This window comes from Paenibacillus sp. BAC0078, assembly GCF_054483875.1.
The window spans coordinates 1-115,343 of record NZ_JBTLRW010000005.1 but is presented as its reverse complement, the minus strand read 5'-3'; the positions used below and the strand labels follow the sequence as shown (position 1 = coordinate 115,343).

The window sequence follows — 115,343 nt, the reverse complement described above, 5'->3', positions numbered from 1 at the left end:
CGGGGGTGGAGGACTGCCTGATTCGCGCAGGTGATCTTCTGAAGCTATTCGAAACGCCGGTGCAACTGGAATCAGGAGAGTATCACATTTCACTCAGCCTGGGAATGAGCATCTATCCCGGTGATGGGAATACCGCGGAACAGCTGATTCAGAATGCCGACACCGCTGTTCATAATGCGAAGGAGCAGGGGGTGGACATCCGCCGGTATGTGCCTGCCATGCAGATGAAAGCAAAGGAGCGGCTGAAGCTGGAGAATGATTTGCGCCGGGCGATAGAGCGCGATGAATTCTACCTCGTCTATCAGCCGCAGGTACAGCTTGAGACAGAGGAAATTGTCGGGATGGAAGCGCTGCTGCGCTGGAATCATCCCAAGCGCGGGCTGGTGTCGCCGGTTGATTTCATACCGATTGCCGAAGAGAGCGGGCTGATTGTTCCGATTGGGGAATGGGTGCTCAAAACGGCATGCCTGCAAAATAAAATATGGCAGGACGCCGGTTACCGGCCAATGTGTATTTCGATCAACCTGTCCATGCGCCAATTTCTGCAGCCGAATCTGGCGGGAAAGATTGGTACTATTCTGAAGGATATCGGGCTAGACCCGGGTTATGTTGACCTGGAAATTACAGAAAGCATGACTCTGGATAAGGAAACCGCCTTTGATCAGCTTAACCGCTTGAAGAAGCTTGGTGTATTCATCAGCATAGATGATTTCGGAACAGGCTACAGCTCCCTGCATTACCTGAAGAATATGCCGATTGACCGGCTGAAGATTGACCGTTCCTTCGTCTCAGAAGTTATGGAGGACAGCAATAACGCAGCGATTGTATCCACTATTACTTCTATGGCTCATCACCTGAAGCTCAAGGTAACGGCTGAAGGGGTTGAGAATAAGGAACAACTTCATTTTTTGCGCCAGCAGCATTGCCATGAGGCACAGGGTTACTTGTTCAGCAAGCCCGTTAAGGCTGCAGAATTCGAATTGTTTTTTCTGAAGCCTTCGCTGGGAATATTGTCTTAACAGATTTGATCAGTCAACAGGGTTGCAATTTGTTCTAAGTAATGCTATAATATTTTTTGTCTTCAATTTCGGTCCGCGGGTGTAGTTCAATGGTAGAACTTCAGCCTTCCAAGCTGATAGCGTGGGTTCGATTCCCATCACCCGCTCCATACTTCAAATTTCAAAATCCTTGTTATGCAAGGGTTTTTTATTTGCGTATTTTTTGACAAACGGCTGACTACCTTTAATTCATGGGGCAGTTTATGGGGCAACCTTAAAAAGCCAGGTCCTCCGCATGCAATGCGGGGACCTGGCTTTTGCTGTACAACGAGTATAGTTGTTAAACAGTCTTCAGGAACTCGACTATGGTCAGCAGGCCCTTATCGAAATTCTCCAGGTTGAAATGCTCATCCGGGGCATGCAGATTCTCGTCATCCAGGCCAAAGCCCATCAGGACAACTGGGGCTTTCAGGATGCGGGCGAAGCTCTCCATGATCGGAATGGAGCCGCCGTCTTTGGTGAAGAGGGCGCGAGTGCCGTATACTTTGCCGTAAGCGTCGGCAGCCGTCTGCAGGATTGGATTCGTAGGGTCAATGTTGAAGGCGCGCGCTTTCTCCATCTGCTTCACCTGCACCTTGGCTCCAGCCTGAATGTTGGCTTTGAGGTGAGCTTCTACGACGTCAAGGATATGCTGCGGGTCCTGGTCGCCGACAAGGCGGCAGGTGATTTTGGCGTGAGCTTCCTTAGGAATAACGGTCTTGCTGCCTTCACCCTGGAAACCGCCGTAGACACCATTCAGCTCAAGCGTTGGTCGGGCGCCTACACGTTCTACGAAGCTAAAGCCTTCTTCGCCATACAACTGCTCCAAGCCGAGTGCTGTTCTGATTTTATCCTCGTCTACGCCCTGCTTGGCAAATTCTTCACGCAGCAGCGGTGACAGCTCAGGAACGCCATCATAGAAGCCTTCTACAGCAACGCGGCCCTTGTCATCGTGAAGCGAGCTCAGCAAGGAGACGAGTGCATGCAGCGCGTTCGGCACACCGCCGCCGTAGGAGCCGGAATGCAGGTCTGTTAGAGCGGTATTCACGCTGACCTCAAGCGAGCAGAGGCCGCGCAGCCCGGTGCAGATCGCAGGACGTCCGCGCTCCAGCAGGGAAGTATCTGAGACAAGCACGGCATCTGCGGCGAGCTTGTCCTTGCTTGCTTCGAGGAACGGTGGCAAATGGATGCTGCCGACTTCCTCTTCACCTTCGATGCACAGCTTGATGTTGACTGGCAGCGTGCCTTCTTGTTTGAGGATGGCTTCAATCGCTTTGATGTGCATGAACACCTGGCCTTTGTCGTCGGTGGCTCCGCGCGCATATAGCTTGCCGTCCCGGATTTCCGGTTCGAAGGGAGGTGTTGTCCACAAATTCAGCGGATCTACCGGCTGCACATCATAGTGGCCGTAGACCAGAATGGTCGGCTTGCCGGGGGCGTGAAGATAATCGGCATAGATTACAGGATGGCCGGCGGTAGGGTGAAGCTCAATATTCTCCAGCCCGGCACGTTTCAAGGTGTCGAGCAGCCAGTGTGCGGCAGACAGGACATCTTCCTTGTGGGTGGACAGGGCAGAAATGCTGGGGATGGTGAGCCATTGCTTCAGTTCGGCGAGCTGAGCTTCACGCTCAGCCTGAAAATACTCTTTGTAAGACATAGCGGATATGTACCTCCTTGGTTTCGCTGCGCAAAACCGGCATGGGCATAATTCAATATACCCAGTCTTTTTTTTGGCAGTGTAATGCCTTCATTATACTGGAGAACCCGCGATGGATCAAAATGGAATGGGGAAATCTCTTGTATCCCTGATCTTAAGCCTGTCAGCTCCCTTCCAATTATTGATTACGAACAGCAGCCATGATAGACTTAATTACTTAAGCGGCTGGAAGGCACTATTGCCCATGCGGGTTGCATAAGAACTACTAAATGAAGTGTGCTGATTGTTCAGCAGAACAGATAGAACAGCCGCAAGCGGCGAGAATGATAGGGGCGGAATAATAGTGTTGGCAAATACAAATTCAAATACAAGCGTGGAGCATCCATCTTTTATATATACCTATGCCTGCTCAGAGGATGAATTATCCTTGTGCGGGATGGAGCTGCGCTGTCTTTTTGGCCGGGAGATTCCGCCTGCAATATTTGGGAGTGAGCGTGAAGTGGAGGTCAGCCGCAGCCCTTTTATTAAGGAGCGCATTGATGTCATGTACGCGGGGGACACGCTGGAAGAGATTTATAAGCAGACTGAGCAGGTGGAGGTAGAGGGACAGACCTTTAAGGTCATTTTTGTCAAGACGAATGATTTGTCACCGGCGGAAAAAATAGAGTATGATGAACGCAGGGTAATCGAACGGGAAATCGGCATGCGCATCGAGGGAGAAGCGGATGTCAATCACCCGCAGCTTGTGTACGGAATTGTAACGCTGGGAGGCCGCTGGTATTTCGGAGCTTACCACAAAAACAAAGCCACCTGGTTCCGGCAGATGAAAAAACCGCGCAGCTACTCTATTGCACTCAGCACCCGTGTAGCCCGGGCGGCAGTGAACATGGCAGTCCCAAACCCGGCAGGCATAAAAGCCATTGACCCCTGCTGCGGCATAGGTACGGTAATGGTAGAGGCGCTTTCGATGGGTATTGATATCGTCGGCCGAGACATCAATCCCTTTATTGCTGCCGGTGCGCGGACGAATATTGCCCATTTCGGGTTCACTAGCGAAGTCACGCTTGGGGATATCGCGGACATCACGGAGCATTACGATGTGGCTATTGTGGACATGCCTTACAATTTATACTCACGGATTACACCGGAGGAGCAGTTCGCGATTCTGGTCCATGCACGCCGGATTGCAGACAGGGCTGTTATTGTAGCGATTGAGGCAATGGATGAGATGATTTCCTCTGCGGGTTTTACCATTATTGACCGCTGTGTGGCGAAGAAGGGTGCTTTTTCCCGTCATTTAATGCTGTGTGAGTGAAGCGGTGCTGGGGCTTGCCGATAACTAATGAGGGCGGTGCAGATATGGAGCAGAAATGGTTAACCTGGGCCAAAGAAATTCAAGCGATCGCCCAGACAGGTCTTACGTATGCCAAGGATGTATACGATATCGAACGCTATCAGGCGCTGCGGGAGCTAAGTGTGGATATTCTAGCGAACTATACGTATGAGAGCAAGGAGAAGATCAGGCTAGCTTTTGCCGGAGATGAGGGTTACGCTACACCGAAAGTTGATGTGCGCGGCGTGATTTTCAGGGAAGACAAGATGCTGCTTGTTCGTGAAAAGCTGGACGGCAACTGGGCGCTTCCCGGAGGCTGGGCCGATATCGGGCTGTCTCCCAGTGAAGTGGTCGTTAAGGAGATTGCTGAGGAATCGGGCTTTCAGGCCGAGGCCATCCGTCTGCTTGCCGTGCTCGACAAGAAGTTTCATGCTCATCCGCCGGAGCCTTATCATGTGTACAAGCTGTTTATTCTCTGCCGGATTGTAAGCGGGGAAGCGGCGGGAGGCGTGGAGACGAGCGAGGTGGCTTTTTTTGCCGAGGATGAGCTGCCGATGCTGTCGGAGGAACGCAACACGCGGGAACAGCTGCTGACGATGTTTCAATTTTTAAAAAATCCTGAGAAGCCAGTCATATTGGACTAGATAACGGCATATTATGCAGCAATAAGCTGAAAAATAAGTTTTCTCAAGGGAAAATTTGTTTATTAACAATAATGTAAGCCTTTACAAATTAGCGCCGCTGAGCCTTTATATCTAAAAAATCTACCGAAAAAGCATCTTTTTGGGTCAGGCGGTCTACATTTTTTCCTCTACTGTGACGATAAGATATTTTAGGAGGGGATCGCATGGAACAAGAAGAATTGAGGCTTCCACTGAAGCAGGAGGTCATTACACGTCCTGCAGAAGGCAATATTGCCAACGGTTTGGTATGGGGCATCCTCATCAGCATTCCTTTATGGATCTCGGTTATCGGCTGGATTATGGGTATCTGGCATTAAAACTGCAGCAGAGCTACTACTTACTACTTAATTGCAACTATACAATGAAGGCTGCCTCTTCGTGATGAAGAAGCAGCCTTTTTATTGTGGTGTATTAACAGTCTGGGGATGGCGCAATCGTTGCTGTCCAATCCAGACGCTACTTGCGGTGTATCAGCCTAAAGTTCTCGCAGACCACCCTCATTCCAGGGTCAAACCCTTTAGCGTAAGACTTAAGCTCTCTAGTAAAATAGGCTTCATGTTCATAGCGCCACGATTCCAGGGTACGGTCATCCTCGCCTTCGGAATAGGCAAACTCCGCAGTCACCTCGGCAAAAGGAACAATTTCAACCTTCGTTGTTTCAATGATTCCACGCGGCTCGCCATTACTGTCCAGCAGGATAGAATGCCCGCCGATAAAAGGCAAAGGTACTCCACGCACCTCGTTCAACTCGTAATTCATAGCCGTCCCGGTTTTGGTTCCGTTCACCCTTTTCTTAATGGTCGTCTGTTTCGTTCAGCCAGCCGGCATACAGGTTATCCAGCTTCTCCTGCAGGGCATCCCGGCTGAGCTGCAATGCTGCAAGTCTCTCTGCATCGCTGGCGCTTACGGGATCGACCATGTCTGCATCAATGAGGGCAAGCTGAGCTTCAACTGCGGCAATCTCATCCTCCCATGGGATTTTGGGGCGAGAATTGTCGTTAGCCTTGAACGCATGGTCAGGCTGTGCCAGCTTTTTGCCGCTGTTGCTTGAAGCTTGCTGCACAGTGGCAGCGGCAATCTTCTCAGCCTGCTTTTCCTTGTAATATTCGTAATTCCCGGAGAAGGCGCTGAACCTTCCATCCGCAATTGACCAGAGCTTGCCGAAGCAGCGGTTGATGAAATAACGGTCATGTGATACTGCCAGCACGGTGCCCGGGAACTCCTCCAGTGCTTCTTCGAGCGCTTCGCGGGAATCTATATCCAGATGGTTGGTCGGCTCATCGAGAATGAGCAGGTTCGGACGGCGGTGCATCAGCACCGCGAACCGCAGCCGCGTCCATTCTCCGCCGGAGAGATTGGCGACGCTCTTGAAAACGTCGCTGCCGTAGAAAAGAAACCGCGCAAGCTGCCCCCGCGCCTCGCCCTCCTCCAGGCCTGCTTCCTCACGGAAGTAGCGCAGCACCGACTGGCCGCCCTCTTCGGGAACGGCTTCCTGTGCCAGATAGCCGACAGCCGCTCTTGAGCCCAGGGTGCAGCTGCCGCTGTCCGGGGTTTCCTGGCCCAGAATGATCCGCAGCAGCGTACTTTTGCCAGCGCCATTGCCGCCGATCAGCGCCGTGGTCTCGCCGTACCGCAGAACGTCACTCGCTTCCGAGAAAAGCGTGCGGTTTCCGTATGCTTTGCCGATTCGGTCAAGGATGACGACCTGGTTGCCGGAACGGTCCTCCTGCTGCAACTGCAAATCCATAGATTTGCGCTCCAGAATCGGGCGTTTGATCTTCACCATCCGGTCGAGCGCCTTCTGCATGGAGGCGGCGCGGCGATGGAAGGAAGGATTCGGCGGGTTGGAGCGGTTGCCCCACTCAATCAGCCGCTTGATGCTCTCCTGCATCTGCTTGATTTTCTTCTGCTGCTCCTGATAATCGGCAAATTGCTGCAGCAGCCTTGCTTCCTTCTCGACCTGATAGCCGCTGTAATTGGTGTGGAACGTAAAAGCTTCCCCGTCCTCGATCTCAATCACCTTCTTCACTACGGCATCGAGGAAGTAGCGGTCATGGGAAATCGCGAGTACGGTACCCTCGTAGCTCTGGAGAAACTGCTCCAGCCATTCGATGGCTTCCATATCCAGATGATTCGTAGGCTCATCCAGCAGCAGAACGCCGGGCTGGCGCAGCAGTAGCTCGGCCAGGCCGACTTTGGTTTTCTCGCCGCCGGAGAGGGAGAAGAAGAGGCGGTCATACTGGTTAACTCCAATGCCCAGCCCCGCAGCTACCCGCTGGATGGAGGCTTCAATCTCATAGCCGCCGGCTGCCTCGAATTTATCCTGCAGAATACCGTATTCCTTAAGCAGCCTGTTCCAGTCCTGCTCATTCGCTCCGGCGTCCGGTACGGACATTTCCTGCTCCAGCTCCCTCAGCCGCACCTGCCACTGCAGAGGTTCGGCAAAGCTGCGCTGCAGCACGTCATAGACAGTCTCATTGTCGCCCACCTCCTGAATCTGCGATAGCAGTCCGACAACGCTGCCTCTGCGGATGGAGATTTGACCCTGGTCGGGGCGTTCTTCCCCGTTCAGGAGGTGGAAAAGTGTGGTTTTGCCGCAGCCGTTGCGGCCGATCAGGCCGATTTTTTCCCCTTGGCGGATATCGAAGGTGATGTCGCTCAGGACGAGCTGGGCACCGTGGTATTTTTGAACATTTTGGCATGAGATAATCATAGGTATTCTCCTTTTAAGAATGCCTACCCGCCGCCTTCGTTCATTTCGGAATATACAAAAAGACCGTAGGGAAATTTCCCCACGGCCTAAGTATTCTACGGTTTAAATGGTCCGTTGAAGTGCAGGCAGGAAAGGCATTTCACAATGTTGTAGTGTTATTGAATTCGTGTAAATGGACAGACTTCTCCCGTTGTCGGCATTTACATGAACGATGCCAGCCATAATATTAATCAGCCGGCTGCTAACACTATTGGTCCGATTGTGATCCATTCCTCCTACACCTCCTTCATGACAAATTTACAATTAGTTTAACCAATTATGGCCAGATATGCAAGACCAAAAATCCACAGGCCGTGTTGTGCCAGCCCATTTTAACCAATTGACTAGCTTGCAGCTACAATGCGGAAGGCTGGCCATCTAAACTTTGTGCATGGCTCACAAAAAAACTTTGAACGGAATTGACAAGGGTTTTGGCAGTGCTGTTAAATGACACTAACTTGAACGACAGGAATGGGAGATGGGTAGCATGACGACAGGTCCTGTAATCGGTACAAAAACGATGGTGGTCAGCCCCCATTACTTGGCTTCCGCCGCCGGAGCGCGGATCTTGCAGAAGGGCGGCAACGCTTTTGATGCGGCGGTGGCGGTTAGCGCTGCGCTTGCGGTGGTGTATCCGCATATGACAGGGCTGGGCGGCGATGCTTTTTGGCTCACTTATTGCGCCGGTGAAGGGCGCGTCCGGGCTTACAACGGCAGCGGACGTTCGGGCTACGCCGTCCGCCGTGACTGCTACGCCGGCGAGGAGGAGATTCCGAGACGGGGGGTCCGCAGCGCCATTACGGTACCCGGAATGGCGGACAGCTGGTCGGCGGTCCAGCGCGAGTATGGACGCCTGACTCTTGCGGAGGTGCTGGAGCCGGCCATCGGCTACGGCACGGACGGGTTTCCGCTGTCGCCGGACCAGTACGGCAACAGCGTGCTTGCAGGAGCGGCGCTATCCCCTGAAGCGGCGGCGGTCTATCTTTCCGGCGGCGCGGCTCCCGCTGCCGGAGGCAGGTTTGTGCAGAAGCAGCTAGCCGCGTCGCTGCGGACCCTGGCCGCGGGCGGCCGGGATGCTTTTTATAAGGGGGAGATCGCCGAGGAGATAAGCCGATATATGCAGGCCGCCGGTGGGTATCTCACCCGGGAGGATTTTGCCGATCATGAGGGGAATTGGGATGAGCCGGTGTTCACCGATTATCATGGGTACAGGGTCTACCAGGCTCCGCCCAACTCCCAGGGCTTCACAGCGTTGATGACGCTGAATATTCTGGAACGCTACAATTTTGGAGATATCGCGCATGGCTCTTATGAATATTATCATCTGCTGGTAGAGGCGCTGAAGCTGAGCTTCCGCGACCGGGACAAGGTACTTACCGACCCTGCTTTCAGCCGGATACCGCTGGAGCGCCTGCTGGATAAACAGTATGCGGAGCAGCTATCAGCTTCGATATCACTTGCGCAGGCAGCGCCGCTGGGTAGTGATCCGGTAGGCCGTGATACGGCTTATGCAGCAGTGGTGGATGATGAGGGGAACGCGGTATCGTTCATCCAAAGCCTGTATTTTGAATTCGGCTCCGGTGTCGTGGCCGGGAATACGGGCATTCTGCTGCAGAACCGGGGCTCGTTCTTTTCGCTTGACCCAAGGCATGTGAATACGCTGGAGCCGCATAAGCGTACGTTCCATACGCTCATGCCAGCGATGGCCTGCCGTGACGGCAAGCCGGCTTACCTCTACGGCACGCAGGGCGGCGAAGGCCAGCCCCAGACCCAGAGCCTGCTGCTGACCCGGATGCTGCATTACGGGATGGACCCGCAGGCGGCGGTGAACGCGCCGCGTTTTGTCTGGGGCAGAACCTGGGGGGAACCGACCCAGGAGCTGAAGGTGGAGAACAGAGTAGCACCCGAGGTGCTGAAGGAGCTTGCCAAAGCTGGACATCTGGTGCGCCAGGTGGGCAGCTACGATGGAATCGTAGGGCATGCGCACGCCATTTCCATCAGCGAAAATGGCTACCGCAGCGGCGGGACAGACCCCCGCTGTGATGGAGCTGCTATCGGTTGGTAGCAGCGTGGCTGGAGGAGTGGGAAGAGTGGAAAGAATGAAAAGAGTAGGAGGAGTGGGAAGAGTAGGAGGAGTGGAAAGGTAGAAAGAATAGGAAGAGTCAAAAGAGTTGCAGGGTAGAAAGAATAGAATGAGTTAAAGGAGTGAAAAGAGTAGATAGGACAGAAAGAGTAGAAAGAGTAGGTGGAGTGGGAAAAGTTAAAGGAGTAGAAAGAGTTGAGAGGGAGGGAAGAAGAGGATAATTGCATTTTGTGCAATTAAAAGAGAACATAACGGAGCAAAATCAAAGTTACCTGCACTTCGTACACTTAAATAACACTTTATTAACCAAAACAAAGCAAATCGCCATATGTAATTGTACAAAATGCAATTATCTCCCTAAATAGGTGGTTTCTCCTCTTTTTAATTGTAGCAAATACAGTTATTGGTCCTGCGGACATGTGGAGAACAAGAAAACTAGAATAACTTAGAGGGCAATTGGACTGAAAACCTGAGGGTGTAAAGGCATGGAGGCGTAGAGGTATGGAGGCGTGGAGGCATGAGGGCGCGGAGGCGTAAAGGTGTGAAGGCGTGAGGGCGCGGAGACGTGAAGGTGTGAAGGCGCGGAGACGTGAAGGTGTGAAGGTATGAAGGCGTGAGGTATGAAGCCATGAAGGTATAAAGGCATAAGGCGTGAAGGCGTAAAGACGTAAAGGTGTGATGGCGTAGAGACCCGAAGACCTGAAGACCTGAACACCTGAACACCTGAAGAACAAGAACCACAGTTAGTAAAAACTCAGGATTAATATCAGCATGAGAAGTAGGATTAGCAGGTTCAGCAGCACAGTGGACGTAACAAAGCCTCCCCAGTTGTCCGGGAGGAAGGAGGGGGAAAGATGGTTCTTGCTAATTCATATGGCGCATTCATTAATCCGGAGCTGGAGGTCCCTGCCTTGCGGATAGGGGGAGCGCTGGATGGTCTCAGCTTTGCTGTTAAAGATGTGTTTGCGGTAGCCGGGCACCGCTCTTCGGCCGGCAATCCGGACTGGCTGCGCAGCCATCCGCCGTCACCGGAGCATGCGGCTGTAGTACGGAGGCTGCTGCAGGCCGGAGCTAGCTTGCGGGGGGCTACGCACACCGATGAGCTGATGTACAGCCTCGGCGGTGAGAACCACCATTATGGCACACCAGTCAATCCGCGTGCGGAGGGCCGCATACCCGGCGGCTCCTCCAGCGGCTCGGCGGTGGCGGTGGCCGGCGGCAGTGTGGAATTTGCCTTGGGCACGGATACAGGCGGCTCGGTCCGTGTGCCGTCATCGTACTGCGGCGTATACGGCTTCCGCCCGACGCATGGGGCGGTGGAGATGGACGGCGTGATCCCGCTTGCGCCGGGCTTCGACACCGTCGGCTGGATCGCGGACAGCCCGGAGCTGCTGCTGCGGGCTGGCGAGGTCCTGCTCGGTGCGGCAGCTCCGAGCAGCGGGAACTGCACGATGGGCAATCTGCACATCGTGCGGGAGTGCTGGACGCTGGCGGGCGCAGAGAGCGCCGCCAGCCTGGAGCAAGGCCTGCGCAAGCTGCAGGCCGGTGCAGGGCAATCCGGCGACACGCGGATTGCGCCGGAGGGGCTGAAGACATGGATGAATGTCTTCCGTGAACTGCAGGGCGCCGAGATCTGGGCGACCCACGGGGCCTGGATAGAGCGGGAGCAGCCGCTCTTCGGGCCCGATATCGCCGCCCGCTTCGCTTGGGCGGCAAGTCTGGCCGGGCAGGATCACCGCCGCGCGCAAGCTACGCGCGCGGAAATCGCCGCCCGGCTGCGGCAACTGCTTGGAGAGGACGGCTGCCTCGTCCTCCCGACGGTCCCCGGCCCCGCGCCGCTGCGGGGCGGGGATCTGGCGCAGCTCGAGCTGAACCGCAGCGGCGCGATGATGCTTAGCTGCATCGCCGGCCTGGCCGGCTTGCCGCAGCTTACGCTTCCGGTAACAGGGCCCGGCGGGTTGCCGCTCGGCCTGTCGGTGATCGGCGGTCATGGGCAGGACCTGCGCCTGCTAGCCTGGGTCCGGCAAATATGCGGGGCAAAGCATATGGAATAACAAAACTCCCGGCTCCGCGCTGTCCTGCGGAGAACGGGAGTTTTGTTTAGAATAATGATTTTTGTCTATCGTGGATAAGTTGTATGAAAAATTGGGGATAAGCTGCTATTAGTTCCAAACTCCAAAGGACAAATTTGATCTGCTTTGCGAAAGGGGAGAGAATTAAGTTTCCTTTTTCCACTTGGAGCTGTCCCATAAGGGCAAGGTGATTCAGGCACTCCAGCAATCTTCAGACTCAAAACGGCTGCACTGTTTTAAGAATGGAGCCGCCGTTTCTGCTTAGATGTAATTGCTTCACATCTTCACTCCTCTATCTGCCTGAACGTAAATACCGCACACCATCACCCATCCATTCTGCATACGGTCCCCGTACAACTCATATCTTGCCTGCCAGATCTCACCCTCAGAATTTATCCCTTCATGAATCCCTACTCCATTTACTAATGCTTAAGAGTGGCAATCGTTAAGATTATGCCGCATATGTTATTTTATCTTACATAATCAAGCGGATTTTTCACTTTTCTCTTTCCAACAAGGGTCTCTTTATCTATAATGTTACATAAAGTAACATTAAGACCGCGAAGTTAATCAGCACATCCGAGTAAGTATATTCAAGGTTAATCAATACATTCATTAGAAAAAAAGGAGGGGTAGCATGCATCTTACAGTCGAAGAAGCGTTGTCCGTGTATCCTTTATCCGAAGCCAAGCTGATTGCAGGGTCTAGGGGGAAACACCGGATTATCAAATCTATTAATGTGATGGACGCCCCTGATATTTCGGATTGGATCAAAGAAGGGGAGATGCTGCTGACGACGGCTTATTTGATCAAAGACAGCCTGGAGGATGCCTCCGCTCTGCTGCATACCCTGAACCGGCGCGGTTCTGCGGGGCTTGGCATCAAGCTGGGCCGTTTTTGGAACACCGTACCGGAAAAGCTGATTGCCGAGGCAGAGTCGCTGAATTTCCCGCTGATTGAGCTGCCGTTCCAGTTTACCTTCTCCGACCAGATGAACGGGCTGTTCCGTGCCGAGCTTTCGCGCAGCACCAGTATGCTGCAGAGCATCATGGAGAAGCAGCGCAAGCTGATGCGGTTCGCCTTGCGCTCAGGGCGCAGCCGTCCTCTGTTCGAAGCGGTGTCGGAGGTGATTGATCACAAGCTTGCGGTCATCAGCGCCCGGGGCGAGGTCGTCTTTAACAATTCGGACAATGCAGCGCCGAAGCTGCTGGAGGGCTGGCCTTGGCAGTGCCGGAAGCAACGCTTCCGCATCGGTGACAAGGCGGGATTCCGAATCCCGCTGCTGCAGGGAGAGAAGTGCTCGGGCTATCTTTTATACTGTTCAATCGATCCTTTGCTGCTGCCAGTGGAAGAGAGCTTGTTCGTCCAGGGGGCTGAGCTGATTTCCTATCATATTCATTCCGGTTATGAGGATTATTTCGAGCATGCCGGGCACAGGGAGTTCAGCGGACTTTTGCGGCGCTGCCTGAATGGCGGGATGTCCTGCAGTGAGCTGGCCCAGGCTGCTGCCAAGCTGGAGGTTACGCTGCTGCAAGCGCCCTTCGAACTGATGCTTACCGATACCCTGGCAGCCGGCGAAGCGCGGCAGGGGGAATTGCTCCGGCTGAAGGAGGAGTATCTTGAGCATCCGGTGCTGTCGGAGCTGAATGCGATACATGTGATGATGGACGAAGGCCTGGTGTCGCTGTTTCCTGCGGGTCTGCATAGCCCCGAGCAGTTCCGTGAGCTGATTAATGCCTGTTTTCAGAATCTGAAGTTCGATAAAGGATATTATCCGCGGGCGGCCATTAGCAGCACCAAAGTGAAGCCGGAAGGGCTGAAGGAGGCTTTTGGCGAGGTCAAAGAATGTATGGGCACATTCCAGCATTGGGGAACGCACGGAAATGTAGTGCATTACCGTCAGCTTGAACTGAACCTGCTGCTCGGCCAGATTCCGGCGGAAACGATGGAGAAATACTGCAATAGCAGCCTGCGCGGACTGCTCAGCCGGGAGCCGGAGTACATCAAGGAGATGCTGCATACGCTTGAGGTCTATCTGGAGAATGATGGCCATGTCAACGAGACGGCCAAAAAGCTGTTCATTCACCGCAACACCGCCACCTACCGGATCGAGAAGCTCAGTGAGCTGCTGGATGTTGATTTCAAAAAAATCAATGATCTCATGCGGTTGAAGCTGGTGTTCATTTTCCGTAAGATGCTGGAGCGAGAATAGGCAGATAGATTTATCGATGAATGCGGCTGATGGATGGCCCGGCAATATAGACAGCTCTTGGATCGTAAATATAACATGAAGTTCGCTGAACCCCATGTTCATGTTAGGGATTATCACATATTTTAAGCATAATTCAAGCTAATCTAGTGCCTAAAGCACAAAAAAATCAGATCTTCTTATCAATCGCCACAAACGTATGTTATATAAATTTACGTGAGCGCCGTGTCTCAGTATAGTAGAGATACATTAATGGCAGCAGCTATTATGAGAGATCTTTTGGAGGAGGAGAATTATGAAAAAGAGGGGTCAGACAGTTACTTTCAGCTTCGTATTCATGTTTCTGTTAGCGGTGGTTCTGGCGGGGTGCGGCGGCAACAGCAATTCCGGTACAAATGCCAAAGCGTCTGAAGCACCGGCAGCGTCAAATGCGGGTACAGCCACAGAGGCGGCGGCATCAACCGAGCCGGCAGCCAAGAAGCCGACTGTTGCTTTTGTCTACATCGGGCCTCCGGGTGACGGCGGGTATACGTATCAGCATGACCAAGGCCGTCAGTATATGGAGAAAGAACTGGGCATTAAAGCGGACACCGTAGAAAATGTTCCGGAAAGCGCCGATGCCGAACGCATTATCACTGAGCTTGCGCAATCCCACGACATTGTATTTACAACAAGCTTTGGGTATATGGATTACACCCTTAACGTAGCCAATAAATTTCCAAATGTAAAATTCATGCATGCTTCCGGCTACAAAACAGCTCCTAACATGGGAACTTACTTCGGTAAAAACTATCAAGGCAGCTACTTGGCGGGTATTGCCGCCGGTAAAATGACCAAGAACAATCAGCTTGGTTACGTGGGAGCCTTCCCGATCAGCGAGGTTATCTATAACCTCAATGCCTTCACACTGGGCGCACAAAGCGTTAACCCTGATGTTAAGGTCAGCGTAGTCTGGACCAATACCTGGTATGACCCTGCTACTGAACGCCAGGCGGCGATCAGCCTCCTGGATAAAGGCGCGGATGTGCTGCTCGCTTATCAGGACTCAACTGCGACCCTGCAGGCGGCTAAGGAACGCGGCGCTCTCGCTGGAGGTAACGACTCCGACATGAGCAAATACGCACCGGATAATTATTTGACCAACCCTGTATGGAACTGGGGACCTTATTATGTGAAGGCTGTGAAGTCGGTCATGGACGGAACCTGGACGAATGAACAGTATTCGGGTGATATGGCGGACGGCATGATTGATATCGCCCCATTCGGCAGCAAGGTTCCGGATGACGTGAAGAAGCTGGTGGAAGATGCCAAAGCCAAAATTATCAGCGGAGAGCTGAATGTGTTCACCGGCCCTATCTCGGATAATCAAGGCAAGGTTCAGGTTCAGGATGGCCAAAAGCTGACGCTTGAGGAGGTTCTGGCGATGAACTGGCTTGCCAAAGGTATAGAAGGAACAATCCCGAAATAAAAGCATCACCGAACTATATATTGGCACGGCCTTATGGGTGGGGCGGGTTCCGTAGCGGGACCTTCCCCACCCGTACTACAACTAGAAGGAAAGGAGCGTCCCCTATGCAGGACCATTCAGTTGAAATGCGCGGGATTGTGAAGAAATTCGGTTCTGTCACGGCCAGCGATCAAGTCGATTTTTCGGCAAATGCGGGTGAGATACACGCGCTGCTTGGTGAGAACGGAGCAGGTAAAAGCACGGTTATGAGCATGCTGTCAGGTGTGTACAGAGCAGACGCGGGCGAGATTCTGCTTCACGGCAAAACGGCTAAAATCCGTTCCCCCAAAGATGCTGCACTCCTTGGCGTCGGCATGGTATTTCAAAACTTCAGACTGGTGCAAAGTCTCACGGCAGCGGAAAATATCGTGCTTGGCGAAAAGTCGTCTTTCTGGCGGGGCAGCAAGTGGATCAAAAATAAGCATAAGGAAATCGGGGCGCTGGCGGAGCGGTTCGGGCTGAAGTTTCCGGTTGACCGTCCGGTCTGGCAATTGTCCGTCGGCGAGCAGCAGCGCGTTGAAATCGTCAAGACGCTGTACCGTGGCGCGGATATCATCATTCTGGATGAGCCGACCTCCGTGCTTACTCCGGGTGAGGTGGAGCAGCTTTTCGCCACACTGCAAGTAATGAAGCAAGCCGGCAAGACGGTCATCATGACCACGCATAAAATGAAGGAGGTTATGGCCTCCTCCGACCGTATTTCCGTTATGCGCAAAGGGAAAATGATTGCGACGCTGGTTACTGCCGGGACCGATGAACTGGAGCTGGCCCGGCTGATGGTTGGCCGTGAGGTTGCGATCACCCGCCAGGAGCGGGAGGCTACGGCAGGAGAACCGCTGCTCATTGTCAGGAATTTGGAGGTTTCAGCCGATCATGGCCGTAAGGCGCTGGATGGCTTGTCCCTGAACGTATGTGAAGGGGAAATTGTAGGGGTCGCCGGGGTTGCCGGTAATGGACAGAAGGAGCTGGCGGAAGTGCTGACAGGACTTAGAGCCTGGAAGAACGGTGAAATCATATTTGACGGCAGCGCGGTAAAAACAGCTTCGGTACGGGGCGCGATCGACTCAGGAATTTCCCACGTGCCGGAGAACCGGATGAAAAGCGGTCTGGCCGGGCGGCTGGGCTCTGTGGATAATCTGCTGTTCAAATCCTACCGCAGCAGCGAGCACTCCAAATTCGGCATTCTGAAGGCCGCGAAGAACCGTTCCTGGTCGCAGGAGCTTGTGCAGCGCTTCAACGTCAAGACGCCGGAGCTGGATACGCCAGTGCAGCAGCTATCAGGCGGGAATCAGCAGAAGCTGCTGTTCGCCCGCGAGGTCAGCCATCAGCCAAAGCTGATGGTTGCCGTCCATCCGACGCAGGGACTGGATGTCGGCGCTACTGCCGGAGTGCATGAGCTGCTGATGGAGCTGCGCGGCTCCGGCAGCGGGGTGCTGCTGATCTCGGAGGATCTGGATGAGCTGCTGCAATTATCGGACCGGATTCTGGTGATTTATAACGGGGCGATTATCGGGGAAAGTGATCATGAGCATGCGGACCGGGAGCAAATCGGCCTGATGATGGCCGGGATCAGGAATAAGGAGGTTAGCGCCGTATGAGCCAGAAAAATGCAGCAAATGCTGCGCTGCTTAATTCCGTTCCGGCTAAACCCGGAAAACGGCTGCCGATGCGTCTTGAGTATGACGCCAGCCGCACGCGTTCCCCCTGGTGGTCGCCAATTTTATCCATCCTACTGGCGCTGCTGCTCTGCGCTGTATTTATTGCCGCTAACGGCATGAGCCCGGTAACTGTATATGAGAAAATGTTCCGCGGCGCTTTTGGTACTTCTTACGGGTTCACCGAAACGATGGTGAAGGCCATCCCGCTGCTGCTCTGCGGGCTCGGTATCGCAGTCGCATACCGGATTTCGGTCTGGAACATCGGTGCGGAAGGCCAGCTTACTGTCGGGGCGATGGCTGCTACGGCGGTGACGATTTATTTTCCTAATCTGCCTTCGTTCTGGTCCATTACATTAATGCTTGTGCTCGGAACCGCCGCCGGCGCTCTCTGGGGACTAATGACCGCCATTCCACGGACGCATTTTGGTGTTAATGAGCTGATTACTTCACTGATGCTGAATTATGTAGCCCTGCTGGCATTGGATTATGTGGTGTTTGGACCGTGGAAAGACCCAAAGGGCTTTAACTTCCCGGGTTCGCCCATGTTTACCGCTGCTCAATCACTGCCGGTGCTGGGGACTACGAGACTGCATATTGGGCTGATCTTTGGCCTGGTTGCGGTCGCCATCTATTATCTGATGATCAAGTTTACCCGTTGGGGTTATGAACTGCGTCTGATTGGAGCCAATCCTACGGCTGCCCGTTATGCGGGGATTCATATCAAGAAGCATATTATTATTGTCATGCTGATCAGCGGAGGTCTGGCCGGTATTGCGGGAATGGCCGAGGTTTCCGGTGTTACCCACAAGCTGATGCAGGGAATTTCGCCGGGCTACGGCTATACCGCCATTATTGTCGCTTGGCTTGCCAAGCTGAATCCGCTCGGCCTTATTGTCACCTCCGTTCTGTTCGGGGGATTAATTGTCGGCGGGTACAGTGTGCAGACCATCGGACTGCCTTCGTCCATTTCGGAAATGCTGCAGGGTGCGATCCTGTTTTTCCTGATTGCCGGCGAGATGATCCACCGTTTCCGCATCCGCCGGAGCGCATAGCAGCATTCTCTTATAGAAGGGAGCAAACCCATGGATTTCACAACACAATTATTGATAGCCGCCATTTCCGCCGGAACGCCGCTTTTGCTGGCGACGCTTGGAGGTATATTGAATGAACGGGCAGGCATTATCCAGCTTGGCGCGGAGGGGCTGATGCTGATGGGGGCGGTCACGACCTGTATCGTCTACATCCGCAGCGGCAATCTGCTGCTGGCCCTGCTTGCAGCCATTGCCGTCACTGCCGTGCTCGGCATGGTTCACTCCTTCCTCTGCGTCACACTGCGGGCGAACCAGACGATGTCGGGCCTTGCAATGACTCTGTTCGGCAGCGGCCTCAGCGCTTATCTTGGTAAGTCAATCAGCGGCATTCCGCTGCCGGGCACTTCGCCGAAGCTTGATCTGGGCTGGGTGAAGTCGATTCCGGTGCTCGGTGATATTTTCGGCAGGATGGATTATTTGACCTGGTTCAGCCTGCTGCTGGTGCTTGTGCTGCATCTGCTGATTCACTATACCTCCTGGGGCCTGCATTTGCGGGCGGTTGGAGACAGTCCGGCTACGGCTGACGTTATGGGCATCCGGGTGCAGCTCATCCGCTACAGCTATGTAACCGCCGGTGCTGCACTGATCGGCCTTGCGGGCGCCGATATGGTGCTGGCCTATGCGCCGACCTGGAATGAAGGGCTCACGGCGGGGCGGGGCTGGATTGCCGTCGGTCTGGTGATTTTCGCCAGATGGAATCCGCTGCGCGCTTTGTTCTGCGCCTATTTCTTCGGAGCGCTGGACTCGCTCGGTTTCCGCATTCAATTGCTCGGCAGTGTAATCCCGTCTTATTTCCTGAAGATGATTCCGTATGTTGTAACGATCCTTGTGCTTATGTACCTCGGTTACCGTAACCGCAACAAGCCTTCCGGCACACCGGAGGCGCTGGGGACCCCTTATATCCGCGAGCAGCGGTTCTAAAGGGCTCAAAAGAATGACAGAAGGAGGGGAAGAGGATGACAGCACCGGCTTTATTTTTGACACTTGAAGAGATTAACAGCATGAGCAGGGATGAATTTGTGGCGAGCCTCGGAGGAATCTTTGAACACTCCCCTTGGGTGGCGGAGAAAGCTTACGGGCATATCCCCTTTCATTCTGCTCAGCAATTGCATAACGTGATGCTCGAAGCGGCGCGAAGTGCCGATCACAGCCAGGTTGAGGAGCTACTTAGAGCACACCCCGATTTGGCAACAAGGCTGCAGGTCAGTCCGCTGTCGGCAGTGGAGCAGCAGGGGGCTGGGCTTGACCGGCTGACGCCAGAGGAATTCACACACTTGACGGAGCTGAACGCAGCGTATACAGAGAAATTTGGTTTTCCTTTTATATTGGCTGTACGCGGCAAAAACAAGGATGATATTATTGCGGCCATTGAAGAACGTGTGAACCGTACGCTTAAGGAAGAATGGGAGCAGGCGCTTGCGGAGATTGGTACAATCACCGGATTCCGGCTTCATGATCTGATCATTGAAAAGAGTGCGGAAGCATGAGCGGGCGGCTGACTACCCATGTGCTGGACCTGTCCAGGGGAGTGCCGGCTGTAGGCATGAAGCTGCAGCTTTGGAGTCTTGTGGACGGAGAAGGCACGCTGCTGCGCGAAGCTTCAACGAACAGTGACGGCAGGCTGGACGCGCCGCTGCTGGAAGGGCCGGAGCTTGTGCCCGGCTGCTACGAGCTGCTGTTTATGGCCGGGGATTATTTTCGCGGGGGCAGCATGCCGGTATTCGAACACATTCCGATTCGTTTCAATATTACTAGTTCAGATGACCATTACCATGTTCCGCTGCTTGTAGCTCCAGGGGGATACAGTACGTACCGGGGCAGTTGACTAGAATAAGAGCACAAGTGACCGGAGGTGACCTGTTTTATGACGGAATCATACGAGCTTATCATCAAAAATGGGGATGTAGTGCTGCCCGGAGAAGTGCGCAAACTGGATGTTGGAGTGAAAAATGGCAAGATCGCCGCGCTGGCTGAAGAGCTTCCGGCTGCTGAGGGAACCACGGTCATTGATGCCAAAGGGCAATATGTACTGCCTGGCATGATTGATATGCATGTCCACTTCAATGAACCTGCGTTCGGCCACTGGGAAGGCTTCCGCAGCGGTTCGGCTGCGCTTGCGGCAGGCGGCTGCACCTGCTACGCGGATATGCCGCTGAACGGGAATCCGCCTACAGTGAACAAGGCTGCGCTTGGGCTTAAGGCGGAAGCTGCCTCCGGGAACTCGGCAGTGGATTATGTGCTGTGGGGCGGACTGGTTCCCGGTAATCTGGAGGATTTGGAGGAGCTGGCGGCGGCCGGAGTGACCGGCTTTAAGGCTTTTATCTCCAATCCCGGGGGTGAGGGGGAAGGGCGCTTCCGCGAAGTGGATGATGAGACGCTGTACCTGGGAATGCAAAAAATCGCCGCGCTCGGCGGTATTCTCGCCCTGCATGCGGAGAGTGAGGAGATTACAGCGGTATTATCGGCGGATGCCATTCGCAGCGGCAGGGTGGGTGCGCGGGATTTCGCCGCTTCCCGTCCGGCGCAGGCGGAGCTGGAGGCTGTAGCCCGGGCGCTGCTGTATAGTGAACGAACCGGCTGCCGGCTGCATTTCGTGCATATCAGCACCTCCGCCGCGATTGAACTGATCCATGCAGCCAAGCTGCGCGGCCTGAATGTGACGGCGGAAACGTGCCCGCATTATCTGCTGCTGAATGAAGACAGCATGGAGAAGCTCGGACCGGTGGCCAAATGCGCGCCGCCGCTGCGCAGCCCGGAGGAACAGGAGAAGCTGTGGAAGGTGCTGGCCGAAGGCAAAATTGATCTGATTGCCTCTGACCACTCCCCTTGTCCGCCGGAGCTTAAGCTCGCCCCGGGTCTGTCGTTCTTTGAAGCCTGGGGCGGGATTTCCGGGGCGCAGAGCAGCCTTGAGCTGATGTTCCATGAAGGTGTGCATGTGCGTGGCCTGCCGGTTACGCAAATCTCGGCTTTGCTGGCGGAGCTTCCCGCGCGGCGTTTCGGACTTGATCACCGCAAAGGCTCCATCGCGCCTGGGCTTGATGCCGATTTGGTGCTGCTAGATCCTGCTGCGGACTATACATTGTCTGCGGAGGATCTGCTCTACCGGCACAAAATTAGCCCGTATGTTGGGATGGCCTTATCCTGCAAGGTAACGGCTACGATCTGCCGGGGGAATATAGTGTACACTGCCGAACAAGGCGTAATTTCAGCGGATGGGGGCGAATGGCTGCAGATTCATGGCGGGCAGCCTGCCCTATGACCCCGCCGCTACTAAAGGCCCCGGCCCTGGAAATGCTGGCGCTGCTGGAGGAATTGGCAGCATTCAGCGCTCCGGGGCCGGGTGTTACCCGGCTGCTGTACACACCGGAGTGGAGCTCGGCGCAGCATTTTCTGCAGGAGAGAATGGCTGGGCTCGGACTGGAGGTCTATACTGATTCTGTCGGCAACGTGTTCGGGCGGCTGAACGGGTCTTTGCATAAGGATAAAGTGATCCTAACCGGCTCACATATTGATACTGTTGTAAACGGCGGCAAATATGACGGCGCATACGGAGTTGCCGCCGCTATCACCGCGCTGCATCATTTGCAGCAGACCTTTGGACCGCCGCTGCGGACAGTGGAGGTTGCAGCCTTCTGTGAGGAGGAGGGCAGCCGGTTCCCGCTGACGTTCTGGGGCTCGGGCCATGTGACAGGCCTCTATGACGGAAGCGGGGCGGAATCCGTCGCCGATGCTGAGGGTGTTACGCTTATGGCGGCGATGCAGGCCTGTGGCCTGGGCCATGTGAACTCCTCTTTGAGAGATGACATCGGCATGTATGTCGAGCTGCATATTGAGCAGGGGATTATTCTCGAGCAATCGGCACTGGAAATCGGGATAGTTCAAGCCATTGTTGGTCAAAGACGGTATACTGTCAAGGTGAGCGGAACAGCCAATCATGCAGGGACAACGCCGATGGGGCTGCGTCAGGATGCGCTTGCCGGTACGGCGGAAATGCTGCTTGCATTGGAGCGGTCCGCTGTGAAGGCGGGAGATCCGCTGGTGGCGACAACGGGCAGGCTTGAGGTGCTGCCGGGCACGCCGAATGTGATCCCGGGAGAAGTGCTGTTCACGCTGGATATCCGCCATAGTGAGGCGGCGCAGCTTGATAGCTTTTGCTCCGAAATGATTATAGAATTTGAAAATATTGCGGCAGGGCGGGGGCTTGCGCTGGAGGTAAATCAGACGTTAGCCACAGCTCCGGCGCCCATGAGCAAGGAGCTTTGCGGAGCCCTTGAACAAATTTGCCTGGAACAGGGAAGAACCTACCGGAGCATGGTAAGCGGAGCGGGGCATGATGCCCAGTTGTTCGCGCCGAAATGCCCTGCGGCGATGATTTTTGTGCCCAGCCGGGCAGGGATCAGCCATTCACCGGAGGAATATTCTTCGCCTGAGGAGCTGGTAGCCGGACTGGATGTTTTGACAGCATTATTATATAAGCTTGCCTATGAGGAGAGCTGAACATATAGAGGGAGAGATGATCATGAAGCGGTACGAAGATTTGTCGCCGTCCTTGCGGTGCATTATGACCCCTGGACCGGTGGAGGCCGATCCGCGTGTGCTGCGGGCGATGTCTTTTCCGATACTGGGACAGTTCGATCCCGAATTTACCAGCATTATGAATGAAACGATGGAGATGCTGCGCGAGCTGTTCGCTACCGGCAATAAGTGGGCATATCCGGTTGACGGGACCTCGCGTTCCGGTATCGAAGCGGTAATGACCAGTCTTATTGCGCCGGGCGACCGGGTGCTCATTCCGGTCTTCGGCCGGTTCGGCCATCTGCTGCATGAGATTGCTGAACGCTGCGGCGCTGAGGTATTTACCATTGAGCAAGCCTGGGGCAGCGTGTTCACGCCGGAGGAAGTCATTGCGGCTATTCAGAGCTATAAGCCCGATGTGGTTGCAATGGTCCACGGCGAAACCTCTACGGGACGCGTACAGCCGCTGGCGGAGATTGGCCGGGCCTGCCGCGAGCATGATGCGCTCCTGATTGTGGATGCAGTGGCAACCATCGGCGGCGTGCCGGTGGAGACGGATGCCTGGATGCTGGATGCCGTGATCGGCGGCACGCAGAAATGCCTCTCTGTGCCGTCAGGCATGGCGCCGATTACGTACAATGAACGCGCCGAAGCCAAGCTGCTGAAGCGCAAGCAGGTGGAGCGTGGACTGCGGACCGGCGGCGATCAGCGCAGTGAGCTGCCTGTGGTGCGCAGCAATTACTTCGACCTCGGCATGCTGCAGGATTATTGGAGTCCGCAGCGGCTGAACCATCATACAGAGATGACCTCCATGCTCTATGCGCTGCGCGAAGGCCTGCGTCTGGCGCTGGAGGAAGGGCTTGAGGCGCGGTACGCCAGACATGCTCTGCACGAAAAAGCACTCGTAGCTGGACTTACGGCGATGGGCCTCAAGCTGTATGGTGATCCCGAGAGTAAGCTGACTGTCGTAACCTGTGTGCTTATTCCCGAAGGTGTGGACGGCGAGTCGGTGCGGGTAATGCTGCTTAGCCGGTTTGGCATTGAGATTGCCAGCTCCTTCGGCCCCCTCAAAGGACTGATCTGGCGCATTGGCACTATGGGCTTCAGCTGCCGCGAGAATAACGTGCTGCGTCTGCTTGGAGCGCTGGAGGCCGCGCTGCTGCGCCACGGCTATGCGGTTCCGTGCGGGCTTGCTGTACAGGCGGCACTTGACGTATATGAGGCGAAGGTGTAATATCGGCTGATTATGAGCTAAGCGGGGAGGAATGGAAGTCATGTCTTTTCAAAGAAAACCGCTCGCGGATTGTGTGCCTGAGCTTGTGGCTACAGCCCGCGGCGATCAGCCGGCTACCTTGGTCATCACTGGGGGCAAGCTGGTCAACGTCTGCTCCGGCGAAATATTGGAGGGGATGTCTGTTGCTGTGCAGGGAGGCCGTATCGCCTATGTTGGCAAAGATGTCTCGCACATGATCGGCCAGCACACGCAGGTCATTGAAGCAGACGGGAGATACATCGCTCCGGGATTGCTGGACGGACACTGCCATATCGAGAGCACACAGCTTACCGTGACGGAATTTGCCCGTGCAGTGCTGCCGCTGGGGACCACCGGCGGCTTCTTCGACGCGCATGAGATCGCCAATGTCTTCGGGCTGAAGGGCATCAGGCTGATGCTGGATGAGATGCGCGGGACACCGCTGGCCGCATACATGCAGGTGGCTTCCTGCGTGCCTTCGGCGGGTGCGGAATTTGAGACGACCGGGGCTTCAATTGGACCGGAAGAAGTGGCGGAAGCCTATACCTGGGGCGCGGATGTCATTGCCTTGGGCGAAGTGATGAATTTTCCCGGCGTAGTCTATGGCGACGAGAAAATGCTCGGCGAGATTCAGGCGACGCTGCGGGCAGGCCGATATGTGGATGGGCATTTCACCTGGCCGTCTAATGACTGGCGGCTTCCGGTATATGCGGCTGCGGGCGTAACCGGCGACCATGAATGTGTTACAGCCGAGGATGTGATTGAGCGCGTCCGTCTGGGCATGTATGCCAAAATGCGTCGCGGCTCCGCCTGGCACGACGTGGCGAAGACGATCACCGCGCATACGGAGCACGGGCTGGACCCGCGCCGGATGCTGCTTGTGACCGACGACCGCAGCTCCGAATCGCTGCGTGACGAGGGCCATATGGACTTCGTTGTGCGCCATGCGATCTCCCAAGGGGTAAAGCCGGTTACCGCCTTCCAGATGGCGACGATCAATACTGCTGAGCGCTTCGGAGTTGCCCGCGATATCGGCTCGATTACGCCTGGCTCATGTGCCGATATTATTTTGCTTGATGGAAATCTGGCGGATGTTCATGTGGTTATGACTATAGCATCAGGTGTTGTGGTGGCCGAGAATGGCAGAATGACCGCTGAGCTTCAAGCGTATACCTACCCGGATAAAGTGCTGGCCTCTGTTCATTTGCCGCAGCTTCCTGTGGCGGAGGATTTTGTGATCCATGCCTCTATAGAATCGGGCAGTCTCTCCACTCGCGTTATCAAGGTGATTGAGAACCATGTGGAGACCGGGGAGCTGATTATGAAGCTGCCTGTAACGGATGGTAAACTGCAGGTTGGCAACGGACTATGCAAAATAGCAGTATTTGAGCGTCATAAAGGGACTGGAAATAAATCGGTGGGCGTTGTAGCGGGAATCGGCTTCCATGAGCCGGCGGCTATCGCCATGACCGTTGCCCATGACAGCCATAATGTGCTGGTGATCGGCAATGACGATGCCCTGATGGCCGAAGCAGCCGGAGCGGTTGCTCAAGCACAGGGTGGTGTGGCTGTAATTACAGCCGGAGGAACCACTTTGTTCCCGCTGGCGATTGCCGGACTGATGTCCGCCGAGCCTTTTGAAATTGCGGCGGCCCAGTCGGCCGCCATCAGCAAAGCGCTGTATGATTCGGGCTGCACGCTGAATTATGCATTTATGACCTTGTCCCTGCTGGCTCTGGCGGTTATTCCTACACTGCGGATATCCGATAAAGGCCTTGTGCGTATTTCTCCAGAAGAGGGAATTCAACTGGTGTCCCTTTTTGTCTAAAGAACGATTTGGAAATGAATGAAGCCTTTCATTAAGATGAAAATGAATAATTTTGCCTGGCCTCTATTGCTTTTGGAGAGGATTTATCCCTCGACAACAGTTTAAATAGAGGTCTTTTTGAATTTAAGGACATAAATTAACCATTTCATCACATTTAGAAACATGGTTTATTAAATTTTAACAAAAACCATTAACAATCCATACAGAATGGACGATAATAATTTTAAATTAGTTTAAATTGTTGTCATATCATGATTTTGCAGAAAAGTTACAGAAAGCCCAAATAAGAGGAACGGGGTGTATGAGATGTTGAGATTGGATACACAGGACATCGTGAATATCACCATGAAGCAAATTACAAGTATTTTTAAAATGAAGCCGGTTGAACTGAGATTTGTCAACGATTTTCAGGGGGAGCAATATCTCTTGACGAATGATAAGCTGCATCTCAGCAATCAGCATTATTGGGCCAAGGTGATGGATTGTGTGTTTGATAATCATGTGCGGCCGGTTCTGATGTGTGAGGTGCTGTACTTCCTGCGGAATGAGTTTTTGGAGAGTGACATCAAGCTCAGATTTTCATACGATTTCTCGGACGGGGCGAATGGCGAGGCGGTGGCTTCGGCGGAGGTCAGCTTCAATGATACGCCGGAATTGCAGCCGGAAGAGATTGCTGAATTAATTGATCTTGCGCTTGCTATGCAGGATAAGCAATGGTTCGAGGAACTGACGGCCAAATACAAGCAGTTGACGGTATGAGCTTTATGGTTAATGCATAGATCCAGCCGCGGGCATTTTTGTTTACAATTTGCTCTAATAAATCCAGTGTGGTGCTTAAGCGGCTTGCGGGCCGAGGCGAGTGCTCCTTGAGCGTATATTTGGGCGGGGAGGGACTCCATTTAGCGGCTGGTTCGGCCATTGTAAAGCCTATTTTCTAAAAGCATGACATCATTTTAAAATATCACATCAGGTATCAAAAGCGCAGTGTAAGATATCACATTGCTTTCATAAGACGGAGTAAATGGGAGAATCTGAGAGATAAAAGCAATGTGCTTTTTGTGTTAATTGCAAAATAGTGATGTTTCTTATAGGGTATGTGATTTTGTATACAGAGAAGGTAAGGATAAATTTGATACCATCAAGCCACAAATTACCACTAGCAGACTTGAATCCTTTTATGTGAATTTATTCACCTTATTATGTGAATTGTTTCACCTTTTACAAAAACATATAATTGGATGCAATTTTTCGTACACGGGATGGGTCGCGCAGGAATGGGAAAGGGGGGATGACCTCTTATGAAGAGACATGATGTTCTTCGTAAGAAGGGATGAGAGATGAGCATAGCAGTGAATCGTTTTGAAGGGCTACATACTACTGGGGATATGGTAAAGGAGAATACGCAGTGAAAAAACTAATTTCTTTGACTGTCAGTGCAGCCTTGCTGCTCGCACCATTCGTGTACACGATTAATGCACCAGCTTTGAACTTGAAGGTAGATGCGGTTTCGGCAGCTTCTGAAGAAGCACCGGCAGCACCGGCCAAACCGGCAGCAACACCAAAACCGAAACCAACGCCAAAGGCGACAGCCAAACCGAAACCAACGCCAAAACCGACAGCCAAACCGAAACCAACACCAAAAGCGACTGCTAAACCGGCAGCAACGCCAAAAGCAACTGCCAAACCGGCAGCAACGCCAAAAGCCACTGCGAAACCGGCAGCAACAGCTAAAGCCACTGCGAAGCCTGCTGCAACAACCAAGCCTGCTGCCACAGCTAAGCCGGTTGCTACAGCTAAACCGGTTGCTACAGAAAAACCTGTAACGGTAAAACAAGCTGTGTACCAGGACGGAGTATATGTAGCTTACGGCAATGCTTACTCCAAAGGCACTGAAGGCGCTAAAGTAACCATCAAGGATGGAAAGATTGCAGATATTGAGCTTATGAGAACCAGTCCGAAGATTATTGACAAAAATGCCCGCGACAATTACAGCGGCGTTTGGGCTGCTTACGGATTGATGAAAGAAAGACTGCTCGGCAAAACCAGAGACGGCGCAGCAGCAGTAGATGCTGTTTCCGGCGCAACCCGCTCCAGCAACGGCTGGAAGCTCTCGGTGGACAGAGCGTTCGAAAGATCGCTGGAAGTGAAGCCGGCAAATGCGACTTATTTCCCTGGTGACCATATGGGTGTTGATCCGGAAGGCAAATATGCTGTATTCGCCAGCTATGATGCGAACAAGCTTACTGCGGTTAAACTGTATCCGCTTACTGCAGCCGGAGATTTCGTGGATGAGAAAGCCTACACTCCAGAACAAACTGCAGCCATTGCGGCAATTACACCAGTACTGCTTGCAAAAGGTTCTTCCGCACAGCCGGTAGCCGGCTATGAAGCTGATTCCAAGGCTGCCATCAACGCCTTCTGGGATGCGGAACAAAATGCCACCATCAACAACACTTCCGCGTACATTGACGGATTCTACTCTTCCTACGGCACTGCAAGAAGCGTAGGCGTTGAAAGAGCTGATGTAATCATCCGCAACGGCAAGCTGGTTGACGTGAAGCTGTACAGACTTGGCACGAACCTGATCGACAGAGGCGCATCCGCTTATGCTGAAGTTGTTAAGGCCAATCCTCCAATGACTGCAAAATTGCTTGCTAACGGTTCTTATATCGCTAATTATAATGAAAAGGTAGACGGAATTTCCGGAGCTACCGAAAGCAGCCACGGCTGGAATCAGGCTGTAGAAAGAGCCTTCGAGAAAGCGCTGAAGGTTCCAACGGAAGGCCAATACTTCGACGGCAGATTTGCCGGAGTGGATAATGCCTCTAAGATCTTCCTGCTGGTTGATGTTGCGGCAGACGAAGTAACGGGAGTTAAATTGAGCTTCTTCGGAACAGACGGCAAATTGATTGCTGACGATAAGCTGACCCCTGAACAAAAAACGCTGACTAACCAGCTTACAGCTGCAATGCTGGATAAAGGCGTAGACATGGATTATGTGAACGGTCAAGAAACCTTGTCCGCAGCAGCAAAAGCAGCCCTGGTTGACGCTCTGGCCAATGCTTCCAAAGTCCAAGGCGCTTATAAAGACGGTACCTTCACTGCTTACGGTGACGCTTATGACAAAGGAACGAACAAAGCCGAAGTTACTCTGCGCAACGGTAAAATTGTTAATGTTGCTCTGAGCCGTGTGGGCATGAATATGGAAGACCTGGGCAAAAACGCTTATGCTGAAGTACAAAAAGCGATTCCGCAATTGACCTCCAGCTTCATTGCCGCAGGCACCAGAGAAGGCGTACAGGAAGTAGATGCTATTTCCGGCGCGACCAGCAGCAGCAAAGCATTGAAAACGGCTGTTGACAGAGCCTACGGTAAAGCTGAAGTTGTAGAAGCTAACAAAGCTGCTTACTTTGACGGAGTTTTCATCGGAGCAAGCACTGATAAGTCGGTAAATATTATGGTTTATGTCAAAAACGGTATTCCTGTAGATATGGTTCTCTACTTCCTGGATTATGCAGGCAAAGTAAAGGGACTTAATCAATTGACTGACGCTGAAAAAGCTGTAAAAGCCGAGATTGAGACCACCTCGTCCGGTTCCGGTCTGCACAAGTACGGATATCGTCCGGCTGCATTCGGTGCGAACGATGATGAGAAAGCAGTCTCTGCCAAGGTGGTAGAAGCGATCAAAGCTGCGCTTGAAACAGCCGGCAAATAGTTTTCCTGCTAAGCAATGGGTTGTCTCTGGTCATGCAAATGGCCGGGGATGGCCCTTTTTTTAATTAGGAGAACCCGCCGTATACGGCTTATGATAGGATTGGACATAAATACCGTTGGCAATCGTATAGTAATTGTATAGTTATTTAAAGGGATTTCGGAGGTGAATGTCTAAAGTTACATATACACAGCAGGTTTAGGTCTGCTAGTAATGGGAGGCTCCAAAATGACACTAATTAAACAGCTATCTCCGCAGGATGAATTTGTCGGCTTTTACCTGTTACGGGAGCTGGCAATCAAACAAACAAACGGTACTCCTCCGAAGGATTATTTTGATATTGTTCTGGGTGATTCCAGCGGCCAAATTTCTGCTAAATATTGGGATGCCAGCACGACCGATAAAGAAACCTTTTTTCCGATGGCGCTGGTCAAGGTACGCGGCATTGCGCATACCTACCGCGAGAAATTGCAGGTCAAGATTACCAAGATCAGATTGGCTAATGAAACGGACGGCATTTCACTTACCGATTTCATCCGTTCCGCTCCGATTCGTCCAGTAGATCTTATTTATACGATCAAGGCGGCTATGGGCAGTATTGCGGATCAGGAGATTGCAACGATTGTTACCTTTTGCGTGGGCAAGGTAGAGGAGAAATTAATGCATTATCCGGCGGCAAAAACCCATCATCATGCCTACTTTGCCGGACTTGCTTATCATATGGTCAGGATGCTGGAAATCGGCGATTTTCTCTGCAAGCAGCGTCCGTTCCTGAACCCCGATCTCATGAAGGCGGGCATCATTCTGCATGATATCGCCAAGCCGGAGGAGATGATCTCCCAGTTTGGCATTGTGTCCGACTATAGTGTGCAGGGCAAGCTGATCGGCCATATTTCTATGGCTTCGAACTGGATTACGGAGGCGGCGATCCGCTGCGGCATTGATTTGGAATCGGAAAAGGTGCTCGCCCTTCAGCATCTGGTTCTGTCTCATCATAACTTGGGTGAGTGGGGCAGTCCGGTTCAGCCGCAGACGGCGGAGGCGGTAGCCCTGCACCATATTGATACGATGGATGCCAAGCTGCAGATGGTGGAGGATGCGCTGGATACGACACCTGAGACGGAGGAATGGACGCCGTTCATCCGGGGGCTGGAGAATAAGGCAGTATACCGGATGAAGATTTAATTTCCATTAGGCGTCGATATTCATGTTAACAGCCACCTGCTTTTTGAGCAGGTGGTTTTGCTAACGTGACCCATCAGCCTCCGCCCCGTATGCCTAGCCCTACACAATGGCTCAGAGAAATAACGCTGCGAATTTTATGTCAAAGGATTGACATAAATCAAGCCTTTGACATATAATCTGTTTGAAGATGATTTGAAAGTGTTTTCAAATCGCAGTAGGAGGGAGAACATGGTGTTCAAGCTGGATGAGAGAATTAAGCTGCCGGCCGATAGAGAATATGATGTGCTGACAGCGGGAGAAATGCTGGTTGATTTTATTTCGGAGGATTATCAGAATACTGCAGGGCAAGGGACTTATCAGCCTTTTTTCGGAGGGGCGCCTTCCAATATCGCAATGAATGTCAGCCGCTTGGGTATCCGCCCTATAGTGGCTTCGGCAGTCGGTAATGACCGGCTGGGTCTTTTTTTGGTTGAATCATTGAAAAAGGCAGGAATTGATACCGGGTGTGTGCAAATTGTACAGGATTCCACCAGTCTGGTGCTTATCACGAAAAGCACGTCCACCCCTGTCCCGATCTTCTACCGGGCCGCGGATTACCAATTGGCCTACACGCCGGAGCTGGAGCAGGCTGTGCTGAAGGCCGGGATCGTGCATTTCTCCTGTTGGCCGATCTCGATGGAGCCGTCGCGGCAGACCATTGACCGGGTGATTGAGGCGGCGAAGCGGCGCGGCATTCCGGTATGCTTTGACCCTAACTATCATCCCCAGGTCTGGCGGAAGGGCGAAGACGGCACGGACTATGTCAAGAAGATTATCGGCAAGGCGGATATCGTGAAGCCTTCGGAGGACGATGCGGAGCGGCTGTTCGGCAGCGATACCCCCGAGAACCAGGTGCAAAAATACGTCGCGCTCGGTGCAGGTCTTGTCATTATGACGCTCGGCAAGGACGGCGCTATTGTCTCGAATGGACAGGAGACGGTCCGGTTTGAGACGCTGGCGCATGAGGTGGTCGATACGACCGGAGCGGGCGACGCTTTCTGGTCGGGATTCTATACAGCGCTTGTCAGAGGCGCAACGGTCCGTGAGGCGCTCCGTTCAGGTTTTGCCGTAAGCGCATTTAAACTGAAATTTACCGGTGCAGTGGTTCCGCTGCCGGATTTAAGTACAATACAAGCTGAATACGGATGCTAGGGGGAGAAGACAATGGTTAAAAATCAAGTGCAACTGATTACGTACCCGGACTCGCTTGGCGGAGATTTGAAGTCGCTCCGTCATGCGCTGGATACGTATTTTCCGGATGTGTTCAAGGGCGGGGTGCATATTCTGCCTCCATTCCCTTCGTCGGGTGACCGCGGTTTTGCACCGCTGACCTATCTGGAGATCGAGCCTGCCTTCGGCGATTGGTCGGACATCCGGGCAATCGGGGAGCGGCATGATGTGCTGGTGGATCTCATGGTCAATCATATCTCCTGCCGGTCCCCTTACTTTCAGGACTTTCTGCAGCACGGGCGGCAGTCGCGCTACGCCGATCTGTTCCTTACGCTGGATAAAATCTGGGCGGACGGACAACCGGTGCAGGCGGACATTGATAAAATGTTCCTGCGCCGCAGCAAGCCCTACTCCACTTTCACCATTCAGGAAACACAGGAAGAACTTCAGGTGTGGACGACCTTCGGCAAGACCGATCCGTCCGAGCAGATTGATCTGGATATCCGCTCGGAGAAGGTCAAACAGCTGTTCATACAATTCTTCACCTGCTTCAAGGAGAACAATATCAAGATCGTCCGGCTGGATGCGGTAGGCTATGTGATCAAAAAGCTGGGCACCAGCTGCTTTTTCGTCGAGCCGGAGATTTATGACTTTCTGGACTGGATCAAGGAGCTGGCCGATTCCCTTGATATCGAGCTGCTGCCCGAGGTACACTCGCACTATTCGATTCAATACAAGCTGGCAGAGCACGGCTGCTGGATTTACGATTTTATCCTGCCGTACCGGATTCTCGATACGCTGCTGAACAAGGATAGCCGTGAGCTTAGGGAGTACCTGCGCACCCGTCCGGCCAAGCAGTTCACAATGCTCGACTGCCATGACGGCGTGCCGGTCAAGCCTGACCTGGACGATCTGATCGACACGAAGGATGCCCGCAAGCTCGTGGATACCTGTGTCGAAAGAGGAGCGAACCTGAGCCTGATCTTATCCGACGAGCACAAGGCGCCCGACGGGTTCGACGTCCATCAAATCCGCTGCTCCTATTACTCGGTGCTGGACTGCGATGATGATGCGTATTTGGCGGCGCGGGCGATTCAATTTTTTGCTCCGGGCATTCCGCAGGTGTATTATGTCGGGCTGCTTGCCGGTGAAAATGATCTGGAGCGGGTGCGGGAAACCGGCGAGGGACGCGAGATCAACCGCCACAACTATACGCTCCCGGAAATCGGGCAATCGCTGGAGAAGGAAGTTGTACAGCGTCTGCTCAGGCTGATCCGGTTCAGAAATGAATACGAGGCGTTTAACGGCGATTTTACAGTGGAAGAAGCCGCAGCGAATGAAATCAGACTGACCTGGACGAGGGGCGAATTCCGCTGTACGCTGTACATTAACCTTGATACGATGCGCCCTGAGATTGAATATACGGACGGGGAGGGCGCGCTGAAGCTGCTTGAGGTGTAGAGCTGCGCTTTCAGGAGGTACAGGAAGGTGTCAGCAATTCGTTGGTCAGCCAATCTTTTCCTATACGCGCCCGATAAATTATAATAGAGAGACGAGCTTTAGGAAGGAGCAGTGCAATGGCTACGATCAACGATGTGGCGGAAAAAGCCGGTGTGTCCGTGACTACCGTTTCAAGAGTGTTAAATAACCGGGGGTATATTAGCGAAAAGACCCGGCAGAAGGTATATCAGGTCATGGACGAGCTGAAGTATCAGCCGAATGAGCTGGCCCGTTCGCTGCTGCGCAAGCACTCAAATGTACTTGGGCTGATTATCCCTAGCGTGGCGCATCCGTTCTTCGGTGAGCTGGCGAATGAAATCGAATCTGTTGCTTATCAGCACGGGTTCAAGCTTCTGCTATGCAATTCGCAGTTCGATTCCGCCAAGGAGCGGGAATACATCGATATGATGCGGCGCAACCGGGTGGACGGGATGATTCTCGGCAGCCATACGCTGGAGATCGGGGATTATACCAATTTGAATTATCCACTGGTCACCATCGACCGCCGGATTGGTGATATTCCGTTTGTCGCGTCGGACAATGAGAACGGCGGCGCTCTGGCAGCCCGTCTGCTGATCGCTAAGGGCTGCCGCAAGCTCGGCCATCTGGCTGGCAATATGAAGCTGGATATGCTGTCCAATCTGCGTACGACCGGCTTTGAGCGTGAGGCGAGACAGGAAGGCGTCAAATTTGTCACTTACCAGACCGAGCTGGATGTCTTCGATGAGCAGATTTACAATGAAATTATCCGTAAAATGTTCACTGAACACCCCGACATCGACGGCGTATTCACGACAAGCGATCTGATGGCGCTGTTCGTGATGAAATGGTGCCGCACGGTCGGGAAGGAGGTCCCCCGCGATGTGCGGGTCATCGGCTATGACGATATCCCCGCCGCCTCCTGGTACATGCCCGGGTTAAGCACGATCAGACAGCCGATCAAGGATATGGCCCGGCGGGCCGTTGAACTGCTGCTGGAGCAGATGGAAGACAAGCCGGTAGAGCGGGAGACCATTCTGCCGGTGGAGCTAGTTGAACGGGAAAGCACATGAGTTGTTAATTTGGGCTATATCAATTGAAGTGAAATCCTCTGTGAAAAAAGGTGGTCGTAACTGCGGTGAATGTTTGGACTTCCGGCCGCTGTTGTCTTCAAGTTTCTTGATTTATACCGCTCTTAGCGGATGAAACTTGAAGACAAAGGCGGACGCTATCGCTCCTACAGTTCCAAAATTCCCCTCCGTTCCTTACCCTTTTTAGTAGGTTTTCAAGTTCAATGGATATAGATCTATATAAGTTGAACTTTAGATTTTCATATTGGGGTCTGGTCGTTACTGCGGTGAATGTTTGGACTTCCGGCCGCTGTTATATTTGGATTTCCTGATTGAAACTGCTGGGCGCGGTAGAAATCCAAATATAAAGGCGGACGCTATCGCTCCTCCAGTTCCAAAATTCCCCTCCGCACTCCTACCCTTTTTATGTTTTTTAGTTCAACTGATATAGTTGTGGAGTAAGCAAAACCCCCGATCCGCTGAAATGGATCGGGGGTTTGGTGTGTTCGGAAGCGCTGGAGGCTGAGCAATTTCAGAAGAAATTGCTCCAGGTAGAGGCTCCTTTTGCCGGACGGGCGGGAGGCAGCGGAGCGCTTTTCTTGGCTGCGGCTTTTTTGGTGGTTTTCTTGGGCGGAGCCTTGAACGGGGTATAGCCGCCCGCATACATCGTTCCGGCCGTATAGCCTTGGCTCCCCGCGAGCAACAGGGGATCGGCTTGTCCATCCATCTCCATCAGCTTGAGCAGTATGGAGGCCGAGGCGCGGGCATCGTCCAGAGCATCATGATGCTTCAGGCCGATTCCGAAATGCTGAGATACTACATCGAGCTTATGGGAGGGCAGCTCATGAAGAATTTTTTTAGCCAGCAGGTAGGAGCATAAATATTGAAAAGCAGGGTAGCTGAAGGCGGTCCCATCCAGACAGTAACGCAGGACACTCATATCAAAGGAAGCATTGTGCGCCACAACGATCTCTCCCTGCAGCAATGGTTCCAGGGTAGGCCACAGCTCGTCAAAGGTAGGTTTGCCCTCAACCATCGAGGGGGTTATGCCGTGAATCGCAATATTCATGCCGTCAAAGCGCTGCTGCGGGTCGATCAGCCATACGTGCTCGGCGCTTATTGCCCCGTCTCTGACTTGAACAAGCCCCAATGCACAAGCGCTGGAGCGGCTGGAATTCGCAGTTTCAAAGTCAATTGCAGTGAAATTCATAGATAAAGCCCCTTAACTATTATGTATAGGTTCATATTAAAGGAGCAGAGCGGTAAATACAATCTATTGAATTTACAAAGTATAGCGGATATGGTATTCCTTATCTATGCAGAACTGGTAATATGCTGAGATGACAAGGGGTGGGACTATGGATTTGTTGTTATGGAGGATGTGATCCGCAAGTATACCCAAGAAGAAAAGGATTCAACACCAGTATTCATTATTTTTATTAATGATGGTGGCGTAGTAAGGCTGACCAGAAAAGTGATTATGGAGGCATCGATACAACCGATTTTTTGGCAATTTGTAGGTATAGGTGATTCCGACTTCGAAGTGCTAAAGCAGCTCGATACGATGACCGGACGGCTTGTAGACAATGCAAATTTTATACACCTGGACCGCATTGAGGAGGTTTCCGATGAGGAGCTTTATGATCAGCTTTTGAACGAATTCCCCCTCTGGCTTAAGGCGGCAAAGGAGAAGCGGATTCTCTAGACAGGAAGCAAAGATTGCCCTGTTTTATGACGTGGAGGTTTGTTCTGCCTGCTGCAAAGAGAATGCTTCCAGGTCGAGGCGATACCCTTTTACCAGGGTTGTGCCGTTCATAATATCCGTCTCGAAGGCCCGCTCGAAGCCCAGTCTCTCGTATAGCTTAATGGCTGAAGCCATCATGTCTGATGTGTGAAGGTTCAGGGTAACGGCTCCAAGCTCCAGGGATCTTCTGACAGCCTCATGGATCAGCAAGGCGGCAATGCCGCGGCCCCGGGCGCCCGGTGAAACAGCCAGCAAACGAATAATCGGCGAATGGATGCCCAGATCCGGTCTGCCGTAAGCCTCCTCTGAGGAGAGGAACAGCAGTACACTGCCTACAATCTGTTGATCTATTTCAGCAATAATCCGTGCTGCTGGAGCTGTTCCGTGGACCGACATAAGGATGGAATCGCGATACTCTATCCAGTACGGCTCTGGCAGAACAGCTGAATATTGCCCATACGCCTCCAGCAAAACTCCCGCAATGGCTTCACGGTCGGAATCGACTGCTTCACGAATAATAATCTCTTTTGAGCTGGACATGTCGCGCCCCCCTGTTTATCAAATTGAAAGGATTGAGGTTTATTATAATCGAGAAATCCGATGAATATAAGTGGAATTTAAACATTCTGATCAATGAATAGAAAAGTTCTATCTTGATTTGTGATTTTTTTAATGGTTTTTCTGAATAATCGCATGAGAAGTCTGTTGACAAAAAAAGGACCGGTGAATAAGATATTAACTAAATCTATAGGCGAGCACACTTTTAATTCATTGTTAAACGATTGGAATAGTTGATATTTCTAGGGTGTTACTGAGGGGGGCTACTATTGAACATCGAAAATATTGAGGCATTTGTCTATATCAACCATTACGGGAGCTTCAATAAGGCTGCGGATGTCCTGTATATTTCACAGCCCACGGTTACTGCCCGTATTCAGTCGCTTGAGCGCGAGCTGGATTGCAGAGTGTTCGAGCGGCAGGGCAAGCAGATCCAGCTCACGGACAAAGGCAGGCAGTTTCTCCCCTATGCGCAGCAAATTCTGCAGGTCTATCAATCCGGCAAGCATCATCTCCAATCGAAAGGTCATGTGCCGGATGAACTGAGAATCGGCAGCACGGTATCGGTCTCCAATTATCTGATGCCTCAGCTTCTGCTTCATTTGAAGAAAGCTTATCCGAACCTTAATATCAAGCTGACGACGGCATCCACGGAGGCTTTGATTGACAAGCTGAAAGCGAAGGATATTGATCTGGCTTTTATCCGCAAGGTGGTCAATCCGGCAATACAGGCTTATCCATTCTGCGAGGACCCCATTTCACTGTATGTGTATGCGGGGCATCCGCTGGCTCAGACGGAGACGCGCCGTATTTCCATTCAGAGCATCCGTGAGGAGACGCTTGTTTTCTTCGAATGCGGCTCTTTGGACTGGATGCGGCTGCACCGCGTGTTCGGGAGCATGGAGCAGCCGCCGAATATTGTGTATCAGGTGGATAATCTGGAGACGGCCAAGAAGCTGGTGATCCGAAAAGCGGGCATTTGCTTTTTGCCGGCCTTGAGTGTGCAGGAGGAAGTGGAAGCAGGAACATTGATCCGGGTGGATATTGCCGAGACGGAGGGCATCTCCTTACGGACCAGCCTGATCTCCCTGAATGGGGAGCATGCCGGATTTATCGAAACTCTGCTGGAGCTGGTGCCGGGTAAACCGCTTAATCGACTTATTATATAAATGGATTAAAAAACTCTATTAGCGCATGGCTACATGCAGTGATAAAGTTAATTGCATATAATCCGACTAAATCTATATGGATTATAAACAAACCATTTTACATTCAAAGGGGATAACAAGATGAAGAAGACGATCTTACTGGCCAATTTATTGATTTTGACGCTGGCGCTTGCCGGCTGCGGCGCGAACAATAACAGCGCGAACAGCAGTAAGAGCGGCAATGCATCTGGAGCAGCGCCACAAGCTTCGGCAGAAGCATCTGCCGCAACAGCTGAGCCGGCCAAAGTGACCAAGATCGTCGTCGGCACAGGCACCGGGTTCCCGAAGGTATGCTTCATTGACGAGAACGGCAAGCTGACGGGCTTTGATGTGGAACTGATTAAGGAAATCGACAACCGTCTGCCGCAATATGAATTTGATCTGCAGACGATGGATTTCAGCAACCTGCTGCTGAGCCTGGAGACCAAAAAGATTGATCTGGTCGCCCATGTCATGGAGAAGAACCCGGAGAGAGAGCAGAAGTACTCTTTTAACAAAGAACCCTACGCCCACTGGAGAAACCGTATTGTTGTCGCCAAAGACAATGATTCGATTCATTCGCTTGATGACCTGAAAGGTAAAAAGGTGCTGACTGGCGCAACCAGCGCGGAGGCGCAAATACTGGAGAACTATAACAAAGAGCATGATAATGCGATTAACATTGTCTATCAGAACGGCGCAGCCAATGATACAGTGAGCCAGATTAGCTCGGGACGGGTGGACGCTACGCTCGCTGCAGATTTTGTCCTGCCGATCATTGATCCGCAGAATAAGCTGAAAGCCACTGGCGACGAGCTGTCCTCCGCTGATATCTTGTACGTCTTCCGCAAGAATGATGCCGATTCGCAGAAGCTGTCGGATGCCATTGACGGAGCCATCAAGGAACTGAAGGCAGACGGCACGCTTGGCAAGCTGAGCACGGAGTGGCTGGGAGCGGATGTTACCGCAACTACGGTTAAGTGATCAGAACGATAACTAGGGGGAAGGGGGTGCGGTATGGGCGCGCCGTTTGATATCAGCTATGTATTCTCTTTTTTGCCAAAGCTGCTGAGTACGCTAAGCACAACACTTCTGATTGTTGCCTGCTCGCTGCTGGTAGGTATCCTTGTCGGATTTCTCATTGCCCTTCCCCGCCTGTATAAGGTGCCGGTCCTGAAGACCTGTGCGGAGATTTATATCTCTTTTTTCCGGGGAACGCCGATTCTAATCCAACTGTTCTTGTTCTATTACGGTCTGCCTGAAGTGTTGAAGCTGGTTCATCTGGATGTAACCCGGACGCCGGTGCTGTTCTTTGTGATTCTGACTTACGGGCTGCACAGCGGAGCCTTTATGTCTGAGATGATCCGCGCTTCGGTAACGGCTGTGGACAGAGGGCAGGTAGAAGCGGCGTATGCGTCGGGAATGACGTCCTATCAGGCTTTTTCGCGGATTGTGCTGCCACAGGCACTGGGAATCGCAGTTCCAGTATTCTCTAATCTGGTGATTGCGCTGCTGAAGGATACCTCGCTCGCCTTTACCCTTGGAGTGATGGAAATGACCGGGAAGGCGCAGACACTGGGCAGCATTAGCCAGCATTTTATCGAAACCTATATTGCGCTTGCTCTTATTTATCTGGTGATTAGCTATACGATAGAGAAGCTGCTGCTGGTGGCGGAACGCCGTCTCTTGCGGCATGAGGCAAGCAGCAGTCCCGTGAGAAGAATGTTCAGGCTGCAAAAATTCAGTTCTTCTCGGCGGATCATTGCAGAGCTGGGATCGGGTAAAGGAGGTGGCGGATTATGAAGCTGGACCCTTCATTTATTTGGACGGCATTTCTACAGATTCTGACGGCAATCCCCACGACACTGTATATTACGATTGTCTCAGTGCTCGTCGGATTCATCATCGGGACTGTCGTAGCTCTGATCCGGATTTACAAAGTCCCATTTCTGTATCCCCTCGCTGTAGGGTATGTCACCTTTATCCGGGGTACGCCAATGCTTACCCATTTGCTGCTGATCTATTTCGGGCTTCCGATGCTTATCGACGGACTGGCGGTTTATTTTGGCTGGGGCTTCAGGTCGGTCTCCATTCCGATGATCGGCTTTGCCTATATTTCATTCTCGATTACGGCAGGCGCTTATATGTCCGAGGTGGTCCGTTCCGGTCTGCTGGCTGTAGACCGCGGTCAAATCGAAGCCGCCCATTCCGTAGGCATGACCACGCCCCAGGCGCTGCGGCGGATTGTATTTCCTCAGGCTTTGGCGGCGAGCTTGCCCAATCTGTCCAATTCGGTTATCGGCATGCTGCATGGTTCAACGCTTGCTTTTACCGTATCGGTCGTGGAGATTAACGCCCAGGCACAGATTGTGGCCTCGACGAACTGGAAGTTTTTTGAGGCTTATCTGGCGGCGGCCCTTATATTCTGGGGATTAACGTTCCTGATCGAACGGGTGACAGCCCTGATTGAAAAGCGGATCAATCTATACAATCGAGGTGGAGTCGTATGATTAAGATTGAGCATCTTTCCAAGTCCTTCGGACGCCATCAGGTGCTGAACAATATTGATCTAACCGTTACCAAAGGCGAGGTGGTCGTCATTCTCGGACCCAGCGGCTCAGGCAAAACAACGCTGCTGCGCTGTGTAAATTACCTGGAGAAGCCGAGCGGTGGAGAAATTGCCATCGGTGATTTCAAGGTGGATTGCCGGCATGTCCGCAAGAAAGAGATTCATCAGCTGCGGCAAAAAACGGCGATGGTCTTCCAGCAGTACAATCTGTTCCGGCACAAGACAGCGCTGGAGAATGTGATGGAAGGGCTGCTTGTCGTGAAAAAGCTGCCGAAGGAGGAAGCGCGGAGCAAAAGTGTAGCGCTGCTGGAGAAGGTCGGCCTTGGAGCCAAGCTGGATGCTTATCCGAGCCAACTGTCAGGAGGTCAGCAGCAGCGGGTCGGTATCGCCCGCGCTCTGGCGCTGGAGCCGGAAGTGATTTTGTTCGACGAGCCTACGTCTGCGCTGGACCCGGAGCTGGTGGGTGAAGTGCTGGCCGTCATCCGCAAGATCGCCAAGGAAGGCATTACGATGATTGTGGTGACTCATGAAATGGGCTTTGCCCGTGATGTGGCGAATCACGTGGTGTTCATGGATGGCGGGGTCATTGTCGAAGAGGGGACACCAGTAGAGGTGTTCAACCATCCACGGGAAGAAAGAACGAAGCAGTTTCTGAAGCGGATCACGCCGGAGCTGAACTATTCCATTTAGGAGGCAATCTCATGGCTATTACAATAAGCGTACTGGATCAAAGTCCAATCTATCCCGGAGAAACGCCGGAGGAAGCCTTTCAGCATACAGTCAAGCTGGCGCAGTTATCCGAGCGGCTGGGCTTCCGCCGATTCTGGGTTTCGGAGCATCATGACTCCGAGCAGGTGGCCGGCTCCTCACCGGAGGTGCTGATCTCCCATCTCTTGGCGAAGACAGAGAGCATTCGAATCGGCTCCGGCGGCATCATGCTGCAGCACTACAGCCCTTATAAGGTAGCGGAAAATTTCAATGTGCTGGCTACGCTCGCTCCGGGCCGTGTGGATCTGGGGGTCGGGCGCGCACCCGGAGGGTTGCCCCGGAGCACACAGGCGCTGCGGCAGGGAGCAGAAGAAGCGGCTTCCTTGACGGATAAAATTATTGAGCTTGAGAAATATGTGCATAACCGGCTGGAGGAGGAGCATCCGCTGTTCGGGCTGAAGGCGGGTCCGATCCCGGGTACTCCACCTGAGCTTTACGTGCTGGGCGCGAGTGTAGCGAGCGCCGAAATCGCCGCCGAGCTGGGACTGCCGTATGTGTTCTCTTTGTTCATCGGCGGAGATCAGGCGGTGGCTGTGGAAGCGATTCAAGCCTACCGCAGCAGGTTTGATACTTCGCAGGGTAAGAAGCCGCATGCGATTCTTGCCCTTGCTGTGCTGGCAGCCGAATCAGAAGAGGAGGCGAAGGAGCTGGCCGGGGCGCACAAGCTGATCCGGATTCATCTTGCAAGCGGCAAGACGCTGACGGTTGCAACTCGTGAGCAGGCCGAGGAATTCACGCGGCAGAGCAAGGAAGCCTATACGCTGGAAGAGCGGGAGCCTGAGATTACCAAAGGCACAAAGGAATCCGTCCGCGGGCAGCTATTGGCGTTAGCCGAGGCTTCCGGTGTTGAAGAGCTTATCGTGACAACCAATGTGCATCCCTTTGAGAAGCGGGTCCGTTCCTTTGAGCTGCTAAGCGAAGCGCTTGCTGAAGTGCCTGCGGAGGCATAGGGGCTATGACCAATACAACACTGAAATTCGGCGCGGAGGCGTTAAGTGAGACCTTGATTGAAATCCGCCGTCATCTGCACCGGCACCCCGAGCTGTCCAATGAAGAATATGAAACGACGAAATACCTCATTTCTCTGCTGGAGCAGGCTGGTGTGACGATTGTTGACTACGGGCTGAAGACGGGAGTTATCGCAGAGGTGGGCGGATTGCAGGGCGGGCCGGTGATTGCCCTGCGGGCCGACATTGATGCGCTGCCGATTCAGGAGGAAACCGGCTTGCCCTATGCTTCGCTGTATTCCGGCAAAATGCATGCCTGCGGACATGATTTCCATACAGCAGCCCTGCTCGGGGCTGTCTATCAGTTGAAGCAGCAGGAGAGTCAACTAAAAGGGACGGTCCGCTTCCTGTTCCAGCCAGCCGAGGAAAAGGCAAAAGGCGCGCAGCAGGTCATAGACAGCGGAGCATTGGAAGGCGTTCGCGCGGTGATCGGGATGCATAATAAGCCTGAGCTGCCGGTAGGGACGATTGGGATCAAGAGCGGTCCGCTAATGGCCGCCGCAGATGGTTTTGCCGTGGAGATAAAAGGGGCCGGCTCCCATGCGGCAGTGCCGGAGACAAGTGTGGACCCTATCGTGGCGGCATCGCATATCGTAGCTGCGCTACAAAGCATCGTCAGCCGCAATGTCAGCGCACTACAAAGCGCGGTAATCAGTGTTACGCAGCTTCACAGCGGAAATTCGTGGAACATCATCCCCGAGACGGCGGTGCTGGAGGGCACAATCCGCACCTTCGATGAAGCGGTGCGCAGCACAGTGCTGGAGCGTTTCCGGCAGGTGGCGACCGGTGTTGCTGCCGCCTTCGGGGCAGAAGCTAGCGTGCGCTGGATTGGCGGACCGCCTCCAGTTGTCAATGACGCTTTGCTGGCACAGCTTGGGGAGGAGTCGGCGGCGGCACTGGGCTACACTTCCGTGAAGCCGGTGCCATCGCCGGCTGGTGAGGATTTTGCCTTTTATCAGCGTGTGGTTCCCGGACTGTTTGTATTTGTGGGCACTGCCGGTAGCCGGGAGTGGCATCACCCCGCATTCGAATTGGATGAGTCGGCGCTGCCGGTAGCCGCCGATTTCTTCACCGGCCTCGCTGTGCGTGTGCTCGAACGCTTCTCTGCCGAAGGGGGTGCGGGAGTATAGCGGCTTACCGGAGTTATGACGTTATTATCGTTGGCGCCGGTTCTATGGGCATGAGCGCCGGATATCAGCTTGCCCGGCGCGGTGTACGAACGCTGCTCATTGATGCGTTTGATCCGCCGCATACGCAGGGAAGCCATCACGGAGAGCCGCGGCTGATCAGACATGCCTACAGCGGTGATCCTACTTATATTGACATGGCCCTCCGGGCCGATGCTCTGTGGAAGGAAGCGGAAGAGCAAAGTGGAACGGAGCTGCTTGTACGCTCAGGTGTGCTGAATCTGGCGGACAGCAATGTGTATTCCTTCAGCGGCCGCCTTGCGGAAGCGGAGAAGCGGAAGGTAAGGGTCGAGCGGCTGGATGCGGCGGAAATCCGCTACCGCTGGCCGGGACTAAGCATCCCGGACCGCTTCGAGGCGATGTACGAGCCGGATGCCGGATATCTCTACAGCGAGAAGTGCATCGAGGTATACCGTCAGCTTGCGCTGGCGCACGGCGCAGAGCTGCTGCCGAATACACCCGTGCAGAATGTGACTGCCCGGGAAGGAAGCGTCACTGTCCATACCAGAGATGGCGACTATCACGCCGCCACCGCTGTTCTTAGTGCCGGTGCCTGGTTTGGGACTTTATCGCCGTTTATTACACTGCCGATTAAGGCGGTCCGCAAGGTGGTTGGCTGGTTTCAGAGCACACCGGACTTTAATGCCGGAAGCTTTCCCGGCTTCACGCTTGGTGCGGAGGAGGGCGGCTTTTACGGCTTTCCCAGCATTGGCGGGGCAGGGCTAAAGATTGGCCGCCATGACACGGGCCAGGAGTGGAAGCCGGGCGATCCGCTGCCGCCTTTCGGCAGCGAGGAGAGTGACGAAGGCGATCTTCGCCGCGTACTGGAGGCTTATATGCCCGGTGCCGCTGGCCGGCTGCTGAAAGGGGCGGTCTGCAAATATGAGCATACGCCCGATGAGGATTTCATTATCGACCGCCATCCGGTTTATGCGAATGTGCTGCTGGCTGGGGGATTCTCGGGACATGGATTCAAGTTTTCCAGCGTCGTAGGCGAAATATTGGCGGATTTGGCGACAACCGGACGGACCGGACAGAATATCCGGCCATTTTCTTTGGCCCGCTTTGACACGTTGCCGGGTCAATCGCAAGCGGGACTTACTTTGGAGGGGATCTAATGAGCAGTGTGCAGATCGAGGGCTATCTGAATACTCATCAGCAATTGGTACAGGCGATAGAGGGCCTGACGGACGAACAGCTAAAGTGGAAAGCGGCACCGGCTAGCTGGAGTGTAACCGAGGTGCTGGCCCATCTGGCCGATCACAGCATCGTGGTTTCGTTCCGCATCCGGGATATTCTGGCGGATACCAAGGTGCAGCTACCGGCTTTTAACCAGGATGCCTGGGTTAGCGGACAGCATGCGAATCAGGGGAATGCCGCAGACAGCCTGGAGCTGTTCCGCAGCTTGCTTCATTATAATAGTCTGCTGTTTGGACGGCTGAGCGATCAAGAATGGAAGAAAAGCGGCATTAACTTCAAAGGGGAAACCGTCAGCATTACGGATATTGTCCGCAGCTTTACGGCGCATGTGCAGACTCATCTGGCCCAGATCGAACGGATCAAGCAGGGCGCGGATGCTGTCTCATTGAGTTAACTATAAAATTATATAAACTAAAGAAAATATAAAAAGGGCAGAAGTGACGGAGGGGAAGTTTGGATACTTACGGAGCGAGAGCGTCCGCCTTTGTCTGCGGATTTCCACCGCGAAGAGCGGTAACAATCAAGAAATCTGCAGACGGGCAGCGGCCGGAAGTCCAAACATTCCCCGCAGTTACGACCAGACCCCGATAAGGAGGAAATAACATGACTAAGCCAAAACAACTGAAGCTGGGAGCGCTGCTGCACGGGGTTGGGGGCGGTACGTCGATGTGGCGGCACCCTGATGCCAAGCCGGATGCCAGCGTGAACTTTGAGCTTTACAAGCAATGGGTGCAAAAGGCTGAAGCAGGCAAGCTGGACCTGATCTTCATCGCAGACGGCTTGTACATTAATGAGAAATCCATTCCTCATTTCCTGAACCGCTTCGAGCCACTGACTATTCTTAGCGCACTTGCGGGAGTCAGCAGCAAAATCGGCCTGGTAGGGACCTTGTCCACCTCCTATAGTGAGCCTTTTACCGTAGCGCGCCAATTCGGATCGCTGGATGTTATCAGTGGCGGACGTGCAGGCTGGAATGTGGTGACTTCGCCGCTGGAAGGCTCTGCATCGAATTACAGCAAGAAGGAGCATCCCGACCATGGCAAGCGGTACCGGATTGCGGCCGAATATTTGGAGGTGGCGCGCGGCTTGTGGGATTCATGGGAGGATGACGCGTTTGTCCGCGACAAGGAGTCGGGTGTCTTTTTTGATCCGGAAAAATTACACACGTTGAACCACGAAGGTGAGTTCTTCTCGGTCAAAGGACCGTTGAATATCGCCCGCTCGAAGCAGGGGCAGCCGGTTATTTTCCAGGCAGGCTCTTCGGAGGTCGGGAAAAACTATGCCGCGAAGGAGGCCAATGCCATCTTCACCGGACAAGAAACATTGGAGGAAGCGCAGGAGTTCTACAGAGATGTTAAGGCTCGTGTGGCTTCGTTCGGACGTAATCCTGATGAGGTCTTGATCTTCCCGGGAATTGCCCCCATCCTTGGTGACACGCCGGAGGAAGCGGAGCGCAAATACCAGGAGATTGCCGGGCTGGTGACGATTGAGAACGCGCTGAACTATCTGGGAAGATTCTTCGAGCATCATGATTTCTCGCAATATCCGCTGGATGAGCCTTTCCCTGAGCTAGGTGATTTGGGGCGAAACAGCTTCCAGAGCGGCACGGATAAAATCAAAAAAGATGCCAAAGAGAAGGGCTTGACCCTGCGCGAGGTCGCGCTGCAATCCGCCACTCCGCGCAGCAGCTTCATCGGAACGCCGGTGCAGGTGGCCGATCAGATTCAGGCCTGGTTCGAGGGCGGAGCGGCAGACGGGTTTATGCTGGGAGCCGCAGTACCGAACGGGCTGGAGGAATTCGTGGACCGGGTGGTGCCTATCCTGCAGGAGCGTGGTTTGTTCCGCACCGAGTATGAGAGCGATACCCTGCGGGGCAATCTCGGTCTCCCTATACCGGAGAACCGTTATTCGAAAGCGTCGGAACCTGCAGCGCAGGTGTGACGGCATCGTGGGACACGCAAAGCTCCGAAAACCGGATATTGCCGAAATGATGAGGTTCACCGGATTGCTTGAGGATGAAATGGTTGCAATCCGCCGTGATCTTCATCGCCATCCAGAGCTCTTGTACGATGTTGCCCGTACTTCCAGCAAGGTTGCTGAACTTCTGGAGGGTTGGGGGATTGCCGTGCGGCGGAATGTTGGCAAGCATTTCGGGATGGGTGTCGCTGGTACTCTTGAAGGAACAGCGGGAGACGGGCCTTCCATTCTGCTGCGGGCTGATATGGATGCTCTGCCGATTACTGAGCAGAATGAGGTGCCGTATAAGTCTCTGAATGCTGGAATCATGCATGCATGTGGCCACGATGCCCATACCGCGATGCTGTTAGGAGCGGCAAAAACCTTGGCCGAGTATCGCCAGCATCTATCCGGCAAGGTGATCTTCATCTTCCAGCCCGCCGAAGAAGGGGCAGTCCAAAGTCCGCTGGATGGAAGACTGCTCTCGGGCGGGCGCGATATGATTGAGGACGGGATTCTGGAGGGAGTGGATTATGCTTACGCGCTGCATGTGATGCCGGAGCTTCCGGCCGGTACGGTTGGTGTTCATCCGGACTATGCAATGGCGGCCTCCAGCCATTTCAAGCTGGAGTTTCGGGGGACTGCCGGACATCACAGCGCTCCGCACCGGGCAGTGGATGCGATCCAGATGGCCGCCCGATTCATAACTGAGGTCAATGCTCTAATGGCGAATCAAATTGATCCGTCCGAAGCGGCGGTGCTGGCGTTTGGCACATTGAATGCCGGGACTGCGATTAATGTTATTGCTGAACGCAGCCTGCTGACAGGGACATTCAGAGCATTCTCCAAATCAACTGTTGCCAGAATTACCGAGGGATTGAAACGCCAGGCGGCAGCGATATCCGCTGCTTCAGGCGGAAGCTGGAAGCTGGAACTGCGCGAGGGAATTTCGGTACTTAATGATAAAGACGCCGTGCAGCGGGTTATCAGGGCGGCGTGCGAGGTGCTGGGTGAAGATCAGGTGCTTGTACTGAATCAACCCAGTCTGGCCGGTGAGGATTTCGGCTGGTACCTGGATCGCGTCTCTGGCGCCTTTGCTTTTATCGGCTGCGGCAATGAGGAGATGGGAATCACACATGCCATCCACCAGCCAAACTTCAATATTGACGAAGCTGTACTGGTGCATGGCGCGCGTCTTTTAGTAAGGCTGGCTATGCAGGAGGTTTGAAAAAAAGGAACTTGCCCCATGTAATTCAGGGGAAGTTCCTTTTTTTCGGGGATGAATCCCCAGTTTATTTGCTAACGCCAGGCTTCTGGCTGCGGAGCCGTTCCAGCTCTGCCTCAACCGCGCTGTTCAGCGGAGACTCGGCGGCTGCCGCGGAATAATGACGGGTGCTCTCCGCTTGCGCTTCCCATTCATTGATTTTATCTTCCATCCGTTCGAAGCCGCGTGTGGCGGCACCGGCATTCAAGACTTGTCCGGGATATCCGGCATTTGCTTTATAACCGCCGCTTGCAGAGGATTGCTTCGTCAGTTCTGCCGCTTTACGGGCACGTTCGGCCAGCTCGACTCTTTTAGCTTTAAGCCGCTTATGCTCTTCTTTGGCATTCAGGAGATTGCTCTCCAGCACCACAAGGGCTTCGCGGGTTTCTTCCAGGCCTTTATTGCATTCCTGAAGGCTCTCAGTGTAACGGATTTTAGCCATAACCGCTGCTCTGGCTGCAGGCTCATTATTTTCACTCATCGCTTGTACGGCTTCAGCTTCGCTCCGCTCTGCCAGTACCTGATATTCGTATATGCGCCGCTCCAGAACGCTTGCTGCTGCTTTGAACTCACGCTGCTTGCTTTCGGCATCGGCTATCTTTCCTTCCAGATCCCGCAAATATTGTCCGGTCAGCAGTACCGGGTCTTCCAATTTATTCAGTCCTTCATGGATTGCCGCTTTGGTCAGGGTTGTAATTCTTTGAAAGATACTCATGTTCATTTCTCCTTTTTTAATAGATATTAGTAAAACTCGTAGCCTTCAGGGTAGCTGTTGTACGACTCTTTAGGAATCAGGATACTGGCCAGAATATACAGGAATGCTACGGTGCCGAAGCTGAACAGGGCAGCGGCGACAACCAGCAATCTGATAATGGTAGTGTCGATATTCAGGTAACGGGCCAAACCTCCACAGATGCCGCTGATTCTTTTGTCGCTTACGGAACGGTACAATTTTTTCATGATCTCATCTCTTCCTCTCATATGGGTAATCCTTAGTAGCAGTTCGTCTTAGCCGTTGTCTATGTGTTTATTGTAAAGCTATTAGGGATGCTGCAAAACGGCCTGAGGACTGTTCTTTAATCCCGACCAAAGTCGGGGATGGCTTCCGCAGTAAGACGGGGAACGTGCCAATATACACCAGTAAAGGGGCGTTCTTTTTTAACACAACCTGTCAGCCCGTTTATTTGAAATTTACAATGTCGGCCTATACTATACAGTACCGGAGCATATCAACATCAAGACAAGGGAGGACTAGCATGGGAATTCATCAATATTTCCGTTCTCTGAACGGGCTGGAGCGCATTATCCGCTGTCCGGGCAAATTCAAATTCGAGGAGCACAGCGTAGCGGCTCATTCCTGGAAGGTCGTGCAATATGCGAAAACTCTGGCGGACATCGAGGAGAAAAACGGCGCGGTGATCGACTGGAAGAAGCTCTATGAGATTACGAGCAGCCACGATTACGGCGAGATTTTTATCGGCGATATCAAAACTCCGGTCAAGCACTCTTCGCTGCAGCTCCGCTCGCTGATCCAGCAGGTGGAAGAGGGAATGATCGACAATTTCATTAAGGAGCATATTCCGGAGGAGTTCAAAAGCATCTTCTACCAACAACTGCGCGAGGGTAAGGATAATACCGTTGAAGGGCTGATTCTGGAGGTTGCCGACAAGATGGACCAGGTGTATGAGGCTTTTGCAGAGCTGCAAAGAGGGAATACGGAGAAGGAATTTGTGGTGATGTACCGCAATGCCCTGATCAAGATCAAGAACATTAATTTAAAATGCGTCGAGTACTTTCTGGCGGAGATTCTGCCGGACATGGTGAATGAAGAAACCCTTTCTCCAATTGATCTCAGACAAATTACGGAAGAGGCGCTTGCTTTGTAGGAGCGGAAACTCTTCTTTTTTTGGCATAAAAAGCTACCGCGAATAAAAAGGCTGTAATGATCACCGCAAAACTCACAGAGAAAATATAGAAAACCTGAAGCCCTTGTTCAAGGACGTTATGTCTGGCAAGGACAGGCAGTACCAATCCCCGGAAAGCGATCTCCTCCATAATAGGAAAGACAAGAACGAAATTGATCCGGTCGAAGGTGCCGATCGGTGCATAACCGGAAGCGCTTGAAATAATGCAGTCTTTCCTCCATGTTACAGCCTATGGATATTACTGTATAGGAGAACTTGGTCATGCTGCAATGAAGCAAAAATAAGGGTGGTGCAGGTATGGGCCCACACAGTTGCTGCGCTGCTTAAGACAGGTATAGTAAAAAGGCAACTCTCAGACCGTATGCTCAGTGGTTGGAGTCACCGACGATTTGTTGAAGTGCTGTCTCTCCAAGAATTAACTCTGTCAGGACCCGGCAGCTTCTCTTTTCTTTGATTGGAATCTTGGTGAACGATATTGAGAAGGTAAGCGAGGCGTATGCGGGCTTCTTCGGACTGGAAAAGCCGGAGATTATCGTTACGGATACGGCAGATATTGCCCAGACCCGGTATAACGGAGGAGCGACGGAGGCATATTGCTTTTGTGGTCGAAGGCATGCAGGAGAAGATCATGCTGCTCGAAGGTAAGGGCTTTCCGCTCCAGCAGAAGGGGGAATATACCGGGGGATGTTATGCGTATATGGATACGTTCAAGGAATTGAAGGTGCTTGTGGAGCTGCTGGAGAACGACAACAAATAATGGATTTATAGATTCAACGAATAATCAAAGAGGAACATCCAAACCGCAGCTGATTAACAAACTGTGTTTGAATGTTCCTCTGTTATTTTTTAAAAATATAAGGATTTATATGTTTCACGCCATCAATCATCCTTATATTTCTCGCTGAAACGAATGCCGCCTCTTTCAGAGGACGGCAAAGCCGTTTCTACTTTGCGTGGTAGAACTGAAACCACTTGAAGTCAAACTGGCTGCCGGGCAGGAATAAAAAGGTTACCTGCTGCTTGCCGCTGATTGGCTCCAGTATAAACTCCCGTTCCGTGTAGCTGTCTGAGCCGGCGAACTCCACAAGCTGCTTGGACTCGCCTTGAGGTCCGCTGAACAAGAGAGTCAGAGTGTTGTTCTTAAGGGGAGAACGTCCGCAGATGACCAGCCGCGTGCTTTGCTGTTCGCCGAAGTCCATCCCGTCAAAAATAAGTGAAACATTGTTGCCGATGCCCTCGATGTCCGTCTCGGCAACAGAGAACGAATCGCCGTAGATCCGGCTGTTCTCCAGAGCGCCAAGGCGTTCATAAGCTTTGTACTTATAAACAAACTGAAGGCCCTTCAAGTGAATCTTCCGCCGCAGGACAAACGATAAGGAGGTAACTCCTGTTAGACGTCTCGGCAGCTTGTAGGTTTCTTCCTGATAGACATTCCATTGAGACAGTTTCTGGTAGGTGACAATGGATAGTAGTTCAGCGCCAGCTTCTCCGGGAATGCCCTCCCATATTTCAATAGGAAACTCTTGATCGTCCAGTGAGAAAATAGGCAGAATGATCTCATCCGCTCCATAGTCGCCAAAATCCAGACGTTCAAAGCTGATTAGGCTCTCGCCCTCCCGGGCTGTGGCAACTCCGCGTTCATTGCCGTTGGTCAGGTTCCGGCTGGCGCTTCCATGATAGCCGGCAGAGACGAATTCATAAGGATTCAGACAAGGCTGCCCGAGACCGCTGAGCTTGAACTCCATCTGGGAATATAGACGAATTCCATCCGCTCCATTTGCAGTAGAGCAGCGGATATAGACATCTCCATCTCCCAATCCAGTAATCACGGCCTCATGGCCCTTCACCTCAATGGAAGCTGCATTGGCATCAATCCCCGCTGCATTGGTTACCCGCCATTGTACATCCTGATAGGTAGCATTGCTCGGATGGAGTTTGACGCGGACCGGAAGGGAAGGGTGATCCGGCGTCAGGTGGTTGCCTTCCGGGCAGATGATTTCCAGCTTGCGTACAGGGATTTCCAGTTCATCCGGGTTAGGCATATTTTCTCCGTATGCCGCCTTCGCCTCCAAAGGACAATCGGCATAAAGCACCAGTTCATCTTCTGTGGAGCCGCCCGATTGGTGAGGGACAGCCTCCAGAATTAGTTTTCCTTCAGTAAGCCCTGGTGAGGAGCAGCGCAGGGTGATCGGGCCAGTCTCATGGGTGCTCGCAATCACAGCCATCAGCTTGCCGCTGAACAGCCGCCGGCTTGTTCCTTTGTATGGATCGTAATCGGTGCTGTCCCCGTTATCCAGGCCGACCAGACGCCCTGGGCCCTCTACCGTCAGATGAACCCGGTTGTTTGCATTCTCGACCCTGCGTCCTTTCTGGTCAGCCGTGGTGATGGTCACGAAAATCAAGTCGGAGCCGTCCGCGATAAATTCCTGCTTGTCGGGTGTGAGCACCAGCGAGGAAGCATCTCCAAAAGAGGAGATATGGTCCGTCGCAATTACGTTGCCAAGTTCATCGTAGGCAACGGCACGAAGGCTGCCGTGTGAGTAAGGGATCTGCCATTCACCGAGGAGCTTGTGGCCGTGGGCATGATCAATATCGAAGCTGCCTTGAGATACCTCATTCAAGAACAATTCAATCCGCGGTGCATTTGAGCAGACACGCACATCAATCAACTGCCCCTCTGAGAAGTCCCAGTAAGGAAAGATGTGGATCATTGGATGTGTACGGTAATCTGTCCATTCGGCTTGATAAATGTAATAAGAGTCCTTGGGGAACCCTGCCGTATCCAATTGCCCGAAGTAAGAATTTTTGGTGAAGTAAGGCGTAGGCTCGCCTATATAATCGAAGCCGGTCCAGAGAAACTGTCCAAGGGAAAAGGACGCATCTCGGTCCGAGATAATGCAGCTTTCCGTACTTTTTGCTCCCCAGCTTGTAGAGCTGTTCCCCAGAGCGGAGCACTGCTCATCATCGTCTGCCAGTACCGACTGGGCCAGCGGGAAATGATAGATGCCTCTGCTCTGCACCGTAGAGCAGGTTTCGCTGCCGTAGATGAACCAGTCGGGATGCTCCTGATGGTGAAGCTCATAATATTTCTCCGCATAGTTGTAGCCTGCGACTTTAACAATGTCAGCGCATTTCTGCGCATTTTCCCAAGGCATGTAGTTGGAACCAATCGTCACGAAGGCGTTGCCCTTAGGATCGTGGATCAAGACTTCATCCATCAGCTCTCTGGTGACCTCCTGGCCCCGGGCGTCCGCATGGGTATCATAGATTTCATTGCCGATGCTCCACATCAGCAGGCTGGGGTGGTTGCGGTCCCGCCGCACCCAACTGGCAACATCCTGCTTCCACCACCCGGGAAAGAAGCGGGCGTAATCATAGGGAGTCTTGTGGCGCTCCCACATATCAAAGGCTTCCGATACGATAAGCACGCCCAGCTCATCCGCCAGCTCCATCAGTTCAACCGCAGGCATATTGTGGGCAGTGCGTATCGCATTGACCCCCATCTCCTGCAGCAGGACGAACTGTCTGCGCAGCGCTGTCTTGTTGACGGCGGCTCCCAGGCAGCCCAGATCATGATGCTGGCAGATACCGTTAAGCTTGACATGCCGGCCGTTCAGGAAGAAGCCTGTCTGACTGTCCAGCTCAATGGTGCGGAACCCGAAGGTCTGCAGCTCCTCATCAATGACCTCATCCCCGGCCAGAAGCTCGGTCTTCAGCTTGTAGAGATGGGGACGGTTGATATCCCAGAGCAATGGCTGTTCTACTGTCAGACTGGCAGTGACTTGTGCGGCCAAGCCGCCGTCCTCCGGGAGAGGAACGGATTCCGCACGTGTGATTACCGTTCCCTCAGCATCCAGAATGCTGTGGCGCAGCTTCATCCGGGAAGCTTCCGTGTTTTTTCCGAGCCGCAGCTCAGTCTCGACGTTCGCCGTCCAGGAGTCACCGACCGTCTTCCGGGAAGCAATGTAAATGCCATCGGGAGCGATATGGGTTAGCGCGGAGGTGATCAGCCATACCGGGCGATAGATTCCTGCCCCCGAATACCAGCGGGAATTGGGCGACTCATGAATGACGCGCACATAAATGATATTGTCGCCCGCCGTCAGGTACGGAGTGATGTCAAATTCAAAGGTGGAGTATCCATATTTCCATGTGCCGGCTACATGTCCGTTAACGTACAGCGTGGAGTTCATATAGATTCCCTCGAAGCGGAGCGACAGGCGGCTTAAGGATGGAACCTCATCGAGTGTAAGGGTTTTGCGGTACCAGCCTTCACCATTTTCATAGAGATTATGGGTGTCATAGATCAGCCAATCGTGAGGCAGGGTAACCGGCATCCAATCGTTACTGGCCGCAGCCTTCGACAAATCAGTCTGAAGCGGCTGCTTGCTGAACTGCCAGTCTCCGTTGAACTTCCTTTTGGTACTCATGGATAAGCTTCCTTTCTATTCTGGAAAATAGCGTGAAATGCCCTCAGTGGACATACTTATTCATGGTGGTGCGTACGGCATTTGGCCCGGCGAGCATTTCGGCGAACATGGCTTCAATTTTATCGCCCAGTCCAATTGCGTATAAATCAATGCCGAATATGGCTTCATCGCTCAAAATGGATTGTACCGCTGCGGCCTTCTTCCTGTCGCTCCCCAGAGAGACTCCCTCCAGGCGGGCTTGCAGCGATTCCAGCAACGGGTCGGGGCTGGGGGCGAAGGCCTTGCCTTCATCGTCCACCCCGAGCAGGTAACGGCACCAGACGGCGATGGCGAGCGGAATCGCATTTAGCTGCGCCGGATCGAGATCACCCCGGCGGACATACGACTTGATCGTTTCGCCGAACCGGATGCCGACCTTCTGCGAGGTGTCTGTAGCGATCCGCTGCGGGGTGTCGGGGATGAACGGATTGGCGAACCGTTCCTGCAGCACCTCATCCAGAAATTGCTTCGGACTCAGGATGCCGGGATCTACTACAACCGGCAGGCCTTCCGTATAGCCGATGATCTCAACGAACTTGCGCAGCAACTCGTCCTTCATCTCATCTGCAATCAGGGTGTAGCCGAGCAGACAGCCCGAAACAGCCAGCGCCGTATGCAGCGGATTAAGGCAGGTGGTGACTTTCATCGTTTCCACCTTGTTGACCGTGTCGCGGTCCGTGAAGATGATGCCGGCTCCTTCAAGCGCTGGGCGGCCGTTCGTGAACTTGTCCTCAATAACGAGATATTCGCTGATTTCCGCATTTACGAATGGAGCGGTGTATGTGTTTTTGGAGGTGACGATGACATCCATCCCGCCAATGCCCTGCTCCAGCAGCGCCGCCTGCACCGTTTCGGACGGGCGCGGCGTAATTTTGTCGATCATGGTCAGCGGGAAGGTGATCTTGCTCTCATCTTCAAGGTAGGCCACAAATCCGGCTTCGGCCAAGCCTTTTCCGGCCCATTCTCTGGCGATGGTAAGGATGCCGTTCTTCAGCTTGTCGCCATTATGCGAGCAGTTGTCCATGCTGACAAAGGTCATTGGATATTGGCCTTTCAGGTAACGGCGGTAGGCCAGAGAAGCGACAATGCTCATCGCATGAACCGGCCGCCCCGGCCCGTTCTCAATATCTTTTTCGACGATGCCAAGGTACTTGCCGTTTGGCCCTGCGAGAGAGTAGCCTTTTTCTGTAATGGTGAAGCTGGCCATCTGCAGGCTGGGATTCTCGAATACTTCAATCAGACGAGTGTAGTCCGCTTCCCGGTTCTGATCGGCGGTTATTCCCTCTGTAATGCTGCTGATCACCTTCTTGATAAATTCGCCGCGTGCATTCATGAGCACAAGCAAGGTTAAGCTATCGTAAGGCTTATAAGCCTTGTCGATCATCTCGAAATCAAACGTTTCCGCCGCAATAATGCCGGTATTCGCCTTGCCGCTGTCGAGCAGCTTCTGGTGGGCGTTCGCTACAAAACCTCTAAAGATATTCCCCGCGCCAAAATGAATCCACTCCGGGTTTAACCGTGTATTCTCCGCCACCGCAGCAAAATCGAACCGTGGCAGCTCTACACCCGCAGTCTCCCAAGCTGATCTGTCTGAAATACTGCTTCTGCTCAAGTGCAGCATTTTAGTTCACCCCTTTGCGATTGTCCAGGCTGTCCCAGACACCCAGAAGGTACATGATACCCATCGCTCTGTCGTACAGTCCGTATCCCGGGCGGCAATTCTTTTCTTCGCCCCATAAATGTCTTCCGTGGTCCGGGCGCACATAGCCGGTAAATCCATTCTCATGGTAGGCCTTGACCACTTCAGGCACATCCACACTTCCATCCCGTCCACGGTGCGAAACCTCGATGAAGTCGCCGTTCTCGAACACTTTTACATTGCGGATATGGGCAAAATGAATACGGTCATGGAACTCGCGGATCATCGCCGGCAGGTCGTTGTCAGGATTGGTCCCGAGCGAACCCGTACAGAAGGTCAGTCCGTTGTAAGGGCTGTCGACCATGTCCAGGAAACGGCGGATAGTATCGCGGCTGCGGATAATGCGCGGAAGACCAAAGATCGGCCAGGCCGGATCGTCAGGGTGGATAGCCATTTTAATATCGACTTCTTCACATACCGGAATGATGCGTTCCAGAAAATATTTCAGGTTCTCGAACAGCTTCTCTTCCGTCACATCGGCGTAGGCTGCGAACAGCTCATCCAGCTTAGCCAGCCGCTCCGGCTCCCAGCCCGGCATCGTGAATTCTCCGGCACCCTTCAGAATCCGGTCGACCATGTCGCGCGGGTTGTCGGTAATGGCAGCCTTTTCATAAAAGAGGGCGTTCGAGCCGTCCGGCAGCTCTTTGTACAGTTCTGTGCGGGTCCAGTCGAAGACAGGCATAAAGTTGTAGCAGATAACCTTGACTCCGACTTTGGCCAGCTTGCGGATGGTGTCGATGTAGATGTCGATATATTTGTCGCGGGAGGGCAGTCCGATTTTGATATCGTCATGAACGTTAACGCTTTCCACAACAGCGGTGCTGAAGCCCTTGCCCGTAATTTGGTCCGCGACCTTCTGAATCTCCTCCATTTCCCACACTTCGCCCGCCACCTTATGATGCAGCGACCATACGATCCCCATTACGCCCGGAATTTGCCGGATATGGTCAAGGGTAATATTATCGTTCCCTTCGCCATACCATCTCCACGTCATATTCATTGTCTGTTCCTCCTCTGGATAGATCATGTATACAAAATATACATGTCTGGATTACAATAAAGGCAGTGAAAACAGGTTCCTTCGTTCACAAGCAATAAACAATTCGAAATCTTGTATACAAGATTAATTTCAGCTTGATCATAAGATACGGGGTTTGCTTTGTCAATGCATAATCCGTGTGAAAAAAAGCACAGAAAGTAGGAAGCGTCTATGGCCTTCAAAAAAGAAATAATGAACCAGCTTAAGGATGAAATTCTATCCCTGCAGCTCAAGCCGGGGACCATTATCAGCGAAACTGCGCTCTCTGAGCGTTTTCAGTTATCCCGTACACCAATCCGGGACATCCTCAAGCAGCTCTCACTGGAGGATTACATCAACATCTATCCTAAAAAAGGGAACATCGTTTCCTATATCGACCTGGAGTCGGTGGAGCAAATCATATACCTGCGCTATACACTGGAAAAAGAAATCATGAAGGAGCTGACGCGCGGCATTCCGCTTAAGGACCTCCATGAGCTGAATGAGCTTCTTCTCCGCCAATTGAACTGCATAGATGAGCCGGAGAACACCGAAAGCTTCCTGAAGCTGGATGACGAATTCCATAAAACCTTGTTTATTCTAGCTGGCCGGGAATTTCTTTGGGGGGTGATTCAGCAGTTCAACGTGCATTATATCCGCTACCGCAAGCTGCACATGCTTAAGAAGGACAAGCTGAAGGAAATCCAGCATGAGCATCAGAGCCTGCTGAACTATATCGTTCAGGGACAAAAAGACGAAATTGAGGAGCTGCTGCATCACCACCTGCGCTCAGATATTAATTTGATTGATTTTCAGGAGCCGTATGCCCAGTATATCAAACAGTAATATTGCGGTATTCACGCGGAGACTGCCCGTACCAGCGTTTGAATTGGCGGCTGAAATGAGCGATGTCCCGGTATCCCAAAATGCTGGAAATATCGCTGATGGACAAGCGCGAGTCATCGAGAAGGAGCTTGGCTTCATGGAGCATCTGCTCGGACAGAAAAACTCTGGGCGACATGCCGTACACTTGCCGGAATACTCTGTTGCAGTGGGATACGCTGATCCCCAAATCGGCTGCAATATCATCGACTCCATCGCGTTTCTCGCCCATGCTGTCCGGTTTGAAGCGCTGATACACCAGCCCCTGCAGCCGATTGTGGATCAGGTGCGCCAGTTCTACCTTCTCATAGGTGGAGGACGAGAAATTCTCCTCCAGGGAGAAGGCTTCCCAGAGCTGTCCCAGCAGATCGAACACTGCAGATTGCAGGCGCATGCGCTGCAGCATGCTCATATCGCCTGAAATCTTGGTTGAGATCTCCACCAGCTTGCCAAGAGCGGGCCCGATTTGCTTAGCGATTGGACTGCCGGACTCAAACAGCACATGATCCAGACGGCTCAATAAAGAGTTCAGTATTTTATCATCAATATCAAAATGAATGCAGAAGTAGGTAAAAGGCTTGTTATCGACGCTTTTGCTGGAATGAAATTCTCCGGGTCTCAGCAGCACCAGGTCTCCGGCCCGCTGCAAATAGCGGCGGTGATTCACGGTAATCAACTGCTCGCCTTCAAGCAGGTAGTTGAATTCGTATTGCGGGTGGGCATGAGTGGGGTAATCCCATTCGCCGCTCACTTTACGGATATGCATGCCGAACAGATTGAGTGTTGTTTTAATATCGGGGATGATCGTTTCACTGATGCTCTGCGTGGGCGCAGGCGTAATAAAAGAAGAAACCATAATCTGACCTCCCAATTGTTGTGCAGGCTGGAGCAACGAAAGCTCCTTTTTCCTGGAGGACGGTGAAGCCGTCTCCACTTGCAGTATATCAGGCTTCAGCTTGATTTGGGTAAATTTCTGCTGGATTTGGAAATGGGCTTCGCTAACCAAGGCATGCTAGGATGGTGTTGAGCTACTGGAAAACAAATCACGATGTGTTTGTGAAAGGAGTTATTATGGCAAATAAAAATTTGTTTTATAATGTGCAGCACTCCCCGATAGGCGCTTTTGCCAGCTTTACTTTAGGATTTAAAGGGAAAAATGGCGGTCTGGGGCTGGAGCTGGGAAAACCGGCGGATCAGAATGTATACATTGGATTTCAGTCCATCAACGGGGACAAATATGAAGCATTGCCGTTTTTTGAAGAGGTGGCAGATGCCAGCAACAGATATGATATCGAGAAGCTGGAGGAGACCGGCAATGAAATGCAGCAGGTATTCCCGGCCTCGCCGAATGGAACGGACCGCGACAAGCCGAGCGGATGGTATCAAGCTTCTCCGGTTGTTTTGAAAGCGTTTGATGATGCGCAAATTACCAGAAAATTAGAAGCAGCGACGGATACCTGGCAGGCGGGAGATTTAACATTCCGTATTTATTCACCAGTCCGCTCCGTGCCAGATCCGGCGAATGCAGATGCGGTGGAGCTGAAAGCCGCCATCATTCCTGCTGTTTTTGCCGAATTGACGCTGGATAACCGTAAGGGTGCGCGTTCAAGAAAAGGCTTTTTTGGATATGAAGGCGGAGATCCATACAGCTCCATGCGCAGACTTAGCGATACAAGCGAAGGGAAGTTTAACGGTATTGGTCAAGGAAGACTGACCTCTATCGCCTGCAAGAATGAGGAGGTTCAAACGGCGCTCGGGTTCACGATGGAGAAAATCCTTGAAGAGAAGCTGGAGCACAATCTGGCCTTTGGGCTGGGCGGAACCGGAGCCATCCTGATGGATGTCCCTCCAGGCGAGCAGCGTACCTACCGTTTTGCTGTCTGCTTCTACCGTGGAGGTCTGGTGACGACAGGAATTGATGCGTCCTACGCATACACCCGATTCTTTAAAAATATTGATGCCGTAGCGGACTATGCCTTGAACAATATAGATAAGCTTATCGAGTCTTGCGTATCCGCAAGCCAATGGATTGAATCGGCTAAGCTTTCGGAGGATCAGATCTTCATGCTCGCCCATGCGATTCACAGCTACTACGGAAGCACACAGTATCTCGATGCTGACGGGAAGGACATCTGGATTGTCAATGAGGGCGAATACCGGATGATGAATACCCTTGATTTGACCGTGGATCAGCTATTCTTCGAGCTGGCGATGAACCCGTGGACGGTACGCAATGAGCTGGAATTGTTCACCTCCCGCTACAGCTATGAGGACACGGTTGTTTTTCCGGGTGAAACGGAGGAGCATCCGGGAGGAATCACCTTTACCCATGATGTGGGAGTTGCCAATCATTTCTCCCGTCCGCAATATTCCGCTTACGAGAAAGCCGGGCTGGACGACTGCTTCTCCTACATGAGCCATGAGGAATTGGTGAACTGGCTGTGTACCGCATTGGTGTACATTGAGCAAACCAAAGACCGCGATTTCGTGGAGCGTATGCTGCCAACCCTTTTGGCTTGTTATGAAAGCATGCTTAACCGTGATCATCCTGTTCCGAGCAAGCGCAATGGTCTTATGGGCCTTGACAGCACACGTACCCAGGGCGGCGCAGAAATTAGTACCTATGACAGTCTGGACGCGTCGCTTGGCCAATCCCGCAACAATATTTATATGGCCGGCAAGTGCTGGGCTGCCTATGTGGCGCTGGAGAAATTCTTCAAGCAGGAAGATTATGCAGAAAAAGCTGCTTCCGCCGGGCTGCAGGCTGAGAAATGCGCCAATTCCATTACAGCTCACATGAACAGTGAGGGCTATATTCCGGCCATTATCAACGAAAATAATCAATCCTGCATTATCCCGGCAATTGAAGGGCTGATCTTCCCGTTGTTCACGGGCTGTGAGGCTGCGCTTGCTCCAGAAGGGCGGTTTGCAAACTACCTGCAAGCGCTCCGAACTCATTTGAATACGGCTCTGGTTCCGGGAAAATGCCTGTTCGATGACGGCGGCTGGAAGCTGTCCTCCACCAGCAACAACTCATGGCTGAGCAAAATTTACCTGTCGCAGTTTATAGCAAGGGAAATCCTGCAGCTGCCGTGGGATGAAGCCGGAGCGGCTGCCGATGCGGCTCATGTGAGCTGGCTGCTGCATCCCGAGCTGTCTTACTGGTGCTGGAGCGATCAAATCCTGTCCGGTCTAATCGGCGGCAGCAAATATTATCCGCGGGGAGTAACTGCAATCTTATGGCTGTACGAAGGAACGGGCAACCGGTCACTGACCAGATAAGACAACCTCACGGTTGAAGCATAATCAATTATTGTGAAAGATGGAGGAGATTTCAGATGAAAAGCGGTTATGAAGCTTGGCTAAGCTATCCTACCCAGCCGCCGGGGCAAAAAGCCGGGGACCTGCAATGGTGCAAAGCGCTATACGTTGCCGAAGAGAATGACACCATCGGGGCGGCGGCGCAGGAATACAAACGCGGTATTGCATCTATGCTGGGCATTGAGGTTGCCAGCAGCGCTGTAGCGGTTGGACCCTGTGTTGCCATAGGGACCTTCCAGGGCGGAAATACGCTTGTTGATCAGGTATTCGATGAACAGACGGTCCGTTCTGTAGGGCCGGAAGGTTATGCCATACGTACAAGTGCAGCACATCATTGCATTGCTATAGGGGCAGCTTCGCCCGCAGGAGTGCTGTACGGTGTATTCCATCTGCTTCGTTTGATCGGCACAGCTTCAGGAATTGAAGCGCTTGACGAGGTAGTAAATCCGGTTAACAAGCTTCGCATGATCAACCATTGGGACAACTTTGACGGAAGCGTTGAGCGGGGATATGCGGGGAAATCCTTCTTTTATAACAACAACCAGTTTGTGGACAACCTGGAGCGCATCCGTGATTATGCGGTATTGATGTCTTCGGTCGGTATCAATGCCATTGCAATCAACAACGTTAATGTGCATGAGCAGGAAACGTTGTTCATTTCGCCAATCTATCTGCCCTATGTTGCGAGAATCGCTGATATTTTCAGAGTTTACGGCATCCGGCTGTTCCTCAGCATCAACTTTGCCAGCCCGCTGCAGAGCGGTGAGCTGAATACGGCCGATCCTCTGGCCCCTGAAGTACGCGAATGGTGGCGCGGCAAAGCCGCTGAAATCTATGCAGCGATTCCCGATTTTGGCGGATTTGTGGTTAAGGCCGATTCGGAGAACCGTCCGGGGCCGTTCACCTATGGACGCGACCATGCGGATGGCGCCAATATGCTGGCCGAAGCGCTTGAACAGTTCGGCGGACTTGTAATCTGGCGCTGCTTCGTCTACAACTGCAAGCAGGATTGGCGTGACCGCAAGACCGACCGGGCCAGAGCGGCCTACGATCATTTCAAGCCGCTTGACGGCAGATTCAAGGACAATGTTATTCTGCAGATCAAGAACGGGCCGATGGATTTTCAGGTCAGAGAGCCTGTATCACCGCTCTTCGGGGCGCTTCAGCAGACGAATCATCTGATCGAATTTCAGATTGCCCAGGAGTATACCGGGCAGCAGCGCCATGTCTGTTACCTTGTTCCGCAATGGAAAGAGGTAATGGAGTTCAATACGTATGCCCAAGGAGAGCATGCGCCCGTTAAACATGTAGTGGACGGCTCGCTCTGGGGGAATTCATACAGCGGCATGGCTGCCGTCTCTAATGTCGGGGACGACATGAACTGGACCGGGCATTTGCTGGCGCAGGCCAATCTATACGGCTATGGACGGCTGGCCTGGAATCCGGAGCTCTCCTCCGAGGCAATCGCAGAGGAATGGGTCCGGCTCACCTTTGGCGCAGATCCGGCGGTGCTGGATACAGTTACCCGGATATTGCTCGATTCCTGGAGCATTTATGAATCCTATACCGCACCGCTGGGTGTAGGCTGGATGGTTAATCCCGATCATCACTATGGGCCGAATGTCGATGGCTACGAGTATTCGCCTTGGGGAACCTACCATTTTGCCGACAACCTGGGCATTGGCGTAGACCGGACCGTACGGACCGGAACAGGCTACAGCGCCCAATATATTGGCAAGAATGCCGAACGCTACGAGTCTCTGGCGGATTGTCCCGATGAGCTCCTGCTGTTCTTCCATCATGTTCCGTATACCCATGTACTGCATTCCGGGTCAACCGTCATTCAGCATATATATGATACTCATTTCGAAGGTGCGGAGCGTGCGGCTGAACTGCTCACCCTATGGGCCCGTCTTAAAGGGAAAATGGAAGAAGCTCTCTACACCCAGGTAGAGGAGCGGCTGGCAGAACAGGCTGAGCATGCCAAGGAATGGAGAGACAAAATCAATACCTATTTCTATCGTAAGAGCGGTATTCAAGATCATCATCAGCGGACGATTTACTGAAGAGGGGACTTAGCGCATGAGAGAAGATCAACAAGTGCTGGTAAGCAAAAAACAGATTCCTGCCAGTATGGGCATATCCTTCGGAGAGATTATTGCCGGACTGACGGCCGGAATAGACGCCCCCGACCATACGGTGGATAAGCTGGAGCCGGGAAATGGGGACCGCGAGGTCAGCGGCATTGTGACCGCATTTTCCGCCTCCCAGTATGTGATAGAACAAGCGATTGATTTGGGGGCGAACCTGATCATTACCCATGAAGGCATCTACTTCAGCCATCAGGACCAATTTCCCTGGAGAGAGAACGACCCTGTATTTATGCAAAAAAACAGCCTGATCACTTCTTCCGGGATCGGCATTTATCGTTTCCATGACTACTTGCACCGCTTCAAGCCGGATGGTGTGATAGAAGGGCTGCTTCGGGAGCTGGAGTGGCAGAATTATGTCACTGAGCATCAGAGCGAAGGTTCCATCCTGACACTTCCGGTGATGGAGGTCGGAGAAATAGCCGGGTATTTGAAAAAGAAGCTGCAAATTCCTTATGTGCGTGTTGCAGGAAAGCTGTCCATGCCATGCATGCGGGTGGGAATTCTAGTGGGCTACAGGGGAGGCGGAGGAGTAGCGATTCCGTTCTTCCAGGACGCCGATCTCGATCTCATTATTGCCGGAGAGGGACCGGAATGGGAAACGCCGGAGTATGTGCGAGATGCGGTGCATCAAGGCCGGAACAAGGCATTGATCATGCTCGGCCATGCCGAGAGCGAGGCTCCCGGGATGAAGTACTTGGCAGAGCAACTGGCGCTCCAGTATCCGGGTCTGCCTGTACATTTTATTGCTGATCGCCCGGTGTTCCAGATCGTGTGATTTACGCTATACATTAGTTTTAAAACTTTCGGAGAAACGGAAGCCGTCTCGATTGGGATGGCTTCCGTTTCTTCTTAGCGTTCTATGAATGCCACGGATGGTGTGAAAAAGCTCCATTTCCACAATAAGATTCGAACGATCGGGGGCTTGACTAGGTGAACAAGGGGGGGAGTGTATATTCTGGATCAGGAGAATCATATATTCTTAAAGTGATGAACTGAAGATGTAATATATTAAAATAAACACCTTTAGATTGTATTATTATAATAAAAGATGATATTTTTCATTATCAAAATATTATTAACTTGAGGTGGTGCGAAGTGATAAGGGATAAAGGTTAGAAATGGAAAGATTTTTATATCAATCCTTTTGAAGCTGGGAGCCGAAATGGATACCCACATTGGCATTGATCTGGACGGAAATAAAGACGTGCTGGGCATGTGGATTGGTGAAGATGAGTCCTCCAGGTTCTGGCTGAGCGTGCTGAATGAGCTTAAGAATCGCCGCCTACTGGATCTATTCTTCCTCTAAGATTATCTGTGTAGGCCAGTTTTCCATCCATAGTTATTACGGCAGCTTCCATATCCTTAATTCTATTAACTTTATGGATAATTGAAGCAGCATCTAACCCAAACAATTCTGTAGTATATATATCGCAGTCCAGCGACCTGTCGGCAATAATAGTTAAAGAAGCGACATTATTTTCTATTGGATAGCCTGTTCTGCTGTTAAATATATGATGGTACTTATTACCCCCCTTCTCTAAAACTCTCTCATATATTCCTGATGTAACAACGGATTGATCCCTTATTCTGACGAGTGCTGCCGCATTTCCTCTTGGCAAAAACGGATTCTGTATTCCAACTTTCCAGTCACTCCCTCCAGAGGGTGGATCTCCATAAACAAGAACATTGCCTCCCATATCTACCATAGCTGAGCTAGCTCCATTTTCCTTAAATAATTCCATAACTTTATCAGCAAAATAACCTTTAGCGATAGCCCCAAGGTCTATCTCCATCCCTTTTTTAAAAAAATAGATGGTTTTTTGCTCATCATCAAGTTGTATATTTTCAGGATTTAAGAGCTCCAGCACCGTCTTGATATCCTCATCTTCTGGAACATGTGCCTCGCGGAAACCAATTCTCCACAATTTAATTAATGGACCTATCGCAATATTTAAATATGAATGTTCACCTAGACTGTGTTCTTTTCCTGTTTTTATGAGTTCATACAGCTCCTCGTCCACCTTTTGCGGGCTTAATGCAGCTGCTTTTTTTAGCATCGCAAGCTGTGAGTTATCACTATTGGCACTAAAGACTGCTTCATAACGTAACAGCATATTCTCTGCTTCCTGGACGAGCTTTTCAGTATCTGCCCCCTTTATATAGAGGGATATTTTTGTTCCCATGAGATGTATAACCTTTGTATACTTATTCATTACAGCCTCCTATATCGCACATTTTTGTCCATGAGTTAGGAAGGTATCTATCAGGTCATTATCAACACTAGTTAGTGTTCTTTCACCACGATAGGCTATAAAATAATCCAAACTCATCTTATCTACGGGAATTTGATATATATTGTATTCAGAGGGGCACTCCTCGATATAGATACTTTCTGGCACGAAGGTCAGACCCAAATTATGCTTTGCAAGCTCAAGTACAGTGTGTATTTCGTTGCTTTCCATAATGATTTTAGGTTGTATCTTATAGACATTTAACAGTTGATCTATCTGTTTTCTGATAGCAGAGCCTTTGGAAGTCAGTATCAGCTTTTGACTCAAAATTTTAGTTATGTCAATAGTTCCTTCTGGAATGATCGCTACATTCTTCTGGTATAACTCACAGCTGCACGGAATAACGGCCCGGTAACTTTGCCTGCCCCAGCTAACCGAGTTTAAGTTTGGAGAAATATTTCTCGAATTTTGCCCAATCCAAAAATCCAACTCATTGTTTTGCATGAGTTTCTCATTCTTTTCAGGTAAATCCTCTGAAAGTTCTATTTTGCAATTAGGATAGATGTTCAAAAAATTTGGTAAAAAAAGAGGTAAAAGGTAGGTTCCAAGGCTAGGAAGCACTCCTATCTTTATGACCTTACTGTCTGTATCCGACACATCTGATATCTCCCTAAGAAGCTTTTCATAGCTATTTTCCAGTGAAGTTAAATACTCGTAGTATATCTTCCCCTGCTCGGTTAACCTGTATGGCAGCTTGCTGCGAGTTATTAGTTCACAGTTCAGCTGACTTTCGACTTTTTTTATAACCTGCGTCAAATAAGGCTGAGAAATATAAAGTGCTTTGGCAGCCTTGCTAAAATTGCTGTATTTTAAAAGGGTATCAATATAATACAGGATATCTTTAGAGTTTAATTTTGACATTATCATCACCACTTTGTGAAAAAAATAACATACTTAGATTGTGCTTGATTATAACAAATTAGTTATCAAACTTCAATAAATAACTATTAGATAGGTATATCTTTGACATGTTAAATTATACATAGAGAAAAATGTCTGATAGTTACTCACATCATTGCGAAATTTTAAAGCACAGAAAGGGGATTACCATGAATTATTTAGCAATCGTAGGCACTAATTCAGATGTGTCAACTAATCGCATGCTGCTTCAATTTATGCAAAAGCATTTTTCTAGTGAGGCGGGGATTGAACTATATGAAATTAGGGATTTACCTGCCTTCTATGAAGTAGAGGATTCTGATATTCCCGAGAAGGTAGCAGAATTATCTGATAAAATTTTCAAAGCTGATGGAGTAATTATAGCAACCCCGGAGTATGATCATGCCATACCTGCAGTTTTAAAAAGTGTACTTGAATGGATTAGTTACACGAGTCAGTCAATTACAGACAAGCCTGTTTTAATAGTTGGTGCCTCTCATGGAGCACTTGGTTCTTCTAGGGCACAAGCGCATCTTAGACAAATTCTTGATTCACCTGAGCTTGCTGCCAGACTAATGCCAAGCAGTGAGTTTCTTTTAGGAAAATCACAGGGTGCATTTGATAGCGCAGGTAATCTCATCTACCAAGACAAGCTATTGGAGCTTGATGAAATCTTCAGGGAATTTGTTTTGTTTACAGAGATTACTAAGGAACTTCTGGAAAAAAAGATGTTGAACAAAAAAGCTAAAAAATTCTCTTGGCGAGAGTAGGGGGGCTAATATCAATGAAACTCATAGCGATTGTTGGGACAAATGCAAAAAAATCTTATAACCGCAAGCTTCTTCAGTTTATGAAAAAACATTTTGAGTCAAGGGCAGAAATTGAAATACTTGAAATTACAGATGTCCCCATGTTTAATCAATCAGATAACCAGTCCTACAGTAAAGTAATACAAACGTTTAATGAGAAGATTATTGCAAGTGATGGCGTAATTATGGCTACTCCTGAGTACAACCATTCAATCCCCTCGGCTCTTAAAAGCCTGCTTGAATGGCTAAGCTTTGAGCTTCACCCACTTGCTGGCAAACCAGTGATGATAGTTGGAGCTTCGCTTGGTACCCAGGGTTCCTCCCGTGCGCAGCTACATCTTCGTCAAATTTTAGATGCACCAGGGGTAGAAGCTAATGTAATGCCAGGGTATGAGTTTTTGCTTGGGAGTGCAAATAAGGCGTTTGACGACTCGGGTAATCTTAGCAATGAAGGAACAATAGATTTCTTAGAGATATGCTTCCTGCGCTTCTTACGCTTTGCTAAAATTGCAAATCAGCTCAACGAGGAAGAGGAATTTAACTTTAAGCCTGGTGTGTACGAGGTGAATGCAATAGGTCACAGTGGAAACCTTCCGATGAAAGTATCCTTTAGTGAAAATAGAATAGAAAGTATAAATATAGATACGAAGGGGGAAACAGAAGGACTTGCCGATGTGGTCTTTGTAAGAATTCCAAATAAAATTATCGAAGGACAGACACTGAATGTTGATGCTCTCTCAGGTGCTTCTGAAACAAGTAACGGTGTAATAGATGGTGTAGCCAAAGCTGTTAAGCTTGCTGGAGTTAACCCTGATATACTTAAAAGACGTCCAAAACCTGCCAGTAGCCGAATCAGAGAAGACGAAGAATACACTTGTGATGTAGTAGTTGTGGGCGGAGGCGGTGCCGGACTTAGCGCTGCTGCTACAGCTTTACAGAATGGGGCAAGTACTATTGTTCTTGAGAAATACCCTGCAGTGGGTGGGAATACGATACGTTCAGGTGGTCCTGTCAATGCTGCAGATCCCGTATGGCAGCAACAGTTTGATGAGAATCCAGGAGAAAGACATACTATTGAGAATTTATTAAGTTCGGATGAGAGCTTGATACATCCAGAATATTTAGATGATTTCCATGCACTTAAGGAAGAGTTTTCAGCCTATCAGGAAAAGTTTGGCACACAAATGGCCTATTTATTTGATTCCCCGCTTCTTCACAGAATGCAAACTTATTTCGGGGGTAAACGAACTGACCTTAATGGCAACAGTATATACGGACAATACGACCTGGTAAAAATACTGACAGACAGAGCCTTAGAAAGTGTTAAATGGCTGGAGGAGATCGGTGTTGAGTATGATAAAAGCATTGTGTTTGCTCCCGTTGGCGCACTTTGGCGTCGAGGTCATAAGCCTGTCAAAAGCTATGGTTCCGCATTTATACTTTCACTCAGTAAATTTGTAGAGGAGCACTCCGGAAAGATTATTACAGACAGCCCTGTAAAGGAATTCATCATAGAGGAGGGCGAGATAGCGGGAGTGATAGCAACCGGTGTCAATGGTCAAAAGATAACGGTTCATGCTAAAGCAGTTGTACTGGCAAGTGGCGGTTTTGGTGCAAATACGAAGATGCTCAAGGAGTATAACACCTACTGGAGTCATATTGATGATGATATAAGAACCACCAATTCCTACGCTATGACTGGTGATGGGATATTGCTTGGTAAAAGCGTGGGAGCTGCCCTTACAGGAATGGGATTTACGCAGATGATGCCTGTTGCTGATCCTGAAACCGGTGAGCTATTCAGTGGCATTCAGGTACCTCCTGAAAATTTTGTAATAGTCAACAAAAAGGGCGAACGCTTTGTCAATGAATTTTCCGGACGAGATGTTTTAACAAAAGCTGCTATTGAGCAAGGGGGGTTATTCTACCTTATAGCTGATGATGAGATAAAGAAAACCGCAGCGAATACAAGTCAAGAAAAGCTAGAACGTCAGGTAGAAGCTGGCACACTATTTAGAGCCGATACCATAGAAGATCTAGCAGTAAAAATCGGTATGGAGCCTAAGATTCTTAGAGATACCGTTGATAAATATAATTCATATGTAGATAAGGGCTTTGATCCTGAGTTCCATAAGGATACATTTAGCTTAAAAGTAGAGAAAGCTCCATTTTATGCTACTCCTAGAAAGCCGGCAGTTCATCATACTATGGGCGGCCTTAAGATAGACACTAAAACCCATGTATTAGATGAAAACGGTCAGCCAATTGCCCATCTTTATGCCGCTGGAGAAGTTGCAGGAGGGATCCATGCAGGTAACCGCCTTGGTGGTAATGCCCTGACTGATATATTTACCTTCGGACGAATTGCCGGTAAGACTGCCGTTGATGAAATGAAATAGTGTCAGTATACAATTGATAGATATAAGAGGGGGAGACTAGGGTTCCCTTTGACGAATAATTCTATTCATATTTTGCTCTTTTTGGAGCGAAGCCACCACGCCCCTGCCGGGAAACGGCAGGGGCTACTTAATGCCCAATTCTCAGATTTTGGAGTTAAGGACTCAACTTTCGGTGCGACCAAGCAGTGGAGGTCTTTACATTAAAATGAAGAAATCACGGCCTGGAATTTACCGCTTTAACCTGATTACTCCGTACATGCCCATCACTTCTGATGGCAAGGCTCCTGATTTTCGCCCAATGAATGATGTGATAGAAAAGGTCATGCTTGCTGCCAATAAGGAGCAGTACAAGTATCGGGTGAAGACAAGAAAATTATTTTTGCCGATTAATTTCTGAGTATGAAAATGACTTCAATCGCTGCATTTTTTGAAATTAAGCTTTTGAGAAAGTAGAGGACCGTTCTCCGCCAGTAGAATTTCTACTTTTGAGACAGCCCCTTGTTTTTTTATACAGAGAAAAAAATAATTATTACAAAATTCAGAGAATTTCCATATGACACTCAATGTTACATAAGCTATAATGAGTTCTAAAAAAGAAAACGGGGCGTGTAAAGTAAATGAATCAATCTAAAGGTGAAAAAAGCCTGCTCGCGGAGAAGAAGGAGCGTTTTTCTTCCAGCGGCTTTATTTTTGCGGCCATCGGCAGCTCTGTTGGTCTGGGAAATATGTGGAAGTTTCCTTATATCACAGGGGAAAACGGAGGGGCGGCCTTCTTCCTGCTCTTCATCGTCTGTCTGATCCTGATCGGCTTGCCGGTGCTGTTAGCCGAGCTGGCGATTGGACGCAGCGGACGCGGAAGCGCGGCGACTTCGTTCATACGTGCCGGAGGCGGGAAAGGCTGGAAGGCAGCGGGAATACTGCAAGTTGTGGCGCCTTTTCTAATCCTCTCCTTCTATGTTATCGTTGCAGGCTGGACGCTGAACTACGCGATGATTGCCTTCAATGGCCAACTGTTCAGATCAAGTGACTATGCAGGTGAATTTGGTTCCTTTATCTCAGGGGTTATGCCGATTGTCTGGCAGGGTGTAGCCATGCTAATTACGGCGGGCGTAGTCATTCTCGGGGTATCGGGAGGGATTGAGAAATTCAACAAAGTATTGATACCCGGCCTGGTTGTTCTCCTCATTGTGCTCATGATTCGCGCGGTAACCTTGCCGGGCGCAGGTGAAGGTGTATCCTTCTTCCTCAAACCGGACTTCTCGGTGCTGACGGCAGAATCCGCGCTGGTCGCCTTGGGACATGCCTTCTTCTCATTGTCGCTCGGGATGGGGATTCTGCTGACTTACGGCTCTTACGTGGATAAAAATCAGTCACTGGGTACCGCTGCATTAGCGATTGGCGCCGGAGATTTACTGTATGCGTTTATTGCCGGATTGATTATTTTTCCGACGACGTTCTCATTTGGCATTGCCCCGGATCAGGGGCCTTCGCTGATTTTTATCGCTCTGCCGGCGGCCTTCTCGGCTATGCCTTTCGGCGGGTTCTTCGGCGGTCTGTTCTTCATCCTGCTCGCGATTGCTGCGTTGACCTCGGCTGTATCCCTGCTTGAAGTGCCTGTATCCTTCGCGATGGAGCGCTGGAACTGGAGCCGTCAACGTTCAGTCTGGATCTTGTCTCTGGTCTGTTTCCTGCTTGGTATTCCTTCGGCGATGTCGCTGGGAATGTTCCCTGAGCTTACGTTTGGCGGCAAAGCCCTGTTCGACTGGATGGATTTCATCACCTCCAACATTATGCTGCCGTTTGGCGGTCTGCTGATTACCGTTTTTGCCGGATATTTCTGGAAAGGGGCAGCGGAAGCGGCTGGGCTGGAGGCTCGCTGGTTCCGCATCTGGCTATTCATGCTCCGGTATGTTGCGCCGGTTCTGGTGTTCCTGGTGCTGCTCCATACCTCAGGGATTATTAAATTCTAATGTAACAACTGATTATCTGCAGGATGACGATCAAGCTCTACAACCCTTGTGGCTGTAGAGTTTTTTTGTTTTGAATGAATTAACTTAAATATCAATATAGTGTTATAAATTAATCTATTATTGCTATTTTTAAAATTCCTATATCGTTATAATGCTATTGTGAAGTGTTGATTGTAAACGACATACTTATTGTACAAATTGAGGAGAGAAGAGATGGTTACGTTATTACTGATTATTATTTACCTCGCATTTATAGGTCTTGGGCTGCCTGACTCCTTGCTTGGGAGCGCATGGTCTGTTATGAAGCTCGATATTGGTGCCACAACAGAAATGGCAGGTTATATATCGTTAACGGTTTCATTCTGTACGGTTGTATCCAGTTTATTTGCGAGCAGATTGCTGCATAGATTTGGCACAGGCAAGGTAACATTGTTCAGTATCCTGTCAACAACGATTGCTTTATTTGGATTTTCTTTCTCGAACGAGTTCTTATTCTTTATACTTCTGGCGATACCTTTGGGATTAGGCGCTGGTTCTGTAGATGCAGCATTAAGCAACTATGTGGCGCTGCATTTCAAAGCCAAGCATATGAACTGGTTGCATTGCTTCTGGGGGATTGGAGCAATGACGGGACCTATTGTAATGTCATTTTCGCTGGATAACGGGAATAACTGGCGTGCAGGATACCTTACGATAGGGATAGTACTTACTGCCATAGTGATAATATTATTGGGGTCGCTGTCTTTGTGGAAGGTTTTTGAGAACGGCAAGATAGAGGAAGACGACGGGAAGAAGCTCATCAGTAACAGAGAAGCTTTACGAATCCGGGGTGTGAAAATGTCCATGACTTCCATGCTTTGTTACAATGGTTCCGAAACAGCCGCTGGTCTATGGATGGCATCCTTCTTTATAGCAAGCAAAGGAGTTTCTCCTGGCACAGCCGCAGCGTTTACTTCTTTATTTTATATTGGAATCATAATTGGACGTATTTTTTCCGGATTTCTCTCGGCTAACTTATCAAGTAAAAGCCTGATCCGGTACGGCGGGTTAATTGGCTGTGCCGGACTTCTGATTCTTATTTTACCGGTTCCAGCTTGGGTTGCTGCAGGAGCATTGCTCATTGTGGGACTTGGCGGAGCACCAATCTATCCGAGTATTGTTCATGCCACACCGGAGCGGTTTGGGGAAAAGGCTTCTTCTAGTGTAATTGGACTCGAAATGGCAAGCGCTTATACAGGTTCTACACTGATACCATTATTAATGGGGATTATTGCAAGCCAATTTGGAATGTTTATGGTACCTATTATTTTGCTGCTGCTGTTTAGTATTATGTTTGTAGCTTCAGAAATGGTAAATAGAGCTTACGGACATAAGCTTGGATGACGTATAACACGAATTAAAACTTAGATAAAAAGACCGTACTCATTTCTCCCAGCCGCTCCCGGAGCAGGAGATTTGTATCCGCGGTCTTTTTTTTGATATCACTCACCCCAGAATTTGCCCGTCTCAGCAAATAAACTGAATGAATCTAAAGATTTTATAATAGTAAAGAAATTTAAACATCTGGTATCATTAAAAAAGTGGAACAAATCCCATATCTTCACGACTTTAAATGTAAGCGTTTAAAATTTGTGAATACCGGAATAAAAAAGTGGACCTGACAGAGAAAAGGGGGGAGCAGCATGAACAGATACGGTTTGAAAAAAACCATATTCAACCACTTGATTTTATCCTATACCATTCTTTCTGTTGTTCTAATCGGTACGATGGGCGGCTATTGGTATACGCAGGCCAACCGCATGATGGATCAGGAAATCGCAAAAGACAATCTCACGAGGCTGAATGCAGTTCAAACGTTTATTGAACAAACGCTATTGAAAAAATATGAGGATAACTTGCAGAACAAGGCATTGTCGATCAATTTTATACAGAGCAACAGTAATTTGAGCCAGCTGCTGTACAGAGACTGGAAGGGCAACTTGAGCAAGGTCTCTTCCTTCAGAAATGATCTGGAGTTTTTTAGAATAGAGAATGCAGGCGTTACCAATGTGGCGGTTTATTTTCCGGATAAAGATTATGTGGTTGATGCCGACCGGTTCTATATGAACACGGCTCGTTCGCCAGAGTATGACTTTTATTTCAAAATCGGTAAGAAGCCGCCAAAAAAATGGACGGTTCGTACCAACTCCGATGGCGAGCAGGTCATCAGCTATATTATCAAGCTTCCTTATCAAATACCGGACATGAAGGCAGCAGGGTATTTTATCATTGATGTAGGCCTCAATTATTTGCAGAATGTCGTGGCCCCCATGCTGAGCTCCAAAGATGACAAGCTTTTGGTATGGGAAAAACCCGATCATATCCTTTTTTCAGTCGGCGGCGGGAGCAGCAGAATTGATGAACAGTTACAGGGAGCTATTAGCTCGGGAGCGGTTCTGGAAAGAAGGATTCAGGAGGACGGTGTGCCGGGGGTCGTCTCGCAGCTTTCTTCCACTTATTCGGCTCATCAATGGACTTATGCTATGTACCGACCTACAAATACACTCGAGCTTTTTACCGAGCATTTAAAAACAGGGCTTTTTACGGCTTCGGCGGTCATTATTCTGTTCGGATTGCTCATCTCTTTCCTGTTCTCCAAGCAGCTCTATATTCCAATCAAACAGCTGATGGCGAAAATCGGGAGTTTCCAACCGGCACAGCTTCATCTATCCCGTGAAAATGAGTATGTGATCATCGGGGACACTTTTTCATTAATGAAAGACAAAATAGTGGATCTGGAGTCTCAAGCGAGAAAAAATGAGATCATCAGCCTGCTGCTCGGGGTCAGTCAAAATGAAGAGCATCAGGAAGTGCTGCTGCCCGATAACGCTTATTGCGTAGCCTATCTCCAGCTAACCGAAGGGGAAACGGAAGGACTGAAGGCCCGTTATGACATCCATAACGCTCTTCCGGGAGAATGGATTTCCTTAAATTCCAAAGAGGCTGTCATTCTCTATTACATGGAACAGGACGGGGAGTTGGATTCATCCTTACTTGTTCAGAATCTGCAAGGATTGCAGCGGATTTCCGGCGAAGGTGTCAAATTTCAGGCGGCCATCGGCCGGAAGGTATACTCCAGCGAAGCTATTCCGGATTCCTACCAGACGGCTCAGCAGGTTAGCCGGTATCATTTTGTCTACGGCAAAAATACGGTGATCTCTTCCGATAGGATTCAACCCTTGAAGGCGGAGCCGGTCTTTTTTAATTTTGATCATTTTCGAAACGCATTGAAAGCCGGCGACCCAAAGGGTGTGAATGATTTCCTGGATACCTTCCTATTTGCTTTGCTGAAAGAGGAGGCACAGATTGATGCGGCGGAATTGGCTGTGCTTCAACTGATTTCTCACCTGTACCAGTGTGTGATCGAACTGGAATTACAGCATTTGCTTCCACATTCCAATCTGTTCGACGAGCTCAAAAAGGATACCCTTCACGAAACGACGGAGAGTATCCGTAAATTATCCGCACAAATCACTGAGCATATGAATGCCGAAGGAAATCAGGCGCATGCGGAGGTAATCCGAACTTTAAAAGCCTATATATCCAATCATCTGCATGAGGATTTGTCCCTGCAGATTCTGTCCAAGGAGGTCTCGCTGGCTCCCGCTTATATTTCCACCCTGTTCAGTGAAGTCGCTAAGAGCTCGTTCACCGAGTATGTCACGAAACTGAGGCTGGAAAAAGCCGCCGATCTGCTGGTTGCCAATCCGCGGATATCTGTGGCAACCATTGCCGAGCAGGTCGGATATCGTAATCCGCAATACTTCCACAGTAAATTTAAAGCCCGGTACGGCGTCACCCCTGTTCAGTACAGGAAATCTCACAAGGATGATACGGATTGGGTCACGCTGGAGAACTGAATAACGGGAAAATGCCAACCTTTCCGGACCTGGTGCTTGGTTAAGCGCCGGGTCTTTTTTTGATTGTGCATTCATTTTCTTTTAACTGGATAACAGCTTATATAATCGAACGTTTGTAGCCGGAGAAATGAAAGAATTTATAAGAAATCGGATGAAGTTGAACTAGAAAAAGCGCTTCCATAAATCTAAACTTACATCTGTGGAGCGACACAATCAAAATATACGATTCTGCTTATTGGAAAGGAGCAACTGTGATGACTTCGGTAATCACCCCGGACGCTGACGGTACATATCAAACCGAAAAGAAACCGTCAAAGCTAGCGTCAACATGGAGAGAATACAAAAAGTGCAAGTACCTGTTTTTATTGCTCACACCGGTGCTGATCTGGTACGCCGTGTTTGCGTACTCACCCTTATATGGAATTCAGCTGGCGTTCAAGGATTTCCGGATTATGGACGGGATCTGGGGCAGTCCCTGGGTTGGACTCAAACACTTCAAATTTCTGTTTCTGCAGTCCCCCGACTTTTTCAAAATTCTAGGAAATACAATTGTAATCAGCTTCTATCATATTATCTTCGGATTCCCGGCCCCGATTATCCTTGCGCTGTTGATCAATGAGATCCGGTCCTCCAGATTTAAGAAGGTTGCGCAGTCACTTACCTATTTGCCGCACTTCTTCTCCTGGGTTATTTTGGCGGGTATCCTGATTAATCTGCTGTCCCCGTCCACCGGGGTAGTGAATTATTTAATCAAACTGGTCGGACTGGAGCCTGTCTATTTTCTCGGCGATCCGAATTACTTCAGATTTACACTGGTTACATCCGCTATCTGGAAAGAGGTGGGATGGGGAACCATCATCTATCTGGCAGCGCTGACTGGTGTATCCCCCGATCTATATGAAGCTGCCGTAATGGACGGAGCCAGCAGATGGAAGCAGACACTCAAAATCACTTTGCCTTCGATCCTGCCGGTTATCGTGCTGATGTTTATTCTGAGGTTGGGCAGCGTTCTGGACGCCGGCTTTGACCAGGTTCTGAACTTGTACTCGCCGGCAACTTATGAAGTGGCCGATATATTGGATACTTACGTGTATAGGGTAGGCTTGCAGAATTTCCAGTTCAGCTTGACAACGGCGGTCGGTCTGTTTAAGAATGTGGTCGCCTTTGTCCTGGTGCTGTTCACGAATTATGTTTCGAAGAAGCTCGGACAGGACGGGTTGTTCTGACCGGAAGCGTTGAAAGGAGTAAGCGATTGTGAAGCAAAGTACAGGAAATAAAATATTCCAGGCCGTTTTGATAACCTTTATGGTGGTCCTGTGTATCGTCATGCTGTATCCGTTCGTCCATATGCTGTCGATTTCGTTAAGCACACCGGCAGAGGCTTTACGTACAGGCATTCATCTGTATCCGAGGCATTTCTCATTCTATGCCTGGGAGCGGGTGCTGACAAAGGACAATATCTGGATTGGCTTCGGCAACACCTTGTTCAGGACTGTAGTCGGTACCGTATGCTCCATCATTTTTATGTCAATGGGGGCTTACCCCCTTTCGAGAAAATACCTGCCCCACCGGAATGTGTTTACCATGCTGATCGTGTTCACGATGTTTTTCAGCGGCGGTTTGATTCCTGTTTACTTTTTGATCAAAGATTTGGGATTGCTGAATAATCGGCTGGTCTACATTTTGCCCGGGCTGGTCAGCACATTCTCCATGCTCATCTTGCGCAACTTCTTTCAGGCCATCCCCGACGAGCTTGAGGATTCGGCGAAGATCGACGGCGCCAACGATTTGCGCATTCTTTTTCAGGTCATCATGCCGCTTTCACTCCCGGTTCTGGCTACGCTTTCACTGTGGTCGGCGGTTGGACATTGGAACGCTTGGTTCGATGCTGTACTGTATATCCAGGACCCGAACAAGCAGGTGCTAACCACCTTCCTTCGAAGAGTCGTGATCACGGGCGAGGACTTGTCCATTTTCTCCAACGATGCCAAAGGCGCAGCGATCGGCTTCCAGGAGCCCATCAAAGCAGCTACGCTAATGTTTACGGCTTTGCCGATCATCGTAGTGTATCCGTTCCTGCAGAAATATTTTGTCAAAGGGACAATGGTAGGCTCACTCAAGGGTTAATCCGGTTTACTCAATCCGCTATTTTACGGGTTGTTTAAAATAACTAGCAACAGAAGCAAAAAAGGGAGGATATCAAAGAGATGAGAACAAAAAAATGGTTAACCGGTATGGCGGCTCTGCTGCTGTCCACTTCGCTTCTGGCAAGCGGCTGCAGCAAAGATAACAGCGGCAGCACGGCCAACTCCGAGGCCTCGGCCAACCCTGAGACGGAGACGCCGATTGAAATCACATGGGCCAACAACTGGAACCTGCCCAAAGAAGATAACAACTATGTGCAGCAGTTCCTGGAGAAGAAATTTAATATCAAAATCAAAAATGTCAAATTCGAAACGGCGACCTGGAAAGAACAACTGGGGGTTATGCTCGCTTCCGGGGATATCCCGGATGTCATGGCCGTCGACGGCATGGTGGGCGATATGGTGCAGTGGGCGAATCAAGGTGTCATCGCCAGCATTTCGGTCGATGAGATCAAAAAGTACATGCCCAAGTATGTGGCTGATATAGAAAGTGTCGATCCGAACGCCTGGGCTGCCGGAAGTTATAACGGGAAGAATTGGGGGGTTCCGAAGGTTTGGTCCAATGGCGCAACCGGGTTCATCCCCGCGTATAACGGCCAATGGCTTAAGGCAATTGGTTACAATGAACCTCCTAAGGATCTGAATGAACTGGAGGACGTTCTGACTAAGTTTACGAAGAACGATCCGGACGGCAACGGGAAGAAGGATACCTACGGCATGACCGGTCGTGGTAAGGACGCTCAAATGCAAATGTTTAATACCATTTTTGCCGCTTACGGCGTTAACCCGTTTCAGTATAAGCTGGGGGCCGATGGAAAGGTAGAATATGGAGCTATTACGGAGGAAGCGAGAAGTGCTCTGAAATTGCTCAACAAATGGTTCGAAGCCGGCATCATTGATCCTGAGTTTGTAACCGACGATAACGGCTCGATTCAGAACAAGTTCATCAGCCTCCGCACGGGAATGTTCGATACTGGCATGTGGCATCATCTGTACAAGGACGGATATTTCGGACTGGTCGCGGCGGATAAAGGGATTGATCTGGTGCCCGGCGTTCCGCTCGCCGGGCCGGACGGCAAGAAGTACGCCATGGCCAACGGGGCGCTGCAGCCGCCTATCTTCTTCGGAGCCCAACTGGAGAAGGACGACAAGAAGAGACAAAAGATTCTGGAGATCCTTGAATACGTCGCTACGGACAAGGAAGGCTATTTGACAACCGTATTTGGTCAGGAGGGCAAAACTTACAAGCTGGAAGGTGACCTGGCGGTAGCCACAGAAGAAGCGACGGGTACGGAATTGAACGCTGAAGTGGGCGTAGGCTTCTATAATCCGCTTGGCGGAAAAGTGGAATCGATGACCAAATATCATTTCTCACCCGACAAGATCACATTCCGTGACAAGTACACCAAGATTGACGGCCTTACAGTTCTGACTGACCTCATGCAGTCTACCGTTATGGCAACCAAAGCTCAGTATGACGCGATTTTGAATACGCTTCAGACGCAATATTATATCAAAGCAATTACAGGCGAAGCCGATACAGACAAGGGATTTGATGATTTCAAAGCGCAGTGGCTGAATTCCGGCGGACAGGCGGAGCTTGACGAAGCCCAGAAGATTTACGCTGAGCGCAGCAAATAGAAAGAATAGTGTACTGGGAGTGAAGAGATTGGTATCCGATAACGTTATTCTTGTATATCCGGCACCAGAGGGTGCCGTGTCCAACTCCGATTTCTCCGTCCGTGTTCGAACGCCTGGAGGTGAGTGGGAATACTTGTTCAGTTATAATGTCAAGGTGGATATGCATGATGTCCGCAATGCGTCCATGGTAATGTTCGATTGCTCCGGTACTGTGGAGATCGAAGTGGAGTATAGTCATGGAACCATTCATGATGCCGCTGTCCGTCCGCTTGCAGCCGGGATTCATTGCGATTTCAACGGCCCCGGCCTATCTTTCACGATTGATGGGCCAAAGCTGCTGTCGCTCGAAGTGAACAACGACCGGTTTCATAATCTTCATATTTTTGCGAATCCGGTCGGAGAGGATATTCCGGAGACTTCGGACCGGGAGGTTCTTGTGCTGGAACCGGGATGGCATAAGGCAGCGGAAGTTCAACGCCGTCTTGAACAAATGCCGGCTGCCGCTGGAAAGCGTGGCCTTATCTTTGGCCCCGGCATTCATCGGCTGGACGAACCGCTTCTTCACCTTCCATCCTTCACCTCGGTGTACATTCCGGGAAGCGCTGTAGTTTATGGGGGCTTTGTATGCAATCAGGTTCATGACGTGACGGTTAAAGGCAGAGGCATCCTCTATATGTCCGATTTTGAAAGGACTACGTATTATCGCGGATTCGAGATCAAATACTCCCGCAATATCCAGATCGAAGGGATAACGGTGATTGATCCCCCTCACTACACGGTTCTTCTCGGACAATCGGAGCATATACGGATTCAGAATCTGAAATCGTTCAGCACACGCGGCTGGTGCGACGGAATCGATATGATGGCCTGTCAGCATGTCACCATCGAAGGAGGCTTCCTCCGCACGTCGGATGATTGCGTAGCGGTATACGCTTCGCGCGGCGAATTTAAGGGCGATACCCGGGATGTGTCGGTCAGTGGTTCAATTCTGTGGGCGGATGTCGCCCACCCGACGAATATCGGCACGCACGGCAACTATGAAGGGGAAGGAGATGTGATCGAGAACATCTCCTTCTCGGATATTGATATCCTGGAGCACCATGAGCCGCAACCGGATTATTGGGGCTGCATGGCCATTAATGCGGGCGATAACAATACGGTCCGGGATGTAACCTATGAAGATATCCGGATTGAGTCGTTCGAGCTCGGTGAATTGTTCAATCTTCGGGTCCTGCAGAACGAAAAATATAACCCTGCCCCGGGCAAGGTAATTGAACAGGTCCGATTCAAGAACATTCACTTTAACGGAACCTGTATGAATCCTTCCCATATTGAAGGATATGACGATACCCGGGTTGTCCAGGATATTGCTTTTGAGAATGTAACGGTCAACGGCAGCGCCTTTCAATTGGAAGAATCATATATCATCATCGGAAATCATACTCACAACATCAAGGTATAATTAGTGGGAAGGGCTCGATATCAGCGGATATCGAGCTTTTCGCTTATGGAGAGACTACGGTAAATATGGAGAGTTTGAATGAAATTATATAGAAGTAAAAGAATTTGCAATAGAAAACTAAAAAGGAGTTTGTTATGATGAGCCGTGTTTCAGCTAAGAATTATGTATGCGCTTTCCTGGAGAGCGGGTTACGTTTCTGTCAGCCAAGGAGGTGATTAAGCGTTCAAAGCAAATCCGGATCGTGATGTAAGAATTCCTTAACAGGCTAGAAGCTGGTGTTTCATCATTCATGTAGGAGGTTTGATATGAGCATCTGTAAATCTCTCTTATCCAAAGCATTTGTTATCATGCTCTCAGGCATACTGCTGTCTGTAACCTTGATCGGCGATGTTGTCCTGCCCCAAGCTCAAGCGGACGACAGCGTACCTGCACCTACAGATCTTGTCGTTATTCATGAAACCGTTAGCAGCGGGTTCACTCACCCCGGTGTCGGTTTGACCAAAGAAATTCTGGAGAACATGCGTAAACAAGTAATCGCCAAGAAGGAGCCCTGGTATTCGTATTATGTTGCCATGACCAAATCCTCCTACGCTTCCAGGACCTTTGCTTCAAACAATCAGACGGATTCATCGGACCCCACGAAGCCGCGCAGTCTGGATTTCAATAGCCAAAGCTATAATTCCAGATTTATAGCGGATGGTTTGAGAGCATATACACAGGCCTTGATGTATTATACAACCGGTGACGAAGTGTACCGCTATAATGCCATGCGCCTTATCCGGATCTGGTCTCGTCTAGACCCGGCACAATACAAGTATTTTACGGATGCGCATATTCATACGGGAATTCCGCTTAACCGGATGGTTGCGGCTGCGGAGATTTTGCGTTACAGCGATTCGGATGGCCTTGATCCGGCTCTTCTGTGGACGGAAGCGGATACGGCCAATTTTACGACGAACCTGATCCATCCGGTTATTGAGACCTTCCAGCATTCCAACGGATACTTCATGAACCAGCATTTGTATCCGCTGCTTGGCGCGATGTCCGGGTATATTTTTACAGATAATATGGACCGGTATAAAGAAGGCGTCGAATGGTTTACCGTCAATGCAACCGCGGCAGACCAGGGCCAGAACGGCTCCATCAAGCGGTTGTTCCGGCTGGTCACGGAAGACGCTGTAACCGGGGAGAAGCTGGAGACGCCGAGAGTCCAGCATGTGGAAATGGGACGGGATCAGGCTCATGGTGCAGGTGATCTCACCAACGTGGAGATTCTGGGTCGGTTATTGGACGCGCAAGGCACCAAGGTTGACCCGGAGAATGGAACACTTTCCACAGTGGACAACGCGGTAACCGCCTACGCATTTTTGGGGAACCGGATTCTGAAGGCGGCTGATTACTTCGCCCGGTACATGCTTGGCTATGATACACCGTGGACTCCCGTTGTGGCGCGATATGATGCGGACGGAAATCCCGTCATCTATAAAGTGCTCTCCGGTGCATATCGGGGACGGATTGGCGGCAATGTATTCGGCCAGTACTACTACTACAAATACAACATGGGGCTGGATATTGAGAGAGAAGCGCCGTATTATGCCGATATGTTCAAAAAACGGACGCCGTTTTATTGGGAATCTCCTGATGGCGGGGCGGATTATTGGCTTTTCATCCCCAAGGAAGCGGCAGCTGAAGGGGCAGCGAACTTGCCCAAAGCTTCACCCAGTACGGATTGGGCGGAAATTGAGCAACGGGCCACCAGCCTGGATTCGAATGCTGCAGTCAAGCAGGAAGGAGATACTTCCTATGTGCAGATCAAAGCAACAGAAGAAGGAAGCCGGATCTCAGTGGTCGCTTCCAGTACAGGCCTGAAAACGGTCGCTTTGAGAATCCGGACCAACGGTACGGCACAGCTGAAAGTTAACGGCTGGAAGGATGCCGAATTGGTGTTGCCCGACACGAAGGGACAATGGAAGTATGTCACCTTTACCTTGAATCCATATCGCGGGCTGGGCGATTTGATGTATTTCAAGGTTACAGGTTCCGGAACTCTGGTTGATATAGATCATCTGCTTCTGGCACCGGCGGCCCAATTGACGCCCCCTGCCTTCACAGCCGGACCGGCGAATTTGAATCTGTATGCCTACGTCGGCTCTGAGACCACGCTCCAATATGACTTTTCATCAAAAGATGCGGCCGGGAGCGATACCGTAACCTATCAGATTGACCATAAGCCTGATGGAGCATTGTTCGATGAAAGCACGGGCGCCTTCTCATGGAAAGCTAAACAAGCTGGCGAGTATTCAATCATCGTTAGCGCTTCGGACGGAACCTCCGTGACGGCGAAGGCCGTGAACATTACGGTAACTGCTGACCGGCAGACGGCAGTAGAAGCTGACATTGCCCGTTATGATCCTGAAATAAGCTATATCTCGTCGACATTGAAGGAATACCGGACGATGATCGACGATGTGATGAATGCACTGCCCATCGTTTCGGATGAAGAATTTTACCGGAAGCTTGCCGATCTGAACCTCGCCGTTGAAGGGCTGAAGGAGTTAACGCCGTTAATGGAAGATGGAAGCATGCGCTATTTTGATATGGTGGCTTCTTCAACCTTCGGTACACAAATTGGCAATCTGATTGATAACGCTCCGGACAGCTTTGCCGGTTATTACCTGGCTGATAATTTGAGTTATATCCTGGACTTCGGAGAGGATTTCAAAGTATCTCCCACTGCCGTCGCTCTTCAAGTCAGAGCCGGATTCCCCGAACGGATTGGCGGCACCGCGGTATTCGGGTCAAACGATAAAGAAACATGGACCCGGTTGACTCCCGGACTCTCCGTTGTCTCGGATGATATGCAGACTTTGGAGGTCGGTGAAGAGCAGCAGGGTAAGCAGTTCCGCTTTCTGAAGCTTCAAATGATACAACCGTCCAGCACCATGTTTGAATTGTCCGAGCTTCGCATCTACGGCTTGCGTCATGAGACGAACAACAAGCTGAGGTCCGTTTCCCTGAGTTCGCCCCAGAGCATTCAGAACAGGGTAAATACCGGTAATATGGTTGACTTGTCTTTCCAATCCGCCGAGCCCATTCAGGATGTGGAGGTAACCATTCAAGGGCGTCAGGCCCCGGTCCATTCAACGGACCGGATCAATTGGACCGGCTCTGTCGTTATGGATGGCTCAATGCCGACAGGCAAAGTCATATTCTCCATTGCCTACAAAACTGCCGACGGGCTGCAGGCAGCCCCAGCTATTTTCACCACGGATCAATCGTCCTTGTATTATGTCAACAAGTCCAAGTTTCTTGATATCGCGAAACTGGCGAATGTAGTCGCTTCGAGCGCTCAATACGGCAGTGGCGGTCTGCCTGCAGACAAGGTCGGCAGTCTGTTGTTTGATGGCAACACTGCCACCTATGGCGATCTGGTGAGCGGCAGCGGAGCCTATTATACGATTGACTTCGGGCAGGATGTATTAGTCAGGTTGAGTGATGTCATTCTGATGCCCAGAACCGGCTATGCGAGCCGAATGAACGGTCTGATTGTGCAAGGCTCGAATGATCAGGCGAATTGGACCGGTCTGACTCCGGCTGTATCGGGGGCGGCGGACAATACATGGACGTACTTCAGCGAGACACAAATCCGGGACAACAGCGCCTACCGGTACTTGAGAATTTATAACCCTTCATCTTGGAATGGCAATGTAGCTGAAGTGGAAGTGTATGGTGAGTATGATATTTCGGCCAGCTATATTCAATCGAAGGTGAAAGGGGCTGAAGGGTATACCCGGCTCAGCTACTATTTGTACAAGCAAGAGGCGGACCGGATTGTTAACACCGCGAACGAGCAGGGAGTGGATATGCTGGCATTGCTTAACGAACTGTTCCAGGCAGAGAAACTGCTGGTCCCGGTCACTGAGCTGCCCGCACAGAAAATCCCCGTTGCCGAGTCGATGGTCAAGGCTTCGGATATATCCTGGGACGGTAAATTAACTGCAGCCGCGAATGGATGGATGGCATTCGATGGCAATAAAGATACATTTACCGATTCGAAATCCAATCCGGGCTGGATCATTGTCGATTTGGGCGAAGGCAATGAAAGGTCGCTGTCCAGCTTCAAGTTTTATCCGAGAAGCACTGCGGCGCATATCGGCCGGGTTAATGGAGCGATACTGCAAGGCTCTGCCGATGGCGTGAATTTTGTGAACTTATATACCATTAGCGCCGTCAGCGCTGCACAATGGTACACAGCCGCCATAAATGACGAGAGGGCTTACCGGTATGTGCGCTATTTCTCGCAGACCGGGAATGCTAATGTAGCGGAACTGGCGTTCAATCAGAGAACTGCCGACAAGACTCTGCTGGATTATCTGGTGGAGCAAGTCGAAGGTTTAAACCAAGACCTCTATACGGAAGAGAGTTTTGAGGCAGTGGAAGCGGCAATGGAAGAAGCGAAGAAGATTCTGGACTCCTCCTTCAACACGCAGCGGCAAGTTGACGTTGCCGCTGACGCGATACTGGGGGCGATGAAGCAATTGGCGGTTAAGCCGGTAATCATTAATCTGAAGCCGGCAACAGTAACGACAATAGCGGGTACAGCCCCGAAGCTGCCGACGGTAGTATCTGCCGTATATAGCGATGGGACGGTTAAGCCATTGCCTGTCACCTGGGGGGATATCGACCCGGTTCAATACAGCTCTGCCGGAAGCTTCACTGTAACAGGCGCCGTATATGAAACGACTGTGCCGGCAATCGCATATGTAACCGTCATTAATGAAGGTGCGCCGACTCCGCCGACGGGCTTACATGCGACCGTCATTACCGCGAATTCTTTGACGCCACAAGTGTCCCAGGCAGGAAGCGGAAGCGCGGGAGGAATCAAGTTCCTGGCGATTGAAACTGGACTGGCGTCTTTGAAGAATTATGGGATTGATTTAAGCATAGAGGGGTAATGTTTCCATCAAGGGCTGTTTCACGGGTCATCCAAGATGATGACCTTGGGAACAGCTTGTTTTTACGCAAAGGAAAGCTACAGATGAGTCAATCGAACAGAGCCGGGGAGGCAAATTGCCATAGCTGCACATAGACAGCCACCATACTTAAAGAAATTGGAACCGATCTAAAAATGATGAAATAGATAGACACAGGAGGTTTTGATAAGTTTATTGAAGCACCAATGAAAGGATGGAAGATATGAATCGCATACAACATTATCCGGCTCCTGCTCATATTCCGTTAAGGGGAGATTTCCGGGTCCGTATCCGGCCTGCGGGTGGGGCATGGGAGGAACTGCCGGTCTTTGAGGTCAATGTGGATATGCATCAGGTAAGGCAGGTTTCGATGGCTTATTTTGATATGGAAGGTAAGGTGGAGGTGGAAATCTCCTGCCTGTATACCGCCATCCAGAGCTGTGAAATCCGTCCGCGTTCCGCTTCTTTGATACCGGCTGCCGATCATGACACTCTCACGTTTGTGCTGAACGAGCCCCACAAGCTATCCATTGAGATTAACGGAGACCGCTTCAGAAATCTGCATCTGTTCGCCAATCCGTTCGAGGACAACCCTCCCAAGCCGGATGACCCGGACGTTCTGTTCGTGAAGCCCGGTATTCACCGGACCGATGATTTATTGATGCTATTGTCGGAGCCTCTTGATGCTACGGGAGAACCGCCGGCTGTTTTATATTTCGGAGAGGGCGCACATTTTGTGGAGGAGACTATTCTTCGGCTGCCTTCGGGCGTTACCTTGTATTTGGTGGGTGGAGCGGCACTCATCGGGTCGCTCGTCTGTGATCGGGTGCATGATGTCGTCATTCGCGGGCGGGGGCTGATCTATTTGGCGATGTTCCACCGATATTCAGCGTTTCGCGGAGTGAGAGTCACCTTCTCGAAAAATATCCGGATTGAGGGCATCATGGTGATCGATCCTCCGCATTACAGCGTGTTTCTGGGACAATCCGAGCAGGTCGAAATTGAAAACTTTAAATCCTTCAGTACACGCGGCTGGTCCGACGGCATTGATATGATGTCATGCAGACAGATTCACCTGCGGGATCTTTTTATGAGAAACTCCGACGACTGCATTGCCATCTATGGTTCCCGTTGGGATTATCGCGGTGATACCCGGGATGTGACGGTCCGCGATTCGGTGCTATGGGCAGATGTCGCACATGCCCTGATGATCGGGACACACGGTGATCATGGAAATGGTGGGGATATCATTGAAGACATCAGGTTTGAGAACATCGATATTCTCGAACATCATGAGCCGCAGGTCAATTATTGGGGGGCAATGGCCATTAATGCAGGAGACGGCAATACCGTACGCAATGTCGTGTACAGCCAAATCCGGGTTGACGATTTTGAAATGGGGCAGCTATTCGATATCCGTGTGGTACACAACAAGGACTATAACCCCCTGCCGGGGAATCGCATCGAGAATGTGACCTTTGAGCGTGTTGAGTACAATGGTACCAAAGCCAACCCGCCCAGAATCCATGGGTTTGATGAGGAACGGGTAGTGGAAGGTGTCACCATTAACCAGATGTATATCAATGGAAGATTAGTGATCTCACTTGAGGATGGCGGCTTTGATGCCAATTCCTATGCCAAACAGATTCAGTTCAATACGGGACAGATTTAGTGAGAGGGTGCGATTATATGTTGAATGATAAAGATCAGCAATGGCTGTCTGCGATGATCGAAAAGATTAGCCAAAAAATGGACTGGGTAAGCGAAAAGTCGAAGTACAAAATTCCTTATACAACCTTTGATGGCACACATGACGACCGTAACACCGATAACCCTACAGGAACCTTGGCCGATGGCATTAACTGGTGGACGAACGGATTCTGGGGCGGAATGATGTGGCTGATGTACCATGAGACGGGCATTGATAAGTACCGGGATATAGCAGGGAACTCTGAAGGCTTCATGGACCGCTGCTTTCAGGAATATTACGGCCTCCATCATGATGTTGGGTTTATGTGGCTGCCGACGAGTGTTGCAAATTACAAAGTTACGGGAAATCCGGAATCCCGAAAAAGAGCGCTGCATGCCGCCAACCTGCTCGCGGGACGCTTTAATCTGGCGGGCGGTTTTATCCGGGCCTGGAATGAAGTGGATGGTTCCGATACCAGAGGATGGGCCATCATCGATTGTATGTTTAACATTCCGCTCCTGTACTGGGCATCGGAAGAAACCGGCAATCCGAGTTTCAGACAGATTGCGGTGAGGCATGCCGACACCGTGATGGAGACCTTTGTAAGGCCGGACGGCTCAGTGAACCATATTGTCGAGTTCGATCCGTTCGAAGGCGGAGTCATCCAGACTTACGGCGGGCAAGGTTATGGGCAGGGCTCCTCTTGGTCCCGTGGCCAGGCGTGGGGCTTATATGGATTTATGATGAGCTATATTCATACGGGCAAGCAGGAGTATCTGGATACGGCCAAACGCATCGCCCACTATTTTATCGCCAATATTCCGGGTAATGGCGTCATTCCGGTTGACTTCCGGCAGCCGAAGGAACCGGGGCTTGAAGACGATACGGCCGCGGTCATTGCGGCGTGCGGTTTGATTGAAATCGCCAAAGTCGTGGATAGTCTGGAGAGAAGGCTTTATCTGGATAACGCGGTTAAACTCATTAAAGTCGTGGAAAAACGAAGCGATTGGTCGAGCGGATCCGATGCGATTGTCCAGAGAGGCTCGTCCGCCTATCACACGGACCGCCATCATCAACCGATTATTTACGGCGATTATTATTTATTGGAGGCGGCGTTCAAGCTTAAGGGCGGCGATTTATATTTGTGGTGATCACAGCAGTCTTTCCAAATTCAACGGAATGGAGTCGTAGACCGTGGCGAAAATATCAAACCCTATATTAAAGGGTTTTAATCCGGACCCTTCCATTATTCGGGTGGAAGATGATTATTATATCGCCACTTCCACTTTCGAATGGTTTCCCGGCGTTCAGATTCATCATTCCAGGGATCTTGTTCATTGGGAGCTGATAGCGCATCCACTCAATCGGGTATCCCAGCTTGACTTAAGAGGCGTTGGTCCGTCCCAGGGAGTGTGGGCTCCCTGCCTTACCTATGACAACGGCCTGTTTTATCTGATCTATACTGTTGTGAACTCGTTCTATGTGAAGATGTGCGATACGCATAATTATCTGGTGACCGCCTCAGATATACGGGGAGACTGGTCCGAGCCGGTATTCCTGAACAGTTACGGGTTCGATCCTTCCCTGTTCCACGATGATGACGGCCGCAAATATATCGTTAGCATGGTTACGGATCATCGAGTACATAAGCTGTATAAAGGGCATTTGGTGCTACAGGAATACAGCGCGGAGGAGAAGGTGATGATCGGGAAGGCCCGGACGATTTTTGCCAGCCGGGATCTTTATCTGGAAGGCCCTCATATATACAAACGGAACGGCTATTATTATTTGTTCGCGGCGGATACGGGAACCGGGGAAGGCCATGGACAATCGATTCTGCGTTCGCGGGAGCTGTATGGGCCATACGAGTATTACGAAGGCAATTCGATCATGACTTCAAGGGATAATCCGGAGGTTCTTCTGCAAAAAGCCGGTCACGGCGATCTGGTGGAAACGCAAACCGGTGAGTGGTATATGGTGCATCTATGCGGAAGGGCGTTGGAGAACCGTACGGAAGCGGGAGAGCGAAAATACACACTAGGCAGGGAAACGGCGATCCAGAAGATGGAATGGACCGGGGACGGCTGGCTGAGACTTTCAAGCGGCTCTGTTATCCCGGAAGCGGAGGTCGAAGCGCCAAATCTTCCGCCATTTCCGTTTCCGGCCAGACCGGCAAGGGATCATTTCGACCAATCGCAGCTCGATATTCATTTTCAATCCCTTCGGGTTCCGTTGGACGAGACCTTCTATTCCTTATCCGAAAGAAAGGGCTACTTGCGTTTGTATGGCAGAGAAGGCCTCGGCTCGAAATTTCGGCAGAGTCTGATCGCGCGAAGATGGCAGGCTTTTACGTTTACCGCAACCACTTGCCTGGAATTCGACCCGGACAACTACAAACAAATGGCCGGTCTCATCTGTCTCTATGATTATCAGAATTATTATTATCTGCATATTACCCATCATGAGCAGTTTGGACGGTCCATTAGCATCCTTTCCGCGATCAACAACCGGTATGAGGAGCCGATGGGCTATATAACGCTTCCGGAAGACATATCTAGAGTCCATTTGCAGGTCTCGGTCAATCACGATCGTCTTCAATTCGCCTATTCGCTGCATGAGGACGGGGACTTTGAGTCAATCGGCCCTGTATTCGACGCAACCACTTTATCCGATGAAGCATGCCGGGAAGGATGGTTCACAGGGGCGTTTGTGGGCATCTGCTGTCAGGATTTGACCGGGTTCCGCAAAGCAGCCGATTTCGACTATTTTGAATATGCAGAGGAGGAGAAGGGGGCATTGTCGTGTCGATAAACACGGCGATGCCTCTTTTTCCGTTATCCCGAATATTTCAGTATCAAGTCCTGACGGATTTGAAGTTTCTTGCCTCTGTTTTAACGGTACAGGCACTTCTAGGCATTCACCCACATACAATAGAAGGACCATGAACCCGTAGTTCTCATTGCTGACCGGTTTCATTGTACATGTGCGGGAGGTGTCGCCAAGTTGCCAGGAATTATAAGCACAATTGCGCTGCTGATCAAAGAACTGACGCTGCTGGTATCGTACGTAAGGAACAATGCTTTTCCCCAGCCGCTCTCGGAGCAGGAGGAAAGCAAATACTTAGGGATGATGGCCGAGGGAGACGCCAAGGCCCGAAATTTGCTCATTGAACATAATCTGCGGCTTGTTGCGCATATCGTCAAGAGGTTATGGACACGATACTATGTCAACAGTACACAATCATTTTTAACATACATCTGTCTAATTAATGGTTAACTAAAAAGTTAAACAAATAAACATTTTCCTCTAAAGGAAAATGTTTATTTGTTTAAAAGATAATATTCCATTAAATGTACAGTGTTGAGATTGAGAATATAAACATCGAAATAGAACGTCTGTTTGGAAGGGTTTGGAATATTTATGTCGAAATATGTAAAAGTTTCGAAATTATTTTTGACTTTTAGCATAAAATATAAAAAATGCTGCAAGCGTCATTTTAGAAAGGAATTTGACAAATGTCAGTCATTAATGAATACAGATTTTTATACAATCAATTAATATCAGACAGAGCCAAAGTATTAATTGTTAGTTATGACGCTAGAAAACATCAATATGAATATAGACCTTATAGCCATCAGGGCGTACCAGACGCATTGGATACTTTATCGGATTTAATTGTTGATAATATGGTGTTTTACTCTTTTTCAGAAGAAGAGATTGTAGACCAACATAATAAATTTGGCTTATTAGATGATTTAAAAAATGCTGCAAAATATGCTTACGAACTTAGATTACCTAAACGGCTAAATGCAAAGACTGATGGAACCACTGGAGAAGTACTTTTAGATATTATAATTCAAGTTTTTGAACCTATAAGTCAGAAAATGATTGCACGAGCAAAATATAAACAACAAGGAGATAACAATGAGATAAAGGGATATGATGCACTTTATTTTACTGACAGTGATGATGGAGTTGCATTATGGCTAGGGCAAGTCAAAACGGGGTCTTATAGTTATTGTAGGAATTCAATTGTCGATGATTTAAATAGCAAATATATTCTTGATTACTTTTGTAAATCAATTTTTTATATTGCGGATAAACTAGATCGTTCGAATACTCTTGCAAAAGTTCTTGGTAGTGTTAATAAAATATGTTTTGAAAGCATTAAAAACAATTGGAGTGACGATCAGAAGAAACAGACACTGATTAATTATTTGAAGAAACAAGAAGTAAAGGTGAAAATACCCTGTTTATTGGCCTTTACTTCAAGCATTTATAAAGAGTCTTCGGAACTGAGCAATAAAATAGAGCAAGAATTAAGAAGTTTTATTGACGAAATTGATACATCGGACTTTCTCATCGCCAATGAAATTGAACATGAATTAATGTTTATCATATTTCCATTAGAGGATATTAATAAGCTTCGAGATAATATTGTTAAATTCAAGAAACCGTAGGTGAATATTATGGAATATTTGTTTAAGCTGGTTGAAGAAATAAATAACTATGATGGATCAATTGAATCATCAAATAATATAAGAGATTTAGTCTGTTATATTTCAGATATTGAAGAATATAAAAATGATCCAATTTATCAATATGCCATTTTTGAGGCAGCTCAAAAGATGAGGACATTTGGTTACATTAAAGGTGCTAATAAAATCGAACTTGATGATATTCCCAATCGCGGGATATCTGAGGTTAAACATCAAAGTATACAAAATTATTATACTTCAAAAGTTTATCGTAATAATTTGCTTGATAGACGTCAAAAGGAAATTGTTGATACATTTATGTCTTTAAATAAAAAAAGACTAATAATCAGTGCTCCCACATCATTTGGGAAAACTTTTTTGTTAAAGGAAATTTTGTATTTGAATAAAGATCGATATAACAATATAATGTTAGTTTTTCCTACCATTGCTCTCTTAAATGAAAATACAATTAGCATTAATAAATTTATCAAAGATAAGAATTTAAACTACACGCTAATAAATAATGTCTATAGTAATATTAATTATTCAGAAAGAAATATTTTCATATTAACTCCTGAACGAACATTAAAGTTGCTTTCTGATACTGAAAAACTTCATTTTGATTTTTTCTTTTTTGATGAAGTATATAAAATCGACGAAGATTTTAGCAATGATGAAGAGAGCAAGTCAGAAAAGGAAGAAAGTGATAATAATAGTGGTCAAAATAGATCTAAAGCTTTTAGAATAGCCCTCTATCTTCTGTCAAAAAATGTACCAGAGTACTATATAGCAGGGCCATATTTAAATTTGAAAGACGTGAAAATGGGATTTAAAAGGTATCTTGACATTAATGGCATTACTATTAAGCAAGTTGATTTTGAACCTACTTTAAGAATTGAAGTAGATGCTTGGAACAAGGGGGTAGTTGAACGACATCCTCTATTGGGAGAGAAAAAAATATCCTTTGATTACGAAAAAGGAATAAATTTAAATACAAAGTCAAAAATCCATGGAATTATTTCTTATTTAAATAAAAACAATCTTGGACAAGCGATTTTTTATTGTTCAACACCATCTAATTCAATGCAATATGCGTTAGATATTATTGAATCACTACCTGAAAATAGTACTCTTTTAGTAAAATACGGAGATTTCATTGAGCATTTAAAAAATAGATATGGAATTAAATATAAATTAAAAGAGAAAGCTATAAATACTTCAGATTATTGGAGTTTGGTGAAAATATTATCTAGGGGATATGGTGTTCACCACGGGAAGTTCCCCAAGTACATCCAGAGAGAGATATTACATATGTTTAATGAAGGGGATATTCAATATCTATTTTGTACATCAACTATTATTGAAGGAGTAAATACAAACGCTAAGAATGTGATAGTAATTAATAATAGTGTTGGAAATAAAATAATGACATCATTTGCACTAAAGAACATAAAAGGCAGAGCCGGTAGATACTATCATCATTTTATTGGAAGAGTCTTCTACACTGATAAAAAACAACGTGATATTGAGAAACAAGATGTTATTAGACTTAATTTTCCTACATATGATTCAAAAGAAATTCAGAATGTTGACATTGATAACTCATATCTTGAAGATCTAGAGGGCTTGAATCTAATTAAAAAAACAGAGCGTGAAAAAAAATATAACAAAGAAAAATTACCTGATGATGTGTTTGTTAAAAATCGCCTATATGACAGGGAGATCCAAGAGAGATATCTGAATTATTTATTAGAAAATAGAAATTTTAATAAATACATAGGGCTTGTGGAGAACACCAGTGTACATTATTTTTTAAATAGTAGGATGATGAATAAAATTCTTGATTCTGTTACTGAGGTAGGGATTATTAGCGAGGGGACAAAAAAATATTATCATGCAGTAGTTTCAAGGTATAGTATTGAACGTTTTCGAGGTTTGATGGAATATCAATTGCAAAATAATGATGGAGACAATGAATCAAAAATAGATAAAATTTATTTGACAGTTTTTGATCAGATTAAAACAATAATTGAGTTTGAATTACCCAAATTACTGAGTTTTTTTGAAGCCATCTTCCAACAAGCTGGAAAGTTAAACGGAGTATCTATGGATGAGTTTAATTTGACTCCAATTATCAGGTTTTTTGAATTAGGAGTTAAAAGTGTTTTAGGAATATTTCTTGTAGAGTATGGCTATCCAATCGAAGCGATTAGAATAATAGAAGATAACTTTCAAGTTTTAAGCAATCTAGATAAAAGTGAAAGTATAGCATTTGTAATAAAGAATTTTAAAGCTATTAGCAAATTATTAGATACTTATGAAACATCTTTACTAAGACTTGCTTTGGAAGTTTAGAGAAATAATGAAAACTCGTTCATGAAATCATTAATAAAATACTTTAAAGATAATAAGAATTGTTTACCGAAAAAACTATTTGCCAATATGATAAAGGAAAATGATTTTACTAAAGCGTGTTTGAAAACTGATTTTAATGAGGCTACTTCAACAAAATCATTACAGAAGCCAGAATGACAAAGCTCAAAAAAGTTTCGGGGAAAGCTTGTCATACTGTGTTGTGATCCCACGGAACTGCTTAAATTTGAAAAAAATAGGTGTGTTGGCAATCAGTTTGGAATCATATGATAACTGATTTAATATATTCTTGGAGGTTTTCTTTGTATGAATGAAGCTACATTTGAAGCTCAGTTTAATAGTGCGATCCAACAAGTTTTTCCAAATTATGCTTCACTGGGAATCAAGCATCAGTTAATATTTTCTTTTAAGGTTGGTCATGAGGACATTACTGTAAGACCAAGTGTAAAGAGACCACGATTAGATGTTCTATTAAAGCATAACAATATAAATTTGGCAATTATGGAACTGAAGAAACCGAATCATCCACTAACAGATGAAGACCGCTTGCAGGGGCTAAGCTATGCTAGTTTGTTACTTTCTCACCCGCCAATCGTGATCATTTCTAATGGTAATGAAACTCAGTATTATAATAGTTCCGATGGAACCCCGCTTGATATGCAAGGATTAGATGCAACTCAATTAGAAAAAGTTTTTGAAACAGCTTCTAAAGTAGCAATGCTCGGAAGAAATGAAGCAATTCGAACATTGTTAGGTAAAGATCCGATCTTATGGAAAGAAGCTATTGAAACCCTCAATCAAAGAGGCTTCGAAAATCAGAGTAGCTCTATTGAACAATATTCAGAGGCTATTGCTGAATCTTTTCATTTACCACGTAACAGTGTACATCAGATTAAAAAACTTCTCAATTCAAATAATCCCGTTATTGCGGTAACTGGAAATCCACTTGTAGGTAAGACCAATGTTCTGTATCAACTGTGTCAATTAGAAGATCAGCCTTTTGTACCCCTATACATTAATACAATCGACTGCACGGGTGGCATTTTTCAATACATAGCAAATTATTTTAATGAGCGTTTCTTTTCTGTAACTTCAGAAAATGATGCGCGTCACTGGTTTCGTCACGGAATTACAACGGTACATCCAGCAGGAAAGTTGGTGCTTATCATTGATGATGTCCGTTATACACAAACAAATCTGATTCATGAAATTGATGAATTGATTAAATTGTGCGTTGATAGCACTTCTTGCTCTCTAATCATTGCATGTGATAGCAGTACCTTTGCTAAAATGTCTACTGTGGAAGGGAGACCAGGAAAAAAATCTTTAATTGGAAAAAAAGCGCTGAAAGTGAAAATTGAAAATCTTTCAGATGATGAACTTGAACAAGCAAATACTTACTTAATGGAGACACAATCAGCGCGTTTCGATATGGGAGCAAAATACAGCAAGGAACTTCGAGTTCCAAGAATTCTTAGGATGATTGTTTCGGGTCTTCCCAAGGAACTAAAACCAGATACCATATTAATTATCCCGAGTTCTTTACATTATCGAAGTCTTGATTGGATTAAAGATAGTTTTAGTGCAGATGTTAAATTCATGAATGATATGGTGAACCTTGTTACGGCAGCATTAGATCAAGAAAGTTATGAAAGCTCTAATCCTATTGTAAAAATGGCCTCTTATGGTCGAGGCTCTGTTTTATACACTGTAGCCGAAGGAATTCTTGGGGAAGGTCGTTTAGAGCGATTACTCGAACAAGGACATATTGAACTATTCACTGATAAAGAAGAGAACCGTTACGTCATGCCCAAAGTGCCTGAATTACTAGCTGCTGTAGCCATTGAAGTTATACTAAAGAATGTAAGTGGGTTGAAATTTGAGGAAGTGTTGGTTTATGTATTAGATACTTGTGAAAGACTTCCTTATGGGGATTTGATCGCAGCCAACGTTTTTATGAAACTTAGTTTAAATCCTGTTTTCCCTGTAATTAAACTGTTTGAAAATCTAATACACAACCAACCTGTCAAGGAGAAAGCGGGGGGTGATTTTACTGGGGCATTGTATTCTGATGAACTCGGCTTAGTCACGATTCCCCCGGAATTGTTTTTTACCCCAGAAGAGGATACATTGCTCTTTGCAAACCTATTTCCTTGGTTAGTACTTTCTCAATTAGTTACACAACCATTCATTCAAGAAGGAGAAGACATTACAGATGGATGGTATGTGTACCGTACAATTCTAACGATCGTGGGAGGGTATCCAAATGTATTGCGGCGATTTGATCCCCTGTTAAACATAATGGAACCATTCAGCATTCCCACACATGAAATGCGTTCAAAGAAAGGTCTGGAAGGAGAGGTTATTTGTGGCGAAATGGGAATAATTGAGCCTATTACCTTTGCAATGCAGCAAGGATTCTATTTAGTTCCAGATGAAATGATAAAAATTTGCAAGACTGCAGTTAACGAAGATAATCCATTCCTTAGTCATAGGCTTCATAATGCTGCAATCGCCGTTGTTGATACAACAAAGATTAGTACATCATTTGTGGCTAGGAGTGCAATTGAAATATTGAAGCCCATTCTACATCCGCATAGAAGTGAAATCTGATTTCTACATCGCAATGTTCATATAAAAAAAGAACAACTCTAATCGCTTAACTGCGTTAGAGTTGTTCTTTTTTACAAAGCTAGTGCTAAAAAATCAGAAGGACACGTAAGCTTTCCTTGAGCACCGTTGTTTTATTTTTCAATATTTTTTAATATTCCCCGCAAATGACTATATACTTCTTCGTGTTGTTTAATTTTTATATTCTTATTTCTAGTGTAATGCCGGGTATAGTGAAGTGTTGATTGAAACTTTTCATGGCCAAGTAGCTCCATTAAAGTAAATAAGTCTACACCTTCATCACGCATAAATGTAGCAAAGGAATGCCGGCTGCTATGAATGTGCATGCTTGGCAAATTTGCTTTAGCTAAGTAATCTTGAAAAAGTACATTAACCTGTGCCCGTGAAATTGGCTGGTTTAGTTCCGCGCCAGGGAAGAGAAATGCAGAGTTATCACTACGATACTTACTTAAATACTCACGAAGAATTTCTCCGAAGCCTTCTCGTAAAACAACAACTCTTTGGACTTTAGTTTTAGTTTTAATTAATAACATCATTTCATTTGTAAGATCAAGTTCACTGACATTAATATTTAGTATTTCTGAAATTCTACAACCGGTTGAAAACAACAACCCAAATAGCAGTGTGTCGCATACCAAATCTTGACTATGTGATACCATGCTATGAAGAAACCTCAAAAACTCATGTCGGCTTAAAATACGAATAGGTTCAGCCTTTGGTTTATAGAAACTTAATGAAAAATCGGAAAAAGCGATAACATCCGGAAAAAATTTATTTTTCTTTAGATACTTAAAAAAACTTCTTATAGCGTGAGTTGCTGTTGAAAGCTTAGAATAAGTATCCCCAACAAGATCAAACAAATAGGTGTCGATGACCTTACTGTTTATAGGCTTATACCCGATAATGTTATCCCCTGCTTTTATAGTAAATAGTTTATCAAGTTCAACTTCAGAGAGGGGGCATCCTAGTTTGAGGGCTAAATATTCATTAAATTCAAATAAAGCTTTGGTATATGCTTTAAGTGTTGCTTTTGTATAGACACTGACCATCTGATAGTTATGAATTTCCTCCTGGAAGTTGACCATCACTTCTACCTCCTATTCCCATGATGCCATTTAACAATTTTTCAAGTGGAAAAGGATATTTTAATACAGATTTTTTAAGGTCACTTGGGTGACGTTTTGTATAAATTCTCGTAGTTTCAATGTTTTCATGACCTAATACTTCTTGTAGATCATAAATTTCCATTCCTTCTTTCAGTGCATTTACAGCAAACGTATGTCTAAATGAATGAACTGAGAATTGTCCCTTTACGCCTATCGATTCAAAGATTTGAGTTATCATGTATTGAATGTTGCTGATAGAAAGTGGTTTCCTTTCATCGAAACAACGCTTAGAGAATAAATAATCAGTGTTTCGTATATCCCAGGTGTAACATCCGGTTCGTGCAAGATAGTCTAGAACAACTTTCTTTACTTCCGGGTACATGGGAACATATCTTTCTTTTTGACCTTTGCCTTTTCTGATAAATATTAAATCTTCGTATATATTGAAATCGCAAATTCTTAAGTTTACAATTTCACTGATTCTAACACCCGTCCCTACGAAAAAGTAAATCAGCGCAAAATTGAGGAAGGGCCATTTGCTCTTTTTTGCTGCATTCAGGAGAGGAGAAAGGAGTTTGTCTGGGATATACTTAGGAACAATGATGTCTTTGATTCTTTGAAATTCAATCATGAGTTCCTCGCTTATATATTTTCGTGTATATGCAAACTTCATGAGGTTACTTATTATAGCAGCGTAGGTATTAATAGTGTTGGGACGAAGATCAACGCCTTTTAATGGCTTACAAGTAGCTAAGAATTGATAAAACAAATCTTCAGTTAATTTCATCATCTTGATTTCAGGTCCTGCAGATATTAGGAACTGAGCAAAACTTTTTAAAATAGTGATATACAATTCTATTGTTAATGGAGATTTTTTTTTATTTAATTTTAATGTTGAAATATAATCTTCTATAACGAAAAGGATTGTTTTCTCATCTGTTAGTTTTTTCTTTCCTTCTATAAGATTTAAAAAGTCATTAACGTCAATCTGGTACATTTCTGCGATAACATCAGGTGTAATGTTAACATCAATGTTGAAATCCATATTAAACACCGCTCTCTTCTATTCGTTTTAGTGGATTGTGTGGAAGGGTTCGGGTTAACAGCCGCTTTATGCTACGATGTATATACCATTCTGTTGAACAACGATGTTTGTGTCCCATAGATGCAGAAACTTCATCAAAATCATTTTCATTATCTAAAGCATTTGTTGCATATGTGTGGCGTAATGCTTTTGGGTGGAATCGCAGTTCTCCAAATGCTTTCTTATTAGCTCGTTTGAAAATTGATGTTAATCCATTGCGTGTAATTGGTTCCCCGTATGCATTAATAAACAAGTATTCGTGTATAATGTTGAAAGTTGAGCGGAACTCTAAGTATTTACTAATTACAGCACAAAGATCTTTGCTAATTTTCAGTTTGCGTAAACCGGATTTTACACAGCAAAGTGTAATAAGTCTCTCTGACAAGCTAATATCAGTTGTTTTTAAATTGGTTATTTCAATCGGTCTACTCCCTAATTCCATCACGATTAATACGACTGCTAGATCTCTTGTTATTAAGAGACTGTTACTCGTCACAATTGAATCTAATAAAGCATTAATTTCTTCAGTCTCCACATACTCATTTGATCGTTTTCCTTCATCCCGAAGTGATTCAGGAATTATATAATTAATATTTACAATTGATTTTTTAGACAGCATTTTTAAGAACATTCGAAGAGTCACTAAATATTTATTAACTGTACAAAGCTGTATTTGTTCGGTATTAAAACGATTAACTAAATATTCTTCATATGCATTCACCATTGCACTTGTTAATGATTTCATATCGTTTAGAGATATAAAGGGACTGGCATCAGTAAAATTCTTTACCAAAAAAGATATAAAGCCTCTAAGGTTATGCTTATGATTATTGAGGGTAGTTTTTGCATAATTTTGAAGCGAATAATGTCTTTCGAAATCTAAAACAACTTCAGGAATTAGGGTCTTATTGCTTACGCGCGGTTTTGAACGATTATATATAAAATCTTTCTGCTTAGGTTTAGTGATTAGTTGCAAGAATTCTTGTGCATCGAGATGTGACTTTCCATCAAAGAAGCGGAGGATTGTTTTTAATGAAAATCTTCTATTTAATAAATGTTGTATTGTTGTATCTTCAGCTGTTTCTACAACAGATAAAGCAGCTCTCATATTAAATCACCTCAATGTTAGTATTAATTAATTGATAGACTTATATACTTCCTATGTGGTAGAATTTTCATATACATTTCGATTAGCACTTTAACTTCCTGCCAGGCGGCTTAGGGAAGCATTCTGACTTCTTAATTACCAATATAAAATTGGATAAGTCTGCCCAAAGGGGAAATTCACAATTTAGTGTTTAATATTAAGCGAGAGGTCAATTGACCTTATCGCTTTTTTACATTTAATAACATATTTAGAACAAAATATGAGTTTTGTGCCAGATCCTTTTATTAAGTAAAGTGGTGAATATATAATTTATTCGATTACATGAAAAATCCTTTGATAAGTCAAAGGTAAAAGTGCATTAAAAGGGATCAATTTATCCAATTTAGCGTATGTGGGTTATCATGATTAAATCTTAACTGGAAGGAGGTGCAGGCTTATAATGATAAAAGGCATTAAAAGTAGTTGTGCATGTGTGGGTTTATTACTTATCGATTTCACTCCTTGTCTTGTAAGTTCTGTCCTTGAACTGGTTAATCATGATACCCCAAATAATCAGTACTGGCCCTTACTCACTGTATAAAGTGAGTAAGGGCCAGTAACTTCATTTTTTAATATGCTTTTTCCGGTGATATTATTATGAGGGAAAAGCGCAATAAGAATAAATTATCAGATATTATTGTAGCACTTACACGAATTCGGAACTTTTATACTAAAGCTGACTCTACAGACCCTACAGCTATTAAAAATTTTCTTGAATATAAAAGGGATTTGAGTGGTAGGTTCACCTATAAATGGACGGAATTGCTCTTTTTGAGAATGGACCTTAATGAAGTCAGGGCTTTTCTCTTGCATATAAAGTTTGTGGCCGCAAGACGAGTGGTAATAATGCGAGTAGAAATACTCGGTTTCAACAAATATGAGTTAAATACCCGATTTCGCATTAATAATGATCAAATGACTAATTTTACGAATATTGATGATCTTCAAGCACAAGAGTTAAGGGGGCTTATTCCATTTAAACAGTCTTCAGGGGAGCGGCAGATTGTAGCCGATATTAATTACTCAATTGAGTTTTTGGCTTTTATTTCCTTACTCTCAAGGCTACCGCTTCAATGGCTTCTAGTACCTGAACCTGATCTAACCTGGAACACTGAACATTTTGTTTATTTAAATGATGTCTCACTATATTATAATAAGCAAGAATTTAGTGCTTTCTTAAATGGACTTGATCGTAACACCCATGATGTACGAGCAGTTATCTTAACAGATTTAATTACCAAAACTAAACTGTATCTACGTGTGGAGCATCTTTTTGGTACCTTAAGTATTGAACTTTGTAATACTTATGCTAGTAGTCAAGAATATGAAATGTTTATAGGGTTGTTTCAAGGAGAACATTACTGTTACGGCTTGATGCCAACAGTTATCCCTAGTCAAATCAATCATACAGTAGTAATGAGACACGGACTTTCAAAGCGTCCACTGTGTTATCCAATAGAATTTATCGTAAAATCTTGCTCACTGTATTGAGTGAGGAACATGATATTAAATAAATACAGGCAAACCTCTTGATATTACAATATCGGGAGGTTTTTTGTTTGGGTGAAAAAGGGCCAGTAGAAGAATCGAAAAGAAGAAAGGCGATTGAGATTATTGAGCAATGGATGAAGGAAGAAGAAAGAGAAAAAGATAAAGAATTGCATGAGGTGAGTAATGAAGACGAGCCAAATGATTCGAAATAGGGAAGATTTAACCGATCATAAGTCGACTGAATGTTTACCTATAAAGGTAAACGCTCAAACGAAGAAAGGTAAAGCAATCGACTACATTCTGAAAAAAATAATTAATAAAACCGACTGACAACAGTCGGTTTATTTTTCTTTCAACTGGATATAATACTGAATACGAACATTCGTTCCTGTATTGAGAAATGCTAATTGTTACTCAATAAAGCCGAAGGCTTAATAACTTCACGAGGTATCGAATTTAATGGTAGGTGTTATACATATTCTTGGGTCATTAAGAAACAATGGTTTAAACATGCTCGAATGTCAGCAACTTTGTACATTGAACAGTACTTTGATCCAAAAATGATAAAGAGGTTGCTGTATTAATAAATACCGCTCTTCTTTACTGTACATTGATTGAACTTAATCAAACACCACCGTCAGATCAAGATGAGTATTTCGGAAAGTTTAAGCTGATTTGTCAACAAAAAAATAATCTAAAAAGGTGAAAGTAAGGGGGACTCAAATGTTCACAGCAATATATCCTCGCGTTTCTACAGGCATGCAGGCAGAAGAGGGATATAGTCTCGATAACCAGGTTGAGCTATGTATGAACAAAGCTAAGGAAATGAATTTAGCATTGGATACGATTAAGGTTTACCGAGAGGAGGGTTTTAGCGGCGAAGACATTGATCGGCCGGCGATGAATGAGCTACGTCAAGCAATTAATGATCACCTAATTGATCGGGTCATCATTACACATCCGGATCGCTTATCCCGGGATTTGACAGACAAATTGTTTCTCTGCCGAGAATTTGAGGCTCGTGATGTTCAGCTTATTTTTGTTGATACGGAATATCAGAATACTCCGGAAGGGCAGCTGTTTTTTAACCTGATGAGTGTCATTGCTCAATACGAGCTATCATTAATTAAGAAAAGAACAGTCAGGGGGAGACTTACAGCTGTTGAAAAAGATAAGAAAATCATGCCTATGCGGTGCCCCCCTTTTGGATATGATTGGGTGAAAGGACAACTCATTATAAATCAGACAGAGGCAGAGTATGTAAGGAAGGTCTATGACTGGTATTTGAACGATAATATGACGATGCGTGAAATTGGTGATAAGCTTTTTGATATTGGGGCTTCGCCAAAACGTTCTACCAGTGGAAACTGGGGAGCAAGTTCAATTGGACGGATGCTTAGTTCTGAAATATACATCGGTCGATACTACTACAATCGTAGAAAAGTTAAAAAACTTAAAGGACAACGAACTCGAACCGGTAAACCTAAAAAAACATATACTGTTCGCGATCGAAGTGAATGGATTTTGGTTGAAATTGAACCAATTGTCTCTGAGGAATTATTCGAACAAGCAAGGCAACAACGTATCAAGAACTACACTCGTTCCGGTAATTTACACTTCGATTATTTATTAAAATCACTAATCCGCTGTGGTCATTGTGGTCGTAAGTGGTCAGGTACAACGTATTCTGGGCGACGTAATAAAGTAACAGACTCACGGCTAAAGTATAGGTGCTATCGCTGTCCCAATGTTTCTCCAAAGGTTTATGGTGTTGTACACCCCTGTCCTACACGAAGCATAAGAGCAGAAATACTTGAGGAATTTATTTGGGATATGGTCATGGGGGCCTTATCTAACCCGGAAGACTATATTGAGCGGTTAGGCGGCCAAGTTCAAGAGATTGTTGAAGAGTTGCTTATAAGCGCAGGTATCTTTAAGAATCAAATAGATGAAAAAAGAAAAGAAACAGAGAAATTGAAAATCATGTTCCGGAGAGATGTAATTACGGAAGATGAGCTCACGACGGAGTCACATAAATTAATGAAAGAAATTAATGATCTACAATCGCAGCTGGGTTTGTATGAGGGGCAGATTAAAGTGCATAGAGAACAACATTTTTCCCGTGGAAAGAATTTGAAAGCTGTTGAACGGATAAATGAATTCATTAACAGTAAGGGGGCTGAGCTAACATATGAAGAAAAGCGTTTTATTATTGAAACCCTCATTGACGAGATTGTCCTAAAGTCAGAGGGAGATGTGTTAAATGTCAGTATAATTGGCAGCTTAAGCGGTCTTATTGAAACTCAAGATGTCGGAATGGAAAATGATATTCCATTGGCGTTAACTAAAAAATTGCCGTTGGCAAAATAATGATTGGAGGAGAAATTAAATGTCAGAATTAAATTTTCAAATTACTGAGGAGATGGACCAAAAAATCAAGGCTTGGGACTCGTGTGTCGCAAAGGATGTAGCTGGTGCCAAATTTGCTTATACTTTCATTCCAACAGGGCTTGGTTTGGTCGTTAAGGTACAGTGTGATGTATGTAAACGAGAGCTGGATCTTTCTGAGTGGTAATCAACAAAAATTTGTTTGAAATCCGATGTTTAAGTTATTTATGATTCTGTTTTCAATGTACATGCACTTCTAGGCATTAACCCACATACAATAAAGGGACCATGAACCCGTAGTGCTCACTACTGATCGGTTTCATTGTACATATGCGGGAGGTGTCGCCAAGTTGCCAGGGATAATAAGCACAATAGCGCTGCTGATCAAAGAACTGACGCTGCTGGTATCGTATGTAAGAAACAACGCTTTTCCCCAGCCACTTTCGGAGCAGGAGGAAAGCAAATACTTAGGGATGATGGCCGAGGGTGACGCTAAGGCTCGCAACTTATTAATTGAACACAATCTGCGCTTAGTAGCCCACATAGTAAAAAAGTTCGACAATACAGGGGAAGATATGGAGGATTTGATTTCTATTGGTACCATCGGGTTAATCAAGGCAATAGAAAGTTATCGCCCGAACAAAGGGACGAAGCTGGCCACTTTTGCAGCTCGTTGTATAGAGAATGAGATTCTGATGCATCTTCGCTCACTCAAGAAGACCCGCAAGGATGTTTCACTTCATGATCCAATTGGTACGGACAAGGAAGGAAACGAAATCACACTGATTGATATTCTTGGATCAGAAACGGACGATGTAATTAAAGAAGTTGATCTGAAGATTGAGAAGAGTAAAATCTACCGTAATCTCGATATTTTGGACGAGAGAGAAAAGGAAGTCGTTGTCGGCCGCTTCGGACTGGATACCGGTGGAGAGGAGAGAACGCAGCGGGAGATTGCCAAGGAACTCGGGATCTCGCGTAGCTATGTCTCAAGAATAGAAAAAAGAGCGCTAATGAAGCTTTACCATGAGTTCTATAAAGCAAAGAGGTAAGTTGAAAATTACATGGTTGTATCCGTTAACAATATTGCGTTTATAAAGCGACTTGTCTACGGATGAGTTGCTTTTTATTTTTTGATTATGGAAAAAATTGAAGGAGTATCGAGATGACAACATATAAAGACGTGTATGATCTTCATATTCAACTACTACATATTTACGAAAAAAATGAGAAACACCACGGTGCACATCAGAAACAGATAAACTACTTCAAGAGACCATTTTTCATGACTGAAGATGTAGTTCAAAAAATATTTGTTCTGAATCAGATTATTAAAATACATGAGAATCGAAGGGAGCAAATATTGAAGTGGTGCTCTGAAAATTACTTCAATTAAACTAACTTCTCTATTGCTTATTGTTACAATTTACAAAAAATCTTTATGAGCTGATGTTTTCTCCTACTTAGTTGAAAAGGTGAATTAAGTATCTTGCGAAGTCCTGATGTATTGGTTGCACGGGTTTTCAATTATATCAGAAAGTACTTTTCATCTTGAAGTGACTAAACTCTGAATAAGCATAAGGGCAGATGGCAATTAAAGTGTCATCCCAAGTACAACATTAGTTAAATTTTGGACACGTGCAATTGGTTTGGATGCAGAGACGAAGTATGCGATCCGCAGTTTTATCCGAGAGATGAACAGACTTCGTGGTGTAACAGTTATCCTGACTACTCATGATCTGGATGATGTTCAGGAACTGTGCAGCGACTTATAATTGTCAATAGGGGGAGGTTGTCGAGGATGGACCGATCGGCGAGCTTATCGGCAAGCTGACACCTAAGCGACTGCTTGTTGTTGAACTGCAACAGCCATGCGAGGATGTAGAGCATTCCGACGCTGTCGTAGTGAAGCGGGAGGGGGTGGAAATCTGGTACCAGTTCGAGAAGCTCGGCATTACAGCGGCTGAACTCACGAAGCTCCCCACTTTTGCAGCCCTCTGTATCGAGAATGAAATCCTGATGCATTTGAGATCGCTTAAAAAGACCAAAAAGGACGTATTCCTGCATGATCCTATAGGGAAAAGATAAGGAGGGTAACGAGATTACTCTCATCGATATTCTTGGCTCCGATGCAGATGATATTGTAAAGGAAGTGGATCTGAAGATCGAGAAGAGTAAGATTTATCGTAATCTCGATATTCTGGACGACCGAGAAAAGGAAGTCGTAGTGGGTCGCTTTGGCCTCGATACAGGCGGGGAAGAGCGGACGCAGCGGGAGATTGCTAAGGAGCTAGGAATCTCCCGCAGTTATGTGTCACGGATTGAGAAAAGGGCGCTAAGATTTACAGAGTAAACATTTGTTAATAAAAGGCCCTTTACTTAGCGACTTGTCTACGGATGAGTTGCTTTTGTTTTTTATAAGTGGGATTTAGAAATTACAGACATTGCAATTAAGGGCTTAATGATGGCCACATATAAAAAAATATTTGATCTTCATGTTCAATTACTCCATATATACGAAAAAAACGAAAAGTATCAAGGTCCCTATCAGAAACAAATAAATTATTTTAAAAGACAACTTTTTCTTACAGAAGATATAGTTCAGCGAATTTTTGTGTTAAATCAACTCATGAAAATTCATGAGAAGGAAAGAGAGCAAGTCGTTAAGTGGTGTTCTGAAGAATATTTTAAATAAGGTTCCAAAAGAGAAGTGTCAATATAGGATCCGTACCGAAAGCGGTTGCTTGTGTGTATGTAGACTCTTTACTGCGATAGTAACATTTACACTACAACATATCTGTTTCTGGTAATAGTGAGAGGCACACTGGCTTCCTCGAAGAATGTGCAATAATCCTGGGTCGGACGGGTCTGTCAATAATTTTGTGTAAACTCATGACAAGGAAATCTCCTGAGGGGGATTTCGTCGCTTAGCGTAAGTAGTTACCGATCCGTTCCGGAAAGAAGACGGAAAGCTGCAGCAACATCTGACCCCAGTTCTGGACTCGTCCTGTCCATTTGCGGGTCACATCCATCTTGGCCAGGAATAGCATTTTGAGTAGGGCTTCATCGGTTGGAAAGATGCTTTTGCCTTTCGTAACTTTACGGAGCTGCCGGTGGTAGCTTTCAATCATATTTGTGGTGTAGATCAGCTTGCGAATCTCTGGCGGGTACTTGAGGAAGGTCGAGAGTTCCTCCCAATTGTTGCGCCAGGAACGGACAATGAGCGGATACTTAACGCCCCAAACTTCCTCAAAGCGATCAAGCTCAAGCAGAGCGCCTTGCTCTGTTGCCGCTTTGTAGATCGGCTTCAGATCAGCCGTGACCATCTTGAGATCTTTGTACGACACATAGCGGGTACAATTCCAGATCTGGTGAATAATACAATTCTGGATTTCGGTCTTTGGATAACAGGCAGCAATCGCTTCGGAGAAGCCGCTTAGATTATCTACGCAAATAATGAGAAGATCCTGCACGCCCCGATTCCGCAGGTCATTCAGGACGCTGAGCCAGAACTTGGAGGTTTCGTTCTCGCCAATCCACATACCCAGCACATCCTTGTTTCCGTCCAGGTCAATGCCGATGACCATATACGCTGCTTTATTCACAATGGCGCCGTCCTGCTTCACTTTGAAGTGAATAGCGTCCATGTAGACCACGGCGTACACGCCCTGCAAAGGTCGATTTTGCCACTCTTTAATGAGCGGGACGATCTTATTCGTGACATTGGAAATAAGCGCAGGCGAGACGTCGATCCCGTACAGCTGCTGGAGATGATCTTGAATCTCCCTCGTGCTGACGCCTTTGGCATAGAGCGCGATGATCTGATCTTCGATTCCAGTCACATTCTTCTGGTGCTTTTGCACGACTAGTGGCTCGAACTCGCTTAGCCGGTCCTGGGGAACCGCAATCTCTTGCTCGCCATATTCACTGAACACGGCTTTTTACTTTTACCGTTACGGCTATTCGGCGTCATTTTCGCTTTGGTCTCGTGCTTCTCATAGCCCAGGTGCGTGTCCATCTCTGCCTCTAGCATTTCCTGTAGCGTCTCTGCAAACAGTTTTTTCAGGGCGTTTTGCGCATCCTGCGCTGTGACCAGCTTATTCTCCTTGATGAATGCTCGCAGTTGTTCTTTGCTCCAAAGTCCCATGTGTTCTCCCCAACCTTTCTATTAATTCCATTTTATTGGGTTTAGGAGTTTACACAAACTATTTTACAGACTCGGTCGGACCTCCCGTAAAGCTTTCTTGACTCTTCGTAGGTCTTACGGACGTGCTCCCTCATCTCCGATGATGTTTTCTTATTCCCTTTCCGGTCTGCACCGTCATTTGTAGTACCCACTATGAGAGACCTTAGGATGCTGCACGACTTCTCCAATCGGTACTTGAAGCGGTGTTCAGTTGTTCCGCTGTCGGGGGTCATCCTTTGAACACGGGAATGGCTAAAAGATTTTTGTGTTAAATCAGATTATAAAGATATATGAGAAAAGAAGAAGAAATCAAATATTGAAGTGGTGCTCTGGAAACTGCTTCCAATAAGCAATTTCTATTTTAGGTTGGTCGAGTACTTCAACAATTGTAATGATGTTATCATCAGCCGGAGAGGATGATGGTGTCCCTGATTTTAAAATTATCTTGGAACTTAAGGATAATAATTAGAGCTATATTATACACGTGCAAGATAGTGCTGATAACAACAATGTGTTTAAGAAGCAATTCGTCTGCGATGAGTTGTTTTTTGGGTTCAAAGATATAACAAATATCACTATTCGATAGGCGGTAATTGTACTTGGCTTGAGAATAAATGATCTCAATTGCTCGATAGTATTTTCGATCAACTATGATACATCAATTTCATTCATATAAATCTTTTTGACTTTGCAATGTTTTGCTGATGCCAGGAGAATTATATATTTTAATCGCTGTTGGCGGAGGGATAACTTCAAAAAAGTTATCCCGACTTTTGGGGTAGCCAAAGTAATATTGAAGACACCTGGGTTTTCAATACCATTTACGGCGATATCACCTGCAAAGTCGGGATAAGTGGTGTGAGAGTCGGGGGCTAGCCCCCGACTCCTACTCGATTTGGGATGCCCCTAATGTTTTTTAGGACACTCCTTTTTGGGTTCTTATAAATGTTCCTTTTATCTGTGTCTTCATTTTTATATTCTTTGTTTGCCGTCCCAATTTCAGACCGGGGGGATTTGGTTCGGTTTTTGAGTCGCGAGATATTCTGTACCTAGTAAACAGTGTTAAAAATTTTGAAAAATCGACAATTTCCGTCATTATCTCCTAATGATAAAAAAATAATGGCGATATATACTATATTATGTAATGAAGGCGTTTTATGGTATGGTGGTGTTTTTCTCATTAGACGAGTTAAGTTCTATTTTATGTAATTTAATAAAAAAGTGGGCATCGAGCTGAACTTGATTAACTCCTTATATTACTAAATGAATTATTAATTTTATTTATTTCTATACCAGTAATTGTTTGGAAATATGCAATACTTTAAGTAACCAGGATCCATGACGTAAGTCGTATCGTCATCGACAATGATCTTCATGATCTGCAATATCCTTAGTGGAGGCAATAAATCTAGCTGGAAACACGGCCGTCTTATCCAACACAATGAGAGAGGTATGCATCTTTACACCATGATTTGTGAAGCGCTTATGCTCTTTAACCCACCTAGCATTTGCTGGAGTTGCTCATTAGCTGAAAAGTGCAAGGACATTTCTTCTAAGGGTTTCGTTGTTGTAGCTGAGCCTCAATAAACAAGAGCGCTGCAGAATTAACAAACAATTTTTGGGTGCGTCTAGTGCGCCAACTCGAGAGGGGTGATCCTTTAACAGTTCTATACATTGACAAATGACACTTAGAGGTTTTTCTGTTTTCATCTCTGATAAACCATCCTATATATAAATATAGTAAATAACAGAATGAATTTTATTGAAAATGTAAATGCAACGCTAGTAGGGAAGTCGCGGACAAAGGAAATTACTGGATCGATCGTGCGGGGGTGGTTTACTCATTGGTAACCAAAGTAAAAGAAACAATGGAGGCAATTTAAGTCATTCTATAGAAAGCGCAGACTCAGTTTAATAATATTTAAGGAGGCATTCCATTCATGCTAGATTCACCCAAATATCCATTAACGAACGCGCAGAAGAGAATTTGGAATACCGAAAAATTACTGCCGAATACGGGATTAAGTGCCCCATTGTTTTCCCTGAAATTAAAATCCCAAACGGGTTCCATAGATTATGAATTGTTGAAAAATGCAATCAATCTTCTTATTGAACGAAATCCGCTCCTTCGCACCCGAGTCTTTGGAGAAGATGAGCCTAAACAACATTTTCGGAGTTCTAGCGTCACCGATTTGAAGGTAATCGATGGATCAACGATGGATGTTGATTCATACATTTTGGCAGAGTCTAGAAAAATAATGACTCTGAATAACTTAGATTTAGTTCGAATTCAATTAATTTTATTAAGCCAAGTTGAATGTGTCATTCTGTTTCGAATACATCATATTATTTGCGATGGATATACGATGGAACTGATCTCAAAGGAAACCATGGATATTTACCGCGGGTTATTGCTAGGTAGCATTCCCTCTCAGACGAGGCCATCTTACATAGAATTTATCAAGAGTGAATTGGAGTACGAAAATTCCGATCGTTTTATTCAGGATAGAGAATTCTGGCTGCAGGAATTCGAATCCTTTTCCTACGACAGTCAGGATATTCTATATGGCAAACGATCTGCATGCACGGAAGGCGAAAGAAAGTCTTTTTCTATTGTACCTGAGATGTATGATGATATCAGAAGATTTTGCGGTATACATAAGATTACTACTTTTACTATGTTTTTTTCGGCATTGCACTTATACCTGTATAAAGTGACTTTGAACAACGATCAAGTGATCGGAACGTACTACGCCAATCGAACAAATGCCAATGAAAAAGATATGCTCGGCATGCTTGTAAGTACCGTGCCGTTTAGAATGACTGTCAATGGCAAGCAAGACGCCCTGTCCTTTATTCAAGCCGTTTATGAGAAGAAATCCACTATCGCTGCGCATCAGAAATACCCCTTTAACTTGCTCGTTAATGAATTACGTCAAAACTACAAACGTACGAGTCCATTGTTTCGCGCGGCGATGAATTTCCAAAGGGCTTCCATTTTTGCGAATGATTTGTTCGAATATGAACTGGACCTTGTATTTGGCGGTCATGAAGAGAACGAACTATTGATCAAGGTGCAGCATACGAAGGCAAAAAAACATATAAAAATTGACTTTGATTATCGAACCGATTTATTCTCTGACGACGATATTACCCTAATGTATTCCCATATCTCTAATCTGATTCAACAGATTATCCAAGATCCCCATCAATCGATTGATGAACTCGATTTGATTACTTCCGAAGAAAAAACAAAATTGTTGATCGATTTTAACGACACGAAGGTCGAGTATCCGAAGGATAAGACGATCCAAGCGCTGTTCGAGCAGCAGGTGGAGCGGATGCCGGAAGCGGTGGCGATCGTATTCGAGTCTGCGCGAATGACGTATGGGGAGCTGAACACGAAGGCGAACCAGTTGGCGAAGGAGCTGCGGACACGTGGCGTCGGCGCGGACCGGATCGTAGGGATCATGGCGGAGCGATCGCTCGAGATGATCGTGGGCATTCTCGCGATCTTGAAGGCTGGTGGCGCATACTTGCCGATTGACCCGACGTACCCAGCGGAGCGGATCGTGTACATGCTGGAAGACAGCGGCGCCGATCTATTGCTTGTATACAGCGAGAATGCGGAAGTGCCGTCTGGGTATGAGGGAGAGGTACTGGATCTGGCGGATGCGTCACTGTACGCGGGCGACACTGCGAATCTGCCTGCGGCAAGCGGTCCAAGCGATCTGGCGTACGTCATCTATACGTCGGGATCGACGGGCAAGCCGAAAGGAGCGATGGTGGAGCATCACAACGTCGTGCGGCTGCTCTTCAACGACCGCAACCTGTTCGACTTCGGCGCGGGCGATGTCTGGACGATGTTCCATTCGTTCTGCTTTGATTTCTCGGTCTGGGAAATGTACGGCGCCCTGTTGTACGGGGGCAAGCTGGTTATTGTGCCGAAACAGACGGCACAAGAGCCTCGGTTGTTCGCCGAACTGCTGGAACGCGAACGTGTGACGATTCTGAACCAGACGCCTACGGCGTTCTACAGTCTGATCCATGAAGTGTGCGACAAGGAAACGAAGCGGCATCTATCTATCCGCAAAGTGATATTTGGGGGGGAAGCCCTGTCTCCCGCACAACTGGAACCGTGGGCGAAGGCGTATCCAGGTGCCCTTCTGATCAACATGTATGGCATTACAGAAACGACCGTACACGTGACGTACAAGGAAATAACCGGCGAAGATATCCGGACGAACATCAGCAACATCGGGAAACCGATCCCTACGTTGTCGGTCATGATTCTAGACAAGAACGGACGCCTTGTCCCTCTAGGCGTTGCCGGAGAAATGTACGTAGCCGGAGCAGGCGTGACGCGGGGATACTTGAACCGTCCGGAGCTGACGGCGGAGAAGTTCGTGGACAATCCGTTTGAACCTGGCGAACGGATGTACCGTACGGGAGACCTGGCGAGATGGCTGCCAGACGGGAACCTGGAGTACATGGGCCGGATCGACGAGCAAGTGAAAATCCGGGGGTACCGGATCGAGACGGGAGAAATCATGCATCGTCTGCAGCAGCACGCGGACGTGAAGGAAGCGGTGGTCATCACCCGGAAAGACGAGCGGGACGAATCGTACCTGTGCGCGTATGTGGTGAGCGGCGGGGCATTCGACGCCTCCGAGCTGCGTTCGCATTTAAAGCGCAGCCTGCCGGAGTACATGGTACCGTCGTATCTAGTAGAAGTGGAGCGGATCCCGCTGACGGCCAACGGAAAGGTGGATCGGAAGGCGCTGCCAGAGCCGCAAGGGCTGGTGCAGACGGGGAGCGAATACGTCGCACCGCTGAACGAGACGGAAGCGAAGTTGGCGGAAATTTGGCAAAACGTGCTCCGAATCGAACAAGTCGGGATCCAAGACAGCTTCTTCGAGCTAGGCGGGGACTCGATGAAAGCGATCCGTCTGATCGCAAAGTTGGAGCAAGCGATTGGACATAAGACAGACATCACTCATTTGTACCAATATCCGACGATTGAGCTCTTCCTAGCCAACCTTTCATCCGGCGCAAATATGCTGGATCATGCGGCCTACGAAGAAGCGCTTGCAGAAGAAATGGATTTACTGCGGGATCATATCGTTTCCGGCCCTTCATCGCTGGCGGGTGAAGTAGAAGACTTCTATCCGATGAGCGATATCGAGCAAGGGATGGTCTTCCATACTCTCAAGCAATCCGATGGTGCGGTATATCACGATCAGTTTGTATATGGGCTTAAAGATGAACACTTCCAACTTGAAAGATTGCGCGACGCTTTGAGTTTTTTGGTCACAAAGCACCCGATCCTGAGAACCGATTTTTATCTTCAGGCGGATGCTTATCCCGTTCAAATCGTACGCAAATGCGTAGAAGCACGGATCGGGATGGATGATATAACCGGATTAAATGGGAACGATCAAGACGATTTCGTAAAGCATTGGACGGAAGAGGATCGCAAACATCCGTTTGACATCGGGGCGGCGCCTCTTTGGCGGATGCACGTTTTTTTGTTGGGCGGCGGTCGCCTGTATTTAAGCTGGATTTTTCACCACGCCATCTTGGACGGCTGGAGCGTAGCGTCGTTCATGACAGAGCTGCTGAACGTTTACGGGATGCTGGGTGCCGGAACATTCGACCGACACGCAGACACCTCTTTGAAGAGCACATACAAGGATTACGTGATCGAACAGCTCGCGGTCAGAAATCGTCTCGATTTTCAAACGTTCTGGCAAGAGGAATTGAGGGAGTACAAACGGCTGGAGTTTCCTGAACTGACAGCATTGGGTCAAGAGCAGAGAGTTAACCATCATGAGGTTACACATTTCTTTGTTGATTTTAGGATGGAAGATCTCAAGTTTTTTGCGAGAAATAGCGGAACAAGCCTGCGTTCTATCTGTTTTGCAGCGTATTTGTACAGTCTTTCGATGTTTACCTACGACCATGAAGTTATAACGGGTCTCGTAGAAAACGGACGGCCCGTTCGCGAGGACGGCGATAAAATACTGGGTTGTTTCCTGAATACTATACCGGTGCAAATGAAGATTGATGCGCAAATGACATGGTTGCAATGGATTCAGACCGTGCATGCCAAATGCATGGAGATGAAAACCTTCGGAAGATATTCGTTGCAGGACATTATGCGCGCAACGAGAGAAAGGACCGATAGCGGCAACCCGTTTTTCGACGTTCTGTTTAACTTTATTGATTTCCATATATATGAGTCAATATCTGAAGAGTCGTTGTTTCCTGAGCTTTCGGCGAATTTGAGCTATGAGCGCACGAATGCCAAAATGGACTTCACTGTATCGATCACATTTAACGAACTGATGGTAAAAATCGGATCTTCCTATCGGGAAGAAGATGTATATAGAGTATTGCTGTATTTTGAGCGAACATTACGTATGATGATAGCCGATTCGAGTCGAACGATCCAAAGCGTCGATCTTCTCGAGGAAGAAGAGAAGCGTCAACTGCAGACGGTGTTCAACGACACGAAAGCCGATTATCCGAAGGACCAAACGATTCATGCGCTGTTCGAGCAGCAGGCGGAGCGAACGCCGGAAGCATTGGCGGTGGTATTCGATGCTGAACGGTTGACGTATGGGGAGCTGAATGCGAAGGCGAACCAGTTGGTGCAGGATCTGCGGACGCGTGGCGTCAGAGCGGACCGGATCGTAGGGATCATGGCGGAGCGCTCGGTGGAGAAGATCGTGGGCATTCTCGCGATCTTGAAGGCTGGTGGCGCATACTTGCCAATTGACCCGACGTACCCAGCGGAGCGGATCGTGTACATGCTGGAAGACAGCGGCGCCGATCTATTGCTCGTCTACGGGGAAGCGGAAGTGCCGCAAGAGTACGAAGGAACCGTTCTGAACCTGGCGGACGCGTCGTTGTACGCGGGCGATACTGCGAATCTGACTGCAGCAAGTGGTCCGAACGATCTGGCGTATGTGATCTACACGTCAGGATCGACGGGCAAGCCGAAGGGAGCGATGGTAGAGCATCGCAACGTCGTGCGGCTGCTTTTCAACGACCGCAACCT

General features: G+C 48.5%; 83 protein-coding genes, 1 tRNA gene and 5 pseudogenes (1 of these 89 running past the window's edge). 70 read left to right on the top strand and 19 right to left on the bottom strand.

The genetic code is table 11. From position 1 onward, the window contains the following. Nucleotides 1–1,019: the 3' end of a putative bifunctional diguanylate cyclase/phosphodiesterase gene (locus ACX1DY_RS11815; RefSeq protein WP_458964393.1), read on the top strand. The gene continues 1,105 nt to the left of window position 1, outside the view; only the last 1,019 of its 2,124 coding nucleotides appear in the window; its start codon lies beyond the left edge, outside the window; the stop codon is at nt 1,017–1,019. A 75-nt stretch (nt 1,020–1,094) separates the two neighbouring features. Next, a tRNA-Gly gene (locus ACX1DY_RS11810) sits at nt 1,095–1,168 on the top strand. A gap of 170 nt (nt 1,169–1,338) precedes the next feature. Here the strand turns inward: ACX1DY_RS11810 and ACX1DY_RS11805 are convergent. Next, a complete protein-coding gene (locus ACX1DY_RS11805) occupies nt 1,339–2,694 on the bottom strand; it encodes a dipeptidase (RefSeq protein WP_458964392.1) in 1,356 nt (451 codons plus the stop codon). A gap of 112 nt (nt 2,695–2,806) precedes the next feature. On the opposite strand from ACX1DY_RS11805, the gene ACX1DY_RS11800 reads away from it, so the two are divergent. The 4 genes from ACX1DY_RS11800 (at nt 2,807) to ACX1DY_RS11785 (ending at nt 5,027) form a co-directional block, all read left to right on the top strand. Next, nucleotides 2,807–2,953, top strand: a complete 147-nt coding sequence (locus tag ACX1DY_RS11800) for a hypothetical protein (protein ID WP_458964391.1) — start codon at nt 2,807–2,809, stop codon at nt 2,951–2,953. A gap of 177 nt (nt 2,954–3,130) precedes the next feature. Further along, a complete protein-coding gene (locus ACX1DY_RS11795) occupies nt 3,131–4,009 on the top strand; it encodes a TRM11 family SAM-dependent methyltransferase (RefSeq protein WP_458964621.1) in 879 nt (292 codons plus the stop codon). A gap of 44 nt (nt 4,010–4,053) precedes the next feature. Continuing rightward, the gene (locus ACX1DY_RS11790) at nt 4,054–4,671 is read left to right on the top strand and encodes an NUDIX hydrolase (RefSeq protein ID WP_458964390.1); all 618 of its coding nucleotides are present in this window, start codon (nt 4,054–4,056) and stop codon (nt 4,669–4,671) included. A gap of 203 nt (nt 4,672–4,874) precedes the next feature. Beyond that, on the top strand, nt 4,875–5,027 hold the full coding sequence (locus tag ACX1DY_RS11785; protein WP_019912785.1) for a hypothetical protein: 153 nt from the start codon (nt 4,875–4,877) through the stop codon (nt 5,025–5,027). 139 nt (nt 5,028–5,166) lie between these two features. Here the strand turns inward: ACX1DY_RS11785 and ACX1DY_RS11780 are convergent, their stop codons facing one another. The 3 genes from ACX1DY_RS11780 to ACX1DY_RS11770 all read right to left on the bottom strand — a co-directional run bounded on the left by ACX1DY_RS11780 (nt 5,167) and on the right by ACX1DY_RS11770 (nt 7,693). Next, complete coding sequence (locus tag ACX1DY_RS11780; RefSeq protein ID WP_458964389.1) at nt 5,167–5,496, bottom strand: ASCH domain-containing protein; 330 nt, start codon at nt 5,494–5,496, stop codon at nt 5,167–5,169. Between the two features lie 7 nt (nt 5,497–5,503). Continuing rightward, a complete protein-coding gene (abc-f, locus tag ACX1DY_RS11775; protein WP_458964388.1) occupies nt 5,504–7,423 on the bottom strand; it encodes a ribosomal protection-like ABC-F family protein in 1,920 nt (639 codons plus the stop codon). Nucleotides 7,424–7,525: 102 nt separating this feature from the next. Beyond that, nucleotides 7,526–7,693 (bottom strand): hypothetical protein, encoded by a 168-nt coding sequence (locus tag ACX1DY_RS11770; RefSeq protein ID WP_458964387.1) that lies wholly within the window; start codon nt 7,691–7,693, stop codon nt 7,526–7,528. A gap of 256 nt (nt 7,694–7,949) precedes the next feature. Here ACX1DY_RS11770 and ggt point away from each other — a divergent pair, with 256 nt between their 5' ends. The 19 genes from ggt (at nt 7,950) to ACX1DY_RS11675 (ending at nt 34,335) form a co-directional block, all read left to right on the top strand. Next, nucleotides 7,950–9,527, top strand: a complete 1,578-nt coding sequence (gene ggt / locus ACX1DY_RS11765) for a gamma-glutamyltransferase (protein ID WP_458964386.1) — start codon at nt 7,950–7,952, stop codon at nt 9,525–9,527. An 872-nt stretch (nt 9,528–10,399) separates the two neighbouring features. Further along, nucleotides 10,400–11,599: an amidase gene (locus ACX1DY_RS11760; RefSeq protein WP_458964385.1), complete on the top strand. Its 1,200-nt coding sequence runs from the start codon at nt 10,400–10,402 to the stop codon at nt 11,597–11,599. Nucleotides 11,600–12,254: 655 nt separating this feature from the next. After that, nucleotides 12,255–13,829, top strand: a complete 1,575-nt coding sequence (locus ACX1DY_RS11755) for a PucR family transcriptional regulator (protein ID WP_458964384.1) — start codon at nt 12,255–12,257, stop codon at nt 13,827–13,829. Nucleotides 13,830–14,121: 292 nt separating this feature from the next. Beyond that, the gene (locus ACX1DY_RS11750; RefSeq protein ID WP_458964383.1) at nt 14,122–15,294 is read left to right on the top strand and encodes a BMP family ABC transporter substrate-binding protein; all 1,173 of its coding nucleotides are present in this window, start codon (nt 14,122–14,124) and stop codon (nt 15,292–15,294) included. A 104-nt stretch (nt 15,295–15,398) separates the two neighbouring features. Further along, nucleotides 15,399–16,931, top strand: a complete 1,533-nt coding sequence (locus ACX1DY_RS11745; protein WP_458964382.1) for an ABC transporter ATP-binding protein — start codon at nt 15,399–15,401, stop codon at nt 16,929–16,931. Further along, nucleotides 16,928–18,043 (top strand): ABC transporter permease, encoded by a 1,116-nt coding sequence (locus tag ACX1DY_RS11740; RefSeq protein ID WP_458964381.1) that lies wholly within the window; start codon nt 16,928–16,930, stop codon nt 18,041–18,043. Before ACX1DY_RS11745 ends, ACX1DY_RS11740 begins: the two co-directional genes overlap by 4 nt. Nucleotides 18,044–18,073: 30 nt before the next feature. Beyond that, nucleotides 18,074–19,003 (top strand): ABC transporter permease, encoded by a 930-nt coding sequence (locus tag ACX1DY_RS11735; RefSeq protein WP_458964380.1) that lies wholly within the window; start codon nt 18,074–18,076, stop codon nt 19,001–19,003. A gap of 35 nt (nt 19,004–19,038) precedes the next feature. Beyond that, on the top strand, nt 19,039–19,569 hold the full coding sequence (gene uraD / locus ACX1DY_RS11730; RefSeq protein ID WP_458964379.1) for a 2-oxo-4-hydroxy-4-carboxy-5-ureidoimidazoline decarboxylase: 531 nt from the start codon (nt 19,039–19,041) through the stop codon (nt 19,567–19,569). After that, nucleotides 19,566–19,907: a hydroxyisourate hydrolase gene (uraH, locus tag ACX1DY_RS11725; RefSeq protein ID WP_458964378.1), complete on the top strand. Its 342-nt coding sequence runs from the start codon at nt 19,566–19,568 to the stop codon at nt 19,905–19,907. Before uraD ends, uraH begins: the two co-directional genes overlap by 4 nt. A 39-nt stretch (nt 19,908–19,946) precedes the next feature. Continuing rightward, on the top strand, nt 19,947–21,341 hold the full coding sequence (locus tag ACX1DY_RS11720; RefSeq protein ID WP_458964377.1) for an allantoinase: 1,395 nt from the start codon (nt 19,947–19,949) through the stop codon (nt 21,339–21,341). Beyond that, on the top strand, nt 21,305–22,579 hold the full coding sequence (locus tag ACX1DY_RS11715) for a hydantoinase/carbamoylase family amidase (RefSeq protein ID WP_458964376.1): 1,275 nt from the start codon (nt 21,305–21,307) through the stop codon (nt 22,577–22,579). The genes ACX1DY_RS11720 and ACX1DY_RS11715 overlap by 37 nt, the downstream gene beginning before the upstream one ends. A gap of 22 nt (nt 22,580–22,601) precedes the next feature. Beyond that, nucleotides 22,602–23,831 (top strand): pyridoxal-phosphate-dependent aminotransferase family protein, encoded by a 1,230-nt coding sequence (locus ACX1DY_RS11710; RefSeq protein ID WP_458964375.1) that lies wholly within the window; start codon nt 22,602–22,604, stop codon nt 23,829–23,831. 31 nt (nt 23,832–23,862) lie between these two features. Then, nucleotides 23,863–25,677, top strand: a complete 1,815-nt coding sequence (locus tag ACX1DY_RS11705; RefSeq protein ID WP_458964374.1) for an adenine deaminase — start codon at nt 23,863–23,865, stop codon at nt 25,675–25,677. A gap of 306 nt (nt 25,678–25,983) precedes the next feature. Continuing rightward, nucleotides 25,984–26,436 (top strand): IDEAL domain-containing protein, encoded by a 453-nt coding sequence (locus ACX1DY_RS11700; protein WP_458964373.1) that lies wholly within the window; start codon nt 25,984–25,986, stop codon nt 26,434–26,436. A 646-nt stretch (nt 26,437–27,082) separates the two neighbouring features. Continuing rightward, nucleotides 27,083–29,392, top strand: coding sequence for an FMN-binding protein (locus ACX1DY_RS11695; protein ID WP_458964372.1), 2,310 nt, complete (start codon nt 27,083–27,085; stop codon nt 29,390–29,392). Nucleotides 29,393–29,617: 225 nt separating this feature from the next. Then, the gene (locus ACX1DY_RS11690; protein WP_458964371.1) at nt 29,618–30,574 is read left to right on the top strand and encodes a 3'-5' exoribonuclease YhaM family protein; all 957 of its coding nucleotides are present in this window, start codon (nt 29,618–29,620) and stop codon (nt 30,572–30,574) included. Between the two features lie 228 nt (nt 30,575–30,802). Next, nucleotides 30,803–31,765, top strand: coding sequence for a carbohydrate kinase family protein (locus ACX1DY_RS11685; protein ID WP_458964370.1), 963 nt, complete (start codon nt 30,803–30,805; stop codon nt 31,763–31,765). 12 nt (nt 31,766–31,777) lie between these two features. Beyond that, on the top strand, nt 31,778–33,244 hold the full coding sequence (gtfA, locus tag ACX1DY_RS11680; protein ID WP_458964369.1) for a sucrose phosphorylase: 1,467 nt from the start codon (nt 31,778–31,780) through the stop codon (nt 33,242–33,244). Between the two features lie 116 nt (nt 33,245–33,360). Then, a complete protein-coding gene (locus ACX1DY_RS11675) occupies nt 33,361–34,335 on the top strand; it encodes a LacI family DNA-binding transcriptional regulator (protein WP_458964368.1) in 975 nt (324 codons plus the stop codon). 529 nt (nt 34,336–34,864) lie between these two features. Here ACX1DY_RS11675 and ACX1DY_RS11670 read toward each other — a convergent pair. Continuing rightward, nucleotides 34,865–35,542 (bottom strand): 3'-5' exonuclease, encoded by a 678-nt coding sequence (locus tag ACX1DY_RS11670; RefSeq protein ID WP_458964367.1) that lies wholly within the window; start codon nt 35,540–35,542, stop codon nt 34,865–34,867. Between the two features lie 162 nt (nt 35,543–35,704). On the opposite strand from ACX1DY_RS11670, the gene ACX1DY_RS11665 reads away from it, so the two are divergent. Beyond that, a complete protein-coding gene (locus tag ACX1DY_RS11665) occupies nt 35,705–36,037 on the top strand; it encodes a VWA domain-containing protein (RefSeq protein ID WP_458964366.1) in 333 nt (110 codons plus the stop codon). A 24-nt stretch (nt 36,038–36,061) separates the two neighbouring features. Here the strand turns inward: ACX1DY_RS11665 and ACX1DY_RS11660 are convergent, their stop codons facing one another. Continuing rightward, nucleotides 36,062–36,616: a GNAT family N-acetyltransferase gene (locus ACX1DY_RS11660; protein ID WP_458964365.1), complete on the bottom strand. Its 555-nt coding sequence runs from the start codon at nt 36,614–36,616 to the stop codon at nt 36,062–36,064. Between the two features lie 287 nt (nt 36,617–36,903). On the opposite strand from ACX1DY_RS11660, the gene ACX1DY_RS11655 reads away from it, so the two are divergent. From ACX1DY_RS11655 to ACX1DY_RS11605, 11 genes are all read left to right on the top strand, one after another. Beyond that, complete coding sequence (locus ACX1DY_RS11655; protein WP_458964364.1) at nt 36,904–37,803, top strand: LysR family transcriptional regulator; 900 nt, start codon at nt 36,904–36,906, stop codon at nt 37,801–37,803. Nucleotides 37,804–37,923: 120 nt separating this feature from the next. Continuing rightward, the gene (locus ACX1DY_RS11650) at nt 37,924–38,805 is read left to right on the top strand and encodes a transporter substrate-binding domain-containing protein (protein ID WP_458964363.1); all 882 of its coding nucleotides are present in this window, start codon (nt 37,924–37,926) and stop codon (nt 38,803–38,805) included. A gap of 33 nt (nt 38,806–38,838) precedes the next feature. Continuing rightward, nucleotides 38,839–39,624, top strand: coding sequence for an amino acid ABC transporter permease (locus tag ACX1DY_RS11645; RefSeq protein WP_458964362.1), 786 nt, complete (start codon nt 38,839–38,841; stop codon nt 39,622–39,624). After that, a complete protein-coding gene (locus ACX1DY_RS11640) occupies nt 39,621–40,331 on the top strand; it encodes an amino acid ABC transporter permease (RefSeq protein ID WP_458964361.1) in 711 nt (236 codons plus the stop codon). Before ACX1DY_RS11645 ends, ACX1DY_RS11640 begins: the two co-directional genes overlap by 4 nt. Then, nucleotides 40,328–41,080, top strand: a complete 753-nt coding sequence (locus tag ACX1DY_RS11635; RefSeq protein WP_458964360.1) for an amino acid ABC transporter ATP-binding protein — start codon at nt 40,328–40,330, stop codon at nt 41,078–41,080. Before ACX1DY_RS11640 ends, ACX1DY_RS11635 begins: the two co-directional genes overlap by 4 nt. 11 nt (nt 41,081–41,091) lie before the next feature. Continuing rightward, nucleotides 41,092–42,108, top strand: coding sequence for an LLM class flavin-dependent oxidoreductase (locus ACX1DY_RS11630; RefSeq protein ID WP_458964359.1), 1,017 nt, complete (start codon nt 41,092–41,094; stop codon nt 42,106–42,108). Between the two features lie 5 nt (nt 42,109–42,113). After that, nucleotides 42,114–43,295 (top strand): amidohydrolase, encoded by a 1,182-nt coding sequence (locus tag ACX1DY_RS11625; protein WP_458964358.1) that lies wholly within the window; start codon nt 42,114–42,116, stop codon nt 43,293–43,295. Next, nucleotides 43,292–44,470, top strand: a complete 1,179-nt coding sequence (gene solA, locus ACX1DY_RS11620; RefSeq protein ID WP_458964620.1) for an N-methyl-L-tryptophan oxidase — start codon at nt 43,292–43,294, stop codon at nt 44,468–44,470. The genes ACX1DY_RS11625 and solA overlap by 4 nt, the downstream gene beginning before the upstream one ends. Then, complete coding sequence (locus ACX1DY_RS11615; RefSeq protein WP_458964357.1) at nt 44,470–44,946, top strand: DinB family protein; 477 nt, start codon at nt 44,470–44,472, stop codon at nt 44,944–44,946. The genes solA and ACX1DY_RS11615 overlap by 1 nt, the downstream gene beginning before the upstream one ends. A 209-nt stretch (nt 44,947–45,155) precedes the next feature. After that, nucleotides 45,156–46,493: an LLM class flavin-dependent oxidoreductase gene (locus tag ACX1DY_RS11610; protein ID WP_458964356.1), complete on the top strand. Its 1,338-nt coding sequence runs from the start codon at nt 45,156–45,158 to the stop codon at nt 46,491–46,493. 7 nt (nt 46,494–46,500) lie between these two features. Further along, entirely contained in the window at nt 46,501–47,736 is a 1,236-nt protein-coding gene (locus ACX1DY_RS11605; RefSeq protein ID WP_458964355.1) for a M20 metallopeptidase family protein, read from the top strand. Nucleotides 47,737–47,800: 64 nt separating this feature from the next. Here the strand turns inward: ACX1DY_RS11605 and ACX1DY_RS11600 are convergent, their stop codons facing one another. Together ACX1DY_RS11600 and ACX1DY_RS11595 are read right to left on the bottom strand one after the other, a co-directional pair. Continuing rightward, on the bottom strand, nt 47,801–48,487 hold the full coding sequence (locus ACX1DY_RS11600) for a PspA/IM30 family protein (RefSeq protein WP_458964354.1): 687 nt from the start codon (nt 48,485–48,487) through the stop codon (nt 47,801–47,803). Between the two features lie 26 nt (nt 48,488–48,513). Further along, nucleotides 48,514–48,732: a PspC domain-containing protein gene (locus ACX1DY_RS11595; RefSeq protein WP_458964353.1), complete on the bottom strand. Its 219-nt coding sequence runs from the start codon at nt 48,730–48,732 to the stop codon at nt 48,514–48,516. 296 nt (nt 48,733–49,028) lie between these two features. Here ACX1DY_RS11595 and ACX1DY_RS11590 point away from each other — a divergent pair, with 296 nt between their 5' ends. Further along, the gene (locus tag ACX1DY_RS11590) at nt 49,029–49,658 is read left to right on the top strand and encodes a YfbR-like 5'-deoxynucleotidase (RefSeq protein ID WP_458964352.1); all 630 of its coding nucleotides are present in this window, start codon (nt 49,029–49,031) and stop codon (nt 49,656–49,658) included. Here the strand turns inward: ACX1DY_RS11590 and ACX1DY_RS11585 are convergent. Further along, complete coding sequence (locus tag ACX1DY_RS11585; protein WP_458964619.1) at nt 49,633–49,854, bottom strand: CPBP family glutamic-type intramembrane protease; 222 nt, start codon at nt 49,852–49,854, stop codon at nt 49,633–49,635. The genes ACX1DY_RS11590 and ACX1DY_RS11585 overlap by 26 nt on opposite strands. Nucleotides 49,855–50,111: 257 nt before the next feature. On the opposite strand from ACX1DY_RS11585, the pseudogene ACX1DY_RS11580 reads away from it, so the two are divergent. Continuing rightward, nucleotides 50,112–50,454: pseudogene (locus tag ACX1DY_RS11580) on the top strand (VOC family protein). 187 nt (nt 50,455–50,641) lie between these two features. Here ACX1DY_RS11580 and ACX1DY_RS11575 read toward each other — a convergent pair. The 3 genes from ACX1DY_RS11575 to uxuA are packed head-to-tail and all read right to left on the bottom strand — an operon-like array spanning nt 50,642 to nt 56,865. After that, on the bottom strand, nt 50,642–54,127 hold the full coding sequence (locus ACX1DY_RS11575) for a sugar-binding domain-containing protein (protein WP_458964351.1): 3,486 nt from the start codon (nt 54,125–54,127) through the stop codon (nt 50,642–50,644). A 43-nt stretch (nt 54,128–54,170) separates the two neighbouring features. Next, the gene (locus ACX1DY_RS11570; RefSeq protein WP_458964350.1) at nt 54,171–55,787 is read right to left on the bottom strand and encodes a mannitol dehydrogenase family protein; all 1,617 of its coding nucleotides are present in this window, start codon (nt 55,785–55,787) and stop codon (nt 54,171–54,173) included. Between the two features lies 1 nt (nt 55,788). Then, on the bottom strand, nt 55,789–56,865 hold the full coding sequence (gene uxuA, locus ACX1DY_RS11565; RefSeq protein WP_458964349.1) for a mannonate dehydratase: 1,077 nt from the start codon (nt 56,863–56,865) through the stop codon (nt 55,789–55,791). 210 nt (nt 56,866–57,075) lie between these two features. Here uxuA and ACX1DY_RS11560 point away from each other — a divergent pair, with 210 nt between their 5' ends. Further along, nucleotides 57,076–57,729, top strand: coding sequence for a GntR family transcriptional regulator (locus ACX1DY_RS11560; protein WP_458964348.1), 654 nt, complete (start codon nt 57,076–57,078; stop codon nt 57,727–57,729). Here the strand turns inward: ACX1DY_RS11560 and ACX1DY_RS11555 are convergent. Beyond that, on the bottom strand, nt 57,719–58,621 hold the full coding sequence (locus ACX1DY_RS11555; RefSeq protein ID WP_458964347.1) for an AraC family transcriptional regulator: 903 nt from the start codon (nt 58,619–58,621) through the stop codon (nt 57,719–57,721). The two genes, ACX1DY_RS11560 and ACX1DY_RS11555, sit on opposite strands and share 11 nt — an antisense overlap. A 215-nt stretch (nt 58,622–58,836) precedes the next feature. Here ACX1DY_RS11555 and ACX1DY_RS11550 point away from each other — a divergent pair, with 215 nt between their 5' ends. From ACX1DY_RS11550 to ACX1DY_RS11535, 4 genes and pseudogenes are all read left to right on the top strand, one after another. Continuing rightward, nucleotides 58,837–61,047: a glycoside hydrolase family 52 protein gene (locus ACX1DY_RS11550; protein WP_458964346.1), complete on the top strand. Its 2,211-nt coding sequence runs from the start codon at nt 58,837–58,839 to the stop codon at nt 61,045–61,047. Nucleotides 61,048–61,103: 56 nt separating this feature from the next. Next, nucleotides 61,104–63,152, top strand: a complete 2,049-nt coding sequence (locus tag ACX1DY_RS11545) for an alpha-glucuronidase family glycosyl hydrolase (protein ID WP_458964345.1) — start codon at nt 61,104–61,106, stop codon at nt 63,150–63,152. A gap of 67 nt (nt 63,153–63,219) precedes the next feature. Next, entirely contained in the window at nt 63,220–64,014 is a 795-nt protein-coding gene (locus tag ACX1DY_RS11540; protein ID WP_458964618.1) for a Nif3-like dinuclear metal center hexameric protein, read from the top strand. Between the two features lie 399 nt (nt 64,015–64,413). Further along, nucleotides 64,414–64,533 (top strand): annotated as a pseudogene (locus ACX1DY_RS11535) (transposase); the annotation flags it as partial. Here ACX1DY_RS11535 and ACX1DY_RS11530 read toward each other — a convergent pair. Both ACX1DY_RS11530 and ACX1DY_RS11525 read right to left on the bottom strand, forming a co-directional pair. After that, nucleotides 64,508–65,452: an FAD:protein FMN transferase gene (locus ACX1DY_RS11530; protein WP_458964344.1), complete on the bottom strand. Its 945-nt coding sequence runs from the start codon at nt 65,450–65,452 to the stop codon at nt 64,508–64,510. The pseudogene ACX1DY_RS11535 and the gene ACX1DY_RS11530 overlap by 26 nt on opposite strands. A gap of 9 nt (nt 65,453–65,461) precedes the next feature. Next, a complete protein-coding gene (locus ACX1DY_RS11525) occupies nt 65,462–66,391 on the bottom strand; it encodes a LysR family transcriptional regulator (RefSeq protein WP_458964343.1) in 930 nt (309 codons plus the stop codon). A gap of 188 nt (nt 66,392–66,579) precedes the next feature. Here ACX1DY_RS11525 and ACX1DY_RS11520 point away from each other — a divergent pair, with 188 nt between their 5' ends. The 18 genes and pseudogenes from ACX1DY_RS11520 (at nt 66,580) to ACX1DY_RS11435 (ending at nt 96,860) form a co-directional block, all read left to right on the top strand. Then, nucleotides 66,580–67,179 carry an NADPH-dependent FMN reductase gene (locus ACX1DY_RS11520; RefSeq protein ID WP_458964342.1) on the top strand — a complete coding sequence of 200 codons (600 nt, stop codon included), beginning with the start codon at nt 66,580–66,582 and terminating at the stop codon, nt 67,177–67,179. A 14-nt stretch (nt 67,180–67,193) separates the two neighbouring features. Beyond that, nucleotides 67,194–69,617, top strand: a complete 2,424-nt coding sequence (locus ACX1DY_RS11515; RefSeq protein WP_458964341.1) for a flavocytochrome c — start codon at nt 67,194–67,196, stop codon at nt 69,615–69,617. A gap of 205 nt (nt 69,618–69,822) precedes the next feature. Next, nucleotides 69,823–70,014: a hypothetical protein gene (locus tag ACX1DY_RS11510; RefSeq protein WP_458964340.1), complete on the top strand. Its 192-nt coding sequence runs from the start codon at nt 69,823–69,825 to the stop codon at nt 70,012–70,014. A gap of 220 nt (nt 70,015–70,234) precedes the next feature. Then, the gene (locus ACX1DY_RS11505) at nt 70,235–71,587 is read left to right on the top strand and encodes a sodium-dependent transporter (protein ID WP_458964339.1); all 1,353 of its coding nucleotides are present in this window, start codon (nt 70,235–70,237) and stop codon (nt 71,585–71,587) included. A 213-nt stretch (nt 71,588–71,800) separates the two neighbouring features. Next, complete coding sequence (locus ACX1DY_RS11500) at nt 71,801–72,970, top strand: MFS transporter (protein WP_458964338.1); 1,170 nt, start codon at nt 71,801–71,803, stop codon at nt 72,968–72,970. A 299-nt stretch (nt 72,971–73,269) separates the two neighbouring features. Beyond that, on the top strand, nt 73,270–75,486 hold the full coding sequence (locus ACX1DY_RS11495; RefSeq protein ID WP_458964337.1) for a helix-turn-helix domain-containing protein: 2,217 nt from the start codon (nt 73,270–73,272) through the stop codon (nt 75,484–75,486). A gap of 254 nt (nt 75,487–75,740) precedes the next feature. Next, entirely contained in the window at nt 75,741–76,712 is a 972-nt protein-coding gene (locus tag ACX1DY_RS11490; RefSeq protein WP_458964336.1) for an ABC transporter permease, read from the top strand. Between the two features lie 28 nt (nt 76,713–76,740). Next, nucleotides 76,741–77,613 carry a carbohydrate ABC transporter permease gene (locus tag ACX1DY_RS11485; protein ID WP_458964335.1) on the top strand — a complete coding sequence of 291 codons (873 nt, stop codon included), beginning with the start codon at nt 76,741–76,743 and terminating at the stop codon, nt 77,611–77,613. Between the two features lie 80 nt (nt 77,614–77,693). Further along, on the top strand, nt 77,694–79,271 hold the full coding sequence (locus tag ACX1DY_RS11480; RefSeq protein WP_458964334.1) for an extracellular solute-binding protein: 1,578 nt from the start codon (nt 77,694–77,696) through the stop codon (nt 79,269–79,271). A gap of 28 nt (nt 79,272–79,299) precedes the next feature. Beyond that, nucleotides 79,300–80,733: a glycosyl hydrolase family 28 protein gene (locus ACX1DY_RS11475; RefSeq protein WP_458964333.1), complete on the top strand. Its 1,434-nt coding sequence runs from the start codon at nt 79,300–79,302 to the stop codon at nt 80,731–80,733. A 305-nt stretch (nt 80,734–81,038) separates the two neighbouring features. Then, nucleotides 81,039–85,688 carry a galactose-binding domain-containing protein gene (locus ACX1DY_RS11470; RefSeq protein WP_458964332.1) on the top strand — a complete coding sequence of 1,550 codons (4,650 nt, stop codon included), beginning with the start codon at nt 81,039–81,041 and terminating at the stop codon, nt 85,686–85,688. A gap of 241 nt (nt 85,689–85,929) precedes the next feature. Further along, nucleotides 85,930–87,378: a glycosyl hydrolase family 28 protein gene (locus ACX1DY_RS11465; protein ID WP_458964331.1), complete on the top strand. Its 1,449-nt coding sequence runs from the start codon at nt 85,930–85,932 to the stop codon at nt 87,376–87,378. 17 nt (nt 87,379–87,395) lie between these two features. Beyond that, entirely contained in the window at nt 87,396–88,547 is a 1,152-nt protein-coding gene (locus tag ACX1DY_RS11460) for a glycoside hydrolase family 88 protein (RefSeq protein ID WP_458964330.1), read from the top strand. Between the two features lie 43 nt (nt 88,548–88,590). Continuing rightward, the gene (locus ACX1DY_RS11455) at nt 88,591–90,207 is read left to right on the top strand and encodes a glycoside hydrolase family 43 protein (protein ID WP_458964329.1); all 1,617 of its coding nucleotides are present in this window, start codon (nt 88,591–88,593) and stop codon (nt 90,205–90,207) included. Between the two features lie 192 nt (nt 90,208–90,399). Next, nucleotides 90,400–90,603 (top strand): annotated as a pseudogene (locus tag ACX1DY_RS11450) (RNA polymerase subunit sigma-70); the annotation flags it as partial. A gap of 308 nt (nt 90,604–90,911) precedes the next feature. After that, a complete protein-coding gene (locus ACX1DY_RS11445; protein WP_458964328.1) occupies nt 90,912–91,856 on the top strand; it encodes a Hachiman antiphage defense system protein HamA in 945 nt (314 codons plus the stop codon). A gap of 9 nt (nt 91,857–91,865) precedes the next feature. Next, complete coding sequence (locus ACX1DY_RS11440; protein ID WP_458964327.1) at nt 91,866–94,229, top strand: DEAD/DEAH box helicase; 2,364 nt, start codon at nt 91,866–91,868, stop codon at nt 94,227–94,229. Nucleotides 94,230–94,553: 324 nt separating this feature from the next. Further along, entirely contained in the window at nt 94,554–96,860 is a 2,307-nt protein-coding gene (locus ACX1DY_RS11435; RefSeq protein WP_458964326.1) for a type I restriction endonuclease, read from the top strand. 131 nt (nt 96,861–96,991) lie between these two features. Here the strand turns inward: ACX1DY_RS11435 and ACX1DY_RS11430 are convergent, their stop codons facing one another. Genes ACX1DY_RS11430 through ACX1DY_RS11420 form a run of 3 tightly spaced genes read right to left on the bottom strand, consistent with a single transcriptional unit; the run spans nt 96,992 to nt 100,176 of the window. Continuing rightward, nucleotides 96,992–97,963 (bottom strand): tyrosine-type recombinase/integrase, encoded by a 972-nt coding sequence (locus tag ACX1DY_RS11430; RefSeq protein ID WP_458964325.1) that lies wholly within the window; start codon nt 97,961–97,963, stop codon nt 96,992–96,994. Further along, a complete protein-coding gene (locus ACX1DY_RS11425; RefSeq protein WP_458964324.1) occupies nt 97,935–99,029 on the bottom strand; it encodes a tyrosine-type recombinase/integrase in 1,095 nt (364 codons plus the stop codon). The genes ACX1DY_RS11430 and ACX1DY_RS11425 overlap by 29 nt, the downstream gene beginning before the upstream one ends. 1 nt (nt 99,030) lies before the next feature. After that, the gene (locus ACX1DY_RS11420) at nt 99,031–100,176 is read right to left on the bottom strand and encodes a tyrosine-type recombinase/integrase (protein WP_458964323.1); all 1,146 of its coding nucleotides are present in this window, start codon (nt 100,174–100,176) and stop codon (nt 99,031–99,033) included. A gap of 636 nt (nt 100,177–100,812) precedes the next feature. Here ACX1DY_RS11420 and ACX1DY_RS11415 point away from each other — a divergent pair. From ACX1DY_RS11415 to ACX1DY_RS11385, 7 genes and pseudogenes are all read left to right on the top strand, one after another. Continuing rightward, nucleotides 100,813–101,706 carry a hypothetical protein gene (locus ACX1DY_RS11415; protein WP_458964322.1) on the top strand — a complete coding sequence of 298 codons (894 nt, stop codon included), beginning with the start codon at nt 100,813–100,815 and terminating at the stop codon, nt 101,704–101,706. A gap of 68 nt (nt 101,707–101,774) precedes the next feature. Continuing rightward, entirely contained in the window at nt 101,775–101,918 is a 144-nt protein-coding gene (locus ACX1DY_RS11410) for a hypothetical protein (RefSeq protein WP_458964321.1), read from the top strand. A 511-nt stretch (nt 101,919–102,429) separates the two neighbouring features. Continuing rightward, entirely contained in the window at nt 102,430–104,076 is a 1,647-nt protein-coding gene (locus ACX1DY_RS11405; protein WP_458964320.1) for a recombinase family protein, read from the top strand. Nucleotides 104,077–104,095: 19 nt separating this feature from the next. Then, nucleotides 104,096–104,281, top strand: a complete 186-nt coding sequence (locus tag ACX1DY_RS11400; RefSeq protein WP_458964319.1) for a hypothetical protein — start codon at nt 104,096–104,098, stop codon at nt 104,279–104,281. A gap of 163 nt (nt 104,282–104,444) precedes the next feature. Beyond that, nucleotides 104,445–105,146 carry an RNA polymerase sporulation sigma factor SigK gene (gene sigK / locus ACX1DY_RS11395; protein ID WP_458964318.1) on the top strand — a complete coding sequence of 234 codons (702 nt, stop codon included), beginning with the start codon at nt 104,445–104,447 and terminating at the stop codon, nt 105,144–105,146. A gap of 868 nt (nt 105,147–106,014) precedes the next feature. Further along, on the top strand, nt 106,015–106,182 hold the full coding sequence (locus ACX1DY_RS11390; RefSeq protein ID WP_458964317.1) for a hypothetical protein: 168 nt from the start codon (nt 106,015–106,017) through the stop codon (nt 106,180–106,182). A gap of 103 nt (nt 106,183–106,285) precedes the next feature. Then, a pseudogene (locus ACX1DY_RS11385) lies at nt 106,286–106,447 on the top strand (sigma factor-like helix-turn-helix DNA-binding protein); the annotation flags it as partial. A 574-nt stretch (nt 106,448–107,021) separates the two neighbouring features. Here the strand turns inward: ACX1DY_RS11385 and ACX1DY_RS11380 are convergent. After that, nucleotides 107,022–108,241 (bottom strand): annotated as a pseudogene (locus ACX1DY_RS11380) (IS256 family transposase). A 1,979-nt stretch (nt 108,242–110,220) separates the two neighbouring features. On the opposite strand from ACX1DY_RS11380, the gene ACX1DY_RS11375 reads away from it, so the two are divergent. Next, nucleotides 110,221–115,343: amino acid adenylation domain-containing protein (locus ACX1DY_RS11375; RefSeq protein ID WP_458964316.1), on the top strand; the 5,123-nt coding region annotated here is incomplete at its 3' end.

Coding starts and splice junctions, on each gene's coding strand:
- ACX1DY_RS11420 (WP_458964323.1), bottom strand. CDS start 100,176: ATGAGAGCTGCTTTATCTGTTGTAGAAACAGCTGAAGATACAACAATA.
- ACX1DY_RS11540 (WP_458964618.1), top strand. CDS start 63,220: ATGGGCATATCCTTCGGAGAGATTATTGCCGGACTGACGGCCGGAATA.
- ACX1DY_RS11575 (WP_458964351.1), bottom strand. CDS start 54,127: ATGAGTACCAAAAGGAAGTTCAACGGAGACTGGCAGTTCAGCAAGCAG.
- uxuA (WP_458964349.1), bottom strand. CDS start 56,865: ATGAATATGACGTGGAGATGGTATGGCGAAGGGAACGATAATATTACC.
- ACX1DY_RS11495 (WP_458964337.1), top strand. CDS start 73,270: ATGAACAGATACGGTTTGAAAAAAACCATATTCAACCACTTGATTTTA.
- ACX1DY_RS11550 (WP_458964346.1), top strand. CDS start 58,837: ATGGCAAATAAAAATTTGTTTTATAATGTGCAGCACTCCCCGATAGGC.
- ACX1DY_RS11545 (WP_458964345.1), top strand. CDS start 61,104: ATGAAAAGCGGTTATGAAGCTTGGCTAAGCTATCCTACCCAGCCGCCG.
- ACX1DY_RS11595 (WP_458964353.1), bottom strand. CDS start 48,732: ATGAAAAAATTGTACCGTTCCGTAAGCGACAAAAGAATCAGCGGCATC.
- ACX1DY_RS11770 (WP_458964387.1), bottom strand. CDS start 7,693: ATGGATCACAATCGGACCAATAGTGTTAGCAGCCGGCTGATTAATATT.
- ACX1DY_RS11440 (WP_458964327.1), top strand. CDS start 91,866: ATGGAATATTTGTTTAAGCTGGTTGAAGAAATAAATAACTATGATGGA.
- ACX1DY_RS11720 (WP_458964377.1), top strand. CDS start 19,947: ATGACGGAATCATACGAGCTTATCATCAAAAATGGGGATGTAGTGCTG.
- ACX1DY_RS11500 (WP_458964338.1), top strand. CDS start 71,801: ATGGTTACGTTATTACTGATTATTATTTACCTCGCATTTATAGGTCTT.
- ACX1DY_RS11625 (WP_458964358.1), top strand. CDS start 42,114: ATGACCAATACAACACTGAAATTCGGCGCGGAGGCGTTAAGTGAGACC.
- ACX1DY_RS11470 (WP_458964332.1), top strand. CDS start 81,039: ATGAGCATCTGTAAATCTCTCTTATCCAAAGCATTTGTTATCATGCTC.
- ACX1DY_RS11735 (WP_458964380.1), top strand. CDS start 18,074: ATGGATTTCACAACACAATTATTGATAGCCGCCATTTCCGCCGGAACG.
- ACX1DY_RS11645 (WP_458964362.1), top strand. CDS start 38,839: ATGGGCGCGCCGTTTGATATCAGCTATGTATTCTCTTTTTTGCCAAAG.
- gtfA (WP_458964369.1), top strand. CDS start 31,778: ATGGTTAAAAATCAAGTGCAACTGATTACGTACCCGGACTCGCTTGGC.
- ACX1DY_RS11800 (WP_458964391.1), top strand. CDS start 2,807: ATGGATCAAAATGGAATGGGGAAATCTCTTGTATCCCTGATCTTAAGC.
- ACX1DY_RS11755 (WP_458964384.1), top strand. CDS start 12,255: ATGCATCTTACAGTCGAAGAAGCGTTGTCCGTGTATCCTTTATCCGAA.
- ACX1DY_RS11705 (WP_458964374.1), top strand. CDS start 23,863: ATGGAAGTCATGTCTTTTCAAAGAAAACCGCTCGCGGATTGTGTGCCT.
- ACX1DY_RS11750 (WP_458964383.1), top strand. CDS start 14,122: ATGAAAAAGAGGGGTCAGACAGTTACTTTCAGCTTCGTATTCATGTTT.
- uraD (WP_458964379.1), top strand. CDS start 19,039: ATGACAGCACCGGCTTTATTTTTGACACTTGAAGAGATTAACAGCATG.
- ACX1DY_RS11415 (WP_458964322.1), top strand. CDS start 100,813: ATGAGGGAAAAGCGCAATAAGAATAAATTATCAGATATTATTGTAGCA.
- ACX1DY_RS11700 (WP_458964373.1), top strand. CDS start 25,984: ATGTTGAGATTGGATACACAGGACATCGTGAATATCACCATGAAGCAA.
- ACX1DY_RS11445 (WP_458964328.1), top strand. CDS start 90,912: ATGTCAGTCATTAATGAATACAGATTTTTATACAATCAATTAATATCA.
- ACX1DY_RS11760 (WP_458964385.1), top strand. CDS start 10,400: ATGGTTCTTGCTAATTCATATGGCGCATTCATTAATCCGGAGCTGGAG.
- ACX1DY_RS11670 (WP_458964367.1), bottom strand. CDS start 35,542: ATGAATTTCACTGCAATTGACTTTGAAACTGCGAATTCCAGCCGCTCC.
- ACX1DY_RS11675 (WP_458964368.1), top strand. CDS start 33,361: ATGGCTACGATCAACGATGTGGCGGAAAAAGCCGGTGTGTCCGTGACT.
- ggt (WP_458964386.1), top strand. CDS start 7,950: ATGACGACAGGTCCTGTAATCGGTACAAAAACGATGGTGGTCAGCCCC.
- ACX1DY_RS11710 (WP_458964375.1), top strand. CDS start 22,602: ATGAAGCGGTACGAAGATTTGTCGCCGTCCTTGCGGTGCATTATGACC.
- ACX1DY_RS11740 (WP_458964381.1), top strand. CDS start 16,928: ATGAGCCAGAAAAATGCAGCAAATGCTGCGCTGCTTAATTCCGTTCCG.
- ACX1DY_RS11530 (WP_458964344.1), bottom strand. CDS start 65,452: ATGAATAAGTATACAAAGGTTATACATCTCATGGGAACAAAAATATCC.
- ACX1DY_RS11615 (WP_458964357.1), top strand. CDS start 44,470: ATGAGCAGTGTGCAGATCGAGGGCTATCTGAATACTCATCAGCAATTG.
- ACX1DY_RS11430 (WP_458964325.1), bottom strand. CDS start 97,963: ATGGTCAACTTCCAGGAGGAAATTCATAACTATCAGATGGTCAGTGTC.
- ACX1DY_RS11715 (WP_458964376.1), top strand. CDS start 21,305: ATGGCTGCAGATTCATGGCGGGCAGCCTGCCCTATGACCCCGCCGCTA.
- ACX1DY_RS11435 (WP_458964326.1), top strand. CDS start 94,554: ATGAATGAAGCTACATTTGAAGCTCAGTTTAATAGTGCGATCCAACAA.
- ACX1DY_RS11600 (WP_458964354.1), bottom strand. CDS start 48,487: ATGAGTATCTTTCAAAGAATTACAACCCTGACCAAAGCGGCAATCCAT.
- ACX1DY_RS11790 (WP_458964390.1), top strand. CDS start 4,054: ATGGAGCAGAAATGGTTAACCTGGGCCAAAGAAATTCAAGCGATCGCC.
- ACX1DY_RS11635 (WP_458964360.1), top strand. CDS start 40,328: ATGATTAAGATTGAGCATCTTTCCAAGTCCTTCGGACGCCATCAGGTG.
- ACX1DY_RS11650 (WP_458964363.1), top strand. CDS start 37,924: ATGAAGAAGACGATCTTACTGGCCAATTTATTGATTTTGACGCTGGCG.
- ACX1DY_RS11805 (WP_458964392.1), bottom strand. CDS start 2,694: ATGTCTTACAAAGAGTATTTTCAGGCTGAGCGTGAAGCTCAGCTCGCC.
- ACX1DY_RS11610 (WP_458964356.1), top strand. CDS start 45,156: ATGACTAAGCCAAAACAACTGAAGCTGGGAGCGCTGCTGCACGGGGTT.
- ACX1DY_RS11555 (WP_458964347.1), bottom strand. CDS start 58,621: ATGGTTTCTTCTTTTATTACGCCTGCGCCCACGCAGAGCATCAGTGAA.
- ACX1DY_RS11505 (WP_458964339.1), top strand. CDS start 70,235: ATGAATCAATCTAAAGGTGAAAAAAGCCTGCTCGCGGAGAAGAAGGAG.
- uraH (WP_458964378.1), top strand. CDS start 19,566: ATGAGCGGGCGGCTGACTACCCATGTGCTGGACCTGTCCAGGGGAGTG.
- ACX1DY_RS11630 (WP_458964359.1), top strand. CDS start 41,092: ATGGCTATTACAATAAGCGTACTGGATCAAAGTCCAATCTATCCCGGA.
- ACX1DY_RS11795 (WP_458964621.1), top strand. CDS start 3,131: ATGGAGCTGCGCTGTCTTTTTGGCCGGGAGATTCCGCCTGCAATATTT.
- ACX1DY_RS11665 (WP_458964366.1), top strand. CDS start 35,705: ATGGAGGATGTGATCCGCAAGTATACCCAAGAAGAAAAGGATTCAACA.
- ACX1DY_RS11465 (WP_458964331.1), top strand. CDS start 85,930: ATGAATCGCATACAACATTATCCGGCTCCTGCTCATATTCCGTTAAGG.
- ACX1DY_RS11690 (WP_458964371.1), top strand. CDS start 29,618: ATGACACTAATTAAACAGCTATCTCCGCAGGATGAATTTGTCGGCTTT.
- ACX1DY_RS11400 (WP_458964319.1), top strand. CDS start 104,096: ATGTCAGAATTAAATTTTCAAATTACTGAGGAGATGGACCAAAAAATC.
- ACX1DY_RS11520 (WP_458964342.1), top strand. CDS start 66,580: ATGAATTATTTAGCAATCGTAGGCACTAATTCAGATGTGTCAACTAAT.
- ACX1DY_RS11510 (WP_458964340.1), top strand. CDS start 69,823: ATGAAGAAATCACGGCCTGGAATTTACCGCTTTAACCTGATTACTCCG.
- ACX1DY_RS11590 (WP_458964352.1), top strand. CDS start 49,029: ATGGGAATTCATCAATATTTCCGTTCTCTGAACGGGCTGGAGCGCATT.
- ACX1DY_RS11405 (WP_458964320.1), top strand. CDS start 102,430: ATGTTCACAGCAATATATCCTCGCGTTTCTACAGGCATGCAGGCAGAA.
- ACX1DY_RS11515 (WP_458964341.1), top strand. CDS start 67,194: ATGAAACTCATAGCGATTGTTGGGACAAATGCAAAAAAATCTTATAAC.
- ACX1DY_RS11480 (WP_458964334.1), top strand. CDS start 77,694: ATGAGAACAAAAAAATGGTTAACCGGTATGGCGGCTCTGCTGCTGTCC.
- ACX1DY_RS11525 (WP_458964343.1), bottom strand. CDS start 66,391: ATGTCAAAATTAAACTCTAAAGATATCCTGTATTATATTGATACCCTT.
- ACX1DY_RS11660 (WP_458964365.1), bottom strand. CDS start 36,616: ATGTCCAGCTCAAAAGAGATTATTATTCGTGAAGCAGTCGATTCCGAC.
- abc-f (WP_458964388.1), bottom strand. CDS start 7,423: ATGATTATCTCATGCCAAAATGTTCAAAAATACCACGGTGCCCAGCTC.
- ACX1DY_RS11560 (WP_458964348.1), top strand. CDS start 57,076: ATGGCCTTCAAAAAAGAAATAATGAACCAGCTTAAGGATGAAATTCTA.
- ACX1DY_RS11425 (WP_458964324.1), bottom strand. CDS start 99,029: ATGGATTTCAACATTGATGTTAACATTACACCTGATGTTATCGCAGAA.
- ACX1DY_RS11490 (WP_458964336.1), top strand. CDS start 75,741: ATGACTTCGGTAATCACCCCGGACGCTGACGGTACATATCAAACCGAA.
- ACX1DY_RS11685 (WP_458964370.1), top strand. CDS start 30,803: ATGGTGTTCAAGCTGGATGAGAGAATTAAGCTGCCGGCCGATAGAGAA.
- ACX1DY_RS11460 (WP_458964330.1), top strand. CDS start 87,396: ATGTTGAATGATAAAGATCAGCAATGGCTGTCTGCGATGATCGAAAAG.
- ACX1DY_RS11745 (WP_458964382.1), top strand. CDS start 15,399: ATGCAGGACCATTCAGTTGAAATGCGCGGGATTGTGAAGAAATTCGGT.
- ACX1DY_RS11570 (WP_458964350.1), bottom strand. CDS start 55,787: ATGCTGCACTTGAGCAGAAGCAGTATTTCAGACAGATCAGCTTGGGAG.
- ACX1DY_RS11785 (WP_019912785.1), top strand. CDS start 4,875: ATGGAACAAGAAGAATTGAGGCTTCCACTGAAGCAGGAGGTCATTACA.
- ACX1DY_RS11640 (WP_458964361.1), top strand. CDS start 39,621: ATGAAGCTGGACCCTTCATTTATTTGGACGGCATTTCTACAGATTCTG.